74 protein-coding genes and 1 tRNA gene are annotated in these 82,350 nt (G+C 62.8%); 46 read left to right on the top strand and 29 right to left on the bottom strand.

The window, feature by feature from the left end; translation table 11 throughout:
* Positions 1-120: 120 nt before the first annotated feature.
* Positions 121-327, bottom strand: coding sequence for a hypothetical protein (locus IEX64_RS08360; protein ID WP_188819193.1), 207 nt, complete (start codon positions 325-327; stop codon positions 121-123).
* Positions 328-840: 513 nt separating this feature from the next.
* Here IEX64_RS08360 and IEX64_RS08355 point away from each other — a divergent pair.
* The 4 genes from IEX64_RS08355 to IEX64_RS08340 all read left to right on the top strand — a co-directional run bounded on the left by IEX64_RS08355 (position 841) and on the right by IEX64_RS08340 (position 3,451).
* Entirely contained in the window at positions 841-1,221 is a 381-nt protein-coding gene (locus IEX64_RS08355; protein WP_188819192.1) for a winged helix-turn-helix domain-containing protein, read from the top strand.
* A gap of 119 nt (positions 1,222-1,340) precedes the next feature.
* A complete protein-coding gene (gene modA, locus IEX64_RS08350) occupies positions 1,341-2,111 on the top strand; it encodes a molybdate ABC transporter substrate-binding protein (protein ID WP_188819191.1) in 771 nt (256 codons plus the stop codon).
* 7 nt (positions 2,112-2,118) lie between these two features.
* Positions 2,119-2,820 carry a molybdate ABC transporter permease subunit gene (gene modB, locus IEX64_RS08345; RefSeq protein ID WP_188819190.1) on the top strand — a complete coding sequence of 234 codons (702 nt, stop codon included), beginning with the start codon at positions 2,119-2,121 and terminating at the stop codon, positions 2,818-2,820.
* A complete protein-coding gene (locus IEX64_RS08340; protein WP_188819189.1) occupies positions 2,810-3,451 on the top strand; it encodes a molybdenum ABC transporter ATP-binding protein in 642 nt (213 codons plus the stop codon). Before modB ends, IEX64_RS08340 begins: the two co-directional genes overlap by 11 nt.
* A 5-nt stretch (positions 3,452-3,456) precedes the next feature.
* Here IEX64_RS08340 and IEX64_RS08335 read toward each other — a convergent pair whose 3' ends face one another.
* From IEX64_RS08335 to IEX64_RS08315, 5 genes are all read right to left on the bottom strand, one after another.
* Positions 3,457-3,777 (bottom strand): 2Fe-2S iron-sulfur cluster-binding protein, encoded by a 321-nt coding sequence (locus IEX64_RS08335; RefSeq protein ID WP_188819188.1) that lies wholly within the window; start codon positions 3,775-3,777, stop codon positions 3,457-3,459.
* A gap of 14 nt (positions 3,778-3,791) precedes the next feature.
* Positions 3,792-4,991, bottom strand: coding sequence for a cytochrome P450 (locus IEX64_RS08330; RefSeq protein ID WP_188819187.1), 1,200 nt, complete (start codon positions 4,989-4,991; stop codon positions 3,792-3,794).
* A 163-nt stretch (positions 4,992-5,154) separates the two neighbouring features.
* Positions 5,155-6,312 carry an isovaleryl-CoA dehydrogenase gene (locus IEX64_RS08325; protein ID WP_188819186.1) on the bottom strand — a complete coding sequence of 386 codons (1,158 nt, stop codon included), beginning with the start codon at positions 6,310-6,312 and terminating at the stop codon, positions 5,155-5,157.
* Positions 6,313-6,425: 113 nt separating this feature from the next.
* A complete protein-coding gene (locus IEX64_RS08320) occupies positions 6,426-7,943 on the bottom strand; it encodes an MFS transporter (RefSeq protein ID WP_229710149.1) in 1,518 nt (505 codons plus the stop codon).
* A gap of 94 nt (positions 7,944-8,037) precedes the next feature.
* Positions 8,038-9,084 carry a LacI family DNA-binding transcriptional regulator gene (locus IEX64_RS08315; RefSeq protein WP_188819185.1) on the bottom strand — a complete coding sequence of 349 codons (1,047 nt, stop codon included), beginning with the start codon at positions 9,082-9,084 and terminating at the stop codon, positions 8,038-8,040.
* A 358-nt stretch (positions 9,085-9,442) separates the two neighbouring features.
* On the opposite strand from IEX64_RS08315, the gene IEX64_RS08310 reads away from it, so the two are divergent.
* From IEX64_RS08310 to IEX64_RS08290, 5 genes are all read left to right on the top strand, one after another.
* Positions 9,443-12,172, top strand: a complete 2,730-nt coding sequence (locus IEX64_RS08310) for a TonB-dependent receptor (protein WP_188819184.1) — start codon at positions 9,443-9,445, stop codon at positions 12,170-12,172.
* Between the two features lie 206 nt (positions 12,173-12,378).
* Complete coding sequence (locus IEX64_RS08305; protein ID WP_188819183.1) at positions 12,379-13,890, top strand: tryptophan halogenase family protein; 1,512 nt, start codon at positions 12,379-12,381, stop codon at positions 13,888-13,890.
* Positions 13,887-15,704: an alpha-amylase family glycosyl hydrolase gene (locus IEX64_RS08300; protein ID WP_188819182.1), complete on the top strand. Its 1,818-nt coding sequence runs from the start codon at positions 13,887-13,889 to the stop codon at positions 15,702-15,704. Before IEX64_RS08305 ends, IEX64_RS08300 begins: the two co-directional genes overlap by 4 nt.
* 25 nt (positions 15,705-15,729) lie before the next feature.
* A complete protein-coding gene (locus tag IEX64_RS08295; RefSeq protein WP_188819181.1) occupies positions 15,730-17,367 on the top strand; it encodes an alpha-amylase family glycosyl hydrolase in 1,638 nt (545 codons plus the stop codon).
* Entirely contained in the window at positions 17,364-19,418 is a 2,055-nt protein-coding gene (locus IEX64_RS08290) for a glycoside hydrolase family 97 protein (RefSeq protein ID WP_188819180.1), read from the top strand. Before IEX64_RS08295 ends, IEX64_RS08290 begins: the two co-directional genes overlap by 4 nt.
* Before the next feature lie 24 nt (positions 19,419-19,442).
* Here the strand turns inward: IEX64_RS08290 and IEX64_RS08285 are convergent, their stop codons facing one another.
* Positions 19,443-21,032, bottom strand: a complete 1,590-nt coding sequence (locus IEX64_RS08285) for an amino acid ABC transporter ATP-binding/permease protein (protein ID WP_188819179.1) — start codon at positions 21,030-21,032, stop codon at positions 19,443-19,445.
* The gene (locus tag IEX64_RS08280; RefSeq protein ID WP_229710148.1) at positions 21,029-22,660 is read right to left on the bottom strand and encodes an ABC transporter ATP-binding protein/permease; all 1,632 of its coding nucleotides are present in this window, start codon (positions 22,658-22,660) and stop codon (positions 21,029-21,031) included. Before IEX64_RS08280 ends, IEX64_RS08285 begins: the two co-directional genes overlap by 4 nt.
* Positions 22,661-22,773: 113 nt before the next feature.
* On the opposite strand from IEX64_RS08280, the gene IEX64_RS08275 reads away from it, so the two are divergent.
* From IEX64_RS08275 to cydX, 3 genes are read left to right on the top strand one after another with little or no spacing between them, the layout of a single operon-like run.
* Positions 22,774-24,351: a cytochrome ubiquinol oxidase subunit I gene (locus tag IEX64_RS08275; RefSeq protein ID WP_188819178.1), complete on the top strand. Its 1,578-nt coding sequence runs from the start codon at positions 22,774-22,776 to the stop codon at positions 24,349-24,351.
* Between the two features lie 14 nt (positions 24,352-24,365).
* The gene (gene cydB / locus IEX64_RS08270; protein ID WP_188819177.1) at positions 24,366-25,514 is read left to right on the top strand and encodes a cytochrome d ubiquinol oxidase subunit II; all 1,149 of its coding nucleotides are present in this window, start codon (positions 24,366-24,368) and stop codon (positions 25,512-25,514) included.
* Between the two features lie 15 nt (positions 25,515-25,529).
* Positions 25,530-25,640 (top strand): cytochrome bd-I oxidase subunit CydX, encoded by a 111-nt coding sequence (gene cydX / locus IEX64_RS08265; protein WP_039282646.1) that lies wholly within the window; start codon positions 25,530-25,532, stop codon positions 25,638-25,640.
* Positions 25,641-25,706: 66 nt separating this feature from the next.
* Here the strand turns inward: cydX and IEX64_RS08260 are convergent, their stop codons facing one another.
* Genes IEX64_RS08260 through IEX64_RS08235 form a run of 6 tightly spaced genes read right to left on the bottom strand, consistent with a single transcriptional unit; the run spans position 25,707 to position 31,964 of the window.
* Positions 25,707-26,573, bottom strand: coding sequence for a class I SAM-dependent methyltransferase (locus IEX64_RS08260; RefSeq protein ID WP_188819176.1), 867 nt, complete (start codon positions 26,571-26,573; stop codon positions 25,707-25,709).
* An 11-nt stretch (positions 26,574-26,584) separates the two neighbouring features.
* Positions 26,585-27,022 carry a thioredoxin TrxC gene (gene trxC / locus IEX64_RS08255; protein WP_188819175.1) on the bottom strand — a complete coding sequence of 146 codons (438 nt, stop codon included), beginning with the start codon at positions 27,020-27,022 and terminating at the stop codon, positions 26,585-26,587.
* 11 nt (positions 27,023-27,033) lie between these two features.
* Positions 27,034-27,345 (bottom strand): ArsR/SmtB family transcription factor, encoded by a 312-nt coding sequence (locus tag IEX64_RS08250; protein WP_188819174.1) that lies wholly within the window; start codon positions 27,343-27,345, stop codon positions 27,034-27,036.
* 5 nt (positions 27,346-27,350) lie between these two features.
* Positions 27,351-30,581 carry an efflux RND transporter permease subunit gene (locus IEX64_RS08245; RefSeq protein WP_188819173.1) on the bottom strand — a complete coding sequence of 1,077 codons (3,231 nt, stop codon included), beginning with the start codon at positions 30,579-30,581 and terminating at the stop codon, positions 27,351-27,353.
* The gene (locus IEX64_RS08240) at positions 30,578-31,582 is read right to left on the bottom strand and encodes an efflux RND transporter periplasmic adaptor subunit (protein WP_229710147.1); all 1,005 of its coding nucleotides are present in this window, start codon (positions 31,580-31,582) and stop codon (positions 30,578-30,580) included. Before IEX64_RS08240 ends, IEX64_RS08245 begins: the two co-directional genes overlap by 4 nt.
* A gap of 46 nt (positions 31,583-31,628) precedes the next feature.
* Positions 31,629-31,964 carry a rhodanese-like domain-containing protein gene (locus IEX64_RS08235; RefSeq protein WP_188819172.1) on the bottom strand — a complete coding sequence of 112 codons (336 nt, stop codon included), beginning with the start codon at positions 31,962-31,964 and terminating at the stop codon, positions 31,629-31,631.
* A gap of 170 nt (positions 31,965-32,134) precedes the next feature.
* Between IEX64_RS08235 and IEX64_RS08230 the strand changes: the two genes are divergently transcribed.
* The 14 genes from IEX64_RS08230 to asnB all read left to right on the top strand — a co-directional run bounded on the left by IEX64_RS08230 (position 32,135) and on the right by asnB (position 47,230).
* Positions 32,135-33,415, top strand: coding sequence for an NAD(P)/FAD-dependent oxidoreductase (locus tag IEX64_RS08230; RefSeq protein ID WP_188819171.1), 1,281 nt, complete (start codon positions 32,135-32,137; stop codon positions 33,413-33,415).
* A gap of 12 nt (positions 33,416-33,427) precedes the next feature.
* A complete protein-coding gene (locus IEX64_RS08225) occupies positions 33,428-33,631 on the top strand; it encodes a YgaP family membrane protein (RefSeq protein ID WP_188819170.1) in 204 nt (67 codons plus the stop codon).
* Positions 33,632-33,642: 11 nt separating this feature from the next.
* Positions 33,643-34,908, top strand: a complete 1,266-nt coding sequence (locus IEX64_RS08220; protein ID WP_188819169.1) for a TolC family protein — start codon at positions 33,643-33,645, stop codon at positions 34,906-34,908.
* Positions 34,905-35,828 carry an MBL fold metallo-hydrolase gene (locus tag IEX64_RS08215; protein ID WP_188819168.1) on the top strand — a complete coding sequence of 308 codons (924 nt, stop codon included), beginning with the start codon at positions 34,905-34,907 and terminating at the stop codon, positions 35,826-35,828. The genes IEX64_RS08220 and IEX64_RS08215 overlap by 4 nt, the downstream gene beginning before the upstream one ends.
* A 9-nt stretch (positions 35,829-35,837) precedes the next feature.
* Positions 35,838-36,620, top strand: coding sequence for a sulfite exporter TauE/SafE family protein (locus tag IEX64_RS08210; protein ID WP_188819167.1), 783 nt, complete (start codon positions 35,838-35,840; stop codon positions 36,618-36,620).
* 82 nt (positions 36,621-36,702) lie between these two features.
* Positions 36,703-37,305, top strand: a complete 603-nt coding sequence (locus IEX64_RS08205; RefSeq protein ID WP_188819166.1) for an RNA polymerase sigma factor — start codon at positions 36,703-36,705, stop codon at positions 37,303-37,305.
* Entirely contained in the window at positions 37,302-38,279 is a 978-nt protein-coding gene (locus IEX64_RS08200; RefSeq protein ID WP_188819165.1) for a FecR family protein, read from the top strand. Before IEX64_RS08205 ends, IEX64_RS08200 begins: the two co-directional genes overlap by 4 nt.
* Positions 38,280-38,301: 22 nt before the next feature.
* Positions 38,302-40,671, top strand: coding sequence for a TonB-dependent receptor (locus tag IEX64_RS08195; protein ID WP_188819164.1), 2,370 nt, complete (start codon positions 38,302-38,304; stop codon positions 40,669-40,671).
* A 93-nt stretch (positions 40,672-40,764) separates the two neighbouring features.
* Positions 40,765-42,006 (top strand): cytochrome-c peroxidase, encoded by a 1,242-nt coding sequence (locus IEX64_RS08190; RefSeq protein ID WP_188819163.1) that lies wholly within the window; start codon positions 40,765-40,767, stop codon positions 42,004-42,006.
* Between the two features lie 228 nt (positions 42,007-42,234).
* Positions 42,235-42,627 carry a hypothetical protein gene (locus IEX64_RS08185; protein WP_188819162.1) on the top strand — a complete coding sequence of 131 codons (393 nt, stop codon included), beginning with the start codon at positions 42,235-42,237 and terminating at the stop codon, positions 42,625-42,627.
* Positions 42,620-44,044: a sodium:solute symporter family transporter gene (locus IEX64_RS08180; RefSeq protein ID WP_188819161.1), complete on the top strand. Its 1,425-nt coding sequence runs from the start codon at positions 42,620-42,622 to the stop codon at positions 44,042-44,044. The genes IEX64_RS08185 and IEX64_RS08180 overlap by 8 nt, the downstream gene beginning before the upstream one ends.
* Positions 44,041-44,163: a hypothetical protein gene (locus tag IEX64_RS24615; protein ID WP_268238446.1), complete on the top strand. Its 123-nt coding sequence runs from the start codon at positions 44,041-44,043 to the stop codon at positions 44,161-44,163. The genes IEX64_RS08180 and IEX64_RS24615 overlap by 4 nt, the downstream gene beginning before the upstream one ends.
* Complete coding sequence (locus IEX64_RS08175; RefSeq protein WP_188819160.1) at positions 44,160-45,251, top strand: aspartate/ornithine carbamoyltransferase family protein; 1,092 nt, start codon at positions 44,160-44,162, stop codon at positions 45,249-45,251. The genes IEX64_RS24615 and IEX64_RS08175 overlap by 4 nt, the downstream gene beginning before the upstream one ends.
* A gap of 29 nt (positions 45,252-45,280) precedes the next feature.
* Positions 45,281-47,230: an asparagine synthase (glutamine-hydrolyzing) gene (gene asnB, locus IEX64_RS08170; protein WP_188819159.1), complete on the top strand. Its 1,950-nt coding sequence runs from the start codon at positions 45,281-45,283 to the stop codon at positions 47,228-47,230.
* Between the two features lie 31 nt (positions 47,231-47,261).
* On the opposite strand, the gene IEX64_RS08165 is transcribed toward asnB, so the two are convergent.
* The gene (locus IEX64_RS08165; protein WP_188819158.1) at positions 47,262-48,494 is read right to left on the bottom strand and encodes a Zn-dependent hydrolase; all 1,233 of its coding nucleotides are present in this window, start codon (positions 48,492-48,494) and stop codon (positions 47,262-47,264) included.
* A gap of 357 nt (positions 48,495-48,851) precedes the next feature.
* Between IEX64_RS08165 and paoA the strand changes: the two genes are divergently transcribed.
* From paoA to paoC, 3 genes are read left to right on the top strand one after another with little or no spacing between them, the layout of a single operon-like run.
* On the top strand, positions 48,852-49,484 hold the full coding sequence (gene paoA / locus IEX64_RS08160) for an aldehyde dehydrogenase iron-sulfur subunit PaoA (protein ID WP_188819157.1): 633 nt from the start codon (positions 48,852-48,854) through the stop codon (positions 49,482-49,484).
* Positions 49,481-50,428 carry an FAD binding domain-containing protein gene (locus tag IEX64_RS08155; protein WP_188819156.1) on the top strand — a complete coding sequence of 316 codons (948 nt, stop codon included), beginning with the start codon at positions 49,481-49,483 and terminating at the stop codon, positions 50,426-50,428. The genes paoA and IEX64_RS08155 overlap by 4 nt, the downstream gene beginning before the upstream one ends.
* A gap of 4 nt (positions 50,429-50,432) precedes the next feature.
* A complete protein-coding gene (gene paoC / locus IEX64_RS08150) occupies positions 50,433-52,637 on the top strand; it encodes an aldehyde oxidoreductase molybdenum-binding subunit PaoC (protein WP_188819155.1) in 2,205 nt (734 codons plus the stop codon).
* A 12-nt stretch (positions 52,638-52,649) separates the two neighbouring features.
* Here the strand turns inward: paoC and IEX64_RS08145 are convergent, their stop codons facing one another.
* Positions 52,650-53,726: a zinc-binding metallopeptidase family protein gene (locus tag IEX64_RS08145; RefSeq protein ID WP_188819154.1), complete on the bottom strand. Its 1,077-nt coding sequence runs from the start codon at positions 53,724-53,726 to the stop codon at positions 52,650-52,652.
* A 198-nt stretch (positions 53,727-53,924) separates the two neighbouring features.
* Here IEX64_RS08145 and coxB point away from each other — a divergent pair, with 198 nt between their 5' ends.
* From coxB to IEX64_RS08120, 5 genes are read left to right on the top strand one after another with little or no spacing between them, the layout of a single operon-like run.
* On the top strand, positions 53,925-54,881 hold the full coding sequence (gene coxB, locus IEX64_RS08140; RefSeq protein WP_229710146.1) for a cytochrome c oxidase subunit II: 957 nt from the start codon (positions 53,925-53,927) through the stop codon (positions 54,879-54,881).
* The gene (ctaD, locus tag IEX64_RS08135; RefSeq protein WP_188819152.1) at positions 54,878-57,400 is read left to right on the top strand and encodes a cytochrome c oxidase subunit I; all 2,523 of its coding nucleotides are present in this window, start codon (positions 54,878-54,880) and stop codon (positions 57,398-57,400) included. Before coxB ends, ctaD begins: the two co-directional genes overlap by 4 nt.
* Entirely contained in the window at positions 57,397-57,792 is a 396-nt protein-coding gene (locus IEX64_RS08130; protein WP_188819151.1) for a hypothetical protein, read from the top strand. Before ctaD ends, IEX64_RS08130 begins: the two co-directional genes overlap by 4 nt.
* The gene (locus tag IEX64_RS08125; protein ID WP_188819150.1) at positions 57,789-58,391 is read left to right on the top strand and encodes a cytochrome c oxidase assembly protein; all 603 of its coding nucleotides are present in this window, start codon (positions 57,789-57,791) and stop codon (positions 58,389-58,391) included. The genes IEX64_RS08130 and IEX64_RS08125 overlap by 4 nt, the downstream gene beginning before the upstream one ends.
* Positions 58,388-59,446 (top strand): c-type cytochrome, encoded by a 1,059-nt coding sequence (locus IEX64_RS08120; RefSeq protein WP_188819149.1) that lies wholly within the window; start codon positions 58,388-58,390, stop codon positions 59,444-59,446. The genes IEX64_RS08125 and IEX64_RS08120 overlap by 4 nt, the downstream gene beginning before the upstream one ends.
* A gap of 21 nt (positions 59,447-59,467) precedes the next feature.
* Here IEX64_RS08120 and IEX64_RS08115 read toward each other — a convergent pair whose 3' ends face one another.
* Together IEX64_RS08115 and IEX64_RS08110 are read right to left on the bottom strand one after the other, a co-directional pair.
* Positions 59,468-60,526: an AI-2E family transporter gene (locus IEX64_RS08115; RefSeq protein WP_188819148.1), complete on the bottom strand. Its 1,059-nt coding sequence runs from the start codon at positions 60,524-60,526 to the stop codon at positions 59,468-59,470.
* Positions 60,527-60,746: 220 nt separating this feature from the next.
* On the bottom strand, positions 60,747-60,926 hold the full coding sequence (locus IEX64_RS08110) for a hypothetical protein (protein ID WP_188819147.1): 180 nt from the start codon (positions 60,924-60,926) through the stop codon (positions 60,747-60,749).
* Between the two features lie 278 nt (positions 60,927-61,204).
* On the opposite strand from IEX64_RS08110, the gene IEX64_RS08105 reads away from it, so the two are divergent.
* Positions 61,205-63,193, top strand: coding sequence for a BCCT family transporter (locus IEX64_RS08105; protein WP_188819146.1), 1,989 nt, complete (start codon positions 61,205-61,207; stop codon positions 63,191-63,193).
* 148 nt (positions 63,194-63,341) lie between these two features.
* A tRNA-Met gene (locus IEX64_RS08100) sits at positions 63,342-63,418 on the top strand.
* A 191-nt stretch (positions 63,419-63,609) separates the two neighbouring features.
* Here IEX64_RS08100 and IEX64_RS08095 read toward each other — a convergent pair.
* The 6 genes from IEX64_RS08095 to aspS all read right to left on the bottom strand — a co-directional run bounded on the left by IEX64_RS08095 (position 63,610) and on the right by aspS (position 69,725).
* Complete coding sequence (locus IEX64_RS08095; protein WP_188819145.1) at positions 63,610-64,131, bottom strand: fasciclin domain-containing protein; 522 nt, start codon at positions 64,129-64,131, stop codon at positions 63,610-63,612.
* 472 nt (positions 64,132-64,603) lie between these two features.
* Positions 64,604-65,152, bottom strand: a complete 549-nt coding sequence (locus IEX64_RS08090) for a 2'-5' RNA ligase family protein (protein ID WP_188819144.1) — start codon at positions 65,150-65,152, stop codon at positions 64,604-64,606.
* Positions 65,149-66,123: an endolytic transglycosylase MltG gene (mltG, locus tag IEX64_RS08085; protein ID WP_188819143.1), complete on the bottom strand. Its 975-nt coding sequence runs from the start codon at positions 66,121-66,123 to the stop codon at positions 65,149-65,151. The genes IEX64_RS08090 and mltG overlap by 4 nt, the downstream gene beginning before the upstream one ends.
* A 15-nt stretch (positions 66,124-66,138) precedes the next feature.
* Positions 66,139-67,398, bottom strand: coding sequence for a beta-ketoacyl-ACP synthase II (gene fabF / locus IEX64_RS08080; protein ID WP_188819142.1), 1,260 nt, complete (start codon positions 67,396-67,398; stop codon positions 66,139-66,141).
* A gap of 127 nt (positions 67,399-67,525) precedes the next feature.
* Positions 67,526-67,762, bottom strand: a complete 237-nt coding sequence (locus IEX64_RS08075) for an acyl carrier protein (protein WP_039282540.1) — start codon at positions 67,760-67,762, stop codon at positions 67,526-67,528.
* A gap of 136 nt (positions 67,763-67,898) precedes the next feature.
* Entirely contained in the window at positions 67,899-69,725 is a 1,827-nt protein-coding gene (gene aspS, locus IEX64_RS08070; RefSeq protein WP_188819141.1) for an aspartate--tRNA ligase, read from the bottom strand.
* Positions 69,726-69,909: 184 nt separating this feature from the next.
* On the opposite strand from aspS, the gene IEX64_RS08065 reads away from it, so the two are divergent.
* The 3 genes from IEX64_RS08065 (at position 69,910) to IEX64_RS08055 (ending at position 72,316) form a co-directional block, all read left to right on the top strand.
* Positions 69,910-70,134 carry a hypothetical protein gene (locus tag IEX64_RS08065; protein WP_188819140.1) on the top strand — a complete coding sequence of 75 codons (225 nt, stop codon included), beginning with the start codon at positions 69,910-69,912 and terminating at the stop codon, positions 70,132-70,134.
* Positions 70,135-70,205: 71 nt separating this feature from the next.
* Complete coding sequence (gene rnd, locus IEX64_RS08060; protein ID WP_188819139.1) at positions 70,206-71,423, top strand: ribonuclease D; 1,218 nt, start codon at positions 70,206-70,208, stop codon at positions 71,421-71,423.
* Positions 71,420-72,316 (top strand): hydrogen peroxide-inducible genes activator, encoded by an 897-nt coding sequence (locus IEX64_RS08055; protein ID WP_188819138.1) that lies wholly within the window; start codon positions 71,420-71,422, stop codon positions 72,314-72,316. The genes rnd and IEX64_RS08055 overlap by 4 nt, the downstream gene beginning before the upstream one ends.
* A gap of 21 nt (positions 72,317-72,337) precedes the next feature.
* Here the strand turns inward: IEX64_RS08055 and pgsA are convergent, their stop codons facing one another.
* Positions 72,338-72,931, bottom strand: a complete 594-nt coding sequence (gene pgsA / locus IEX64_RS08050; protein WP_188819137.1) for a CDP-diacylglycerol--glycerol-3-phosphate 3-phosphatidyltransferase — start codon at positions 72,929-72,931, stop codon at positions 72,338-72,340.
* 117 nt (positions 72,932-73,048) lie between these two features.
* Between pgsA and IEX64_RS08045 the strand changes: the two genes are divergently transcribed.
* Positions 73,049-74,359, top strand: coding sequence for an MFS transporter (locus tag IEX64_RS08045; protein WP_188819136.1), 1,311 nt, complete (start codon positions 73,049-73,051; stop codon positions 74,357-74,359).
* Between the two features lie 15 nt (positions 74,360-74,374).
* Here IEX64_RS08045 and IEX64_RS08040 read toward each other — a convergent pair whose 3' ends face one another.
* The 3 genes from IEX64_RS08040 to IEX64_RS08030 form a co-directional block, all read right to left on the bottom strand.
* Positions 74,375-74,596: a hypothetical protein gene (locus tag IEX64_RS08040; protein ID WP_229710145.1), complete on the bottom strand. Its 222-nt coding sequence runs from the start codon at positions 74,594-74,596 to the stop codon at positions 74,375-74,377.
* A 190-nt stretch (positions 74,597-74,786) separates the two neighbouring features.
* Positions 74,787-74,969, bottom strand: coding sequence for a CsbD family protein (locus tag IEX64_RS08035; RefSeq protein WP_188819134.1), 183 nt, complete (start codon positions 74,967-74,969; stop codon positions 74,787-74,789).
* 126 nt (positions 74,970-75,095) lie between these two features.
* Positions 75,096-75,509: an EVE domain-containing protein gene (locus IEX64_RS08030; protein WP_188819133.1), complete on the bottom strand. Its 414-nt coding sequence runs from the start codon at positions 75,507-75,509 to the stop codon at positions 75,096-75,098.
* Positions 75,510-75,590: 81 nt separating this feature from the next.
* Between IEX64_RS08030 and IEX64_RS08025 the strand changes: the two genes are divergently transcribed.
* The 6 genes from IEX64_RS08025 (at position 75,591) to IEX64_RS08000 (ending at position 82,094) form a co-directional block, all read left to right on the top strand.
* Complete coding sequence (locus tag IEX64_RS08025; RefSeq protein ID WP_188819132.1) at positions 75,591-76,526, top strand: isopenicillin N synthase family dioxygenase; 936 nt, start codon at positions 75,591-75,593, stop codon at positions 76,524-76,526.
* A gap of 129 nt (positions 76,527-76,655) precedes the next feature.
* Entirely contained in the window at positions 76,656-78,380 is a 1,725-nt protein-coding gene (locus tag IEX64_RS08020; RefSeq protein ID WP_188819131.1) for a putative bifunctional diguanylate cyclase/phosphodiesterase, read from the top strand.
* Between the two features lie 75 nt (positions 78,381-78,455).
* Positions 78,456-79,286: a diaminopimelate epimerase gene (gene dapF / locus IEX64_RS08015; RefSeq protein WP_188819130.1), complete on the top strand. Its 831-nt coding sequence runs from the start codon at positions 78,456-78,458 to the stop codon at positions 79,284-79,286.
* On the top strand, positions 79,283-80,461 hold the full coding sequence (locus tag IEX64_RS08010; RefSeq protein ID WP_229710144.1) for a MiaB/RimO family radical SAM methylthiotransferase: 1,179 nt from the start codon (positions 79,283-79,285) through the stop codon (positions 80,459-80,461). Before dapF ends, IEX64_RS08010 begins: the two co-directional genes overlap by 4 nt.
* Positions 80,458-81,429: a signal recognition particle-docking protein FtsY gene (gene ftsY, locus IEX64_RS08005; protein ID WP_229710143.1), complete on the top strand. Its 972-nt coding sequence runs from the start codon at positions 80,458-80,460 to the stop codon at positions 81,427-81,429. Before IEX64_RS08010 ends, ftsY begins: the two co-directional genes overlap by 4 nt.
* On the top strand, positions 81,429-82,094 hold the full coding sequence (locus tag IEX64_RS08000; protein ID WP_188819128.1) for an inner membrane-spanning protein YciB: 666 nt from the start codon (positions 81,429-81,431) through the stop codon (positions 82,092-82,094). Before ftsY ends, IEX64_RS08000 begins: the two co-directional genes overlap by 1 nt.
* Positions 82,095-82,111: 17 nt before the next feature.
* Here IEX64_RS08000 and IEX64_RS07995 read toward each other — a convergent pair whose 3' ends face one another.
* Positions 82,112-82,333, bottom strand: a complete 222-nt coding sequence (locus IEX64_RS07995; RefSeq protein WP_188819127.1) for a YrhK family protein — start codon at positions 82,331-82,333, stop codon at positions 82,112-82,114.
* Positions 82,334-82,350 lie beyond the last annotated feature (17 nt).

Here is an 82,350-nt window from a genome sequence, read left to right as displayed (position 1 = left end):
TTCTGAATCAGAAATCGTGACCAAAGGGAATCCCATGCCGATTCAGAACGGTCGAAAACCGCTCTAAGGCAAATCCCACGGCCTGCTTCGGGCCAGAGGTAATCCCGTGGAGTTGTAGGATCAGCTCAGCAGGAAAAAGCCCAGCGCTGCCCAGCATGCCATGCACAGCACGATAGCCATGATCAGTCCGCGAGCATCGTGCTCGAGCTCAAGATCATGCGCATCCTTTGCGGCGTAGAAGAGACCCGACGTCTTGGCGCAATCCGTGTCGCGCCCGACTTCGAACCTTTGATCGATACCGATAATATCTTGCTCAGCGACCTTCATTGGGCATCCTCAATTCATTGAAGGGGGCTTCTGACCACTTCGAGGGACCACCCCTCGAATTCTTCATGCGGCCCCGTGGGAGTGCGCCCGTTGACGTCACACCTCTGCTCTGTTGGTAAGCCTTATAACATAACCTGTCATTTTCGGCTATATTGATACGAGCCCGTCGCCCTCCAGCAAAAGTTGCATCTTCGGGCGTATTTAAAATTCAATCCGGAGACCTATTATTCCAAAACCCTGCAACCATGAATGAATTTCACTCAGGCAGTATTGCAGCGCACAAACGCCGCATTCGTTTTCGACGTTTTGCGACGAAACGATAATCCCGATCGTCAGCGCAGTCGGTACCTTGCAAGGCAGCAAATATCGGTTACTTCGTAGCAGCCCGACGCAGAGCACCGAGGCCGCGAAGTTTTCCCCAGACTGGTGCAAAAAATTCGTCCCCTTTTCTCCGAATCAGCCAATCCCGCAAGTTCGCTTGCTGCCGTAGTGCACCGGTCCTAGGGTCGCTCCATGGCCGGCAACCGAACGCTCAAAATCAAGATCCAGTTTTACTGCGGTGACGAGATCGCCATGGGGCCCGGCAAGGCCGACCTGCTCGAGGCGATCAACGAGCATGGGTCGATTTCGGCAGCAGGGCGAGCGATGGACATGAGCTATCGCCGGGCGTGGTTGCTGGTCGACGCCATGAATCGATGCTGGCAGTCTCCATTGGTTCATACGGCTCCCGGTCGCGCGCAGAGCAGCGGCGCCCGGCTTACAGAGATGGGCGAGGAGGTGCTGGCGCTCTATCGCAATTTGCAGGCCAAGCTTCATGATGCATCGCAGGACAGCAATTTGGACAGGCTGTCGAACCTGCTGCGCGCGGAGCCCCGTGCGCGTCAGAAAGCCTGAAAAGCAAAAGATAAAGCTGCAGTTGTCGGAACGGGTCCGCAAAGGCGCCGCTTTGCTGCTATGCAACAGAGCCATATCCATATACACTGGGATATAGAAACCGCCCGGAGATACCCGAAATGCGTAAGGCGCTAGCCCTATTCATAACCCTGCTGGCGGTGCTGGCGGCCTCGACGTCTCTGGCCACCCGCTCGGAACAGGCGCCCACGGTGCTTGCTGCAGCGAGCCTGCAGGAATCGATGAATGCGGCTGCAGGCGCATGGGAAGCCAAAGGCCATCCGCGTCCCCGTATTTCATTCGCCGGCTCTTCCGCACTTGCCCGCCAGATCGAAGCCGGCGCTCCGGCGGACCTGTTCATTTCAGCCGATGAAGCCTGGATGGATGAACTGGAAGGCAAGAAGCTGCTCAAGCCGGGCACCCGCACCTCTTTCCTGCGCAACACGCTCGTCCTGATCGCGCCGCAGGACAGCAAGACGATGCTGGCCGTTCGTCCGGATATGCCGCTCGCGGAAACGCTGGGGTCAGGCAGGCTCGCCATTGCCGATCCCGGCGGCGTTCCTGCCGGGATCTATGCCAAGCAGTCGCTGACCAGGCTTGGCCTGTGGGATTCGGTCAAGGACAAGCTTGCGCCTGCGGAAAATGTGCGCGCCGCGCTGGCCCTCGTGAGCCGGGGTGCAGCCCCGCTCGGCGTGGTCTACGGCACCGATGCACAGGCCGATCCCGCCGTCAAAGTCGTTGGCATCTTTCCGCAGACCAGCCACGAACCGATCAGTTATCCGGTCGCCCTGCTCGCCTCGTCCAACAACGAAGAAGGTGAACGCTTCCGGCAGTTTCTGATCTCCAGCGAAGGCAAAGCGATCTTCCACCGCTTCGGCTTCGGCACGCAGTAACGCCCGCATGCAGGGGTTGTCGCCGGCAGAATGGGAGGTCCTGCTCCTCTCGCTCAAGGTGAGCGGCGTCGCCATTGCGGCCGTGCTGCCGCTGGCATTCGGGCTCGCCTGGATGCTGGCGCGCTGGCGTTTTCCCGGCAAGGTCGTGCTCGATGCCGTGGTTCACTTGCCGCTGGTGCTACCGCCTGTGGTGACCGGCTGGCTGCTTCTTCTGACGTTCGGCACCAATGCCCCTGTGGGTCGCTTTTTCGCCGACACCATAGGCCTGACATTTCTGTTCCGCTGGACCGGCGCCGCACTGGCCGCTGCAGTCATGGCCCTGCCGCTTATGGTGCGGGCAATGCGATTGTCGCTCGAGGCGGTGGATCGGCGGCTTGAAAGCGCCGCGCGCACATTGGGCGCCGGGCCCTGGCGCACCTTTATGACGGTCACGCTCCCATTGGCCATGCCGGGCATTCTCGCCGGTCTCGTGCTGGGCCTCGCCCGGTCGGTGGGCGAGTTCGGCGCAACCATTACGTTCGCCTCGAACATTCCCGGCGAAACCCAGACCCTGCCACTGGCAATCTACAGCGCCCTGCAGCTTCCCGGTTCGGAGCTGCAGATCGCGCGACTGGCTGGGCTATCCGTCCTACTCTCGGTCGGCGCCTTGGTGCTTTCGGAGTGGCTCTCGCGCCGGAGCGGTCATGGAAGGGGCCGCCATGTCCTTTGACATCGCAATAACCCTTCAGCGCGGCGACACGCGTCTGGCCTACACATTTTCTGCAGGACCAGGGCTGACCGCCCTGTTCGGCCCTTCCGGCGCCGGCAAGACCAGCCTTCTGGATGCTGTCGCGGGGCTCGTCCGCCCGGTCGATGGGCATATCACCGTTTCCGGAACACCGCTGTTCGACCGCCAGCAGCGGATCAACCTCAAGCCGGAGAAGCGGCGCTGCGGCTACGTGTTTCAGGATCTGCGCCTGTTTCCGCACCGCTCCGTTCGCGACAATCTGCTCTATGGCTGGAAGCGCGTTGCAGCGGACGGGCGCTGGCTGTCGATCGATGTCGCGCTGGACCTGCTTGGCATCGGGCACCTGCTCGACAGAATGCCCGCCACGCTGTCGGGCGGCGAGGCCCAGCGCGTCGCCATAGGCCGCGCCCTGCTCTCCGCCCCGCGTTTCCTGCTGATGGACGAGCCACTCGCCTCGGTCGATGCCGACCGGCGTGAGGAGATCCTTCGTCTGATCGAGCGCATCCGCGACGAACTGCGCCTGCCCATCCTCTACGTCAGTCACGACCGGGCCGAAGTCGAGCGGCTGGCCCAGCAGATCATTCCCGTCGAGCCAATCCAGGCCAGTGCCTGAAGTATTCAGCTCTGCGATGCAGGCGTGCGAACGACAAGGCCTTCAAGTGCCGCGGTCACCTCGATCTGACACGATAGCCGTACACCCGGATCGGTGTCGCCACTCGCCTCGATCATGGGCTCCTCCATCTCGGTGACCGCACCGGTGACCTTTCGCCATTCGGGCTCCACATGCACGCGGCAGGTGCCGCAGTAGGCATTCCCGCCGCAAATCGCTTCGATGGCCTCAACGCCATTGGCGACGGCATTTTCCATCAGCGAGATACCAACGGTTGCGTCGATCGTCTGCATGCTGCCGTCGACAGCGATAAACCGGATAGCGACCATATTCTGTCCTCGCTTCAGGCCGGATCGCACGCCACGACAGCGCCGCGCAGTTCATATCCCTGGATCTGCGCATTCCACTGAACTTGCGGTTCGGAAACGAGGCGGATGCCCGGCAGCCGAAACAGACGGTCGAGGAACACGCGCGATTCATGCAAGGCCACCTGCGCGCCGGGGCAGCGGTGGGGCCCGTCGCCAAAGCTCATGTAAGGCCCGACGACCTTCATCCGCTTGGCGCGATCCGGATCGAGTTCGTAGGGACATGGGCCGGTAATCGCCTCGTCCGTGTTCGCTTCGCGGATCGAGACGCAAACCGTCTCACCTTCCTTCATCGAGGCGCCTTGCGCGCTCTCGACCGGCTCTGCAGCCTTGCGGTGCAAGAGCGAAGCAACCGGCTCCAACCGGAGGATTTCCTCGAGAATCGCGAACTGATCGTCCTCGCCGCCGGTCAGGAAGCGCTCACGCAAATCGGGCTTCTCGAACAGGTGCCAGGCAGCCATGACAATGAACTCGCGCGTGGTCATCATGCCTGCCCCGCCGTAGCTGAGGCACTCCATGATCATGCCCTTTTTCGAGTAGTTCTCCTTCACCATGAAGGAGATCACGTCGTCCTTGGGTTCGCGCTTGCGCGCCTCGATGGCGGGGGCAAGATCATGCTTCCAGAACTTGCCGACACGCGGGATCATCTTCGCGTTGAACAGCAGGGTATTCAGAAAGCCGGGCTTGCGAGACACCGAGGAGTCCAGAACCGCCTTCACCCGATTGGCGAGGTTGGCGTTGCTGTCACTTTCGGTGAGACCGATGATTTCGGCGGCAACGTCCACTGCCATCTGCCAGCTCAGTTCATCGAGCGGCGCTGACCCCCGGCTTTGCAGGCCCGCCACGATTTCGTCCATCGTGCGGTCCATCACCGCCCGGTGGCGCGTCACGATTGTCTTTGGCGCGAAGAGGCCCGCTACGGCAGCACGGCGCTTGCGGTGCTTTTCGCCATCGAGGAAAAAGAACGATATCTCCTCGGGGCGGCTGAGATCGATCTGATCGGCACTCGCTCCGGCTTGCCGGACTTTCGACGAACGCAGAATTTCGCGCCCCGCAGTGAACGAAGAAACGACCCGTGCGCCCGCAGCCGGCGTCAGATTGGCCTCTGCCAGTCGCGCACTCTTGCGATCGTCGCGTCCCTTGTGAACCGGACATTCCGCAGAAGGTGCAGTGGACATCTTCGAACTCTCCCAAGAGGCGCCCTTTATCGGGCTTTGCTTACTTATGATCCACTATATATCACTACATCCTGCAAGCCAATGCAAAAATCCCGGCCCAGCCTATCGGGGCTGAGCCGGGATCTTGCTTTTCTGGCGCCACAGCCGTGGCGCGGCATAAGGGCTAATTGGCCCCGATCAGTTCGCGCCCGATAAGCATGCGGCGGATTTCGTTGGTGCCGGCACCGATATCGAGCAGCTTGGCATCGCGCAGATAGCGCTCGACCGGCCAGTCCTTGGTATAGCCCGCACCGCCCAATGCCTGCACGGCCTCACCGGAAACGCGGAAGGCATTTTCACTCGCCAGCAGGATCGCCCCCGCTGCATCGAAGCGCGTCGTCTGCCCGGCATCGCACGCCTTGGCGACCGCATAGACATAGGCGCGGGCCGACTGCAGCGCGACATACATGTCCGCGACCTTGGCCTGCATGAGCTGGAAGGCCCCAATCGGCTTGCCGAACTGCTGACGTTCGCGGACGTAGGGAATGACGGTGTCGAGGCAGGCCTGCATGATGCCGAGTTGCAGCCCGGCCAGCACGACGCGCTCGTAATCGAGCCCGCTCATCAGCACGCCGACGCCGCCATGGAGCGGCCCCATCACGTTCCCTTCAGGCACGAAGCAGTCTTCGAATACCAGTTCGCAGGTCGGCGAACCGCGCATGCCCATCTTGTCGATCTTCTGACCGATCGAGAAACCATCCATGCCCTTCTCGATCAGGAAGGCTGTGATGCCCTTCGAGCCCTCGCCCGTCTTGGCATAGACCACCAGCGTATCGGCATAAGTGCCGTTGGTGATCCAGAACTTGGTGCCGTTGAGCCGGAAGGCGCCGGATACCGCCTCTGCCCTGAGCTTCATGCCGACAACATCCGAGCCGGCGCCGGTTTCCGACATGGCGAGGCTGCCGACATGCTCGCCCGAGATCAGTTTGGGCAGGTACTTTGCCTTCTGCTCCTCAGTGCCCCAGCGGCGAATCTGGTTTACGCACAAGTTCGAGTGCGCACCGTAGGACAGGCCCACCGAAGCGGATGCCCGGCTGACTTCCTCGACCGCGATCACGTGCTCGAGATAGCCGAGGCCGATGCCACCCCACTCTTCCTCGACAGTGATACCGTGCAGACCAAGCTCGCCCATCGCGGGCCAGAGATCCTGCGGAAACCAGTCCTCCGCATCGATCTTTTCCGCCAGCGGCGCGATCTGCTCGTCGGCGAAGCGCGCAACGCTTTCGCGGATCATCATGGCGCTTTCGCCGAGCGCAAAATCGAATTCGGGGGTGGCGCGCATCCGTCGGTCCTTTCCCATGCAGTGCTTGCTGTTCTTCAACGCACCTACCGTAATATAGATGCAAATCGAAGACGCAAAATTACGCACAGCAGTGAGAAGGTTTCTCGGCGGCGCTAGAGCAGGGGCGGCTGCTCGCCTTCGCCGATCCTCAGAGACGCTGCCGCAGCCACCAGCAGTGTTGCGGCAGCAAAGGCCATCGTCCAGATCGGCTCGTCCGGAAACAAAGGCTTCATGATCGAACCCATCACCGTCGCCACCAGAAGCTGCGGCAGGACGACGAAGACATTGAAGAGCCCCATGTAGATGCCGAGCTTGCGCTGCGGCAGGCTGCTGGCGAGGATGGCATAAGGCATGGCGAGAATGGACGCCCACGCTATGCCGATACCGATCTCGCAGATCACGAGGGCGTCCGGATCACGCAGGACAAGAAACCCGCCGAAGCCCAATGCACCTGCCGCAAGGCACAGAGCATGCGCCCGGGCCTTGCCCAGCCGGGAAGACAGCACGGGCAGCAAGGCCAGTGCGGCGATCGCGGCCACGCCATTGTAGACCGAGAACAGCACACCCACCCAGTTGCCCGCTTCCTGATAGGCGGCGCTAGCCGGATCGGCAGACCCGAAGTGGTACTGCGCCACGACCGGCGTCGTATTGATCCACATGATGAACAGGGCCGACCAGCTGAAGAACTGCACGAAAGCAAGACGCTTCATCAGCGGCGGCATTCCCGCGAAGTCACCGACGATCCCGGCCAGCATCGATGCGCTGCGTCCCGCGCGAGCAAGACGGATGGCCAGCAGCGAAGCCAAGCCATAGGCCGCCAGCAAGGCGGCAAGGAGGTAGACCTCCTTTTCCAGCGCCCAGTTCCAGACTGCCGCTGCAACGATTGCGCCCGCCGCGATCCACCTGACCCCGCCCAGAAGGCTGCGCCCGGCAAGCGCGGCGGAAGACGCGGCATCCTCGGCGGGCTCCTCTCCATGGAACGCGGCATGCTCTTCGGGAGAATATTCGCGCGTCGTGACAACCGTCCAGAGAACCGCGGCAAAAAGCGCGATGCCTCCTACCCAGAAACTGTACCGTACGGTGTCCGGGATGCTCCCGGCAGCAGCGGTGTTGGCTACGCCAAGATGGTCGAGGACATAGGGAAACAGCGAGCCCACGACCGCACCTGCCCCGATAAAAGCGGTCTGCACGGCATAGCCGGCCGTATGCTGATCCCTGTCGAGCATATCGCCCACGAAGGCGCGGAACGGCTCCATCGAGATATTGAGGCTTGCGTCTAGCATCCACAGCAGCAGTGCTGCCATCAGCAAGCCATTGCTCTCGGGCATCCACAGCAATGCAATCGTGGCAAGCAAGGCGCCAGTCAGGAAATAGGGGCGCCGGCGCCCCAGGCGGCCGAGCCATGTTCGATCGGAAAGATGACCTACGATCGGCTGCACCAGCAGTCCCGTGAGCGGCGCGGCCACCCAGAGCGCCGGAAGGTCATCAATGCTCGACCCCAGCGACTGGAAGACCCGGCTCATGTTCGCGTTCTGCAGCGCGAAGCCGATCTGGATGCCGAAGAAGCCGAAACTGATGTTCCAAAGGCCGGCCCAGCCTTGCCGGGGTTTACGCCCCTGCCGCATTTCCATCGCGTCCTTCCCTATCCCGGCAGACTGGCGCCGCCTCAGATCGAAGGGTTTGCGTTGCACGGCAATAGCGTGTCGGCAACATGCATACGAATGCCTATCCCGCCGTCTGTCCGGCGGTACTGCGCCTCACGACCAACTGTGTGTCCAGCGTGGAGGGCGGTGCATCGCTGTCCTCGATCTGCGCGATCAGGGATTCGACCAGGCGTTCGCCCGCCCTCTTGAGATCCTGCATCACGGTTGTCAGCGGCGGGCTGGTCATGCTGGCTGCCGGAATGTCGTCGAAGCCCATGATCGCCACGTCATCGGGTATCGAGACCCCGGCAGCGGCCAGCGCGCGCATCGCGCCAACGGCGATGAGATCGCTTCCTGCAAACACGGCGTCGAACGCCACCCCCTCGGCCAGCAGTCCCTGCATGGCGCTGAAGCCCATTTCCTCGTGGCTGATGGCATCGCGCAGCAGAGCCGGGTCCGGTGCGATCCCCGCAGCCTCCAGTGCCTCACACAGCCCGCGATAGCGATCAGCGAACTCCGGATAGTGCTCGTCCGCCTGCCCCAGAAAGGCTATGCGGCGCCGACCCAGCGAAAGCAGATGCTCGCCCGCCATGCGCCCCGCGCCGACATTGTCGGACCCCACCGTGGCACCGAGGTTGTCATCGCTGACGGAGCCCCAGCGCACGAAATGGGTGCCCTGCCCCACCAGTTGCTCCAGCCGGCTCTTGTAGAGCGTGTAGTCCCCATAACCGAGGAGGATCAGGCCGTCGGCACGATGGCTGTCCTGATAGCGCACGTGCCAGTCGTCCTCGAGCTTCTGAAAGGAGATCAGCAGGTCCAAACCACGATTGGCGCATTGCCGGGTGATCGATCCCAGCATGGCCAGAAAGAACGGGTTGATCTTGAGATCGTCCGGCGTCTGTTCTTCGAAGAACAACAGCGCGATAGTGTTGGAACGCTGCGACCGCAGCGAAGAGGCGTTCTTGTCGACCGAGTAATTCAGTTCGCGCGCGATGGCCTCGATCCGCTCGCGCGTGGCGGCACTTACCGATTTACTGCCACGCAAGGCGCGACTGACAGTGGGCTGCGATACTCCTGCGCGATAGGCGATATCGAAGCTCGTCGGCCGATTGCTTGGTTTGCGTCCCATTTCCCTCACCCCGGTGTTTTCACCGTGTTCGCGTTAAAAGCTTGAAACCGAACGGCACCGGTCCTCGCCTCTAACCCGTTCTTAAGATTTCAAATCGGATTACGATAGCGTGGAGTTGGTCATCGTTGCATTCGTGCAACGCACCGTATCCCGGCTGCACTTGCGTATACGTATGCCATATTATGCATAAGCCCATCGCGCCCTAAGCACGCTGTACCGACGGAGTCGCGGCAATAATCGCCGGGCTCTTCGCAAGGACATTGCCAGCCACTGCTTTTTTCCGGGTCGGGGCTGGCACAGGAGAGGACAAGAGATGTCGCTTCGCACAGAGTTTTCTGCCGTCAGGACGTCGTCCTGCATGGCTATCGCCGCAGCTCTCGCTGCCGCAACACCGGTGGCAGCCCATGCGCAGGACACCAATGCGTCCGACCAAGGCGATGCCGCGCTCAACAACGGCGCCATCATCGTCACGGGCTTCCGGGCGAGCCTCGAAAGCGCGGTCAACAAGAAGAAGACCTCCGAGCAGATCGTTGAATCGGTCACGGCAGAGGACATCGGCAAGCTGCCCGACTCCTCGATCGCGGAATCGATCGCCCGCCTGCCCGGCCTGACTTCGCAGCGCCTCTCGGGCCGCTCGAACGTGATCGCCATCCGCGGCTTCGCGCCGGACTTCTCGACCACTCTCCTAAACGGCCGCCAGCAGACATCGACCGGCGACAACCGCGCCGTCGAATACGACCAGTACCCGGCCGAAGCGATCAGCGCCGTCAACGTCTACAAGACGCCGATGGCCAGCCTCGTCGGTCAGGGCCTGTCCGGCACCGTCGACATGCGCACCATCCGCCCGCTGGAGACGGGCAAGCGGGTCATTTCCGTGGGCGCGCGCGGTTCATACAACGATCAGGGCAAGCTGAATGTCGGTTCGGAGGACATGGGCTACCGCGTCAACGGCATGTACGTGGACCAGTTCGCCAACGATACAATCGGCATCGCGCTGGGGGCGAGCTACACCGACGAACCTTATCAGATCCAGGAATTCAACTCCTGGGGCTATGCGGACGCGGCAGACGGCAACAAGGTGATCGGCGGCTCGAAGTCGTACAATACGTCGACCAAGCTCAAGCGCCTTGGCCTCAACGGCACGCTTGAATGGCGCCCAGACCCGCGCTTCACCTCAACGATCGACGCGTTCTATTCCAACTTCAAGGATGACCAGGTCAAGCGCGGCATCGAACTGCCGCTCTACTGGTCCAGCGCATCGCTTCAGCCCGGCTACACGACCTCTGACGGCCTGATCACCCAGGGCGAATATACCGGCGTGAAGGGCGTGCTGCGCAACGATGTGTTCCAGCGCCACGCCAAGCTCTATTCGTTCGGCTGGAACAACAAGTGGGAAGGCGACGACGGCTGGAACGCCATGTTCGACGCCAGCTACTCGAAGACCGATCGCAACGAGCTGACCATCGAAAGCTATTCGGGCACTGGCCGCGACGGTCAGGGCGCAACCGACACGATCGGTTTCAACAGCAGCGCGTCGGGCACCAGCTTCACGCACGGCCTCGACTACGGCGACTACAATCTGATGATGCTGACGAGCCCGCAAGGCTGGGGCGGCACGCAGATCGGCACTGACGGCACGACCATCGTCGGAGGTCAGGACGGTTACTACAACAACCGCATCGTCAAGGATGAACTCTGGCAGTTCCGCGTCGAAGTCTCGAAGAATTTCGACAAGGGGCCGTTCAGCTCGATCCAGGCCGGCTGGAACTACACCAACCAGTCCAAGTCGCTGGTTCCCGAGGAATACTTCCTGGGCCTGGCCGCCAATACCGATGGTACGACCAGCGTGCCGGTGCCCGACGAGTATCGCCTCGGCACCACGAACCTGAAGTACCTCGGCCTCGGTCCGGTGATCAGCTACAACCCGATCGACCTGATCAACGACGGTATCTACAATCTGGTGCCCAACCCCTACGGCGATGTCGTGGTCAAGAGCTACTCGATCCGCGAGCAAATCATGACCTTCTACACGCAGGCCAATATCGATACCGATATCGGTGCTGCGCACCTCACCGGCAATATCGGCCTTCAGGCCAACCTGACCGACCAGAACTCTAAGGGTGCGACCGCGGTCTATCTCGGTCAGAATGCCAACGGTTCGCCGAACATTGGCTCCTTGCCGCGCAATGCGACGACGAACTATCTCGACGTCCTGCCCAGCCTGAACCTCTCGCTGCGCTTCCCGAGCGATTTCGTGATCCGCTTCGCCGCAGCGCGTGAGACGATCCGGCCGCGGCTCGACGACATGCGTGCGTCGCTGAGCTGGAACTACACCGTGACGGGCAACGTTGCGCAGGTAACTGGCGAATCCGGCAATCCGGATCTGCGTCCGTGGCGCGCCAATGCTCTCGACCTCACCTTCGAGAAGTACTTCGGCGCCAAGGGTTACATCGCGGCCCAGTTCTTCTGGAAGGACCTGAAGAGCTACATCTACAATCAGGACATCACGATCCCGACGAACCTCCTGGCCTTGCAGGATCCGGGCAACGATGTGGTCGTTTCGCCGACTGCGCAGCTCAACGTTCCCATCAACGGCAAGGGCGGCAAGCTCTACGGCGTCGAACTCGCGACAACCCTGCCGCTCGACACATTCGTCTCGGCACTCGACGGCTTCGGCGTGACCGGTTCGGTCGCCTATACCGAAACCAAGATCGCCCCGACGCCGGGTGCGCCTTCCAGCGATCTTCCGGGCTATTCGAAGTGGGTTGCCAACGGCACCGCCTACTTCGAGAAGTGGGGCTTCAACGCGCGTGGTTCGGTCCGCTACCGTTCGACCTTCATCGGTGAAGTCTCGGGCTTCGCAGCCAATCGCGTGCGCCGCCGGGCCGCGCCGGAAACTATCATCGATGCGCAGATCGGTTACGACTTTCAGCCGGGCAGCGCGCTCGAAGGCCTCTCGCTCTACATTCAAGGCCAGAACCTGACCGACGAGCCCTTCGTGACCTACGAACCGGGCGATAGCCGGCGGATCATCGACTATCAGACCTATGGCCGCCGCTTCCTAGCCGGCTTCACCTACAAGTTCTGACGACATCGAAATGACGCAGCCCGGATCATCCGGTTCGGGTTGCCTGCAGACAGCGGTCCGGGGATCCCTCCTCCTCCCTTTCCCGGACCCGGCGGCGGAGCCAGCAAAGGGACTCTTTACATGGCTCCGCCGCTGCCTCCTGTTAGGAAGGCGGGAGGCCGTCGCTCTATCTAAGATGCGGTACCTGTTTCGGGAGATCGGCCAGCGTGACTGAAACCAGCTTCAGAATCGTCATCCTCGGCGGCGGCACTGCCGGATGGATGAGCGCGGCCGCCCTCGCCCGCTTCGTACCGCCCGGCTACAGTATCACCCTCATCGAAAGCGATGCCATAGGCACCGTTGGCGTGGGCGAAGCGACGATCCCGCCGATCCGACTGTTCAACGAAGCGCTCGGCATCGACGAAGCCGACTTCCTGCGAGAGACCTCCGCCTCCTACAAGCTGGGGATCGAGTTCGCCGGCTGGCTGCGGGACGGCCACAGCTACATGCACGCGTTTGGCGCGGTGGGCCGCCAGCACGGCCTGCTGCCGTTTCGCCACTACTGGGCGCGCGCGTCGGCCGTCGGTATCGCGAGGCCGCTGGGCCACTACAATGCCAACGAAATCGCCGCGCGTACCGGTCGCATGGCGACGGGCGTTTCAGGGCCCGGCGTTCCCGAAGTACCCTGGGCCTATCACTTCGATGCGGGGCTATATGCAGCGTTTCTGCGGCGTCATGCCGAAGCGATGGGCGTCGTCCGGCACGAAGGCAAAGTGGCCTGCGTCGTACGCGGAGACAACGGCGACATCGCCGCTGTGGAAACGGACGACGGTCGCTCCTTCGAAGGCGACTTCTTCATCGACTGCACTGGCTTTCGCGGCCTGCTGATCGAAGAGGCGCTCGAAACCGGATACGAGGACTGGAGCCATTGGCTTCCGTGTGACCGTGCCGTCGCCGCGCCGTGCAGTGCTGCGGGACCGTTCACCCCCTACACGCGTTCGATCGCTCGCAAGGCAGGCTGGCAATGGCGCATTCCGCTGCAGCATCGCATCGGCAATGGTCTGGTCTATTGCTCCGAATATCTCTCCGATGAAGGAGCGGCGGCGACACTCACGGAGAACCTCGAAGCACCCGCGCCCGCCGATCCGCGGGTGCTACGCTTCGTGACCGGACGCCGCCGCAAGACGTGGAACCGAAATGTCCTGGCTGTCGGCCTCTCGGGCGGCTTCATGGAACCGCTGGAATCGACCTCGATCCATCTCATCCAGTCGACCATCACCCGGTTCCTGACGGTACTCCCCTCCGGGCCCGCGAACGACGCCGTGCGCGACGGGTTCAACCGCCGCTGCGCCGAGGAATTCGAGCGCATCCGCGACTTCCTCATCCTGCACTACAAGACCAACCAGCGTGTCAGCGAGCCCTTCTGGGATCACTGCCGCACGATGCCGGTGCCCGATAGCCTGGAGGCGCGCATCGCCGAGTACCGCGAAGCCTGCCACATCCAACCGGGCGCGGACGAGCTGTTCACCGAAGTGGCATGGTTTCAGGTGCTGGCCGGACAAGGTGTGGTTCCGAAGCGCTGGAACCCGATCGCAAACCGGCTTTCACCCGACGAACTCGGCGGCTTTCTCGGCGCTGTCGAGAAAGCCTGCATCGAGACGGTACGCCCGATGCCGCTTCACATGGACTTCCTTGCGGCGCGCTGCGCTACCAGAGCCGAGCCGGAGACTGTCCGATGATCCGCCTGCTTTCCTCCAGCATCGCCTTGTCGCTGGCCCTTTGCGGCACGGCAGCGTTCTCAACGCCTGTCGAGGACATGCGCGCCCGCCCTCCCGAGCAGGAAGTGATCTACTTCGTCCTGCCCGACCGCTTCGAAAACGGGGACGCCTCGAACGACAAGGGCGACCTGAAGGGCGACCGGCTCCAGACCGGCTTCGATCCGTCAGACAAGGCCTTCTACCATGGCGGCGACCTCAAGGGCCTGACGCAGCGGCTGGACTACATTCAGGGCCTCGGCGCCACCGCCATCTGGGTCGGTCCGATCTTCAAGAACAAGCCGGTACAGGGCCCCAAGGGGCAGGAGAGCGCAGGCTACCACGGATACTGGATCACCGACTTCACGCAGGTCGATCCGCATCTGGGAAGCAATGCCGATTTCAAGGCCTTCGTCGATGCCGCCCATGCGCGCGGGATGAAGGTCTACATGGACATCATCGCCAACCACACTGCCGATGTGATCCAGTACGAGGAAGGCACGGCGGAGGCCTATCCCTACCGTTCCAAGGCCGACTATCCGTTCTCGACAAAAGGCACGGTGGATGGCCCGGCGATCAATCCCGGGTTCGCCGGCGACGACGATGCCAGCCCGCAGAACTGGGCCAAGCTGACCAATCCCACCTTCGCCTATACCCCGGTGGTCCCGAAGGGCGAGGAGGATGTGAAAGTCCCCGCCTGGCTCAATGACCCGATCTGGTATCACAACCGCGGCAACACCGACTGGAAGGGCGAAAGCGCGCAGTACGGCGATTTCGTCGGCCTCGACGATCTCGCTACGGAAAACCCCCGCGTGATCGAGGGCATGATCGCCATCTACGGCGACTGGATCGACAAGTACGGTGTCGACGGCTTCCGCATCGATACGGCCAAGCACGTCAATCCGGAATTCTGGCGCCGCTTCGTGCCCGCCATGCAAGCCCGCGCGCAGGCGCGCGGCATCACCAATTTCCATATTTTCGGTGAAGTGGCCGACGACGATTACGATCCGGCCCTGCTGGCATCGTGGACGCGCCATGCGGGGCTGCCCGCCGTTCTCGACTTCGCCTTCATGCACGCCGTCATCGATGCCGTGAGCGGCAAGAACGGCACCCAGGAACTGGCGCAGCTGGACGACGACGACGTTCTCTATCCGGGCGGCAAGAAGACCGCGCTGCAACTGCCCACCTTCCTCGGCAACCACGACGCGGGCCGGGTGGCGATGTTCATCGCAAAGGCTAACCCCGGCATCGACGCCCAGGAACTTCTGGCCCGCGACGAGCTGGCGCATGCCATGCTGCTGACACTGCGCGGTGTGCCGACGATCTACTCCGGCGACGAACAGGGTTTCGTCGGCGCCGGCGGTGACCAATTGGCGCGCCAGGACATGTTCCCTTCGAAAACCGCGTTCTACAACGCGGAAACGCTGGTCGGCACGACCGCGACGATGGCACAGGCCAATTTCGACGGCCAGCATCCTCTCTACAAGTTCATCGCCAATCTGTCCGCCGTCCGTCGCGATACGCCTGCCCTCACCGAAGGCAGCACCGTGCTGCGTGCGACGTCCGAAACACCCGGCCTTTTCGCCGTATCGCGGTTCGATCCGGACAACGGCGAGGAAGTCGTTCTGGCTTTCAACACGTCGACCAAGCCCGTCACATCGAATGTTGCAGTAGAGGCAGGCTCGCAGTCGTTCTCGACGCTGGCCGGGTCCGACTGCCCCGACATGGCAAGCGCTCCGGGCAGCATCGCCATCACACTGCCACCGCTCGCCTTCAGTGTCTGCGAAGCGCAACCCTGATCACCTTTCCTCCCCCAGGATCACGATGAAACAAGACCTTCCCTCCGCCCCGCCGGTAGCAGGCAAAACGGCCGAATGGTGGCGCGGCGCCACGATCTACCAGATCTATCCGCGCAGCTTTCAGGATTCGAACGACGACGGAATCGGCGACCTCGCCGGCATCACCTCGCGGCTCGACTACATTGCGTCCCTGGGTGTCGATGCGATCTGGATCTCGCCTTTCTACGCATCGCCGATGGCGGACTTCGGATACGACATATCGGACTACCGTGCGGTCGACCCGATCTTCGGGACACTGGCTGATTTCGATGCGCTGGTCGCCCGCGCCCGCGAACTGGACCTGAAAGTGATGATCGATCAGGTCTATGCCCACACCTCCGATCAGCACGCATGGTTCGCCGAAAGCCGCTCGAGCCGAAACAATCCGCGCGCCGACTGGTACGTCTGGGCAGACGCCAAGGTCGACGGCTCGCCGCCCAACAACTGGCAATCTGTGTTCGGCGGACCATCCTGGCGCTGGGACGCAAGGCGCGGCCAGTACTACATGCACAATTTCCTTGCCGAGCAGCCCCAGCTCAACCTGCACAATACCGATGTGCAGCAGGCCCTGCTCGACGTCGCGAAGTTCTGGCTCGATCGAGGCGTGTCCGGTTTCCGGATCGATGCGCTCAACTTTGCGATGCACGACCCTTTGCTCCGCAACAATCCGCCCGCGCCCGACGACGGCACCGTGCGCACGCGGCCCTTCGATTTCCAGCTGCAGGTCTACAACCAGTCGCATGAAGACATCGTCGGGTTCATCGAACGGCTGCAGGCGCTGATCGCCAGTTATCCGCACACGTTCTCGCTCGCGGAAGTCGGCGGTCGCAAGGCTGCCAGCGAAATGAAGGCCTTCACACAGGGCGACGAGCGCCTGGACAGCGCCTACGGTTTCAACTTCCTCTATGCCGAATTGCTGACGCCGAAACTGGTCGCGCAAGCACTGGAGGACTGGCCCGACACGCCCGGCACCGGATGGCCGAGCTGGGCTTTCGAAAACCACGATGCCCCGCGCGCACTTTCGCGCTGGTGCGAGCCCTCCGAAATCGATGCTTTCGCGCGGATGAAGGCCATGCTGCTGCTGTCGCTGCGCGGAAATCCGATCCTCTATCAGGGCGAGGAACTGGGGCTGCTGCAAGACGAAGTGCCCTTCGAAATGCTGCAGGACCCGGAAGCCATCGCCAACTGGCCATTGACGCTTTCCCGCGATGGCGTCCGTACGCCCTTGCCGTGGGAAGCCGAAGCGCAAAACGGCGGTTTCAGCAAGGGCTCCCCCTGGCTTCCGGTCAGCGCGCAGAACCTGAACCGGGCCATAGACAGGCAAGAGGCCGACAGCACCTCTCAGCTGCACCTCACACGCGAATTGTTGCGCCTTCGCCGCACGAACGACGCCCTGCGGAGCGGCCCGTGTGAAGTGCTGCTATGCGACGAAACCCGGCTGGTGGTCCGCCGTAAGGGGACCGATCGGACCGTCGTTGGCGTATTCAACATTTCTGCGCGATCGGCAGAGTGGCCGTCCGCCGTTGTACCCGAGGGCACCGTCCTTGCCGCTGTCAACGATACCCAACTCGGCAAGCTGCCCGCCTGGGGCGCAGCCTGGATCGCCGAAGGAGACCGGACATGAAGCCGCACCGCCTGCTGGTTGCAGCCAGCCTGTCGCTCGCGACGCTTTCGGCCCCCGCTCTAGCGCAAGAAACCCGGCCCGCCGTCACGACCAGCTCACCTGATGGCAGTCTGGTCCTGACCGTCTCCACCGACAACGAAAGCCGCGCCACCTGGTCGCTTTCGCGCAAGGGCAAATTGCTGATTGCGCCGAGTACGCTGGGCTTCCTGCTCACCGACGGCCTCAACATGGTCCGCGGCTTCCGCATCGTCGGTAGCGAGACAGACAGCCACGACGACACCTGGGAGCAGCCCTGGGGCGAGCGCCGGTTCGTGCGCGATCGCTACAACGAAGTCACGGTGAAGCTGCAGCAGTCCGAAACGCAGGGCTCGCGGCTGATGAACGTCCACTTTCGCCTGTTCGATAACGGCATCGGCTTCCGTTACGAGTTGCCCAAGCAACCCGCACTCAAGACGATGCGGATCGCCGACGAGGTGACCGAGTTCGATATCGTGCCCAAGGGCACCGCCTGGTGGATCCCCGGCGGCGAGTGGAACCGGTATGAGCTGGTCTACCAGAAGACCCCGATAGACGCCGTTTCCACGGCTCATACGCCCATCACCATGCGGCTCGACGATGGAACCCACCTCTCGTTCCACGAAGCGGCGCTGGTCGACTATGCAGGCTACCGCTTCAAGCGCGTCACCGGGCAGCAGTTCCGCACCACCCTCGCGCCCTCACCCGATGGACCGCGCGTCGTTCGCGATCTGCCTTTCGCGACGCCCTGGCGCACGATCCGCATTGCCGACAACGCGGCAGGACTGATCGAGAACAGCCTCGAACTCAATCTCAACGAGCCCAACAAGCTGGGCGACGTGAGCTGGTTCAAGCCGGCGCGTTATATCGGGATCTGGTGGGGCATGATCCGCAACGACTGGAGCTGGGCCGAGGGCCCCAGGCACGGCGCCACGACCGCCCGGGCAAAGAAGTACATCGACTATGCCGCCAAACACCACTTCCGCGGTGTTCTGGTGGAAGGCTGGAACAAGGGCTGGAATGGCGACTGGTTCGGCCATGGCGACGAATTCAGCTTCACCCGGCCCACGCCTGACTTCGATCTCAAGGCTGTTACGGATTACGCCCGCAAGAAGGGCGTTCACCTCATCGGCCATCACGAGACTGGCGGCAATATCGCCAATTACGAAGCGCAGATGGACGATGCCTTCGCGCTCTACGGCAAGCTTGGCGTCGATGTTGTGAAGACCGGCTATGTCGCCGATGCCGGCGGCATCATCGCTCCTGGAAACAGGCCGGGCGAGACGCTGATGGAATGGCACGACGGCCAGCGCATGGTGAACCACTATCTCGATGTCGTGAAAACGGCGGCGAAGCATCACGTGGCGATCGATACGCACGAGCCGATCAAGGACACCGGGCTGCGCAGGACCTACCCGAACTGGGTCTCGCGCGAAGGTGCACGCGGCATGGAATACAATGCATGGGGCCGGTTCGCCAACGGGCCGGACCACGAACCGACGCTCGTCTATACGCGCATGCTTTCAGGTCCGATGGACTTCACGCCCGGCGTGCTGAGTCTGGAAGGCGCCAACCACGCCCCCCTCGCCTCGACTCTCGCCAAACAGCTGGGGGTCTATCTGGCGATCTACTCACCGATCCAGATGGCGGCGGACTTCGTCGATCAGCTTGAACAGTATCCGCGCGAGATGGACTTCATCAGTTCGGTTCCGACCGACTGGGCCGAAAGCCACCTGATTGCTGGCGAAGTGGGCGACTACGCGATCTTCGCGCGCAAGGACCGCAATTCGCGGCGCTGGTTCGTCGGCGGCGTCAACGATGCGACGGCGCGGACCGTGACGCTGAAGTTCGACTTCCTCGATCCGGGCAAGACCTATCAGGTGAAGATCTGGAAGGATGGCGACGGCGCAACCTACCTCACCGAAACGCGTCACCGCATCGCCTACGAGACGCGCACGGTGCGCAAGGGCGATACGATGGACCTATGGCTCGCTCCCGGCGGCGGAGCAGCCATGCGCCTCGTGCCGCAGCCATGATCAAACCCGGTGCAGCCCTGGCCCTCAAAGGGTGAAGCTTGCGCCGGTCAGGCTATGCAGCCCCTGACGGTGGCTTACGAGGATCAGGCCGGTGCGTGTGTCCTCCAGCCACCGATCGAGGTTCTTGGCCAATTCCTGTTCAGTCACGCTGTCCAGCCCTTCGCTCGGTTCGTCCAGAACCAGCCAGGGGCGACCGGACAGCAACGCCCTCGCCACGGACAACCGCTTGCGCTGACCACCGGACAGCCGCGCACCGTCAGCGCCTAGCCACTGGTCGAGGCCATGCGGCAAAGCCCTCACGGTATCCGCAAGACAGGCCACCTTCAGTGCTTCCCACATCTGCGCTTCGGTAACCCCCTGCCGCGCCAGACGCAGATTGTCCGCCACGGTCCCGGCAATCAGCGAGGCATCCTGCGGCGCGTTCCCGAATACCCTGCGCAGCGTTTCCAGCCCCAGCTCGCGAACCTCCGCTTCTCCGACAAACACGCGCTGCGGCGCATCGGAGCGCAAGCCGAGTATCGTCCCCAGAATGCGGGATTTTCCCGCGCCGGACGCGCCCGTAATCAGTACGCGCTCTCCGGGCTGCACAACGCATTCGCGGCCATCGGCCTCCAATGTTACAGGCTCTGCGGACAGCTGCTCCAGTTCGGCATGCTGAGGAGCGCGCGCAGGCAACGAAGCCATATCCTCCAGACGCGTCATGGCATCGTCCACGCGCGGGCGCTGCACGTCGGTCCGGGTCAGCCCGGACCAGGCCTCCGCACCGGCTGCCCCTGCCAGCGCTGCGGCAGCCGCCAGAGCGGCTCCGCCCTTCGCCAGCACCAGCACGCCGGCGACTGTGAGCGCCGCCAGAATGAGCTGCAGTCCCTGCGTCGTTGCTTCGGCGTTCACTATCGCCAGCCGGGACGCTTCCAGTTCCTCGACATCGGGCGCCATGGCCTCGACGATCTGGGGCACCAACCCGTAAGCGCTGATCTCGACGGCACAGGCAGCATATTCAGCGTAGGCGGACTTGAGCCGGGTCACGGCATCGGCGCGCCGGTGAACGGGCCCGGCGATCAGTTTCGGTGTCAGCGTCCGCGAAACCAGCCGCATGCCCGCAAGACCGACACCTAGAGCAACGCCCGACCATAGCCCGGCGAACAGGCAAGCCACCAGCGCCGTAACGCCGCCAGCCAGTGCCCCCGGCAGGGTGACGCGGCGAACCACGGAGTCCTCGAGCGCATCGACATCTGACCCCAGTTGCGCTGCAACTTGCCCGCTGGGCCGGGAGAACACCGCTTCCGGTTCCGCCGCCGCGAGGCGCGCGAACAAGGCCGGGCGCACATCGGCAAGCGCGAAGAATGCCGCGCGGTGACTGAACAGCCTTTCGCCGTAGCGCCCGAGCGTGCGCACGATGGCGAAGGCGCGAATGCCGGCGCTCGGCAGAAGGTAATTGAACCCGCGCGCTGCGGCGACGCCGGACGCCCCGGCTATCGCCGCGCCGGTCAGAAACCAGCCGGAAACGGCAAGCAGGCCGACACCCGCCACGGCCGCCAGCACGGCGAGGAGAATGGCCACACCGGTCGCACGGCGCTGGCGACGGCTTGCGTCCTGAAGCAGTTGCTCGATCATGACAGCGTCATCACGCTGGCGCTTTGGGCGACAAGCCGCGCATCGTGCGTAGCGGCAATCACCAGCCGGTCACGCGCGGTCCGGGCGATCAGATCGATAACCTTGCGGGCGGTCACCGCATCGAGATCGGCAGTCGGTTCGTCGAGCAGCAGGATCGGCCGGCCCGACGCTATGGCGCGAACGAGACCGATGCGCCGCCGCTCCCCCCCCGACAGCCCGGACCCGCGCGGATCGATCGCCAAGTGCATTCCGCGCTCGCGCAGGAGATCGGAGAGACCGCAGGCCTCGATCAACGGCAGGAGATCGGCATCGACGCCTCCGCCAAGCTTGAGGTTGTCCTCCAGCGTTCCCGGGAGCAGCAGGGGCTTCTGCCCGGCCCATCCCACGCGCTCGACCAACGACACCGGCGCCACGGGCGCGCCGTTCAACAGGACCGTTCCCGCCATATCGGGGGCCATGCCAATAAGCGCGTGGAGAAGCGAAGACTTGCCCACACCCGTCGGCCCGGCAACGGCATGCAGACCGGGGCCTTCCCAGAGCGCCGTAAATGGGCCGATGCGGGTGTCGGCATAGGCGACTTCCAGATTGACTACGGCAAGATTCTGCACGACGCAGCTTGCGGGAACCGGATCGGGACCGGGACGGCTCTCTGCCTTGCCCAGCGCCTCGGCAATGCTGGCATCGGCAGCCTCGCCCTGCTGCTTGTCGTGATAGGCCGCTGCCATCCTGCGCATGCCGAGATAGAATTCGGGCGCCAGCGCCAGCGCAAAGAACGCGCGGCCCAGCGTCAGCGCTTCCGGAGCGGGAAACGGCAGCAAGCCCAGCAGCGAAAAACCGCAATAAACCGCAATCAGCGCTACGCAGAGCGCCGCGAAAAATTCCAGAACCGCGCTGGAAAGGAAAGCGATACGCAGCACCTGCATCGTGCGGGACGCAACTTCTCGCGCGGCTTCGCCGATCTGCCGCGTCACGCGGTCCTCGGCGCCGAACGACAGGATCACCGGCAAAGTGGCGACGCGGTCAACGAAGAGCCCCGAAAGACGGGAAAGAGCCTGCAACTGCCGCTCCGCCTCTGCCTTTCCGGCGAGGCCCGCGAAGGCCATGCCGACGCCGAAGGGAATAAGCGTCGCGATCATGATCAGCGCGGAGACCCAGCTTGCAAAGGCAACAACACAGGCGATCAGCAGCGGCGAGAGTACAGCGGCAAGCTTGAGCGGCTCAAAACGCGCAATCAGGCCTTCGTAGGCCTCTACATCGTCGACGACGACATGCAGGTCCTCACCGATTAGGCGGCCGCGCACCAGCCCGGTCGGTAGCAGCGCAGCAAGCAGGCGCGTGCGCAGGTTCTGCTTGATCCCGATCGCCTGACGCTGACCGGCGATGCCCGCCATGCCCTGCGCGCCGGCCCGCAGCATCCCGCTCGCGACAATCCCTGCCAGAAGCACCGTCAGTGTCGCGTTGGACATCGTCCCGCTAACCCAGCCCTGCAGCACGAGCGCCAGACATCCCGCAAAAAGAATGGCCCCGCCGGAGTCCGACAGCCACCACAGCGCGGCTGCCCCTACCTTGCGCCGCGCGCGCGGCTGATCGGTTGCAGAAATAGCTGGTACAGCTTGAGAAAATGTCATGGAAGGAGCAGTTGACTACATTAACAATTTCTAATATTTGCAGCCCCGCTATACGACGGGACCCAATGAGTCGAGTCCCGCCTCCGGCTATCTACAGCGACAGGAGCATGCTCATGGACATGGCGGTTGTCGAGCTTTCGCGGCTGCAATTCGCGCTCACGGCTATGTACCACTTTCTTTTCGTACCGCTAACCCTGGGTCTTTCGTTTCTTCTGGTCATCATGGAGAGCATCTATGTGATGACCGGCAAGGAGATCTGGCGGGTCATCACACGGTTCTGGGGCAAGTTGTTCGGTGTCAATTTCGTTCTTGGTGTAGCGACCGGCATCACCATGGAGTTCGAGTTCGGGACCAACTGGTCCTATTACGCGCACTACGTGGGCGACATTTTCGGTGCTCCGCTCGCGATCGAGGGCCTGATGGCCTTCTTCCTCGAAGCAACGTTCGTTGGTCTGATGTTCTTCGGCTGGGACCGCCTTTCCAAGGTCGGCCATCTCGCCGTCACCTTCTGCGTAGCTCTGGGATCGAATCTTTCCGCGCTGTGGATCCTCATTGCCAACGGCTGGATGCAGAACCCGGCAGGCGCGACGTTCAATCCCGAAACGATGCGCATGGAAGTCACCGACTTCTATTCGGTCCTGTTCAATCCCGTCGCGCAGGCCAAGTTCGTTCACACCGTCAGCGCCGGCTATGTCTGCGCGTCTGTTTTCGTGATGGGCGTTTCGGCCTGGTACCTGCTCAAGGGCAAATGGACCAACGTGGCGCGCCGCTCAATGGTGGTTGCGGCCGCGTTCGGTCTCGCTTCCTCGCTATCGGTCGTCGTTCTGGGCGACGAGTCCGGCTATGCCCTGACCGACAACCAGAAGATGAAGCTCGCCGCCATCGAAGGCATGTGGCACACCGAGGAAGCCCCCGCTGGCCTCGCGATCTTCGGCATTCCTGATCCCTCGGTTCAGGAAACCCGTTTTGAAATAAAGATCCCCTACGTCCTCGGCCTGATCGCCACGCGCAGCCTGACCGGCGAAGTGGTGGGTATCAATGAGCTTGTCCTGAAGGCCGATGAACGCATTCGCAGCGGCCTTATCGCCTACGATGCGGTCGAAAAGCTCAAGTTCCAGCGCACCGATCCGGTCGCGCGCGAGTCTTTCGAGAAGCACAAGCGCGACCTTGGCTATGCCATGCTGCTCAAGCGTTATGTCGGCGATCCGCGGCAGGCAACCGACCAGCAGATCCTCATGGCTGCCAAGGACACCATCCCGAACGTGCCGGTAATGTTCTGGCTGTTCCGTATCATGGCGGGTCTGGGTTTCTTCTTCATCGGCTTCTTCGCCCTGGCCTTCTACTGCGCCTCGGTGTGTCAGTTCGAGAAGAAGTGGTTCCTGAGGGTCGCCGTCGTGATCATACCCCTGCCCTGGCTCGCCATCGAAGGCGGCTGGGTCCTCGCGGAGATAGGCCGGCAGCCCTGGGCGGTGGAGGGCGTGCTGCCCACGTTCCTGGGCGCATCCTCGCTGACCGTCAGCCAGATCTGGACGACGATCATCGGCTTCACCCTGCTCTACGGTGCGCTTGCCGTCATCGAGGTCCGCCTGATGCTCTCGACGATCCGCAAGGGCCCGGTGGAGCATCATGCCTCGGATACCGGCAGTCAGATTGAAGGCAGTGGCGGCATTGCCCCGCTGTCTGCCGAATAAGGGAGCTTCGCAAGATGGCTATTCCCCTCGACTACGAAACCCTCCGGCTGATCTGGTGGGCTCTCATGGGTGTGCTGCTGATCGGCTTCACGCTCACCGACGGATACGATCTCGGCGTCGCCGCGCTGATGCCCTTCATCGGCAAGACCGATGAGGAGCGCCGCATGGTGATCAACGCGATCGCCCCGCACTGGGAGGGCCACCAGGTGTGGTTCATCCTTGGCGGCGGCGCGATCTTCGCGGCCTGGCCGTTCGTGTACGCAGTCAGCTTTTCCGGCTTCTATCTGGCGATGTTCCTTGTGCTGGCGGCGCTGATCCTGCGGCCCGTGAGCTTCAAGTACCGCTCCAAGCATGCCGATCCCGCATGGCGCACTCGCTGGGACTGGGCGCTGTTCATCGGCGGCCTCGTGCCGGCGCTGGTCTTCGGCGTGGCCGTGGGCAATGTCCTGCAGGGCCTGCCCTTCCGGCTCGACAGCGATCTGCGCGCTTTCTACGAAGGCACGCTGCTCGGCCTATTCTCGCCGTTCGCGCTGATGACCGGGCTGCTCTCGGTCGCGATGATCGTGCTGCACGGCGCGGGCTTTCTCGCCACCAAGATCGAGGAAGGCCCCGTGCTAGAACGCGCCCGGCGCATCGGGACGGCGGCAGCCCTCGTTTCCTTCGTGCTCTTCGCACTGGGCGGCGTATGGGTAGCGACAAGCCAGATGGGCTTCCGGATCGAGGGCATTGTCGACTCCATGGGGCCGTCCAACCCCCGGTACGTCCCGGCGCTCCCCGCGCCCGGTGCCTGGCTCGACAACTATGGCCAGCATCCGTGGATGCTATTGGCGCCGATCCTCGGCCTCGCCGGCCCGCTGGTTGCATTGGTCGGCATCCGCAGCCGCAGCCATCTGATCAACCTGGCCGGTTCCTCGATGGCGACAATCGGAATCATCGCGACCGTGGGCCTGTCGATGTTCCCCTTCATCCTGCCCAGCGCCATCGACCCGCAATCCAGCCTCACCGCGTGGAACGCTTCGTCGAGCCACCTGACCTTGTGGATCATGCTGCTGGTAACGCTGATCTTCCTGCCGATCGTGCTGGCCTACACGGCCTGGGCGATGCGGGTGATGTTCGGTCGGGTCACGATCGAGCAGGTTCGCACCAACCCCGATTTCTACTGAGAAGGACCAAGACCGATGTGGTATTTTTCCTGGATTCTCGGACTGGGCCTCGCCGTCGCCTTCGGCATCATCAACGGCATGTGGCACGAGTTCCGCTCGCCCATGAGCGACGATCCCGAGGTATAATCCCGAAACCAAACAAACAGAGGCCGCCGTTTCCGGTGGCCTCTTCGTTTCAGCCTGTCATATGCCTCAGGCGTACGCCGTTACCAACCAGGCTTTATAGCCCATCATGACTCCCTCGCCCGGCCGATAATACTGCTCGTAAAGCGCCTTGAGATCACGCGCGACAGCCTCCTGAACCTCTACAGGATAGTCGAGCAGGACCTGCCCGAAGGCCATGGCATTCTGGGCGAAGTGTTCAGCCTGTTCGGCGGATGCACCGGCGCCACCGACGGGTAACTCACCTTCCGCCACGCCGACGTCGACCTTGCCGAAACCCGCGCCGTCCAGAACCTCGCGCAGATAGTCGATGTCTTCGAACGCAAAGGGGCCCGGCGCCCGCGGCACCGGCGGGGGAATTTCCACGTGCTGACGGGCAACTTCCATGCCTTTCAGCATCCACGGATTCTCCATGGGCGGCCCCCAGACGGCAAGGTCCATCCGCCCCCCCGGCTTGAGCATCGCGCGCAGGTTGGCAAAAGCCGGAACCGGCTCTGCAAAGAACATGCTGCCAAAGCGCGATACAAGACGGTCATAGGGCCCGTCCGCAACCGTGACAGCCGCCGCATCGCCGCACTGGAAACGGGCATTGTCGATGCCCGCCTGCTGCGCGCGGCGCGTCGCGGCGCTGGTGAGATCGGGCGATATGTCGAGGCCAAGCACAATGCCGCCGGGGCTGACCGCTTCGGCAATGGCAATGGTCGTGGCACCGCCGCCGAATCCCAGGTCGATCGCGCGCTCACCGGGCGCGAAGGCGGCACGCGCCAGCAAGGCCTCGCCCGCCGGCGCGATGGTGCCTTCGAAGCCTTTGAGATTGGCCAGCCAGCGGGCGCCCATCTCGCCGCCCCAGTCCTCATACTTCAGGGCATCCGCGTGGGGATTTGCTGCCTCGGTCATGCTTTCAGTCCTCAACCCAATGTCTGGCGCACCCAATTGACGATGGCGCTTTTTGGCATGGCGCCTGACTGGCGCGCCACTTCCCGACCGCCTGAAATCAGGATCATCGTGGGGATGGATCGGATACCGAACCGACCGGCAATCGCCTGCTGGGCTTCGGTATCGAGCTTGCCGAGGCGAACCATCGGCTCGAGATCGGCGGCGGCAGCCTCGAACTGCGGCGCCATCTGGCGGCACGGCCCGCACCATGACGCCCAGAAATCGACCAGCAGCGGAATGCCGCTCCGCGTCGCATGGGCATCGAAATTGGCGTCTGTCAGCGTGACGGGATGACCACCGAACAGAGCCGAACCGCATCGCCCGCACTTACCGCCCTGTGCGAGTTTTTCGCGCGGCACACGGTTGAGCGAGGCGCAGGACGGGCAGGCAATGATCAACGATTCTGACATGGGACTCTCGCCTATTCGCAGGATGTTCCGCAGATGTCGCAAAGCGCGTGGATGATGGCCCGCACCACATTGTCCTTCAGACTGTAGTATCGCGTCTGCGCCTCGCCCCGAATGGCCACCACGCCTTCCTCGCGCAGCAATGCGAGGTGCTGCGAAACCGACGACTGGGAGAGACCCGTCAGAGCGACCAGTTCACTCACCGAAACTTCGCCCTCATCCATTCGGCACAGCATCAACAGGCGTTCAGGATGGCTCATCATCTTGAGCCGGGCTGCCATGATGTTGGCGTTGGCCTTGAGTTCCGTAAGATCAGTCGGCTTCATGATTCCTAGCTTTCCAAGGGACGGCCATCGTCCCGCAAAACGACGTAAATGGCCGGAATAACCAGAACCGTCAGCAAGGTCGAGGAGGCCAGGCCAAACAGCAGCGAAATCGCCAGACCCTGGAAAATCGGGTCGGTCAGGATCACCGCCGCCCCGATCATGGCTGCCGCAGCAGTCAGAACGATGGGCTTGAATCGGATCATGCCGGCCTCCAGCAACGTCTGGCGCAGGCTCTTCTCAGCCGAACGCGTATGACGAATAAAGTCGACCAGAAGGATGGAGTTCCGCACGATAATACCCGCCAGTGCAATGAACCCGATCATCGAGGTCGCCGTGAACGGCGCGCTGAACAGCATGTGCCCGACGACGATGCCCACCAGTGTGAGAGGGATCGGCGTCAGGATCACCAGCGGAATGGTGAAGCTGCGGAACTGCCCGACGACCAGCACGTAGATGCCCAGCAAGGCGACCATGAAGGCCCCGCCCATGTCGCGGAAGGTGACCCAGGTGATCTCCCACTCACCGTCCCACAGCAGCGACGTGTGGCTTTCGTCTTCAGGCTGGCCATTGAGCAGGACTGCGGGCTTTTCGAGGCCTGCCGACTTCCAGTCGTAGGTGTCGATGGCCTCGTCGACGGCAAGCATGCCGTAGATCGGAGCTTCGTAGCGTCCGGCCAGTTCGGCCGTCACCATATCCGCGCCGCGCCCGTCTCGGCGGAAGATCGCGCGTCCGCCCGGCACCATCTCGGCCGTGACCAGCTGCCCAAGCTGCACAAGCTGCGGTCCAGCCGGTCCCTGCGCCACGGCCACGGGGGTTGCCGCCAGGGCTGCCGACCAGCTGCGCTGCGACTGGTCAAGCGTCATTTCAATCGGGAGCGGATCGCGACCGGAACCACGCGGCGCATAGCCCACCGTCTGCGTCCCCAAAAGAGCGCCGATGGAATCGAACAGCTGCCTCTCCGACAGACCGTAGTGGTCCAGCTTGGCGCGATCGGGGATCAGCTTGAGCGTGGGGCGCGGCTCGCCGAATGAATTATCGACATCGACAATGAATGGCACCGACTTGAAGATCTTCTCGACCTGCTCGGCGGTCTTGACGCGCGTCGCTTCGTCCGGCCCGTAGATCTCGGCCAGCAGCGTCGCCAGAACGGGCGGCCCCGGCGGGGTTTCGACGACCTTCAGTGACCCACCAGTGGGGAGCGAAATGGCCTTGAGCTTCTCACGCAGGTCCACCGCGACCTCGTGGCTGGAGCGCGAGCGATCGCCCTTGGGCTTCAGCGTGACCATCAGATCGCCCATTTCCGGCTGGTTGCGCAGGAAGTAGTGGCGGACGAGACCGTTGAAATTGAACGGCGCCGATGTGCCCGCATAGGCTTCCATCGACACCACTTCGGGTACCGAGCGCGTAACCGCGGCGGCCTGTTCCAGCACGCGTGATGTCGTTTCCAGACTGGTGCCCTCGGGCATGTCGGCGACAAGCTGCACTTCGCTCTTGTTGTCGAAGGGCAGCAGCTTCACCGTCACCGCCTTGAAGTAGAACATCGAGCACGCAACCACAGTCGCAATGCCGACCGCAATGAGAAAGCGCCACGCGCTGCCCTTCGTCGCGATGATCTTGCTGGCGTAGCGGCTGTAGAGCGCCCCGAGCCTGCCGCCGTGCGAATCCTCATGCTCGTGATCGGAAAGTGCCGTGCGCGCGAACCGGATCATGAGCCACGGGGCAATGATGACCGCCACGAAGAAGCTGAAGATCATCGCCGCAGACGCGTTAATCGGGATTGGCGCCATGTATGGGCCCATCAGACCCGAGACGAAGAGCATCGGCAGCAACGCGGCAACGACAGTCAGGGTCGCGATGATGGTCGGGTTGCCGACTTCGGCGACCGCCTCGATCGCGGCATCCATGCGACTTCTGTCGTCCTTCATCGCCCAGTGCCGCGCGATGTTCTCGATCATGACGATGGCGTCGTCGACGAGGATGCCGATCGAGAAGATCAGCGCGAACAGGCTGACGCGGTTGATCGTGAAGCCCATCACGTTGGATGCGAACATGGTCAGCATGATCGTGGTGGGAATGACGATCGCGGTCACGCCGGCCTCACGCCAGCCGATGGCGAAACCGATCAGGATGACGATCGAGATCGTTGCCAGCGCGAGGTGGAAGATCAGCTCGTTGGCCTTCTCGTTCGCCGTCTCGCCATAGTTGCGGGTGACCGAGACCTTCACCGAATCCGGGATCAGCTTGCCTTCGAGCATGTGCACACGCTCGACAATCTGATCGGACACGGTCACGGCATTGGCACCGGCCCGCTTGGCAATGGCCAGGCTGACCGCGGGCGCCATCGACCACTTTCCGCCCCCACTTTCATCGGCGCCGTCCTTGGCCCAGCGCCATGCACGGGCCTGTTCCTGCGTCGGCGCCTGCTCGACCTTCGCGACATCGGACAGCAGCACCGGCGCGCCGGTTACAGAGCGCACCGTGAGCTGCGACAGTTCCTGCGCATCGCGCAGCGTCTGCCCAGCCACGACCAGCGCAGCCTGCCCCTGCTCGCGCACGGTGCCGGCGGGGAAAGCCCGGTTGGCCTGCTTTACGGCTTCGATGACGTTGCCCAGCGGCACGCGATAGGCGGCGAGCTTGACCGGATCGGGCACCACGCGCAGCGCCATCTTCTGGCCGCCCGTGATGAAGGTCAGCCCGACATCGTCGACTTTGGCCACTTCGGTACGGAGCTTGCCGGCGAGTTCCGCCAGGGCCTGATCGTTCCACTGTCCAGCCACACCGGGCTTCGGCGTCAACGTCAGCACGACGATAGGCACATCGTTGATACCGCGCACCGTTACCTGCGGCGGCGGAATACCCACGGGAATGCGGTCCTTGTTGGCCTCGATCTTCTCGTTGATGCGGATCGCCGCGTCTTCAGGATTGGAGCCGACGAGGAAGCGCGCCGTCACCAGAACGCCATTGTCCTGCGCCTGCGTGTAGACGTGTTCGACGCCATTCACGCTCTTGACGATGGTCTCCAGCGGCTTGGCCACCAGTTCCACGGCATCGGAAGCCGTCAGTCCCGGCGCCTGAACCATGATGTCCACCATCGGCACCTTGATCTGCGGCTCTTCCTCTCGCGGAATGGTGATCGTCGCGATCAGGCCGACGATGATCGCGGCGAGCAGAAACAGGGGCGTCAGCGGCGACTGGATCGTCGCGCGCGTCAGCTTGCCGGAGATACCGAGATTCATTGCCCAGCCGCCCCCTTGCTGGAGGCCACAAGCGTATCTCCGGCCGAAACGCCCGAGAGGATTTCGACTTTGCCGTCCTGCGCGGAGGGCGCGGTCTGCACCGGCACCTGCGTCGCATTGCCATCCTTGCCAACCAAGGTGACATAATCGATGCCGTAGCGCTCAGTGACATAAGCATCCGGAACCAGCAGCGCCTTGCGCGTACCCGTCTGGACCCTGGCAGCGATGCGCCGGCCGACGAGCTTGTCGTCGATGCCCGGCATGCTGACGTCAGCCTTTACAGTGCCCGCAGTCACCGAAGGATAGACTTTCACGACACGCCCGACAGCGCCGTCGTTACCGATATCGCTGGCCCGTACCTGCGAGCCGACATGGACTTTGCCTGCAAGCGATTCGGGCATCTCCAGCCGCACGATGGTCGCCCCGGCAGTGATGACCGCGATGGGCATGCCCGGTGCCACCGGCGAGCCTGCCGGAACATCGGCCGTCAGCACCCGGCCGGTCGCAGGCGCGACGACGATGCCCTGCCCTGCCACGGCGGTGGTCGCCGCATACTGCGCGCGTGCCGAAGCCGCAGCCGCCTGCGCCTGCTCCAGGCGGGCATCGGCATAGACGCCGTTGTCGTGCAGAAACTTGACGCGTTTCAGCTCGGACTGCGCCTGAACCATCTGCGCCTTGGCGGCAGCGGCCTGCGGGCCGAGCTGACTGTCGACGATGCGACCGATCGCCTGGCCCTTGCGCACCATGTCGCCCTCGCGCACCGAGAGCGATGTGAGAATGCCGGGGATGCGGGCAAGCACCTGCGCCTGATCGACCGTGGCCACTTCGGCGCTGACATCCTGCCAGTCTGCCGCGTCGCTTTCCTTCAGAACAAGTCGCGGCCCCGCAGGCGCTTTGCTGTTTTCCTGCACCGGCTCCTCGCTGCCGCCACAGCCAGCCAGCGGCAGACCGAGAACCGCCAATCCGAGAGCGGACAGGACCAGGACATTTGCGCGCATCATGACATCCCTTGTTTGTTATCGTGCCCGTTGGCGAGGGCGCATGCGCTCAGCGTTCGACCGGCAAGCGGGCCGCCTGCCAAGAACCGAAACCGCCTGCGAGGTGCGTGTCCACCTCGGCCATGGCAACGCCGCACTTGTCGAGCGCCATGCCGGATCGCTTACCGCCCAGACAGTTGAGCACCAGCTTCTTGCCATCCGGGTGCGGCAGCTTCGAAGGCTGGAACGACGAAAGCGGCATGTTGACCGCGCCGGGGATGTGCCCTGCGGCGAACTCATCCGGCTCGCGCACGTCGACGACAAGCGCCTCGCCCGACTGCAGCATCGATTCGAGCTGCTGCGCGGTCACTTCCTTATGCCGTGGCTTTCCTAAACCGAAGACCATGTGAATCACCTCTTGTCCGTATCGTAGGGCACCTTCGGCGCCTCTCTACATTGCCTCTTGCGTATATTGCAAAGTCATTATATTAGTCAAGCTATATACAGCGCAATCTACTCGGGCCGCTTCCCCCTGACCCCTGTCAGACGCGGAACCTCACTACGGGAGAGCAAGTCATGTCATTGCCCCAGATCATAATCCTAGGTGCCGGCCTTGGCGGCACGATCGCCGCTTACGAGATTCGCGACGCTACCAAGGGCAAAGCAGACGTCACGGTGATCAATGACCAGGATGACTACTGGTTCGTTCCGAGCAACCCCTGGGTTGCGGTGCGCTGGCGTGAACCCGAAGCGATCAAGGTCCACCTGCCCCCGATCATGAAGAAGAAGGGTATCGGCTTCACATCGGTAGGCGCACAGAAGGTGCATCCCGAGGAAAACCGCGTCGAATTGTGCGACGGCACCTCGATGCATTACGATTACCTGGTGATCGCTACCGGCCCCGAACTCGCTTTCGACGAAATCGAGGGCCTCGGTCCGGAAGGTCACACGGTATCGGTATGCAAGACGGACCACTCGGCCAAAGCCGCCGACGCCTTCGACCGCTTCTGCGCCGATCCCAAGCCGATCGTGGTCGGGGCGGTTCAGGGCGCCTCATGCTACGGCCCTGCTTACGAATTCGCGCTGATTCTCGACACCGAACTCAAGCGTCGGAAGATTCGCGACAAGGTTCCGATGACCTTCGTCACCGCCGAACCCTATATCGGCCATCTGGGCCTCGATGGCGTGGGCGACACCAAGAGCCTGCTCGAAAGCGAACTGCGCAACCGTCACATCAAGTGGATCTGCAACAACCGCATCACCAAGATCGAAGACGGCATCATGCACACCGAAGAACTGGCCGAAGACGGTTCGGTCAAGGCTACGCATGACCTGCCCTTCGGCTATTCGATGCTCCTGCCCGCGTTCCGCGGCATCGATGCCGTCATGGGCGTGGAAGGCCTCGTCAATCCGCGCGGCTTCATCCTCGCGGACAAGCACCAGCGTAATCCCAACTTCAAGAACGTCTATTCGCTGGGCGTCTGCGTGGCGATCCCGCCGGTAGGCCCTACGCCCGTTCCTGTGGGCGTTCCCAAGACCGGCTTCATGATCGAATCGATGGTCACGGCCATTGCTGCCAACATCAAGCTGGAGCTTTCCGGCAAGGAACCGGCCGAAGAGGCAACCTGGAATGCCGTGTGCCTAGCCGATTTCGGCGACGGCGGTGTGGCTTTCGTCGCCCAGCCGCAGATTCCGCCGCGCAACCTCAACTGGTCATCGAGCGGCAAGTGGGTTCACATGGCCAAGGTCGGGTTCGAGAGGTACTTCCTGCACAAGGTCCGCCGCGGCAAGAGCGAGCCGTTCTACGAAAAGCTCGCCATGCACGCGCTGGGCATCCGCAAACTGCGCTTCAAGTAAAGGAGAGGATCGATGAATCTCGATGCTGCCGTTCTTCGCTTCGCCGGCGTGGTCGTCCTCGCCAGCGTGCTTCTGTCGATCTACGTGCATCCCTATTGGCTGGGGCTGACGATCTTCGCCGGGCTCAACATGATCCAGGCAAGTTTTACGGGCTTTTGCCCTGCCGCAATGATCTTCAAGAAGCTGGGTGTGAAACCCGGAAACGCCTTCCGCTGAGCGAGACCCTTATGCGCCGCCTGTTTCTTCCCTTGCTCCCCCTGACCTGCATCGTCGCTGCCCCCACGGCCTCGGCGCAGGACCTCGACGCCGCCATCGCCAATGCCCTCGCGCACGCGCCGGCCCTCGAGGCAGCAAAGGCCGAGGAAACGGCGGCAAAGGCCCGTCTCGACCGCGCCAAAGCGGAACGCAACCCGCTCCTTCGGGTCGAGGGATCGGTCGGGACGGGCCGTATAGACAACGGCGGCTTCTTTGGCATCAGGGCGGCCAACACCACGCCTCTGGCGCTGCAGGGCACGGCGGAAATGCCGCTCTATGCCGGCGGGCGAATCGGCTCTGCGATCGATCAGGCCGAGGGCGGCGCCAAGATCGCCGGTTTTCAGGCCGAGCATGCCCGGCTGCAGACCATCGTTCAGGCCATCTCCGCCTATTCGGAGGTTCTCACCGCCCGCAAGCTCGATAGCCGCTTCGCGCAGCTCGTGAAGGAACTGACGGAAGTCGAACGGCAGGCCGGTCTGCGGTTCAAGGCAGGCGAAATCACCAATTCGGAGCTCGCACAGGCTCGCGCTCGCAAGGCCGAAGCGGAAGCCGGTAAGGCGCAAGCCGAAGGCCGCGTTGCATCGGCCGAGGCAGCTTACGAACGGTTGACCGGCAAGCCTGCGGGCAATCTCGCCCCCCTGCCCGATCTGCCCCGCACGCCGTCCACGCTCGACGAAGCGATCGATCTGGCCCGCACGTCGAACCCTTCTCTGCGCCAGGCCAGGGCCGCCGTGGACGTTGCCAAGGCCGGCGTACGTGCTGCCAAGGCCGAAGGCATGCCGCAAGTCGGGGCCTTCGCGGAAGCTGCGCACGTTCGTGACCAGTTCTTCCCCGACTATCGCGCGGATTCCTACTCCGTCGGCATCCGGGGCAAGTGGACGCTCTTTGCCGGCGGCCGCGTAGCGACGCAGACCCGAGCCGCAGATGCCCAGGTCGACGCGAGCGAGGCGCGTCTTCGTCAGGCCGATCAGGCGCTCACCGGCATGGTGATCGATGCCTGGACCGGCCTCGCCACCGCGCATCGCATGGTCGATGCCACACGCCTGCAAACCGAAGCGGCCAATGAAGCGCTTTGCGGGCGTAAACTCGAAGCCCAGGTAGGTTCGGTACCGGTGCTGGCCGTCCTCGATGCGGAGCGCGAGGCCATCAAGGCCGATGCAGCGCTGCTCGAGGCGCGCGGCCAGCGTCTGGTCGCCGCCTGGCAGCTGAACGCCCTGACCGGGATGATTGAACAATGACCGACACACACATCGAAACCGCCATCCAGCAAGTCGACGCCGCACTGGCCAGCAAACGTCTGCCGGTCGTCCGCACGTTCTTCGACGAAGCGACCTTCACGGCCACGCATGTGGTCCACGATCCGGAAACGATGCGCGCCGCCGTGATCGACTCCGTGCTCGATTTCGACCAGCCCTCCGGGCGCACCAGCCACGCCTCCGCGGATGCCGTGATCGACTACGTCCGCGCCGAAGGCCTGACGGTCGACTGGCTGCTGGAAACGCACGCCCATGCCGACCACTTGTCCGACGCCCCCTACATCCAGAAGGTGCTCGGCGGGACGCTGGTGATCGGCAGCGAAATCCGTACCGTTCAGGGCGTCTTCGCCAAGATATTCAACGAACCCGCCAGCTTCGCGCAGGACGGGTCGCAGTTCGACCGGCTGATCGAGGATGGCGAACGCTTCACGCTTGGCGGCATCGACGCCATCGCGCTGCACGTCCCCGGCCACACGCCTGCCTGCATGGCTTACGTCATCGGCGATGCCGTGTTCGTCGGCGATACGCTGTTCATGCCGGACTACGGCACCGCCCGCGCCGACTTTCCGGGCGGCGATGCCGGCACGCTGTTCCGCTCGATCCGCCGTCTGATGAAGCTGCCCGACCCGACGCGCGTTTTCCTGTGCCACGACTACAAGGCGCCGAACCGCGACCAGTTCGTCTGGGAAACGACCATCGGCGCCGAAAAGACCGGCAACGTCCATGTCCACGAAGGCGTGAACGAGGACGAGTTCGTCTCCATGCGTGAAGCCCGCGACGCGACGCTTGGCATGCCGCGCCTCATTTTGCCCTCGCTGCAGGTCAATATCCGGGCCGGACACATGCCCGAGCCGGAGGACAACGGCGTCAGCTACCTGAAGCTGCCACTGAACCTGCTCTAGGCCGTTCCGGTGACCGAGCTGCAATATCTGCTGGGCGGCTTCAGCGGCATCCTTGTCGGCTTTACCCTTGGTCTCGTGGGTGGCGGAGGATCTATCCTCGCCGTTCCACTGATGGTCTATCTTGTCGGCGTAAAGAGCCCGCATCTCGCGATCGGCACGAGCGCTCTTGCCGTCGCCGTCAACGCGCTTTCCGGCGTGTGGAACCACGCCGGCGAACGCAACGTAAACTGGCGGTGCGGCGGAACATTCGCCGCAGCCGGGATCCTCGGCGCCCTCGCCGGATCGACGCTGGGCAAGGCATTCGACGGCCAGAAGCTGCTTTTCCTGTTCGCGCTGCTCATGCTGGTGGTGGCTTTCGCCATGTACCGCGGCCGCAAGGATGCAGGCATCGAAGGTGTCGTGTGCAACCGCGACAACCTGCCGAAGGTTCTGACTTTCGGTTTCGGCACCGGGGCATTGTCGGGCTTCTTCGGCATCGGTGGCGGATTCCTGATCGTGCCTGCACTCGTCGCCTCGACATCGATGTCGGTCTATCGTGCTGTCGGCACATCGCTGATCGCGGTGACCGCTTTCGGACTGACCACGGCCGCGAACTACGCATGGTCCGGCATGATCGACTGGCCGCTGGCCGGCGTCTTCATCGGTGGCGGTTTCGTCGGAACCGGAATTGGCGCCCTCGCCGCGCGTCGGCTCGCCGAAGCGAAGGGACGGCTCAACACGGTGTTTTCCATCCTGATCGCGTGCGTTGCCGTCTACATGCTCTACCGCGCCGCGCTCGTACTCATGGCCTGACCCCAAGCCGCAAGGTCGACATACCGGTAGCGTACCGCCATGGTAGTGCCCATCGACAACGACCGGACTTCCGATCCACCGCATGCCCGAGCAGCCGCCCCACCCCTTGCCGGACAATCAGGCCGAGGAAACAGGTTCGGCAAGCGGCGGACTCATCGCCATCTTCGTCGAACAGCGCGCAGTGCTGCTACGCTTTCTCGGACGGCGCTTGCAGGATGCCGCACTGGCCGAGGACGTGCTGCAGGACGTTTGGATCAAGCTTAACGATCGTCCTCCGACCAGACCCATCGCCGATCCCCTCGCCTACCTCTTTCAAGTCTGCGAAAACGCCGCGCGCGACCTGCGCCGCTCCGAAGGGCGCCGGCACTTGCGCGAAAAGAGCTGGGCCGAACACCGCGCGCCCGGCGGTTCGGAAAGCGAAACCGAACCCTCGCCGGAGCAGCGCGCCATCGAACGCGAAGCGCTGCAGCGGATCGGGGAGAAGCTGGAGCGGCTGCCGGATCGAACCCGGCGCATATTCGTGGCGTTCCGCCTGGAAGGCCGACCGCAGAAGGATCTGGCGCACGACCATGGCATCAGTCTTTCCGCCGTACAAAAGCATCTGCAGCGCGCCTATCGCGCCCTGCTCAAACCCGAGGAGGAGGAAAATTCCACTGATGCCGATGCAGGAAGGAGCCCGCCGTGACGTCTGATCATGAGATGAACAGCAAAGGCTCCCCTGCAAACGAAGCCACCCTGGAGGCGGCTGTAGAGTGGTTCGTGCGTCAACAGGGCGACACGATGAAAGGGGGCGACTGGATCGCTTTTTCCGACTGGCTGGGTGAAGATGAAAGCCATGCCGCGATCTACGACGAAGTCGTCGCTCTCGACGGCAAAGTCGAAAGGCTCGAAGCTACGGCAATCACGCCTCCAGAGGCGAAACGCGAACCCGTCCAACGCATCGGCTGGCCTCGCCTCGCGGCCATCGGTGGCATGCTGGCTGCCGTTCTGGTCCTCGCCGTCACGTTCTGGCCAAAACCGAGCCAACTCACGTTCGAAACCATCGCCACGGCAGCGGGAGAAACCCGCGAAGTCATGCTCGATCCGACGGTCCGCGTTGCCCTCAACGGCGAAACGCGAATGGAAATCGCGCGCGGACCGGCTCCAGTCGTGCGGCTGAAATCGGGCGAAGCGGCGTTCTATATCGACTCCCCCACACCCTCGAAACTGCGGGTCGAAGCAGGCGAACTGACGCTGATCGATCGGGGCACCAGTTTCGATGTCATTCAGGACACCTTCGGTACCCGCGTTGCGGTGGGTAGCGGCAAGGTCGTGATCAATCCCGATGCGGAAGCGATCGAACTGGCCGCAGGACAAGCATTCCTTTTGCGGAGCGGATCGGCGACCGGTGAACGTCGCGCCATCTCGGCAGACGAGATGGCCGGCTGGCGCGACCAGCGGCTGACTTATCGCGACGCTCCGCTGCCCATGGTTGCGGCTGACCTCAGCCGCACGCTCGGCCTCCGGGTCCACATCGCACCGGGTCTTTCCCAACAGCGCTTTACCGGTGTAATCCCTACAGACGGGGAGCCGGAAGAGGCGGTTTCGCGGGCAGCAGGGGTGCTCGGCGGCACTGTGCGGCGGACGGCCAAGGGGGATTGGGAAATCGAGCCCTCTTGAGGCGCCGAGGGGGAGAACGGGGGTGAAATACGGGCGTTGGAACGCATGCCTTGCAGCATCCGCCCTGCTATCCGGCGCTATCGCAATCCCGATCGCTGCCCATGCGCAAAGCGAAACCCGTCACGACATCCACATTGCGCCTGGCACGCTGACCAGGGCCCTGCAGGCACTCTCTAAGCAAACGGGCATTGCCGTGGGAGGAACCGAGCCGGCCCTCTCGCGCCTGCGTACAGAAGGCGTTGACGGGCGCATGACTGTGCCCGAAGCGCTGCATCGGTTACTCAACGGAACCGGCTACAGGGCCCGCCGTGCTTCGGCGAATGTCTACCGGATCGAACGCAAGCCGGTCCGCGCTGCCCCCGCCAACGCCGAAGAGCTGCTGCCCACCATCGCTCCCGAACCGATTGTTGTTTCAGCAAGCAAGAGTGACACCGATCTCTCGGTTTATCCCGGCGCTGTACAGATAATCTCTACCTTTGATCTTGAAAGTTCGGCCGCGCCTCCACTGCTCGAGAACCTGCTAGCCGCATTCCCGCAGACGGCAGGAACGGCGCTTGGCACGGGGCGCGACAAGATCTTCGTGCGCGGCATTGCCGACAGCAGTTTCAACGGGCCGACCCAGTCGACCATCAGCCTCTATCTGGGTGAGCAGCGGCTGATCTACAGCGCGCCCAACCCCGGCCTCGGCCTTTACGACATGGACAAGATCGAGCTGATCGAAGGGCCCCAGGGCACGCTCTACGGCGCCGGGGCGCTCGGGGGCGTGATCCGGCTTTCCCCCAAGGCACCCGATCCCTCGACATGGCAAGGCCGGATCTGGTCCGGAGCGGCGATCACCCAGCACGGCGAACCCGGGGTCGATGGCGCCGGCATGATCAATGCGCCGCTGAGCGACAACACGGCCGTGAGGCTGGTGGCGTACGGCGGACGTGAAGGCGGCTATGTCGATGACAGCGAACGTGGTCTCACCAACGTCAATATATCCCGCACGGCCGGGTTTCGTGCCGCACTGCACAGCGACCTGCCGGAAGGCTGGACCGTCTCGGCAAGCGCATTCGGCCAGCGCCGGCGCACTCGCGATGGTCAGTACATCGATCCAAGGTTTGCCGGGCTGACACGCGAAAGCCTGATCGCACAACCATTTGCCAATGACCTGATCGGGGGGAACCTGACGCTTCTCGGCCATCTCGGCCCGCTGCGCCTCGTCTCCACCACGGGCATCGTCGACAACGATCTGGACACCCGCTTCGATTCCAGCGTTCTCGCCGGCGAGGGCCTGAGACAAGCCTACGACGAGGCCCGGCGCATCCGGCTGATAACGCATGAAACCCGGCTGAGTTCGCCCGGCAGCGGCGCGTTTTCCTGGGTGGCCGGCGTGAGCTTCCTGTCCAACCGCGATGACTATACGCAACTCGTCACCAGCCTGAGCGGAGACAGCCCACCGCCCTTTGCCGATATCCGCTACCGTATTCGCGAATACGCCCTATTCGGCGAAGGAACTCTGCGCCCAGCCCCTCGCTGGTCGCTCACGCTGGGAGGACGGCTCGTGGCGACCGAAAGCCACAGCGTGCGCCTTTTCGGCGCCAACGTGGCGGAAGACAGCGACAACCCACCGCTGCGGTTCCTGCCCATGGCTGCGATCGGCTGGCATCCCGAACCTGGCACGCTGTTCTATGCCCGATACCAGCACGGCTACCGGACGGGCGGCGTGACGGTCGAACGCGCGGATGACGGAACGCCGATCCCCACCCAGTTCCGCGCCGATAAAATGCAGTCCGCCGAACTCGGTATGCGCACGCGGCTTTCCGAGCCATTCGACGCAGATCTCTCGCTGGCAGCCTTCTATGTCCGCTGGAGGCGTATCCAGGGCGATCTGGTGCAGGCCGAAGGCTTTCCTATCACCCGCAACCTTGGCAACGGACGGATTTTCGGTCTGACCGCCAGTGCCCGGGTCCGCTTCGATCCAGTCTGGCATGCGGAAATCGCCGCTTTCCTCAATCACAACCGGATTGACCGGCTGACACCAAGCCAGACGATCAACCGGCGTACCTTGCCCAATGTGGCCGACTTCGGCGCCCATGCCAGCCTCGGCGCGGACGTGCCCCTGCCTTCGGGCCAAAGCCTGAACCTTTCGGCTTCGCTGCGTTATGTCGGCACGTCCTATCTCGACATCGATCCCACATCGCAGGTCCGTCAGGGCGACTATATCGATACGGCGCTCTCCGCTTCCATGACTGCCGGTGCGTGGACGCTTTCTTTTGCTCTCGACAACGTGCTCGATACCCGCGGCAACCGCTTTGCTTTCGGCAACCCCTTCGCCGTGCGTCTTGCCCCGCAGGCGACACCGCTGCGACCGCGCACGCTGCGGCTCTCTGCCAGCATGGGTTTCTGATCCCGCACATTTTTTCACGCCGCCGATGCGCATATCGGCAGGCGGCTCCGTCCCCCCTTCGACAGCAAAGTTTGCTCATGTCGGAGGATGGATGTGAATTGGAGTTCGAAAGGTATCGCGCTGCGCACGCTGGCAGCGACAGGCGCACTGGCCTTGCTTCAGGCTTGCGGAGGCGGAGACAGCGGCGATGGCGGGACGGTCGTCACGGCGACGCCCACGCCTTCCCCGACGCCCACCGCTACACCGACGCCGACACCTGCTCCCACGGCTACCACTCCGGCAGAGATTGTCGCGCAGTACTTCACGATCGATCTCGATAGCCTGGACAACTACGCCAACCCGAGCCTTCCGGCCTACTACGACAACACGGTAAACGGAGACGACAACGCCCCCGGCCCGATTTCCAATGCTGTGGCGACGCTGGGCCGCGTGCTGTTCTACGACACAGCGCTTTCGGTAAACGATACGGTCTCATGCGCGAGTTGCCACCAGCAGGCGCTCGGCTTCGATGACAACGAGGCGCTGTCGACCGGCTTAGATGGCGGCAGGACGGCAGCCCATGCCATGCGCCTCGGGAACGTGCGCTACTACCAGCCCGGGACCATGTTCTGGGACAAGCGCGCCAGTTCGGTGGAGGATCAGGCGACGCAACCGATCCAGAACCCGGTCGAGATGGGCTGGGACGATGGCGCCGGCGGTATCGATGCCCTGATTAGCAAGATGAACGGGATCGAATACTATCCGGCCCTGTTCGACTTCGCCTTCGGGTCGAGCACGATCACCGAAACCCGCATGCAGACGGCCCTCGCCCAGTTCGAGCGTGCCATGATCTCCAGCGACAGCCGCTGGGACCGCGCCTATGCGCAGGTCTTCAGCGCCAATGCGCCGAACCGCAATCTGGACCTGACTTTCCCGGGCTTCACCGCTTCGGAAAACCTCGGCAAGCGGCTTTTCCTGAATGGCCGCAACAATGGCGGCGCCGGATGCGCTGCCTGCCACCGTCCCCCGACGTTCGCGCTCACCGCGAACAGCCGCAGCAACGGGCTCGATGCAGGCGAGACGACAGTCTTCAAATCCCCCTCGCTGAAGAACGTGGGGCTATCCCAATTCTTCATGCATGACGGGCGCTTCACCTCGCTGGCACAAGTGATCGATCACTATGACAGCGGCATCCAGAACGGCCCGGCGCTCGACAACCGGTTGCGGCAGGGTAACGGGCCGCAACGGCTCAATCTTTCCGCTGCCGACAAGCAAGCGCTGATCGATTTTCTTGAAACGCTTACGGACACTTCACTTACAACCGACACTCGCTTCAGCGATCCCTTCATCCAGTAGCTGGGGAAGCTCTCATTTGGGCGGTTCCCTACCCCAAGCCTATTTGATAGGGACCGCCCTCTTAGGGCACACCAGCAAGAGCACCGGCAGACCGGCCGGCAGGACGGACAAGGGACCATCTCAAGCAGCCGCCAGATTTTCGCCCCCAGTCTGATCCAGACCGTCCGACGTCCCGGCTTTCCTCTGTTGCGATGGTGGCGAAGTGCCGCCCCTGCCCGACTGATAATCATGGTCGCATCGCTGCTGATGGCCTTTCTTGCCCTTCCCCTCCACGCGGCGTCCCCGCAATTCGACGGGCCATCCGAAGTAACCACCGATGCCGGCAACACCATGCTGGAATGGCAGTCAGACGCGCCGGTATCGCTGGAAATGTCGACGACGCCGGACTTCGCGCAGACCACCGAACTCTATACGGGCGCCGCGCATCGCTATTTCCTGTCCGGGCTCGAAAACGGTGACTACTACCTGCGCCTGACCACCAACCAAGGGGCAGTATCAACGCCCCTGCTCGTATCGGTCGCGCACCAATCGCTCAGCCGAGCCTTGTTGCTTGTTGCCATTGGCGCATTGGTCACGCTCGCCATCGTCGCGACAATCCTGCGGGGTGCCCGCGATGAATGAAAGTGCAGCCATTCTGCCCCCGGTCGTCGGCTGGATTCTGCTGGCAGCCTTCAGTGCCTTGTGGATCGGCCTCGGCATCTATTGGGGCCGGCGCAACAAGAGCTTCGAAGACCACGCCCTGGCCGGTCGCAACATCGGCCTTGCTCTTGGCTCGGCGACGGCGGCCGCGACCTGGATCACCTCGAACACGACGATGCTCGCCCCGCAATTCGCGCTCGAGCTCGGCGTGTGGGGGATGCTTGCCTATACCACCGCGAGCGTCGGCCTGTTCCTGTTCGCACCGATGGCGGTCAGGATCCGCAAGCTCATGCCGACCGGGTATACCAGCGGCGACTTCTTCCGCCTGCGCTACGGCCGCGCGGCGTGGGCCATCTTCATGGTCTACACGCTTTTCTATTCGCTGACCTGGCTGGTCAGCATGGCCATGGCTGGCGGCATCCTGCTCAACGCCCTGTCGGGCATTCCCTATGCGTGGGGCATGACGGTGATCCTTGCGGTCTGCGTGATCTACACGATGCGCGGCGGGCTCGGCGCGGTCATCGGCACCGACTTCATCCAGAGCCTGATCATCATCGTCGGCGTTGTGATCGTCGGCTTTGCCGTCCTTTCGCATGTTTCCGTCGACCAAATTCACGAGAACCTGCAGGCCACCCGCCCTGCCCTGCTCAACGTCCTGTTTCCCGCCGCGATCATGGCAATCTTCAACAACCTGCTGTTCGGTCTGGGCGAGGTGTTCCACAACAACGTGTGGTGGAGCCGTGCCTTCGCCTTTCGAGACGGCGTGGGCGGCAAGGCCTTTGCCTTGGGCGGTCTCATCTGGTTTCCCATCCCCATCGCCGCCGGCTTCATCGCCCTCGCCTCGGGCGCGCTCAACGTTCCGGTTCCCGCCGCAGACATGGTCGGCCCGCTGGTGGTCGCCGACGTGCTGGGCGAATTCGGCGCGATCGCGATCTTCATTGTCGTGTTCTGTTCGCTGGCCTCCAGCCTCGACAGCCTGCTCGCGGCGACGTCCGATCTGCTGACGGAAGATGTCTACCGCAAGCTGATGAATCCCGGCGCCCCTCCGGAAACGTTGAAAAAGATGGCACAGTATGTGACCTTGGCGCTCGGGCTGTTCACGTGGCTTGTCTGTCTGCCGCGTATCGGCACGCTGGCTTCGGTCCTGTTCTTCGCCGGCCCGCTGGTGGGCTCGATGATCTGGCCGATCGTCACCGGCCTTTACTGGCGCAGGGCCAGCACGGTCGGTGCCGTTGGGGGGATGCTGCTGGGCGCAGGCGTTGGCCTCGTCTGCTATTTTGCAATCGGCTGGTACGTGGCGACACTGATCGCCACCGCCGTGTCGATGGTGTGGGTGCTGGCTTGCGCCCACTTCTCGAAGGCCCGGTTCGACTGGGCCCAACTGAGTGAGGCAGCATGACCTTTTCAGCCGGATTCCTCACAGTAATCATCTACGGCGCGCTGATCTGGTGCGCCCTCACTGGCCTCGGCCTCGCCACGCTCCTCATCCGTGACTTAAAGAACGGTGAAATCTGGTGACATTGCCCGCTTCCCAAGTCGAACATCAGGCGGACTCCGAACGCAAGGCGGGGGTGATCGGCAATTGCCCGGATCCTGCCGGCCTGCTCAAGCACGATCCCAGATTGCGGCTGGACGTGCTGGAGCGCATGCACGACACCTCGGTGCTGTCTGCACACCAGTTCGATCGCGACATCTTGTGCGAACTGATGAAGCTTGCCGCCTATCTCCAGCTCAAGAGCTTTCCAGTGATGCATGCACTGGACGACAAGATCATGGCCGCTGCCTTCTTCGAACCGAGTACGCGCACACGCCTCTCTTTCGAAAGCGCCATGCTGCACCTCGGCGGCCGCACGATCAGCGTCGCGGATGCCAAGACCACCGGCGTCGCCAAGGGGGAATCGCTGCGCGACATCGGCCAGATGTTCAATTCCTATGCAGACGTCGTCGCTGTCCGGCACACCGAGCAATCGGCGGTCAACGAGCTGTGCGAATATTTGCGCATTCCGCTTCTCAACGGCGGCAACGGGTCGGACGAGCACCCGACGCAGGCGCTGGCCGACTGGTACGCCCTGCTGAAGTGGCGGCCCGAGATCGCCTATGGCGAAATCCCGGAGCAGTTCCGCCTCAACATCGGCATCATCGGCACACCGGGCAACATGCGCACGGTGAAGAGCTTCCTGATGCTGGCGCTGCTGTTCCCCGAAAACATCAGCCACATCACGATCTTTTCGGAAATGGCCGATCCGCTAGGCGAGGAAATCCGCGAGCTGACCAATGCCAGCCCGATCGGCATCGATTTCTCGCAGAACCTCAAGCAGAGCCTCGAGTACCTCGACGTCATCTACATGAACGCGATCGCCTATCTGGGCGACGGGTACCGCTTCTTCGGGGATGCCTTCTCGCTGGACAGGGACAGCAGGCTGAAACCGGACACAGTGATCCTGCACCCGCTGGCCCGCGGCGAGGAACTTGATATCAGCCTCGATAACACCCAGCACAATCTCTATTTCAACCAGGCCGACGGCGCCGTGTGGATCAGGCAGGCGCTTCTTCTCGCCATCTTCGGGCGAGTGGGTGAAGTCGTCCCGGCCGAATACCTCGCTTGAAGCTCTCAGCAGTTTAAGGAACGCAGACGATGTGTGGCATCGCCGGGCTCTGGAGCCCCACCCGTTACTCCGCCGAAACCGAAAGCCAGGCCGCGAAGATGGCGGACACGCTTTATCATCGCGGTCCAGATGGGCGCGGCTTCCATTTCGATCCCGACAACGGGCTCGCCATGATCCACACCCGCCTGTCGATCATCGGCCTCAATGCCGGCGACCAGCCGATCTACGGCCGCGAGGAAGACGGCACGGGCAATCTGGTGCTGACGGCCAATGGCGAGTTCTACGACTACAAGCGCCTGCGCGGCCTGCTGCGGACCGACGGCTACGAATTCAATACCAAGTCCGATAGCGAGATCGCGCTCAAGCTCTACGACAAGCATGGGCTTGATTTCATCGACCAGCTTCGCGGCGAGTTCGCCTTCACGATCTTCGACAAGGAGAAGCAGCAGCTGATCCTGGTGCGTGACCGCTTCGGTATCCGCCCGCTGTTCTATCACCTGGGCGACAATGGGTTCTTCTGGGGCTCGGAAATGAAGGCCATGCTGGCCCATCCCGACGTCTCGCGCGAAGTCTGCCCAAAGGCCCAGCTTCACCAGATGATGCAAGTCATGGTTCCGGGCATGACCCTGTTCAAGGACATCAAGGCGCTGAAACCGGGGCACATGCTGATCGTCACCCGCAAGGGCGACGATTTCGAGGTCGAGGAACGCCGCTACTGGGATGCCGAGTTCCCGCTCGATGGCCAGCATGACGAACTGCCCGACGAGGAGCACATCGAGAATGTGCGCGCCGCCCTGGTGGAATCGATCACCTTCCGCCTCGAAGCCGACGTGCCGGTGGCCTGCTATCTTTCGGGCGGCATCGACAGTTGCTCGATCATCGGCATGGCCGCGGCGATCCAGCAATCGCCGGTGAAGGCCTTCACCATTTCGTTCGACGACGACCGCTACGACGAAGCCCACATCGCCACCGAAATGGCCGAAAAGGCCGGTGCCGATCAGGACATCCTGACCCTGAAGGCCGAGGATCTCTACGGAAAGAATTTCGAGGATGCGGTCTATTACTCGGAGCGCACATTCTACAACACGCTCGGCGTCGCGAAGATGCTGATGAGCAAGCACGTGCGCAATGTCGGCTACAAGGTGGTGATCACCGGCGAGGGGTCCGACGAGCTGTTCGGCGGCTATGCGCAGTTCAAGGCCGACCTGTTCCTCCATGACCCCGAATACGCCGCAACGCCCGCGGCCGAGGATATGCGCAAGCGGAATGCCATCTTCTCCGGCTCTGTGCTGGCCGAAACGCAGATCTCGCATCCGGCGTTCGAGGAAGTCATGGGCTTCACGCCCAGCTGGATCCAGCCCTGGATGCTTACGCTGGAGCGTATCAAACCGCTTTTATCGGACGAGTTCAAGGCAAAGCTGGGCGACTACGATCCCATCGCTGCCATTGCCTACAGCCTCGACAAGTCGATGCTGGACGGACGCCACGTGCTCGACAAAGTCCAGTATTCGTGGATCAAGACCATGCTCGAAGGCCAGATCCTCAACTGGGGCGGCGACCGCGTGGACATGGCCAACAGCCTGGAAAGCCGCCCGGCCTTCCTCGACCACCATGTCGCCGAAATGGCGATGCGCATCCCGCCGCATGTGCGCGTGCGCGACGGCATCGAGAAGTGGGTCGTGCGCGAAGCGATGAAGCACGTCCTTCCCGAAGTGCTCTACAAGCGCGAGAAGTTCGCCTTCATGGCGCCGCCCGCCCACACCGACAAGAAGAAGGCGGCCGAGATCGACAAGCTGATCGCCAAGTGGCTGTCATCCGAGAAGATCGCGAAGCACGGCATCTTCGACGAGGACAAGCTCACCACGTCGATCGAGGAATACCGCAAGTCAGACGATCACGCCGCCAATACCCGCAAGGACATCATCCTGAACCACGCCATCGCGCTGCATGCGATGGAGGATCTCCTGGGGGCGGCCTGACGCTGCCCCTTGCCCCTGAAAGGGACACGGATCAATCGCAGGCCAGTTCGGTCGCGCACTCGTAAAGGAGCTGCGTGCCCCGCTGGCAGTCGGACCAGTGCGTCCATTCGTCGGGCGCGTGGCTGACGCCGCCGACGCTGGGCACGAAGAACATCGCCGCCTTGGTGTGTCCGCAGAAGAACTGCACGTCGTGACCCGCGCCCGACGGCATGATCCTGTAGCTGTAGCCCAGATCCTTCGTCTTGCTCTCGATCAGGTTCATCAGATCCCTGTCGCAATAGGCGGGCGAGAGCCAGCTCATCTCCTCGTACTCGAACTTGAGCTTGTGACGGCGAGCGATCGACGACAGCACGCGGCGGCAGGAGTTCGAGAGCACGCGCATTACCTCTTCATCGAGATCGCGCCCGACGATGGTGAAGTCGACCTCGCCCGGCACCGTATGCGGAAAGCCCGGCTTGCACTCGACGTGGCCGATGGTGATGCGGCTGCGCTCGGTCCCTTCCTCTTCGATGATACGCGGGATCTCGTGCGCGAAATCGACCATGCCCATCAAGGCATCGGCGCGCATGTCCATCGGCGCCGTTCCCGCATGATCGGCCTTGCCGATCAGCCGGCAATTCCACTTGAAGACGCCCGAAATGCCCTCGACAATGCCGATCGTCGTCTTTTCCGCGTCCAGCACCGGGCCCTGTTCGACGTGCAGTTCCAGAAAGGCCTTGATCGTTTCGGGACGCCGATAGGCATGGAGAGCCTTGTGATAGTCCAACCCGACGGCGGACATGGCATCCACCAGGCGATTGCCGCGCTCGTCCGCGGCCCGCTCCAGCCAGTCCAGCGTGAGTTGCCCTGTCAGCGCCTGCGCGCCTAGCATGCCGCCGAAACGGCCTTCTTCCTCGGCCGTGGCAATCACCTCGATGGGGAAATCGGGAACGATGCCGTTGTCCTGCATGGTGCGCACGACTTCGAGCCCGGCAATCACGCCCAGCACGCCATCGAAAATGCCGCCCGCCGGCACCGAATCGATGTGCGAGGCAATGATGATGGCAGGCTTGTCTTCGGGGCCGTAGCGACCGATCACGTTTCCCGCGCCATCGATCTTGTGCGCCATCCCCAGTGCCTCGAACTGGTCGCGCAGCCAGGTGCGCGCTTCCATGTCGGCAGCACTGAACCCTTGCCGATAGACGCCTCGATCATCTTCATTGAACCCGAACTGTGAAATCGCGGTGATGTCGCGCTCAATGCGTTCAATGTTGATCGTGGCCACGTCCTCTCCTGTTGTTGCTCAAAGGGTGCATAGCGCCTGCAGGTCCAGTTGGACAAGGCGTGCCCCTGGTGAAAGGGCTGGCCGGAACGATAGTTGCCGTGCTTGCGAAATGCCGCTGATTCTCGCGAACCCCTCGTCCGAGCCACAATCGTCACGCCGCGATTGACCCCGGCACCGCAATGCAGCAAATAGTCGCAGTTATTACCAAACGTTGGGAACTTAATACCACTACAAGCGTTTGGCCAACACGGGCAGTTTCAATCCAACGTATCCACATTCCGTTCGAAAGCACGTCCATGGCAGTCACAGCCAAGGGGGAAAACAACCCCCGGTCATACAACCGGAGATCGCAGACAAATGGCTGATTTTGAGGCATTCAAGGTATCAAGGCGCGGCGTCCTCGCCGGCGGAACGGTCAGTGTCGCAGCGACTTCGGTGCCCGTGGTGCGGGCTCGCGCCGCGGCACAGCCTGCCACGCCGACAGTTCCCGTCTCGCTCAAGGTGAACGGGAAAGAGCACAAGCTGATGCTCGATACGCGCACCACGTTGCTTGATGCGCTGCGCGAGCACATCAAGCTGACCGGCACCAAGAAAGGCTGCGACCACGGTCAGTGCGGCGCGTGTACGGTCATCGTCAACGGCACCCGCATCAACTCCTGCCTGTCCTTCGCCGTGATGCACGAAGGCGACGAAGTCACCACGATCGAAGGCCTCGGCACTCCTGACAACCTGCATCCCATGCAGGCCGCCTTCGTCAAGCACGACGGCTATCAGTGCGGCTATTGCACCCCCGGCCAGATCTGCTCCGCCGTTTCGGTGCTGGAGGAGATACGCAAGGGCGTGCCCAGCCATGTCACCGATGACCTCGAAGGTCCGATGAAGCCGACGAACATGGAAATGCGCGAACGCATGAGCGGCAACATCTGCCGTTGCGGCGCCTATTCGAACATTGCCGAAGCCATGGCGGAAGTCGCCGGAGAGAAGGCATGAGAGCGTTTACCTATCAGCGCGCCAGCAGCGCTGCCGAGGCAGCGAAGGTCGTCTACAACAACCGCGAAGCCAAGTTCCTAGCGGGCGGCACCAACCTCATCGATCTTATGAAGATCGAGGTCGAGACGCCGACCCATTTGGTGGACGTGAACGGCCTAGGGCTGGACGAGATCGCGCCTACCGAGGAAGGCGGCCTGCGGATCGGCGCCCTGGTCACCAACACCGCTTGCGCTGCCGATGAACGCGTGCGTCGCGATTACGGCGTGCTGACGCGCGCCATCGTCGCAGGCGCATCGGGCCAGTTGCGCAACAAGGCGACCACGGGCGGAAACCTGCTCCAGCGCACGCGATGCCCCTATTTCTACGACACCAACCAGGCCTGTAACAAGCGCAAGCCGGGTTCGGGCTGTGCCGCCATCGGCGGCGCCAGCCGCCAGCTCGGGATTATAGGTGTCAGCGACAAGTGCATCGCGACCTATCCAGGCGATATGGCCGTTGCACTGCGCGTGCTCGATGCGGTGGTCGAAACTGTGAAACCGGACGGCACCACCCGGGCAATCCCGATCGCCGAATTCCATCGCCTCTGGGGCGACACCCCCGAGATCGAAACTGCACTGGAGCCAGGTGAGTTCATCACCGCTGTGGTCCTGCCTAAACCGCTCGGCGGCAAGCACCTGTACCACAAGGTGCGCGATCGCCGTTCCTATGCCTTCGCACTCGTGTCGGTGGCCGCCGTGATTCAGCCTGACGGCACCGGGCGGGTCGCTATCGGCGGTATCGCCCCCAAGCCTTGGCGCGTTGAGTCCGCCGACGCGGCCCTGCCAGATGTCGCGGCCGCGGCGCGGGCCCTGACCGCTGGGGCATCCCCCACCGAGGAAAACAAATTCAAGATCGCTCTCGTCGAACGAACGCTCGCCGGGGTGATGGCGGAAGCCAGGAGCTGATCCCATGAAATTCGATTCACCGGCACAGACAAACCCGATCGATCAGCTCAAGATCGTCGGCAAACCCACTCCCCGCATCGACGGTCCGCTAAAGACCACCGGCACGGCGCCTTACGCCTATGAGCGGCACAATGTGGTCCCAGGGCAGGCCTATGGCTATGTGCTGGGCGCAGGCATCGCCAAGGGGCGCATCAAGGCGATGAACATCGCCCATGCACAGCAAGCTCCGGGCGTCATCGGTGTGCTCAACACGCTCGACTTCGAACCGGCGCCGCTCGGTTCGCAGAACACCGCGAACCTGTTTGGCGGTGCGGAAATCCAGCACTACCACCAGGCCATCGCGATGGTCGTGGCCGAGACCTTCGAACAGGCCCGCGCGGCCGCGCACATGATCATCGTCGAATACGAGCGGGAGCACGGCAATTTCGATCTCGCCAAACTTGCCCCCGACGCACCGCTGGTCAAAGGTGGCAATGGCGAGCCCAGCGTGGACAGCTACGGCGACTTCGAGAGCGCATACGCCGCCGCTCCCGTGAAGCTCGATGCCACCTACACCACGCCCGATGAAACGCACGCCATGATGGAGCCACACGCGACCATCGCGGCGTGGGACGGCGATAAGGTCACTGTGTGGATGTCCCACCAGATGATCCAGTGGGGCAAAGTCGCGCTCGCCAAGGCGCTTGGCGTGCCGCAGGAAAACGTACGCATCGACTCCCCGTTCATCGGCGGCGGTTTCGGTGGCAAACTGTTCATTCGTGCCGATGTGGTGGTCGCCGCTCTGGCCGCGCGCAAGTTCCAGCGCCCGGTCAAGGTGACATTGCAGCGGCCGTTGATTATCAACAACACCACGCACCGCCCGGCAACGATCCAGCGCATTCAGCTGGGGGCCGGGAAAGACGGCAAGCTCACGGCGATCTCGCACGAAAGCACGTCTGGAAACCTGCCCGGCGGCGGGCCCGAAGGGGCCGTGAACCAGACGCAGCTCTTCTATGCGGGTGCGAACCGCAGGACGGCCCTCAGGATTGCCGAACTGGACCTGCCCGAAGGCAACGCCATGCGCGCGCCCGGCGAGGCGCCGGGTCTGATGGCGCTCGAAATCGCCATGGACGAGCTGGCCGAAAAGCTGAGTATGGACCCGGTCGAACTGCGCATCGTCAACGATACGCAAGTCGATCCGATGAATCCCGACCGGCCCTTCTCCTATCGCGATCTCGTCGGCTGTCTGCGCCGCGGCGCCGAGGCTTTCGGGTGGGACAAGCGCAACCCGAAGCCCGCCGCCAACCGCAAGGGCCGCTGGCTGATCGGCCATGGGATGGCCGCCGGCTTCCGCAACAACGTGCTCAGAAAGTCGGGCGCCCGCGTCCGGCTCGGCAGCGACGGGGTTCTCATCGTCGAAACCGACATGACCGACATCGGCACCGGCAGCTACACCATCATCGCGCAGACGGCGGCAGAGACCATGGGCCTGCCGCTCAACAGGGTGCGTGTGGAGCTGGGCGATTCCAGCTATCCGGTCTCGGCCGGATCGGGCGGCCAGTGGGGCGCAGTCAACTCGACCGCGGGCACTTATGCCGCCTGCGTGAAGCTGCGCGAGAAAGTGGCCACAGCCCTCGGTCTGAGCGGCGATGACATCACCTTCGCAAACGGAAAGGTGGCGTCGGGCGACACTTCTTTCGCGCTTTCCGACGCCGCAAAGAACGGCGAAATCGTCGCGGAAGACTCGATCGAATACGCAGAGGTGAACGAAAGCCATCAGCAGTCGACGTTTGTGGCCCACTTCGTCGAAGTGGCCGTCGACGCCTACACGGGCGAAACCTACCTGAAGCGCATGCTCGCAGCCTGTTCGGCTGGCCGCATCCTCAATCCAATCTCGGCCCGCAGCCAGGTCATCGGGGCCATGACGATGGGTGCCGGCGCTGCGCTCAGCGAGGAACTCGCGGTCGACAAGCGCTTCGGTTTCTTCGTCAATCACGACCTCGCCGGATATGAAGTGCCGGTTCACGTGGACATTCCGCATCAGGAAGTGATCTTCCTCGACGAAACCGATCCCTGGTCTTCGCCGATGAAGGCCAAGGGCGTGGGCGAACTCGGCCTGTGCGGTGTGGGCGCGGCGATTGCCAACGCCGTTTACAACGCCACCGGCGTGCGCATTCGCGATTATCCGCTGACGCTCGACAAGTATCTGGATCGCCTGCCGAAAGTCTGAGCAGGCCTGAAGTTATGCGTCCGCCCGGTTCGTTGCGACGAGCCGGGCGACGTAGTCCAGCTTCTTCACGATCGCATCGGACAGGGCAAAGGGATAGAGGTCGTCCTGCCCCATACTGCGGTTCATCGCATTCATGGCGAAAGCCAGCGGCTCCATGTGTGCGGCCAGCTTGGCCGCATCGGCGCGATAGGGATCGAAAGCCAGTTCGACCTCCTGCGCCTTGTCCGCATCGGGAACTTTCAGGGACAGGTCCAGATCGCTCGCCGTCGCCAGCACGTCGACGATGTGGAGGTAATGCGCCCAGGTCTCGGCGAAATCCTCCCACGGGTGCGACGTCGCGTAGTAGCTGACATAGGCATCGGTCCAGACCTTGCCGCTATCGGCGTAGTGCGCGCTCAGGGCCTCGGCATAGTTGATACGCTCATCCCCGAAGATTGCCCGGAAAGCCTGAAGCTCTTCCGGATCGTTCTGCACCAGCCGCGCCCAGTAATGGTGCCCGATTTCGTGGCGAAAATGGCCAAGCAGCGTGCGGTAAGGCTCACCCATCGCGGCGCGCATGCGTTCGCGCTCGGCATCGTTCGCCTCTATCAGGTTCAGAGTGATGACCCCGCTATCGTGCCCGGTGAGCACTTGCGCCTGCCCCGACCCCTCGGCAGCCGGATCGTGAAGAAAATCGAAAGCCAGCCCCTGTCGGCCCGGAACTTCCTCAGCTTTGGTCTCGAGCGGTAGGCCAAGCCGCAAAAGCGTACGGATCAAACGCCGTTTTGCTGCTTCCACCCTTGCCCAGCGCTTCGGAACGTTTGCATCGCTGAGGTCCGGGATCGTTCGGTTGTGCCGGCAGGCACGACACATGCCTGTCTCCACATCGTCGCCAACCAGCCAGTTGCAGATAGCGAAATCGTTGTTGTTCGCACAGACGACGACATTCGAGGTTTCGCTGGCCGCGTCGCGCCATACCGTCGCCTTGTCCGCCAGAAAGCGAAAGGCATCGATGGCCGGATCGTACCCCAAGGTGGCCTTGCAGGCCGGGCAGACCCGGGCCTCAAAATGGATTGGCGACTGGCAGTTCGGACAAGCAAAGGCGCGCATAGCGTTCCTGATCAAAGGTGTAGTCGGTGCCAACGCGCGGCATGCGCTGTCCGTTCCCCCTCCATGCCCGCAACGGACATATTCCGTAACACTTATCTCAATAATTTCCGGAGAACCGAAAGCCTCCTCATGTGTTGCCCTAGAAACCGCGACTGAAAGGGACGGTCGCAAAGGGCACAGGGGCGGGAAGTCTTGCGATTGCTGATCGGAGCGTCGGTATTGCTGCTGGTGGGGTGCAACACCCATCAGTCCGCGCTGGCGCCATTCGGGGTGGAAGCGCGTGAAACGTACTGGCTCACCTGGTCGCTCTCTGCAGGCGCAGTGCTCATTGCCCTTCTTGTCGCCGTGCTGGCCTGGCGCGCCACGCATTCCTCCGAAGGTGCGCTCAACCACAAGCAGGGCATGCAGCTGGTCCTGTGGCTGGGCGGCGTCTTTCCGACCGTCGTCCTCACTGGACTACTGCTCTTCGCCCTGCCCCAGATGCGCCCCATGGCTGCCGCCTCGAACGATCTGACCATCCGCGTGGAAGGCGAGCAGTTCTGGTGGCACGTCCAGTACGAAGACGGCACAAGGACGCCACTCCTGGCCGCCAACGAAGTGCGCATCCCCGTGGGGCGGACCGTGGTCTTCGACCTGACGGCGACCGACGTGATCCACAGCTTCTGGATCCCCGGGCTGGCCGGCAAGATGGACATGATCCCCGGGCGTACGAACCGGCTGGTGGTCAAGGCCGAGAAAGCCGGAACATATCGGGGCGTCTGCACCGAATTCTGCGGGCTCTCGCATGCACTGATGGCGTTCGACGTGATTGCAATGGAGCCAGACGCGTTCGACGCCTGGCTGGAGGCGGCGCGCCGACCGGTCAAGGCCGCAAGCCGGACAACCTCGGGCGCCAAACTGTTCTCAGACTACGGCTGCAATGCCTGCCATGCGGTGCGCGGCACCGAGCATGATGCCCGCATCGGCCCGGACCTGTCGCGCTATGGCACACGCGCCAGCCTGGGCGCGGGAACGCTTGAACCGACCGCCGAAAACACGGCGGCTTTCATTCGCGATGCCGATGCCTTCAAACCCGGCGCCCGCATGCCTTCCTACCCGTCCATGCCCGCCGACCACGCTCGGGCAATCGCCGCTTGGCTGAAGGAGCTGAAATGAGCCTCCACGAGCAGGACGATCCGCAACTTCGTGCCGCGCAGGAACAGCGCCTGCGCAAAGTATGGGCACCTCCGAAGGGCCTCTGTTTGAAGTGGACCGATACCAACAACGATGCGGTGGGCGCCTGGTACACGCTCACAGCGTTCGGCTTCATGCTGTTTGCAGGCGTGCTTGGCCTGATCATGCGCTCGCAGCTTGCAGTGCCGGAAAACGATCTCGTCGATGCCGCCAAGTTCAACCAGCTGTTCACGCTGCACGGCTCGATGATGATGTTCCTCTTCGCCGTGCCCATGTTCGAGGCGGTTTCGATCATACTGCTGCCGCAACTGCTCGGCGCACGCGACTTGCCCTTCCCGCGCCTTTCCGCCTTCGGATACTGGTCCTTCCTGCTTGGCGGCGTCTTCGTGGCCGGATCGATCTTCTTCGGCGCCGCGCCCGACGGCGGCTGGTTCATGTACCCGCCCCTCACCACCCGAACGGACCTGTCCGGCCTTGGCGCCGACATCTGGATGCTGGGCCTCTCGTTCATCGAGGTCTCCTCCGTCGCGGCAGCCGTCGAACTGATTGTCGGGGTACTCAAGTGCCGCCCGCCCGGCATGCGGCTCAACCTGATGCCGCTCTATGCCTGGTATATTCTGGTGGTGGCGGTGATGATCCTCTTCGCCTTCCCGCCGCTGATCGCCGGCGACCTGCTGTTTGAAATGGAACGCCTGCTGGGCTGGCCGTTCTTCGATGCCTCGCGCGGCGGCGATCCGCTGCTGTGGCAGCACCTTTTCTGGATCTTCGGCCATCCGGAAGTCTACATCGTCTTCCTGCCCTCGATCGCCCTGTTCGCCATGCTGGTGCCCACTTTCGCCCGTCGGCACGTACTGGGCTATCCCTGGATCGTGCTGGCGGCGGTAGGCACGGCCTTTCTCTCGTTCGGGCTGTGGGTCCACCACATGTTCACGACCGGACTGCCCAAAATCAGCCTTGCTTTCTTCTCGGCTGCTTCCGAAGCGGTGGCGATCCCCACTGCGGTACAGATCTTCGTGTTCATCGCCACGATCTGGGCAGGGCGGCTCACATGGTCGACGCCGATGCTCTATGCCGCGGGCAGCCTTGCTGTGTTCGTGATCGGCGGACTGACCGGAGTCATGGTCGCAGTCGCGCCCTTCGACTGGCAGGCGCACGACACCTACTTCGTCGTGGCCCATCTGCACTACGTGCTGATCGGCGGCACCCTGCTGCCGCTGTTCGCCGGGCTCTACTACTACTGGCCGCTGATCACCGGAAAGAAGCTGTCGGACCGACTGGGGAAGATCGCCTTCTGGCTCCTGTTCGTAGGGGTGAACCTCTGTTTCTTCCCGATGCACCTTTCTGGCTTGGAAGGCATGCCGCGCAGGGTCTTTACCTACCCTGAGGAACTCGGACTGGGCGGCCTCAACATGGCCTCGACCATCGGCGCCTTCGTGTTCGCCATCGGCGTGGCCGTGATCTGCGTGGATCTTGCCTGCTCGCCCCGCCGTGCGCATGCCAAGCGCAATCCCTGGGATGCGGGAACGCTCGAATGGCTGGCGCATCCGCAGGACGAACACTGGGGCATCCGCTCGATCCCGCTGATCGAAAGCCGCTATCCGATCTGGGACCAGCCCGACTTCATGCGCAAGGTCGATGAGGGCCGCTACTTCCTTCCCGATGCGGAGGAAGGACGTCGCGAAACCATCATCACCACTGTCCTCGATGCCCGTCCGCTCGCCGTCGTCCGGCTCGGTACGCCATCGTGGAAGCCGATGATGACGGCCTTCACGCTCGGCGGCGTGTTCATTCTCACCACCTATCACCTTTACTGGGCCGCACTCGTATCGGGTGTGGCAACGTTGGCGATGATCCTGTGGTGGCTCTGGACCGGTACGGCGGAGATCCCCGAAAAGCCCTCGAAGCCGATCGGGCATGGCATGGAACTGCCGCTCTACATCTCCGGGTCTTCCTCGCCCGGATGGTGGGCTATGTTCATCACGATGATGGCAGACGCCACGGCCTTTTCCGGCCTCGTGTTCGGCTATTACTTCTTCTGGACGGTCCATGAAGATTTCCCGCCAGCCGCGCTTGCAGACGCACCGGGTGTGTTCTGGCCGGTGGTTGCGCTGGCCGTGGGCCTCGCAGCGTGGGGACTGACGTTTGCCGCAAGAGAAGTCCTCGCACGCGGGAATATCGGGATTGCACGGGCAATGCTGGTTGCCGGATGGCTGGCCTGTCTTGGCAGCGGCGCAGCGGGGCTTGCCGGCCCCTGGCTGTCCGGGATGGACCCGGCACTGCACACCTACCCGGCCATCGTCTGGACGCTTGCGATCTGGACCGCAGCCCACGCAGCCGTTGGCGCCATCATGATCGGCTATGTGCTGGCCCGCAGCGTCGCCGGATATTGCCTGCCGAAGCACGACGCCGATCTGCGGAACGTAACAGTGTACATGCACTTCCTCGCGCTGACGACGCTCGTGACCTACCTCACCATCGGCCTGTTTCCGGAGGCGTCATGAGCGATTCCGAAACGTCACGGCAGCGCCGCAAGTGGCACGAACGTCTGCGGGTGACGCTGTGGACGCTGATCGTGCCGCCCACGGCCTGGGCCGCCCATTTCCTGTTTTCGTATCTCTGGGCCGCCATATCCTGCGCCAAGACGGACAGTTTCGCGAAGTTTCCCGTGCTGTTCCTCGCCGGAACCTTGATGGCGCTGATCGTGATCCTCGTCTCGGGCTGGATAGCCTGGCACCAGGAACGCACCCCCGGCGATCCTCCACCGCATCAGGACAGCACCGAGATCGACCGCCTGCGCTTCCTTGCCAAGGCAACGCTGCTGCTGGCCGGATTGAGCTTCGTCGGAGTGGTCTTCACCGCGCTGCCGGTGATCTTCATCGGAGATTGCCGATGAACCGGCTGCCTCTGCTGCTGGGCCTGAGCCTGATCCCGATCGCCTGGGTGCTGTCACGGCTGGGCATGACCGGACATATGGCAGGTCATATGCTTGCCGTCGCCGTAGCCGCGCCACTTCTTGCGATGAGGCTGAGAGGCAGCACCTTCGACGTTGCACGGCGCTGGCAGCGGCAGATTACGCCCATGGCAATGATGCTTTTGGAACTGGCGACCGTCTGGGGCTGGCATCTTCCCGCCTTGCGGCACGCCAGCGCATCGTTTCCCATGATCGCCTTGCTCGAACAGGCCTGCTTTCTGATATCGGGATACCTGCTGTGGAGCGCTGTCCTGCACAATGCCAATCGGGCATCGGGTATCGGCGCGCTGCTGCTGACTTCGATGCACATGACATTGCTTGGCGTGCTCATCGGACTGGCGCCGCGCCCGCTCTACACCATGGCCGATATGCAGCATGCCTCGCCGCTCGGGCTCGATCCGCTTGCCGACCAGCAACTCGGCGGCGCGGTGATGCTGGCCATAGGGGCGGTCAGCTACCTTGCGGGAGGCCTCTCCTTGCTGGGCAGCCTCCTGCGTACTGAAACGGATCAGCCCACATGACGGTTCACCTGACATGGAAGCGCGCGCTGGCAGCGCTTGTGACGCTCGGGCTCGCCGGGCTGCTGTTCGCATGGTCCGGCCTCTTTCAGATCTCGGCCTCTTCCGGGCACTGGAAAATCACCGACTGGTTCCTCCACTGGACGATGCAGAATTCGGTGCGGACCTATTCGACCTTCCAGACGCCCGAGGACGTGCGCGACGACAATGGGCTGATCAGCGCGGCGGGACACTTCAGGCAGGCTTGTCAGGTCTGCCACGGCGCACCGGGTGCACCGCCCTCGCCGCAGATGCAGGCTGCCACGCCCCCTGCTCCCGATCTTGCCCGGACAGTGCAGCACTACGACGATGCCGAGCTGTTCTGGATCGTGCAGCACGGCGTGAAGTATACGGGGATGCCCGCCTGGCCCTCGCTCGACCGCCCGGACGAAGTGCGCCGCATGGTCGGCTTCCTGCGCAGGCTTCCCGAGATGACGCCCCGGCAATACCGCAACCTGACCCAGGTCCCGGCGGAACCGACCGTATCGGGGTTCAGACCCCGCGTGCTGGAGAGCTGCGCCGGATGCCACGGAACCGACGGGCTCGGTCGCAAGCAAGACGACATACCCGTACTGGCCGGACAAAACCCCGCCTACCTGCTTCAATCCCTGCGTGACTATGCTTCTGGGAAACGTGCCAGCGGCCCCATGCAGGTCGCGGCCGCTCCGCTATCGGATGCCGAAATGGAGGCGCTGGCGGATCACTTCGCTGCCATGCCCGGCCTTGAAGACATCGGCCTTCCCGAAGCGAACCCGATCCTGTCCGCAGGACTTCCGGGCGAACAGCTACCAGCTTGCTCGCGGTGCCACGCACCGGACAAACCGGCGCCTTTGATCGCCGGTCAGCGAACCACTTATCTGGCCGACCGCTTACGCAACTGGCGGGGAGAAAAGACCATGATCGACGCAAACAAGCCGCAACTGCCCATGCCCGTCATCGCCCGGCGCATACCTGAAGAGGAGATCGAAGGCTTGGCCAAGGCGCTGTCGGAGGCAACCCCTCTGAACCAGCGGGACTGACGTCGGAGGAGATAGCGCCGCTCAGACCTTCGCTTCGTCTTCGTCGGTCTCACCGGGCAGCGCAGTATCCGTATCGAGCGCCTCGCGAACGTAGAGGCGTTTCACCAATACGAAGAGCACCACCAGCATCGGTGTCGCAAAGATAACCCCCACCACCCCGAAGATCAGCCCTGCGGCGACAATCCAGAACAGCGTGAGGGCGGGAGGCAGGTTCACGAACTCGTGATGAATGAGCGGGACCAGCGTGTTGCCCTCGATCTGCTGGACCGCGACATAGACGATCAGGGCCCACATGGCCGTCTCCGGTCCCTGAAGAAGGGCGAGCAACAGTCCGGGGATCGAACCCACGATGGGGCCAAGATAAGGAATACCCTCGGTCAACCCCGCGATGAGCCCCAGAGCCATGGCCGAAGGCACGCCGGCGAGCCACAGCCCGAAACCTGTGAGCAGCCCAACCACAACCATCGAGATCAGCTGCCCCAGCAACCAGAGCCGCAGGGCCTTGCCGGAATCCTGCAGCGATTGGGAAAACAGCGGACGCCGGTCCTGCGGCACCAGCTTGGCCATTCCGCGGGTGTAAAGCCCGGGCTGCGCGGCAAAGAAAATGGCACCGAACAGAATCATGATCAGTGTCGTGGCTGCATTGCCGACAATGTTGAACAACTGGGGCACGAGTTTGGGAAGATCGAATCCGCCCTGGAGCGACGTGATCAGGTGGCCGCCAAACGGGATTGCGTCAGCCTGTGCTTTCAACTGGTCCCATGAGGTCGGAATGGTCGAGCTGATATGGGCGAACTGGTCGGCCATCGTCGAACCGAACAACCAGCCGGCGCACCCCAGAACAGCCGCCACTATCAGCACCGAAACCGCCGTGGCGAGCTTCGCGCTCAGCCGCGTATGCCTGGCAATAGGATCGGCGATCGCGCGCAGCAGAACGGCCAGAACAACGGCTCCGGTGACGACGACGATCAGTGATCGGACGTACCACAGCATCCAGGCAATCACGACGAAGGCCGTGATGATCAGAAGTCTCTCGATAAACAGGCGATGACGCCCTTCTTCCGATCCGGTGCCCTGCATGATCAACTCCCGCCTTCTTCCAACTTTCGCCTGCCTGGAAACATAGAACGTGCGGGACGCCGCTATGTGCCGGGTGGAGCCGATTTTGTGACCTGTGGGTTCTCCTCTGCCCACATCCCCGGAAATCGGCCTGCAGATCGTCGGAGAGGTTTCCTGCCGCCTCAGAAACTCCAGTTCATGCCGGCGTGGCCCACCACTTCGCTATCTCCCAACCCGTTCGTCACGTTGTCATTGAGCAGCCAGACATCGACGCCACTGGGCCCAGTTTCACATTGTTCCAGTTCCCCACGAAGGCGCGCGCGTCGGTGATGGCGCCGCCTTCCAGCGTCGGGAGGTCGAGGCTAACGGTCAGATATGGCTGCAGACTCGGTTTTTCCGCGAAGCCTATACCGCGCGACATGTATTTGCTCCCCAGTGCGGCACCGACATCTACCGACACCCGATCGCCCAAATCGTTCGTGGTGCTATCGGCGGCATCGGATGGTGGATTTGCGCTGCTTTCAACCTAAGCGCTCTGAGCCATGGCAGGTGTAAAAACACCGAAAGCGAGCGCGATTCCCGGAAGGAAGCGTCTCACGTTCTATCCCCATTCGTTTTTCGTTTTCCTCAGACGAAACTCGACAAGGCCCCCACCGTTCCACCATGAGGGCCGCTGCAAGGTCTGGACAGGAGACAGGAATGAATGATCCGGTACTGACTGAGTCAGCTCCGGCGGGACGCGGAGAGTGGTTGAAGGTCAATCCACCCGTATTTTTCATATCGGCGGCGCTGATCCTCGCCTTTTCTTTTTACGGCGCTGTTTTCTCGGAGCAGGCCGGGCGTGTATTCGGTCACGTGCAGTCCTGGATCGTCGATGAATTCGGCTGGTTCTATATCGGTTCTGTCGCCGGCTTCCTGATGTTCGTTCTGTTTCTGATGGTCAGTCGTTTCGGCGACATCAAGCTGGGTCCGGACGAAAGCGAGCCCGAGTACAGCTACATCTCGTGGTTCGCCATGCTCTTCAGTGCCGGCATGGGCATTGGCCTGATCTTCTTCGGCGTTGCCGAACCGATGCAGCACTATGCCTCACCCCCGGTAGGCGATGGCAGCACCATCGATTCCGCCCGGCAGGCGCTGGTCCTGACCTTCTTTCACTGGGGCCTGCATGCCTGGGCGATCTACATCATCGTCGGCCTTGCCCTCGCGTACTTCTCGTTCCGCCGCGGATTGCCGCTGACCATCCGCTCGACGCTCTATCCGCTGCTGGGTCGGCGCATCAACGGCCCGATCGGCCACGCGGTGGACATCTTCGCGGTCCTCGGGACCATGTTCGGCGTCGCCACCTCGCTCGGCCTGGGCGTGCTGCAGGTCAATGCCGGCTTCAGCTACCTCTTCGGTATTCCCACGGACACCCTGGTCCAGCTCGTCCTTATCGCGGTGATAACCGGCCTCGCCACGCTCTCCGTGGTCATGGGGCTGGACAAGGGCATCAAACGCCTCTCCGAACTCAACATCATCCTGGCCATCGCCCTGCTGGCCTTCGTGCTCTTCGCCGGCTCCACGGTCTTTCTCCTACAGGCCTTCATGCAGAACGTCGGCGCCTATCTGGGCGCCGTGGTCCCGCGCACTTTCCGCATGTATGCCTATGAGCCCAATCCGTGGCTCGCCAACTGGACCCTGTTCTACTGGGGTTGGTGGATTGCCTGGTCTCCGTTCGTCGGCATGTTCATCGCCCGCATCTCGCGCGGCCGCACGATCCGCGAATTCATCGTCGGCGTGCTGCTCGTGCCGGTCCTCTTCACCTTCCTGTGGATGACCGTGTTCGGCGATACGGCGATCGCGCTCGATCTGAACGGCATCGCCCCCATCGCAAAGACGGTGGCCAACAACATGCCCGTCGCGCTTTTCGAAACGCTCGAACAACTCCCGATTGCAACCGTCAGTTCTGGCATCGCAACCCTGCTGGTAGTGACGTTCTTCGTAACTTCGGCAGACTCCGGCGCGCTCGTCATCGACATGATCACCTCGGGTGCAGCCGAAAATCCGCCGGTCTGGCAACGCGTCTTCTGGGCAGTGAGTGCCGGTCTCGTCGCGGCAGTCCTGCTGGTCGCGGGCGGTCTGCAGGCGCTGCAAACCGCGGCCATTGCCAGCGCCCTGCCGTTCTCGGTGGTCATGATCTTCATCTGTTATGGCCTGATCAAGGCGCTGCGCGCCGAAAGCGGCGGCACCGCGATCGACTTCTCGATCGCGGAAGACGCCATCTCGGAGGTCGGCATGTCCTGGCAACAGCGCCTGACGAGCATCGTCCATCACTATCGCAAGAGCGAGGTCTCGCATTTCCTGACCGATGCCGCGCGCCCTGCCCTCGAAGCCGTGTCGGCCCAGATGCAGGAAAGCGGCCTCGAGCCGGTGGTCAGCGAAGTCGAAGACGGTCTGTCATTTACGGTTCCGCACGGCGAACTCGGCGCATTCCGCTACACGATCCGCATTCGCGGGTTCAGCGCCCCGAGCTTTGCGTGGGCAGAAGGTCGCAGCAAATCGGACGACAGCCGCAAGCACTTCCGTGCCATCGCGCACTCCTCCGAAGGTGACCAGCCGCACGATATTACCGGCTTCGGCACCGATCAGGTGATCAACGATCTGCTCAACCGCTATGCCCATTTCCGGCACGTGCGGAACCTTGGATAAGCGGCGCTTTCAGGGCCCTTCCCGATGAATGCGATGGAGGGTGCTTTTTGGGTATTGACCACAGGCACCCTCCCCCCTAGAGGACGCGGCCTGCACCGGCCTCCCGGTGCACCGGATCAAGCCTCTCGTGGTTGGACGGCATTGGTGTGGCGGAGTAGCTCAGCCGGTTAGAGCAGCGGAATCATAATCCGCGTGTCGGGGGTTCGAGTCCCTCCTCCGCTACCACTTACTTTCAATTGTTGACCGAAAATAACGCAGACCACTTGGTCTGCGTTATCGCGGCCTTTGCCCGCGAATTCGCGGCAGCGTCTGTCAGGCCAAGGGGCAAGCAGAAAGCGGGGCAGCAATTCGAGATTGCTACCCCGCCATCAGAATACACGGTGTCGACCGTTTCAACGATGCAACTTGCTCAAATGTCAGCCGGGCATCGATACGGAATCCGTTGCGTGAACGAGGCCGTTGGAGGCTTCCAGGTCTGCCTTTACGACGGTGGCCGTGCCGCCCTTGGCGTCGGTAAGGATGACGTTTCCATCCGAGAGGCTGGCGGTCAACGTAGCGCCCTGAACGGTTTCGAGCCGCGCTTCACCGCCGTTGTCCTCAATCATGCCGATCAGATCGGTAGACGACACTTTTCCGGGCACGACATGATACGTCAGGATCGAGCGCAAGGTTGAGGCGTTCTCCGCCTTCAGCAGCTGCGCAACGGTGCCATCGGGCAGCTTGGCGAACGCGGCATCGGTCGGTGCAAATACCGTGAACGGCCCTTCTCCGCCGAGCGTATCGACCAGATCCGCGGCCTTGACCGCGGCGACCAGCGTTTCATGCTGTGGCGATGCGACGGCGGTTTCGACAATGGTCGAAGTACCATGATGACCGGCAAAGGCAGGCGTGGCGGCCGTCAGGGCAACTGCCGAGGCCATTACGATAAGAGTTTTCATCAGGATCTCTCCATTTTTTTGGGGGGCTAGGGTTTGCAGGGGGGACAATGCTGCGGGTCGGGTACGCTCTTCAATCAATACAGGGCCAGAGCACGGCCAATCCATATCGCACTGAGGCTCAGTATCGACAGACAAAGGCTGGCCATGAGAACATATCTCACAACATGTTCTTCACTTCCTCCTCTCACATTGTCAGACGCATATTTGTTTTGGTCTTTCACAAAACGCATTTCATCCTCTTTTCATATTTGTGTTCAGGGATGACACGACATATGCGGAGATCGTGGACTAACAACAACCTGTCCCTAGGGGCAGTCATTCTAGGCAGAGCTTCCACGGATGCGCCTGAGTGCCGCGCTCCAGTGCCGGCTCTTAAAGCCACCATGCTGGCTCGATGACCACCCAGTTCTCGGGAAGTCCCGCATGTCCGGGGCGGGAAGAATTCGCTCCACCGCAAAAACTTTTGCTCAGTTCACCCGCGAAAGGTGAGGACGCGTAGCGGGCGCCAGAGACCGTCTTCCCACGCATAGAGACCGAAGCCGCGGAAGCGGAAGGACACCGGGCGCAGTTCGGGTTCCAGCTTGACCTGCAAGGCCTTGGCCTCCTCGGGCTTCACCTTGTTCTGGATCGTCACGTGCAGTCGCAACGGCCGCGTATCCTGATCGGTGAGCAAGCCGTGCATCCGCTCCGCGATCACAGCGTGCAGTTCCACCATCTCCGGGCAGTGAACAGCCAGTGCAGTCCCCTTGCCCAGCTTCATGATACCGTCGATGCGGGCCTCCGGGGCGGGGCTGCGCGCGAGATCGGCGAGCACCTGCAGCAGCTCCTCTTCCACCGAAGGCGGAAGGGCGTGAAACAGCGTGACGTGCGCCCGCAGGCGATTGCGCTCGGGTGGGTAGTGCTGGCGGCGCAGGGCATCGGTCCAAGCCAGGACGTCGGCGGGCAGTTCAGCCGTGATCAGCAGCGGTGCACCGGGCTTTCGCGGCCCGGTCGCTTTCCAGTCGAGCGGCGCCTCGCTCACAACTCCCCGCGTTCGCGGCGAATGGCGAACCACTTGGCCACGTTGGCGTTGTGCTCTTCCAGCGTCCTGGCGAAGGCATGTCCACCGGTACCGTCCGCCACCATGTAGAGCGCCTCGGTCTTGGCCGGGTGCAGCACCGCCTCGATTGAGGCCTTGCCGGGGTTGGTGATCGGATGCTTGGGCAGACCGACCATCGTATAGGTATTGTAGTCGTTCACCGCCTGGATTTCAGACTGGCGAATGCGGCGGCCGAGCGGTTTGCCCTTGGTGATCGGATAGATGATCGTGGGGTCGGCTTGCAGCAGCATGCCTTGCTTCAGGCGGTTGGAATAGAGCCCCGCCACCATGCGGCGCTCCTCGGGCTTGCCCGTTTCCTTCTCGACGACGGAGGCCAGGATCACGGCTTCTTCGGGGCTCTTCACGGCGAGATCGGGCCCGCGCTTCGCCCACAACTCCTCGAGCGTACGGCGCATGGCTGCCTGCATGCGAAGGAGCACCGATTCCCGCGTTTGCCCGCGCTGGAAAGCGTAGCTGTCGGGCAGGACGGAACCTTCCTCGGGCACGGCGACCTCGCCGGTAAGCTCCGGCGTCGCCATCAGCCGTTCCTGCACCATGATCGAAGGCATGCCCTCGGGAATGGTGACGAAACGGCGAATGACATCGTCACTGCAGATGATGGAGAAGACCCGGCTCGGGCTAGCGTGCGCCGGAATCCGGAACTCACCGGCCTTGATACCGCCACCGCCGCCGAAAATGCGCGCACGCAGGGTAAAGCCCCCGGCGGAGCGGATCACGCCCTTGTCTTCCAGACGCTCGGCTACCGCCGTCAGGCTGGCGCCATTGGGGACAACGAAGTTGCTGTCCTTCTCCAGCGGGCCGGAACCGTACCAGCCGCCGAAAAAGCTCCACATAGCCAGCAGGGCGGCCACGGCGAGCACCGCGACCAGTAAGCACCCGCGCCGGGACACCATCGCCCTGCCCTGGCCTCAGTCGAGCTTGCGCATGATAAGGCTGGCGTTGGTACCGCCGAAGCCGAAGCTGTTGTTCAGCACGGCACGCACTTCACGCTTGCGCGGTGTATGCGGGACCAGATCGACTTCGTCGCAGCCTTCATCAGGCGTATCGAGGTTCAGCGTGGGCGGAACAATCTGATCGCGCATGGCGAGAATGCAGAAGATCGATTCCACTGCACCGGCGCCGCCGAGCAGATGCCCGATGGCCGACTTGGTGGAGCTCATCGAGACATTGGCCATCGCATCCCCGAACAGGCGGCGCACCGCGCCGAGTTCGATAGTGTCGGCCATGGTCGAGGTGCCGTGCGCGTTGATGTAGTCGATGTCGGCAGGCGTCATGCCTGCCTTCTTGAGAGCGGCCGACATCGAACGGAACGCACCGTCCATTTGCGGATCGGGGGCGGTCACGTGATAGGCATCGCCCGAGAGGCCGTAACCGACGACTTCGGCGTAGATCTTCGCACCGCGAGCCTTCGCGTGCTCATACTCTTCCAGCACGAGGACGCCGGCGCCTTCGCCCATGACGAAACCGTCGCGATCCTTGTCGTAAGGACGGCTGGCCTGTTCAGGACGGTCGTTGAAGCTGCAATTGAGCGCACGCGCCTGCGCGAAGCCGGCAATGCCGATCGGGCAGATGGTCGCTTCCGCACCGCCTGCCAGCATAATGTCGGCGTCGTCATCGCGGATCATGCGGGCCGCATCGCCGATCGAGTGCGCGCCGGTCGAGCAGGCAGTGACGACAGCATGATTCGGGCCCTTGAGGCCATACTTGATCGAGACCTGTCCGGAGATCAGGTTGATCAGGCGGCCATGCACGAAGTGCGGCGAGACACGGCCGGGGCCGCGGTTAGCGAGCACCAGCGATTCGCTCTCGATGCCCGGAAGACCGCCGATGCCCGAACCGATCGAGCAACCGGCACGCAGCTTGGTCGCTTCGTCCATGTCCACGAGCCCGGCGTCTTCGATCGCCTGGCCAGCGGCATCGATGCCGAACACGATGAACGGATCGACCTGACGCTGGATCTTGCCATCGACGCGCTTGTTGGCATCGAAGCCATATTCGTGATCGGCCGGCTTCACTTCGCAGGCGATGCGGCACTTCTGGTCGGCGGCATCGAATTTCGTGATCGGCCCCGCCCCACTCTTGCTGGCGAGAATATTGGCCCAGGTCGTCTCGACATCACCACCAAGCGGGGTAACGAGACCAAGTCCGGTTACGACAACGCGACGCATTCAAGCTCTCCGAAACGGCGACAGGCCCGCCCCCTTAGAGGTCGAGCCTGTCGAATTCAATTCATGGCTGCACCTTTTGCCGTGCCAAGCAGAGAGCCAGGCACGTGTCAGCGGCGCAGGGCCTGGCTCAGCCCTTGTTCTCTTCGATGTACTTGATGGCATCGGAGACGGTGCTGATCTTCTCGGCCGCATCGTCCGGGATTTCAACGCCGAACTCTTCCTCGAAAGCCATGACCAGTTCGACGATGTCGAGCGAGTCGGCGCCCAGATCGTCAATGAAGCTGGCATCCTCGGTAACCTTGTCGGCTTCCACACCCAGGTGTTCGACGACGATCTTCTTAACCCGATCGGCGGTATCGCTCATTCTATGACCCCTTCAAACATTCGGAGGATAATTCTTCGCCAGCCGCCCTAATGTCTGGCGCGCGTGCTGGCAAGTACCACGCTGCACTTTGGGCGGGCAGGAAATTCGGCAGTTTTCCCCGCTACCGCCCGTACACTCACCCGGCGTCGGGCGCGACCACACGTCCCGGCGCGGCAGAAGCCGTTTTCTGCGGCTCGACCACACGGAGGTGCAGTTCGCGAAGCTGCCGGAGTTCTGCCGGGGACGGTGCGCCCATGAGCAAGTCCTCGGCACGCTGGTTCATCGGAAACAGCGCCACTTCGCGCAGGTTCTGCGCACCGCACAGAAGCATAACGATGCGATCGACACCGGCGGCCATGCCGCCGTGCGGCGGCGCGCCGTACTGGAAGGCGCGGTAGAGACCACCGAAGCGCTCCTCCACATCTGCCTTCGACAGGCCGACCTTTTCAAAGGCAGCGACCATCAGTTCGGGCGACTGGTTACGGATCGAGCCCGAGGCAATTTCGAAGCCGTTGCAGACCAAGTCGTACTGATAGGCCTTGAGCGTCAGCGGGTCCTGGGAAGTCAGCGCTTCCATCCCGCCCTGCGGCATCGAAAACGGGTTGTGCGCAAAATCGACCTTCTTGTTGTCCTCGTCCCATTCGTAGAACGGGAAATCGACGATCCAGCAAAGGTCGAAGCGATCCTTGTCGATCAGGTCGAGCTGTTCGGCCACGCGGGTGCGGGCAAGACCGGCCAGCTTGGCGGCCTGCTCTTCCTTGCCGGCGGCGAAGAACACGCCGTCGTTGGGGCCGAGGCCCAGCGCCTCGATCAGCGCCGCAGTCTTTTCCTCGCCGTGGTTCTTGGCGATCGGACCGCCCGGACTGCCGTCCTTGATGTTGATATAGCCAAGGCCGGAGAAGCCCTCTCCGCGCGCCCAGTTGTTCATCTCGTCAAAGAACTTGCGGCTGCCCGCGCCGGCACCCGGCGCCGGGATTGCGCGGATAACACCGCCATTCTCGACGATTCCGGCGAAGATGCCGAAGCCCGAGCCCTGGAAGTGCTCGGTCACGTCCTTGATCAGGATCGGGTTGCGCAGGTCCGGCTTGTCCGAACCGTAGTCGAGCATGGCCTGGGCATGAGGGATACGGCGGAACTCGCCCGAAGGCGTCACCGGCTTGCCGTTTGCGAATGCGGCGAAGACACCCTGAATCACGGGCTCCATGGTCTCCCAGATTTCTTCCTGGGTGACGAAGCTCATTTCAAGATCGAGCTGGTAGAACTCACCCGGCAGACGGTCGGCGCGCGGGTCCTCGTCGCGAAAGCACGGCGCGATCTGGAAATAGCGGTCGAACCCGGCAACCATCAGCAGCTGCTTGTACTGCTGCGGCGCCTGCGGCAGCGCGTAGAACTTGCCGGCATGAATGCGGCTGGGCACGAGGAAGTCGCGCGCGCCCTCAGGGCTCGAAGCCGTCAGGATCGGCGTGGCGTATTCGGTAAAGCCAATGTCTTCCATGCGCCGGCGCATGTCCGAAATGATCTTGGTGCGCGTCACGATGTTGGCGTGCAGCGTCTCGCGGCGCAGATCGAGGAAGCGATAACGCAGGCGAATGTCTTCCGGATATTCCTGCTCGCCGGCTACCGGCATCGGCAGTTCCTCGGCCTTCGACAGCACCGTGGCCGAGCGGGCATAGACTTCGATCGCGCCGGTCGGCAGGTTCGGGTTAACCGTCTCGGGCGTACGTGCCTTCACATTGCCTTCGATGGTGACGACGCTTTCGAGACGCAGCGAATCGAGCAGCTCCAGCGCCGGACTGTCGGCATCGGTCACTACCTGGGTGATGCCGTAGTGGTCGCGCAGGTCTACGAAGAGGACGCCGCCGTGGTCGCGCTTGCGGTGAACCCAGCCCGAAAGGCGGACGGTCTGGTCGACGTCCGCAGCCGTCAGGGCGGCGCATGTGTGGGAACGGTAGGGATGAGTCATGGCGGTTTCGCGCTTCTTCACTGATAACGGAATGTGCAAGCCGTGCCCCCTAGTCGAGTGCCGCGGTGATTTCCAGATGCCGTTTTCCTCTGGCTTTGCTGGCACACGTCGGGGCGCGGTTGGTAACTTCAAATAAACCCTTAGCGATTATCCCTGATGACCCGGGTTATCTGGAGTCAGGAAAATGTCGGCCGATGCCGAAGACGATGCTCTGGTGGAAAACGCATTCCACCTCGGTGTCGATTCCATAATGGAAGACGGATTTTACGAAGACTACGCAACCAGCACCGAAGGGTCGCACACTTCGGGCAAGCAATTGCGCCGCCGCCTTGTTACGCAGGAAAGCATCGACGAACTGGCTGCGGTCGAAAAACCCAGCCTGCTGCAGCGCATTTTCGGTCGAAAGTGAGCGCAAGCCCGCTGCAAAACCTCCACGTCGGCGTTGATCCCCTCAACGGTTAGGCGTAACGCCCCTGTTCAATGAAAATTCATCCGCTGATAACCAACTCCGAAGAGCTCGCCGATCTGTGCGCGCGCCTTGCCCAGTCGGAATTCGTTGCCGTCGACACCGAATTCATGCGCGAAAACACTTACTGGCCGGAACTCTGCCTGGTCCAGATCGCCAATACCGAGGAAGCCGCCGCCATCGACCCGCTGGCCGATGGGATCGATCTGAAGCCGCTGCTCGATCTGCTCACCGACAACGAAGACGTGCTCAAGGTCTTTCATGCCGGTGGTCAGGACGTAGAGATCATCTACAACTTTACGGGCCGCACCCCGCATCCGATCTTCGATACGCAGATCGCGATGATGGCGATCAGCCAGTCCGAACAGATCGGCTATTCCAACCTTGTCGAATCCTGGCTCGGTATCACCGTCGACAAGGGCGCGCGATTCACTGACTGGTCGCGCCGCCCCCTCACCGAACGGCAGATCGACTACGCCATCGGCGACGTCACCCATCTTTCCAAGATCTTCCCCAAGATGCTCAAGCGCCTGATCAAGACCGGACGGGGCGCCTGGCTCAACGAAGAGATGGAAAAGCTCGCCGACCCCGAGAACTACCGCAACGATCCCACGCTGGCGTGGAAGCGGATCAAGGCATCGGGCCGCAATCCGCAGATGCTCGGCCGCCTGAAAGCTATCGCCGAGTGGCGCGAGCACGAAGCCCAAGGCAAGAACATCCCGCGTGGCCGCATCGCCCGCGACGAAACCCTGGCCGATCTGGCCAGCCATCCACCCAAACAGCAGTCGGATCTCGCCAAGGTCCGTGGTCTCTCGCAGGGCTGGAAGGACAACGAGATCGGCAAGCGCCTGATGGCGACCATCGGCAAGGCCCAGCCCCTGCCCGACGACGAGATGCCGCCCCGCGGCGGGCGCGGTGCTCCCCTCGGCAAGGAAGGCGCGCTCGTGGCCGATCTCCTCAAGCTGCTGCTCAAGATCCGCTCGCGCGAAATCGATGTGGCGGCCCGCCTGCTCACGCGCAGCGACGAGATGGAGATGCTGGCCGCCGGCGTTCGCAAGAACCTGCCGATCCTGCAGGGATGGCGCTATGAAATCTTCGGTCGCGACGCGCTCGATCTCGTCGAGGGCAAGCTTGCCTTCGCGGTGGAAAACGGCAAGCTGAAGATGACTCACGTCGACGATGCCAAGACCGACGAACTCGCTGACCAAACGGACGACCAAAGCGCCCCATGACTGTCTATCAGCCTACGCTCAAGCAGCTTCAGTACCTTGTGGCGCTGCATGAGCATGGGCATTTCGGCCGCGCGGCCGAGGCCTGTTTCGTCTCCCAGTCCACGCTTTCCGCGGGCCTGCGCGATCTGGAATCGCTGCTGGGTGTAACGCTGGTCGAGCGTACCAAGCGTGCCGTCCGATTCACGCCGCTGGGCAACCAGGTCGTGGCCAAGGCGCACCGCATCCTGCGCGAGACCGAGGAACTGTCCGAACTCGTCCAGTCGAGCGGCAAGCCGCTCTCGGGCGAAGTTCGCATGAGCGTGATCCCCACGATCGCTCCATTCCTGCTCCCTCGTATGTTGCCCCGACTGCGACGCGAGCGGCCCAACCTGAAGCTGTTCCTGCGTGAGGAGCCGAGCCAGCAGGCCATCGAGTCGCTGCACCACGGCCGGGCCGACTGTGTGCTGCTCGCCCTGCCCTACCCGACCGGTGAGGTCGAAAAGGAAACTATCGAGCTAGACGCTTTCTTCGTCGCCTTCCCCCACGACGATCCACGCAATCCGCCAGCCGAGGTTTCACCGGAAATCATCGACGAGAACCGGCTGCTGCTGCTCGAGGACGGGCACTGCCTCAAGGATCATGCCCTCGCCGCCTGCAATCGCCCGGAACTGCGCGCCAGCGCGACCATGATCGGCACCAGCCTGCACACACTGGTACAGATGGTCGACAACGGCCTTGGCCTGACGATGCTGCCCGAAATGGCGCTCGACGCCGGCATCCTCAACGGGACCAATGTCGTCGCAAGGCCATTGCTCTCTGCCAATGCAAACCGCGAGATCGCGCTGGTCTGGCGCAAGAATTCGCCGCGTTCGGACGAGTTCAAGATGCTGGCGGACGAACTTCGCGCAGGCTGAGCAACGTGCTCGCCCTGGCCTTCAATCCATGTGCTTGAGGCCGACGCGCAGATAGTCCCAACCGGTGATCAGCGTGAGAGCCGCTGCTGCCCAAAGAGTCGCAAGGCCAGCAGTATGGGGAATGTTGATCTCCACGCTGCCCACGAACATGTTCCACCAGGGCATCGCCGCGCCGAGTATCAGAGCGCCGAGAGAGATCATCTGGAAAGCCGTCTTCCACTTGGCGAGTTTGCTTACCGGCATGGAGACCTGCAGCGGACCAAGGAATTCGCGCAGACCCGATACGGCGATCTCTCGGATCAGGATGACCAGCCCTGCAATCACGTGCATATCGCCCACGTAAGGGCCGCGCAGAATGCCTTGCGCGGTCAGCACCAGAATCACGGCCGCGACCATGATCTTGTCGGCGATCGGGTCGAGAAAAACGCCGAGCTTTGAAACGGTGCCGCTCGACCTCGCGAGATAACCATCGAAATAGTCGGTGATCCCCATCAGGCAGTAGAGCCCGAAGGCCAGTCCGTAGCCGAATTCCCAGTCAGGCCACCACAGCAGGAAAGCCAGCAGCGGGACGGTGAGGATACGCGATAGCGTCAGGATGTTGGGCAAGGTCAGCATGTCCGCCCGCCCATAGCCCCTAAGCGAGCATGGAATAAAGTGCAGATCAGGGGTTGTGCCCCCTGCCCACCGCATTAAGTGTCCCGGCAACGAAAGGCAGGCCGGTTACAACCCGACATGACCACGACCCAACTGATACGGGCGCGACGCTTCCTTCCCCTGTTCGTCACCCAGCTCCTCGGGGCGTTCAACGACAATTTGTTCAAGAACGCGATGATCCTCTACGTCGTGTACGAGGTCTATAATTCCGAGGCACAGGAAGCCCGCTTCAGCGCTCTGGCCTCGGCCATTTTCATCATTCCGTTCTTCCTGCTCTCGGCGCTGGCCGGGCAGCTGGCGGACATGCGCGACAAGGCCCTGCTGATCCGCATCATCAAGGCCTGCGAAATCGCCATTATGCTGATCGGCGGAGCCGGTCTCGTGCTCGCCTGGCAGGGTGTCGCACTGCATACGATGGCCATTCCACTGATGCTCGCAGCCCTGTTCGCCATGGGCATCCACTCGACCTTCTTCGGGCCGATCAAGTACGCCATCCTGCCCCAGCATCTGGAGCGCGGAGAAGTTCTGGCTGGCACCGGCATGGTCGAGGCCGGTACATATCTGGCGGTTCTGGCAGGCACCATCGTTGCTGGCTGGATCAGCGTGCAGGCGGCAGCCATCGCCGTCGTTGCGGTTGCCGGGATCGGCTTTTTCGCCGGCAGCAAGGTCCCGCCCGCGCCGCCGCTGGGAAAAGTCGAACCGCTGGACTACCACGTGATACGTTCGTCAGTGACGCTTGTGCGCACAACGATGAAGGATCGCCGCGTCTTTCTGGCCATCTGCGCCATCAGCTTCTTCTGGGCGATCGGCACCGTGCTGTTCATCCAGTTCCCGCCACTCGCCAAGAACATCCTCATGGCCAGCAAGCAGGTCGCGAGCCTTTTCCTCGTGATCTTCTCGGTCGGTGTGGCCATCGGATCGATGGTCATCAATGCCATGCTCAAGGGGACTGTATCGGCGAAGTGGTCGCCGATCTCTGTCATCGGGATGGGCGTTTTCCTGGTGGCCTTCCAGCAGGTCTGCGCGATCTGGCCACCGCACAACGGCCCCGAAGAACTGATGGATGTCGCCACTTTCGTGGTTCAGCCTCTCGCTGTCCCGCTGCTGCTGACACTGCTCGGTATTGCCATCAGCGGCGGTATGTTCGTGGTTCCGCTCTACGCCTTCCTGACGACATTCGTCGACAAGTCGCAGACCGCCCGCACGGTCGCGGCAAACAACATCGTCAATTCCGGCGCGATGGTTCTGGGCGCAGTCCTGACCGAAGCAATGACGCTGAGCGGCCTTCCGGTGGTGCGGCAGTTGCTGGTGGTCGCCTTGAGCTGCGGCGCTTCGGCCTGGCTCGGCTACCTGCTGTTTCGGGCGGAACGGTCGGCGGTTACCGCCTGACCGGCCTGTCGCCCGTCAGGCGATGAAGATGCTGATCGCCACGAAGCTTGCGCAGTAAGCCGCGAGGAACCCTCGCCAGTCTCCCCCTGCCATGCGCCAACGACGGGCTGCACGTGCGTTATCGTCCTCTTCATCGGCATCGACACCGAGCGGTTCGGTAAAGACATGGGGTGGCAACGACCGACGGAAGGGATGCCCGGCCGATTCCTGTGAGAGTACGAGAGCGCGACGTGTCATTTTTCTCATAACGCACGTCTTAAGAATTTGTTTACGATTTTGCCAAGCGCCTCGAAAACGGCTTCCCATAACGGGACGAGTGTGCGGAAAGCGCACTAATTCCATGCCGTTCAAACCGCTCAGTTTACACGAAAAAGGCCGCCCGAAGGCGGCCTTTCCATGATTCGCTGGATAGCGCGGAAGCGAGCGGTCAGATCCTGTCGCCCAAAGCGCCCTTCACCTTGCCGATGCCCTGCTGGACTTCGCCCTTGGCTTCCTGCGCCTTGCCTTCAGCCTTCTTGTCCTTGTCATTGCTGGCCTCGCCGACGGCCTGCTTGGCGTTGCCTGCGATTTCGTTGCCGAGGCCCTTTACGGTGTCCTTGAGTTCACCCATGATTTTCACTCCATGATTGCAGGGCAGAAAAGATCTGCCGCTTTCATGAAGAGAACGCCTGGCGAACGAAGGCGGTTCCGCCGCCCACCCTGCCAGGACATCCGCTCGTCCCGTATCGGGCCGGGCTCAGCCTTCCGCCATGGAAATGATGTACTTCCATTCCTCGGGCGTGATCACCGCGACCGAAAGGCGTGACAGTTTCACCAGTTCGATATCGGCCAGCTTCGGGTCGGCCTTGATCTGCTTGAGCGTAACCGGATTTGCGAGCTTGCGTACGGGCTTCACTTTCACGGCCGCCCACTTGCCTTCCGGATCGCTGGGATCGGTCAGGCCCGCCTCGCTGATCGTAGCAATCCCGACAATCTCTTTGCCGATGTTCGAATGGTAGAAGAAAGCTTCATCGCCCACCTGCATGGCTCGCAGGTTGTTGGCGGCCCGGTGGTTGCGCACACCGTCCCACGTTCCTTCGCCCTCTTCCACCAGATCGTCCCAGCTGTACGCGTCCGGTTCAGACTTCATCAGCCAGTAGCGCTTAGACATGCATCGCCTTTCCATTTCGATTATGGGTCGAGATCCCTAAAGGGGTCGCATAAACGATTCAAAACGGATTGCACCACCACCATGGAACTTGCTGAAATTCCCGTCCTGAGCCTCGAGACCGATCGGGACCGGCTCGCCCCGCGGATCGGAGAGAGCTTTCGCACCTTCGGATTCACGATGATTCGCGATCACGGCATCGATCAGGGCCTGATCGACCGGGCCTGGGACCTGACACAACAGTTCTTCGATCTGCCGGTCGAAACCAAGATGAAGTATTTCAATTCCGGTCAGGGCGGCGCACGCGGCTACACGCCGTTCCGCACTGAAGTGGCCAAAGGCGCCACCGAGAAGGATCTCAAGGAATTCTGGCACATCGGCCGCGACCTTCCGGAGGGCTCCGCCCTTGCCGCGACCATGCCCCCCAATGTCTGGCCTGAAGAGATCGACGGCTTCCGCGAGACCTTTACCGAACTCTACAACCAGTTCGACAAGACCGGCGCCGAAGTCCTCTCCGCCATCGCCGTCGACCTGGGCCTCGACGCCCGCTGGTTCGATCCGGCCATCGAAGACGGCAACTCCGTCATGCGGCTGCTGCACTACCCGCCGGTGAGCGAAGGTGCCGGTGGTGCCATCCGGGCAGGCGCCCATGAGGACATCAACCTCATCACCCTGCTGCTGGGCGCGCAGGAGGCAGGTCTTGAGCTCCTCGGAAAGAACGGCAAATGGCTTTCGGTCGCACCGCCGGAAGGCGCGATGGTCATCAACATCGGCGACATGCTGCAGCGCCTCACCAATCATGTGCTGCCCTCGACGACTCACCGCGTCCGCAATCCGACCGGCGACCGGGCGACCTACAGCCGCTACTCGATGCCGTTCTTCCTGCACCTGCGCAGCGACTTCCGCTTCGTGACGCTGCCCGAATGTATCAGCGCCGACAGTCCGGACCGCTATCCGGAATCGATCACGGCGGACGACTATCTGCAGGAGCGTCTGCGCGAGATCGGCCTCAAGTCCTGACAGGGTAAATAAACTGGGCGGGGCTCTATTCCGGCAAATGCAGAGCTGCGGATATGGCCCCGCTTAACGGAAATTTCAGAGTAGACGTTCACAAATGCCCCTTGGCTGACAGACCAGGGGAGCTTTCGGGTGAAGGCAACATTATCCGGTAACACTGTAACCGGAGAAGAAACGGGCGAGAACGCTCGCCAGGTAGATGTTGTCGCGCTCGGTATCGTTACCGCAGCGATCCTGTTGTTTGTCGCAACCGGCAGTGAAGTCGCCCCATCAGTGATGGACTCGCTGATGGAACGGGGTCCCGGCCCTGACAACTTCATGCTCAACGCCTTCTTGCTCAATATCGCGATCATCATTTTCGGATGGAGCCGCTATCGCCAGCTCTGCGAGGAAATCCAGCTCCGCAAGGCGGCCGAGAGGCAGGCACGGCAACTGGCCGAAACCGATCCGCTGACCGGTTTTCTCAACCGGCGCAGCTTCAACGAATGCGTCGACCGGCTGATCGACAGCGCCGAGGCCAGCGGCCAGGCCGTTGCGCTGATGATGATCGATCTCGACAACTTCAAGCAGGTAAACGACTTCAACGGGCACAGCACCGGCGACTTGCTGCTGCGCGAGTGCGCTCAGCGCATCTCCCAGAGCCTGCCCAAGAGCGCCCTGCTCGGACGCATCGGCGGCGATGAATTCGCGGCCGCGTTCGTGTTCGACAAGTCGCGCGCAGACACGCTCAACCAGACGGCATCCTCGCTCGTGAAGGCGATTGGCGAGAGCACGCAAATAAACGCCATCAGCATTGAGGTTACAGCCTCGATCGGCATGGCGCGGTCGGACGTGCCCGGCGTCGACGGCAACCGCCCCGATGCCCATGCGATGCTCGAAATGGCGGATATCGCCATGTACCACGCCAAGCGCCAAGGCCGGAACGACTTCTTCTGGTTCGAAGGCCTGATGGCCGACGAGATGCGCTTCCGCACCGAACTGGAAAGCGGCATCCGCCAGGGCATTCCGCGCGGTGAGTTCGTGCCCTACTACGAACAGCAGATCGATGTGCAGACCGGAGAACTCACCGGCTTCGAAATGCTCGCGCGCTGGAACTCGCCGCATTTCGGCATCGTGTCTCCCGATATCTTTATTCCCGTTGCCGAAGACATCGGCGCCATCGGCGATCTGTCGGAAAGCGTGATCCGGCAAGCGCTGGAAGATGCCAAGGGCTGGGATTCCCGCCTGACGCTGGCGGTAAACATCTCGCCTATGCAGCTTCGCGATCCGTGGTTCTCGCAAAAGCTGCTGCGCCTGCTGGTGGAAGCGAACTTCCCGCCGCACCGGCTCGAGATTGAAATCACCGAAAGCTGCCTGCACCAGAACATCGCGCAGGCCCGTTCGCTGATCACCAGCCTGAAGAATCAGGGCATCAAGATCAGCCTCGACGATTTCGGCACGGGCTACAGCTCGCTCGCGCAATTGCGCAGCCTGCCTTTCGACCGCATCAAGATCGACCGCAGCTTCGTGACGAGCCTGATCGAGAACAAGGACAATGCCGCCATTGTTCACGCCATTGCGATGCTGGGTCAGGGCCTCAAGCTTCCCGTCACCGTCGAGGGTATCGAGACCGGCGAAGTGCTCGAGCACCTCATGCAGTACGGCTCCATCAAGGGTCAGGGCTACTACTACGGCCGTCCGCGCCCGGCTGCGGAGATCACCGAATGGCTGGCGCAGCTCGGCAGCCCTTCTCAGCCGGACATGCCGTTCCTGATCCAGAAGCCGATGACGGCAGACGACGCTGCCAAGGCAGAAGCCGGTGCAAGCTCCGAAACGGAAGAGCCCGCCAAGTCTCCGCAGCGCGTCGGAAACGCCTGACACCGCCTTCGGTCGATCGCGCAATCGCCCGCATTCCTCTGGACCTTGGCGCCGGCAACACCTAGATCGCGCGCCATGCGGATCGACTTCACCAAGATGCACGGGCTCGGCAACGACTTCGTCGTGCTGGATGGACGCAAGCAGCGCCTTCCGGCCCTTGATGCTGCCTTTGCGACTGCGCTGGCAGACCGCCATACCGGCATCGGATGCGACCAGCTTATTGTGCTGGAGCCCTCCGAGCACGGCGATTTTCGCATGCGCATCTTCAATGCCGATGGCAGCGAAGTGGAGGCCTGCGGAAATGCGACACGCGCTGTCGGTCTGCTCCATGGTCGGCCAGCAAGGATCGAGACCCTGGGCGGCATGATATCCGCCAGCCCTTGCGATGGCGGAATTTCCGTCGAGATGGGCAAGCCGCGGTTCGATTGGGATGCGATCCCGCTGGCCTATGCCATGGATACCCACACGATGCCGCTCGCCTGGGAAGGCCTCGCAAGCCCGGTAGCGGTCAACGTCGGCAACCCGCACGTGATCTTCTTCGTCGACGATCCCTATGCCATCGACATGGAGCGCCTCGGACCGCTGATCGAGACTGACCCCGTTTTTCCCGAGCGCGTAAACGTCAACGTTGCCGGCATCACGGCGCGCGATGCGATCACCCTGCGTGTCTGGGAACGCGGTGCAGGCCTGACCCGGGCCTGCGGTACCGGCGCCTGCGCCACCGCGATCGGCGCGATGACCCGTGGCCTCGTCGACCGCAAGGTGACCGTCACCCTTCCTGGCGGCCCGCTCCAGATCGAATGGCGCGAGGACGGCGAGATCGTCATGACGGGGCCCGCCACCGAGAGCTTCCGCGGCAACTTCGATCCCGCCGACTACGGTCTTGCGGCCGGGAGCACGGATTGACTGTCGAAGTCCATTCGCTCGGCTGCCGCCTCAACCTGTCCGAGAGCGAGGCCATGCGCGTCATGCTGGGCGGCAGCGAAGACCTCGTCGTCGTCAATTCCTGCGCGGTAACCAGCGAGGCCGTGCGCCAGACGCGCCAGGCGATCCGCCGTGCGCGCCGCGCCCGCCCCGATGCGCGGCTGATCGTCACGGGCTGTGCGGCGGAAGTCGAACGCGAAATGCTCGGCGCGATGCCGGAAGTCGACGGCCTCGTGGCCAACACTGCCAAGCTCGATCCGCGCGCGTGGAACGTGCCGATAGCGCCACTTGTTCGCGAAAGGCGTGGCTATACGCGCGGCTTCGTTCAGGTGCAGAACGGCTGCGACCATGCCTGCACCTTCTGCGTGATCCCGCAGGGCCGCGGGCCCAGCCGCTCGCACTCGATTGCCGAAGTACTGCAGGATGTCGCCGTGCACCTCGATGCCGCGGTGAACGAGATCGTGCTTACCGGCGTCGACCTGACATCCTGGGGCGCAGACCTGCCTGGGAGCCCGCACCTCGGCGCGCTGTGTGAAGCGATCCTCGCAAAGTTTCCAGCCCTGCCCCGGCTGCGCCTCTCCTCGATCGATGGTGCGGAAGTGGACGATGCACTGTTCGGCCTTCTCGCCGGTGAAGCGCGAATGATGCCGCACGTGCATCTTTCGCTGCAGCACGGGCACGATCTGATCCTCAAGCGCATGAAGCGCCGGCACAGCCGCGCCGATGCGCTCTCACTGGTAGAGCGGCTTCGCACCAGGCGCCCCGAAATCGCCGTCGGTGCCGACCTGATCGCCGGCTTTCCGACCGAAGACGAGGAAGCCCACGCAGCGAACCTCTCGATCATCGAACAGGCCGGAGTCGTCCACGGACACGTCTTCCCCTTCTCCCCGCGCCCGGGCACGCCGGCCGCGCGCATGCCGCAGGTCGATCCGTCCATCGTGAAGGCCCGCGCCGCGGAATTGCGGGCAAAGGTGGCACAAGTGCGCGCAGACTGGCTTGCCGCGCAAACCGGCAAGCCGCTATGGGTGCTGGCCGAGAAAGGCGGAGCCGGACATGCGGAAACTTTCGCGCCCGTACGTCTGCCCGCCGGCACGCAGCCCGGCGCTTTGATCCGCGTTACGCCCGCAAGGGTAGTCGAAGGAATACTGGAAGCATGAGTACCGAGGGCCCCACGCCCGAGAACGAGGCTGCCGATCCCGGCAATGACGGCGGTGAATGGTCCGACCGCCTGTTCGGCGGCTTTCGCAAGACGTCCGAACGGCTGACCGGCAACCTCGCTGGAATCGTCGGCAAGACACGCCTCGATGACGGACAGCTCGACGATATCGAAGACGCGCTGATCATGTCCGACCTCGGCCCGCGCGCCGCTGCCCGCATCCGGGACCGCCTTGCCGAAGAACGTTTCGAGCGCGATGTCGACGAGCGCGCCATCATGGAAGTGGTCGCGCGCGAAATCGCCGAGATCCTGCGCCCCGTTGCCAAGCCACTCGACGTCGTTGCCTTCCCGCGTCCGCAGGTCATTCTGGTGATCGGCGTCAACGGATCGGGCAAGACCACGACGATCGCCAAGCTCGCGCATCTGTTCCAGGAACAGGACTACGCGGTGATGCTGGCTGCCGGCGACACCTTTCGCGCGGCGGCCATCGGCCAGTTGGGCGTCTGGGCCGAGCGGCTAAGCATTCCCATCGTCAAGGGGCCCGAAGGCGGCGATCCGGCCTCGGTCGTGTTCGATGCGGTCAAGTCGGCGACCGATCAGGGCATCGACGCGCTGATCGTCGACACTGCCGGCCGCCTGCAGAACAAGCGCGAACTGATGGACGAGCTGGCCAAGATCCGCCGCGTCCTCGGCCGCCTCAATCCCGAGGCACCGCACGACGTGGTGCTGGTGCTCGATGCCACCAATGGTCAGAATGCGCTCTCGCAGATCGAGATATTCAAGGAAGTGGCGGGCGTTTCCGGCCTGATCATGACCAAGCTCGACGGCACCGCGCGCGGCGGCGTGCTGGTCGCGGCGGCCGAGCAATACGGTCTGCCGATCCACGCCATCGGCGTCGGCGAAAAGATCGATGACCTGCGTCCCTTCAATCCGGACCTTCTGGCCCGCGTTATCGCCGGAATTGCGTAATGACCGACAGCAACACCCAACAGGCAGAGCAGCCCGAGAAGCCCAAGAGCTCGTGGGTCAATCTCATCGTCGATTTCGGCCCGCTGCTGGTCTTCTTCCTTGCTTACAAATACTATTCACCGTCCGGCGAAGGCAGTTCGCTGGCGACGGTCGGCGCCGTCATCAAGGGCACTGTTGCCTTTATGATCGCCACCTTGGTTGCGCTCGGCATCTCCAAATGGCGGCTCGGCCATGTCTCGCCGATGCTGTGGCTGACAACCGTGCTGATTATCGGTTTCGGCACGCTGACGGTGATCTTCCACAACGACTTCTGGATCCGCATCAAGCCCACGGCCGTCTACCTGATGTTCTCGGGCGTGCTGTTCTTCGGGCTGTGGCGCGGCAAGGCGATGCTCAAGTACCTCCTCCAGTCCGCTTTCGAGGGTCTGAACGAGGAAGGCTGGATGAAGCTCTCGCGCAACTGGGCGTGGTTCTTCCTGTTCCTCGCGGTGCTCAACACCGCGCTGGTCTATACCGTGAGCTTCGAGACCTGGCTTCAGGCAAAGCTCTGGGGCTTCACCGTCCTGTCGTTCGTCTTCACCTTCTCGCAACTGCCGATGGTTCTGAAACACGGCATGGGCGAAGAGGCCAAGGAAGAGCTGATCGAGAACCCGCCGCACGACTGAAGCGGCGGCGCAGCCCTCTATTCGTTGGGTGCCAAAGTCTGCTTGAGCAGCTCGCCCAGCGAACCCAGCAGCATCAGGGCGGACCCGACGATAAACATCCATACCGCCAGCGTCTTCCACGGCTCAAACGTCGGGAGGAACAGGATACTGCCGACGAAAAACAGCGTGTTGCCGGACAGCCCGACCGCCAAATGTATCCAGCGGAAGTCATGGACCAGCGTGCGGATGGGAAATGGCATGGCACTGAACTCCTTTC

This window comes from Novosphingobium indicum (genome assembly GCF_014645195.1).
GTDB classification, from domain to species: Bacteria; Pseudomonadota; Alphaproteobacteria; order Sphingomonadales; family Sphingomonadaceae; genus Novosphingobium; species Novosphingobium indicum.
This window is presented reverse-complemented; position numbering and strand designations above follow the sequence as displayed.

Bases quoted from the DNA above. Each gene is read 5' to 3' on its own strand.
- IEX64_RS08360 (WP_188819193.1), bottom strand. From the start codon at position 327: ATGAAGGTCGCTGAGCAAGATATTATCGGTATCGATCAAAGGTTCGAA.
- IEX64_RS08355 (WP_188819192.1), top strand. From the start codon at position 841: ATGGCCGGCAACCGAACGCTCAAAATCAAGATCCAGTTTTACTGCGGT.
- modA (WP_188819191.1), top strand. From the start codon at position 1,341: ATGCGTAAGGCGCTAGCCCTATTCATAACCCTGCTGGCGGTGCTGGCG.
- modB (WP_188819190.1), top strand. From the start codon at position 2,119: ATGCAGGGGTTGTCGCCGGCAGAATGGGAGGTCCTGCTCCTCTCGCTC.
- IEX64_RS08340 (WP_188819189.1), top strand. From the start codon at position 2,810: ATGTCCTTTGACATCGCAATAACCCTTCAGCGCGGCGACACGCGTCTG.
- IEX64_RS08335 (WP_188819188.1), bottom strand. From the start codon at position 3,777: ATGGTCGCTATCCGGTTTATCGCTGTCGACGGCAGCATGCAGACGATC.
- IEX64_RS08330 (WP_188819187.1), bottom strand. From the start codon at position 4,991: ATGTCCACTGCACCTTCTGCGGAATGTCCGGTTCACAAGGGACGCGAC.
- IEX64_RS08325 (WP_188819186.1), bottom strand. From the start codon at position 6,312: ATGCGCGCCACCCCCGAATTCGATTTTGCGCTCGGCGAAAGCGCCATG.
- IEX64_RS08320 (WP_229710149.1), bottom strand. From the start codon at position 7,943: ATGGAAATGCGGCAGGGGCGTAAACCCCGGCAAGGCTGGGCCGGCCTT.
- IEX64_RS08315 (WP_188819185.1), bottom strand. From the start codon at position 9,084: ATGGGACGCAAACCAAGCAATCGGCCGACGAGCTTCGATATCGCCTAT.
- IEX64_RS08310 (WP_188819184.1), top strand. From the start codon at position 9,443: ATGGCTATCGCCGCAGCTCTCGCTGCCGCAACACCGGTGGCAGCCCAT.
- IEX64_RS08300 (WP_188819182.1), top strand. From the start codon at position 13,887: ATGATCCGCCTGCTTTCCTCCAGCATCGCCTTGTCGCTGGCCCTTTGC.
- IEX64_RS08295 (WP_188819181.1), top strand. From the start codon at position 15,730: ATGAAACAAGACCTTCCCTCCGCCCCGCCGGTAGCAGGCAAAACGGCC.
- IEX64_RS08290 (WP_188819180.1), top strand. From the start codon at position 17,364: ATGAAGCCGCACCGCCTGCTGGTTGCAGCCAGCCTGTCGCTCGCGACG.
- IEX64_RS08285 (WP_188819179.1), bottom strand. From the start codon at position 21,032: ATGATCGAGCAACTGCTTCAGGACGCAAGCCGTCGCCAGCGCCGTGCG.
- IEX64_RS08280 (WP_229710148.1), bottom strand. From the start codon at position 22,660: ATGACATTTTCTCAAGCTGTACCAGCTATTTCTGCAACCGATCAGCCG.
- IEX64_RS08275 (WP_188819178.1), top strand. From the start codon at position 22,774: ATGGACATGGCGGTTGTCGAGCTTTCGCGGCTGCAATTCGCGCTCACG.
- cydB (WP_188819177.1), top strand. From the start codon at position 24,366: ATGGCTATTCCCCTCGACTACGAAACCCTCCGGCTGATCTGGTGGGCT.
- cydX (WP_039282646.1), top strand. From the start codon at position 25,530: ATGTGGTATTTTTCCTGGATTCTCGGACTGGGCCTCGCCGTCGCCTTC.
- IEX64_RS08260 (WP_188819176.1), bottom strand. From the start codon at position 26,573: ATGACCGAGGCAGCAAATCCCCACGCGGATGCCCTGAAGTATGAGGAC.
- trxC (WP_188819175.1), bottom strand. From the start codon at position 27,022: ATGTCAGAATCGTTGATCATTGCCTGCCCGTCCTGCGCCTCGCTCAAC.
- IEX64_RS08250 (WP_188819174.1), bottom strand. From the start codon at position 27,345: ATGAAGCCGACTGATCTTACGGAACTCAAGGCCAACGCCAACATCATG.
- IEX64_RS08245 (WP_188819173.1), bottom strand. From the start codon at position 30,581: ATGAATCTCGGTATCTCCGGCAAGCTGACGCGCGCGACGATCCAGTCG.
- IEX64_RS08240 (WP_229710147.1), bottom strand. From the start codon at position 31,582: ATGATGCGCGCAAATGTCCTGGTCCTGTCCGCTCTCGGATTGGCGGTT.
- IEX64_RS08235 (WP_188819172.1), bottom strand. From the start codon at position 31,964: ATGGTCTTCGGTTTAGGAAAGCCACGGCATAAGGAAGTGACCGCGCAG.
- IEX64_RS08230 (WP_188819171.1), top strand. From the start codon at position 32,135: ATGTCATTGCCCCAGATCATAATCCTAGGTGCCGGCCTTGGCGGCACG.
- IEX64_RS08225 (WP_188819170.1), top strand. From the start codon at position 33,428: ATGAATCTCGATGCTGCCGTTCTTCGCTTCGCCGGCGTGGTCGTCCTC.
- IEX64_RS08220 (WP_188819169.1), top strand. From the start codon at position 33,643: ATGCGCCGCCTGTTTCTTCCCTTGCTCCCCCTGACCTGCATCGTCGCT.
- IEX64_RS08215 (WP_188819168.1), top strand. From the start codon at position 34,905: ATGACCGACACACACATCGAAACCGCCATCCAGCAAGTCGACGCCGCA.
- IEX64_RS08205 (WP_188819166.1), top strand. From the start codon at position 36,703: ATGCCCGAGCAGCCGCCCCACCCCTTGCCGGACAATCAGGCCGAGGAA.
- IEX64_RS08185 (WP_188819162.1), top strand. From the start codon at position 42,235: ATGGTCGCATCGCTGCTGATGGCCTTTCTTGCCCTTCCCCTCCACGCG.
- IEX64_RS08180 (WP_188819161.1), top strand. From the start codon at position 42,620: ATGAATGAAAGTGCAGCCATTCTGCCCCCGGTCGTCGGCTGGATTCTG.
- IEX64_RS24615 (WP_268238446.1), top strand. From the start codon at position 44,041: ATGACCTTTTCAGCCGGATTCCTCACAGTAATCATCTACGGCGCGCTG.
- asnB (WP_188819159.1), top strand. From the start codon at position 45,281: ATGTGTGGCATCGCCGGGCTCTGGAGCCCCACCCGTTACTCCGCCGAA.
- paoA (WP_188819157.1), top strand. From the start codon at position 48,852: ATGGCTGATTTTGAGGCATTCAAGGTATCAAGGCGCGGCGTCCTCGCC.
- IEX64_RS08155 (WP_188819156.1), top strand. From the start codon at position 49,481: ATGAGAGCGTTTACCTATCAGCGCGCCAGCAGCGCTGCCGAGGCAGCG.
- paoC (WP_188819155.1), top strand. From the start codon at position 50,433: ATGAAATTCGATTCACCGGCACAGACAAACCCGATCGATCAGCTCAAG.
- IEX64_RS08145 (WP_188819154.1), bottom strand. From the start codon at position 53,726: ATGCGCGCCTTTGCTTGTCCGAACTGCCAGTCGCCAATCCATTTTGAG.
- ctaD (WP_188819152.1), top strand. From the start codon at position 54,878: ATGAGCCTCCACGAGCAGGACGATCCGCAACTTCGTGCCGCGCAGGAA.
- IEX64_RS08130 (WP_188819151.1), top strand. From the start codon at position 57,397: ATGAGCGATTCCGAAACGTCACGGCAGCGCCGCAAGTGGCACGAACGT.
- IEX64_RS08125 (WP_188819150.1), top strand. From the start codon at position 57,789: ATGAACCGGCTGCCTCTGCTGCTGGGCCTGAGCCTGATCCCGATCGCC.
- IEX64_RS08120 (WP_188819149.1), top strand. From the start codon at position 58,388: ATGACGGTTCACCTGACATGGAAGCGCGCGCTGGCAGCGCTTGTGACG.
- IEX64_RS08115 (WP_188819148.1), bottom strand. From the start codon at position 60,526: ATGCAGGGCACCGGATCGGAAGAAGGGCGTCATCGCCTGTTTATCGAG.
- IEX64_RS08110 (WP_188819147.1), bottom strand. From the start codon at position 60,926: ATGTCGCGCGGTATAGGCTTCGCGGAAAAACCGAGTCTGCAGCCATAT.
- IEX64_RS08105 (WP_188819146.1), top strand. From the start codon at position 61,205: ATGAATGATCCGGTACTGACTGAGTCAGCTCCGGCGGGACGCGGAGAG.
- IEX64_RS08095 (WP_188819145.1), bottom strand. From the start codon at position 64,131: ATGAAAACTCTTATCGTAATGGCCTCGGCAGTTGCCCTGACGGCCGCC.
- mltG (WP_188819143.1), bottom strand. From the start codon at position 66,123: ATGGTGTCCCGGCGCGGGTGCTTACTGGTCGCGGTGCTCGCCGTGGCC.
- fabF (WP_188819142.1), bottom strand. From the start codon at position 67,398: ATGCGTCGCGTTGTCGTAACCGGACTTGGTCTCGTTACCCCGCTTGGT.
- IEX64_RS08075 (WP_039282540.1), bottom strand. From the start codon at position 67,762: ATGAGCGATACCGCCGATCGGGTTAAGAAGATCGTCGTCGAACACCTG.
- aspS (WP_188819141.1), bottom strand. From the start codon at position 69,725: ATGACTCATCCCTACCGTTCCCACACATGCGCCGCCCTGACGGCTGCG.
- IEX64_RS08065 (WP_188819140.1), top strand. From the start codon at position 69,910: ATGTCGGCCGATGCCGAAGACGATGCTCTGGTGGAAAACGCATTCCAC.
- rnd (WP_188819139.1), top strand. From the start codon at position 70,206: ATGAAAATTCATCCGCTGATAACCAACTCCGAAGAGCTCGCCGATCTG.
- IEX64_RS08055 (WP_188819138.1), top strand. From the start codon at position 71,420: ATGACTGTCTATCAGCCTACGCTCAAGCAGCTTCAGTACCTTGTGGCG.
- pgsA (WP_188819137.1), bottom strand. From the start codon at position 72,931: ATGCTGACCTTGCCCAACATCCTGACGCTATCGCGTATCCTCACCGTC.
- IEX64_RS08045 (WP_188819136.1), top strand. From the start codon at position 73,049: ATGACCACGACCCAACTGATACGGGCGCGACGCTTCCTTCCCCTGTTC.
- IEX64_RS08040 (WP_229710145.1), bottom strand. From the start codon at position 74,596: ATGACACGTCGCGCTCTCGTACTCTCACAGGAATCGGCCGGGCATCCC.
- IEX64_RS08035 (WP_188819134.1), bottom strand. From the start codon at position 74,969: ATGGGTGAACTCAAGGACACCGTAAAGGGCCTCGGCAACGAAATCGCA.
- IEX64_RS08030 (WP_188819133.1), bottom strand. From the start codon at position 75,509: ATGTCTAAGCGCTACTGGCTGATGAAGTCTGAACCGGACGCGTACAGC.
- IEX64_RS08025 (WP_188819132.1), top strand. From the start codon at position 75,591: ATGGAACTTGCTGAAATTCCCGTCCTGAGCCTCGAGACCGATCGGGAC.
- dapF (WP_188819130.1), top strand. From the start codon at position 78,456: ATGCGGATCGACTTCACCAAGATGCACGGGCTCGGCAACGACTTCGTC.
- ftsY (WP_229710143.1), top strand. From the start codon at position 80,458: ATGAGTACCGAGGGCCCCACGCCCGAGAACGAGGCTGCCGATCCCGGC.
- IEX64_RS08000 (WP_188819128.1), top strand. From the start codon at position 81,429: ATGACCGACAGCAACACCCAACAGGCAGAGCAGCCCGAGAAGCCCAAG.
- IEX64_RS07995 (WP_188819127.1), bottom strand. From the start codon at position 82,333: ATGCCATTTCCCATCCGCACGCTGGTCCATGACTTCCGCTGGATACAT.